The organism is Marinomonas flavescens, from assembly GCF_004352835.1.
GTDB classification, from domain to species: Bacteria; Pseudomonadota; Gammaproteobacteria; order Pseudomonadales; family Marinomonadaceae; genus Marinomonas; species Marinomonas flavescens.
Genome location: NZ_SJSB01000011.1, coordinates 1 through 115,343 on the forward strand (window position 1 = coordinate 1; position 115,343 = coordinate 115,343).

General features: G+C 43.3%; 99 protein-coding genes, 1 tRNA gene, 1 pseudogene and 2 riboswitches (1 of these 103 running past the window's edge). Of the genes and pseudogenes, 59 read left to right on the forward strand and 42 right to left on the reverse strand.

The window, feature by feature from the left end:
• On the forward strand, positions 1–185 hold a 185-nt coding region (locus tag E0D70_RS17570; protein ID WP_207923259.1), incomplete at its 5' end, for a hypothetical protein.
• A gap of 66 nt (positions 186–251) precedes the next feature.
• Here E0D70_RS17570 and E0D70_RS11925 read toward each other — a convergent pair.
• The 15 genes from E0D70_RS11925 to tkt form a co-directional block, all read right to left on the reverse strand.
• Positions 252–1,049: an ABC transporter permease gene (locus E0D70_RS11925; RefSeq protein WP_133012521.1), complete on the reverse strand. Its 798-nt coding sequence runs from the start codon at positions 1,047–1,049 to the stop codon at positions 252–254.
• Complete coding sequence (locus E0D70_RS11930) at positions 1,046–1,933, reverse strand: ABC transporter permease (RefSeq protein ID WP_133012522.1); 888 nt, start codon at positions 1,931–1,933, stop codon at positions 1,046–1,048. Before E0D70_RS11930 ends, E0D70_RS11925 begins: the two co-directional genes overlap by 4 nt.
• Positions 1,926–3,008: an ABC transporter ATP-binding protein gene (locus E0D70_RS11935; protein ID WP_133012523.1), complete on the reverse strand. Its 1,083-nt coding sequence runs from the start codon at positions 3,006–3,008 to the stop codon at positions 1,926–1,928. The genes E0D70_RS11930 and E0D70_RS11935 overlap by 8 nt, the downstream gene beginning before the upstream one ends.
• An 89-nt stretch (positions 3,009–3,097) precedes the next feature.
• The gene (locus E0D70_RS11940) at positions 3,098–4,207 is read right to left on the reverse strand and encodes an extracellular solute-binding protein (protein ID WP_133012524.1); all 1,110 of its coding nucleotides are present in this window, start codon (positions 4,205–4,207) and stop codon (positions 3,098–3,100) included.
• Between the two features lie 426 nt (positions 4,208–4,633).
• Positions 4,634–5,863, reverse strand: a complete 1,230-nt coding sequence (serA, locus tag E0D70_RS11945; RefSeq protein ID WP_133012525.1) for a phosphoglycerate dehydrogenase — start codon at positions 5,861–5,863, stop codon at positions 4,634–4,636.
• A 226-nt stretch (positions 5,864–6,089) separates the two neighbouring features.
• The gene (trmA, locus tag E0D70_RS11950) at positions 6,090–7,193 is read right to left on the reverse strand and encodes a tRNA (uridine(54)-C5)-methyltransferase TrmA (protein ID WP_133012526.1); all 1,104 of its coding nucleotides are present in this window, start codon (positions 7,191–7,193) and stop codon (positions 6,090–6,092) included.
• 105 nt (positions 7,194–7,298) lie between these two features.
• Positions 7,299–8,291, reverse strand: coding sequence for a hypothetical protein (locus E0D70_RS11955; protein ID WP_133012527.1), 993 nt, complete (start codon positions 8,289–8,291; stop codon positions 7,299–7,301).
• 4 nt (positions 8,292–8,295) lie between these two features.
• Positions 8,296–8,994, reverse strand: coding sequence for a 5'-methylthioadenosine/S-adenosylhomocysteine nucleosidase (mtnN, locus tag E0D70_RS11960; RefSeq protein WP_133012528.1), 699 nt, complete (start codon positions 8,992–8,994; stop codon positions 8,296–8,298).
• A 19-nt stretch (positions 8,995–9,013) separates the two neighbouring features.
• On the reverse strand, positions 9,014–11,575 hold the full coding sequence (locus E0D70_RS11965) for a nitrogen regulation protein NR(II) (RefSeq protein ID WP_133012529.1): 2,562 nt from the start codon (positions 11,573–11,575) through the stop codon (positions 9,014–9,016).
• Positions 11,572–12,615, reverse strand: coding sequence for a substrate-binding domain-containing protein (locus tag E0D70_RS11970; RefSeq protein ID WP_165942904.1), 1,044 nt, complete (start codon positions 12,613–12,615; stop codon positions 11,572–11,574). The genes E0D70_RS11965 and E0D70_RS11970 overlap by 4 nt, the downstream gene beginning before the upstream one ends.
• Before the next feature lie 224 nt (positions 12,616–12,839).
• Positions 12,840–12,924: transfer RNA gene (locus E0D70_RS11975), tRNA-Leu, on the reverse strand.
• A 115-nt stretch (positions 12,925–13,039) separates the two neighbouring features.
• On the reverse strand, positions 13,040–14,107 hold the full coding sequence (gene fba / locus E0D70_RS11980; RefSeq protein ID WP_133012531.1) for a class II fructose-bisphosphate aldolase: 1,068 nt from the start codon (positions 14,105–14,107) through the stop codon (positions 13,040–13,042).
• A gap of 254 nt (positions 14,108–14,361) precedes the next feature.
• The gene (locus E0D70_RS11985; protein ID WP_133012532.1) at positions 14,362–15,525 is read right to left on the reverse strand and encodes a phosphoglycerate kinase; all 1,164 of its coding nucleotides are present in this window, start codon (positions 15,523–15,525) and stop codon (positions 14,362–14,364) included.
• A gap of 50 nt (positions 15,526–15,575) precedes the next feature.
• Positions 15,576–16,595: a type I glyceraldehyde-3-phosphate dehydrogenase gene (locus E0D70_RS11990; protein ID WP_133012533.1), complete on the reverse strand. Its 1,020-nt coding sequence runs from the start codon at positions 16,593–16,595 to the stop codon at positions 15,576–15,578.
• 103 nt (positions 16,596–16,698) lie between these two features.
• Positions 16,699–18,699 (reverse strand): transketolase, encoded by a 2,001-nt coding sequence (gene tkt / locus E0D70_RS11995; RefSeq protein WP_133012534.1) that lies wholly within the window; start codon positions 18,697–18,699, stop codon positions 16,699–16,701.
• A 211-nt stretch (positions 18,700–18,910) separates the two neighbouring features.
• A riboswitch (SAM riboswitch) is annotated at positions 18,911–18,986 on the forward strand.
• Positions 18,987–19,062: 76 nt separating this feature from the next.
• Here tkt and metK point away from each other — a divergent pair.
• The 6 genes from metK to E0D70_RS12025 all read left to right on the forward strand — a co-directional run bounded on the left by metK (position 19,063) and on the right by E0D70_RS12025 (position 25,247).
• Positions 19,063–20,226 carry a methionine adenosyltransferase gene (gene metK, locus E0D70_RS12000; RefSeq protein ID WP_133012535.1) on the forward strand — a complete coding sequence of 388 codons (1,164 nt, stop codon included), beginning with the start codon at positions 19,063–19,065 and terminating at the stop codon, positions 20,224–20,226.
• A 96-nt stretch (positions 20,227–20,322) separates the two neighbouring features.
• The gene (locus E0D70_RS12005) at positions 20,323–21,054 is read left to right on the forward strand and encodes a 16S rRNA (uracil(1498)-N(3))-methyltransferase (RefSeq protein WP_133012536.1); all 732 of its coding nucleotides are present in this window, start codon (positions 20,323–20,325) and stop codon (positions 21,052–21,054) included.
• 107 nt (positions 21,055–21,161) lie between these two features.
• Positions 21,162–22,685, forward strand: coding sequence for a TolC family outer membrane protein (locus E0D70_RS12010; RefSeq protein ID WP_133012537.1), 1,524 nt, complete (start codon positions 21,162–21,164; stop codon positions 22,683–22,685).
• Positions 22,686–22,858: 173 nt separating this feature from the next.
• Positions 22,859–23,293, forward strand: coding sequence for an OmpA family protein (locus E0D70_RS12015; RefSeq protein WP_240537099.1), 435 nt, complete (start codon positions 22,859–22,861; stop codon positions 23,291–23,293).
• 136 nt (positions 23,294–23,429) lie between these two features.
• Positions 23,430–24,380, forward strand: a complete 951-nt coding sequence (gshB, locus tag E0D70_RS12020) for a glutathione synthase (protein ID WP_133012539.1) — start codon at positions 23,430–23,432, stop codon at positions 24,378–24,380.
• Positions 24,381–24,446: 66 nt separating this feature from the next.
• The gene (locus tag E0D70_RS12025; RefSeq protein ID WP_240537105.1) at positions 24,447–25,247 is read left to right on the forward strand and encodes an energy transducer TonB; all 801 of its coding nucleotides are present in this window, start codon (positions 24,447–24,449) and stop codon (positions 25,245–25,247) included.
• An 82-nt stretch (positions 25,248–25,329) separates the two neighbouring features.
• Here E0D70_RS12025 and rpoH read toward each other — a convergent pair whose 3' ends face one another.
• From rpoH to ftsY, 4 genes are all read right to left on the reverse strand, one after another.
• The gene (rpoH, locus tag E0D70_RS12030) at positions 25,330–26,196 is read right to left on the reverse strand and encodes an RNA polymerase sigma factor RpoH (protein WP_133012541.1); all 867 of its coding nucleotides are present in this window, start codon (positions 26,194–26,196) and stop codon (positions 25,330–25,332) included.
• A 128-nt stretch (positions 26,197–26,324) separates the two neighbouring features.
• Positions 26,325–27,332, reverse strand: coding sequence for a permease-like cell division protein FtsX (gene ftsX, locus E0D70_RS12035; RefSeq protein ID WP_133012542.1), 1,008 nt, complete (start codon positions 27,330–27,332; stop codon positions 26,325–26,327).
• Positions 27,333–28,004, reverse strand: a complete 672-nt coding sequence (gene ftsE / locus E0D70_RS12040) for a cell division ATP-binding protein FtsE (protein WP_133012543.1) — start codon at positions 28,002–28,004, stop codon at positions 27,333–27,335. It lies immediately after the preceding gene.
• A gap of 60 nt (positions 28,005–28,064) precedes the next feature.
• Positions 28,065–29,336: a signal recognition particle-docking protein FtsY gene (ftsY, locus tag E0D70_RS12045; protein WP_133012544.1), complete on the reverse strand. Its 1,272-nt coding sequence runs from the start codon at positions 29,334–29,336 to the stop codon at positions 28,065–28,067.
• A 175-nt stretch (positions 29,337–29,511) separates the two neighbouring features.
• Between ftsY and E0D70_RS12050 the strand changes: the two genes are divergently transcribed.
• The 10 genes from E0D70_RS12050 (at position 29,512) to E0D70_RS12095 (ending at position 40,738) form a co-directional block, all read left to right on the forward strand.
• On the forward strand, positions 29,512–30,807 hold the full coding sequence (locus tag E0D70_RS12050; RefSeq protein WP_133012545.1) for a peptidase M16 family protein: 1,296 nt from the start codon (positions 29,512–29,514) through the stop codon (positions 30,805–30,807).
• The gene (rsmD, locus tag E0D70_RS12055; RefSeq protein WP_133012546.1) at positions 30,804–31,412 is read left to right on the forward strand and encodes a 16S rRNA (guanine(966)-N(2))-methyltransferase RsmD; all 609 of its coding nucleotides are present in this window, start codon (positions 30,804–30,806) and stop codon (positions 31,410–31,412) included. The genes E0D70_RS12050 and rsmD overlap by 4 nt, the downstream gene beginning before the upstream one ends.
• 219 nt (positions 31,413–31,631) lie before the next feature.
• Positions 31,632–32,789 carry a homoserine O-succinyltransferase MetX gene (gene metX, locus E0D70_RS12060; protein WP_133012547.1) on the forward strand — a complete coding sequence of 386 codons (1,158 nt, stop codon included), beginning with the start codon at positions 31,632–31,634 and terminating at the stop codon, positions 32,787–32,789.
• Positions 32,789–33,379, forward strand: a complete 591-nt coding sequence (metW, locus tag E0D70_RS12065; RefSeq protein ID WP_133012548.1) for a methionine biosynthesis protein MetW — start codon at positions 32,789–32,791, stop codon at positions 33,377–33,379. Before metX ends, metW begins: the two co-directional genes overlap by 1 nt.
• Positions 33,380–33,469: 90 nt before the next feature.
• Positions 33,470–34,078 (forward strand): RdgB/HAM1 family non-canonical purine NTP pyrophosphatase, encoded by a 609-nt coding sequence (gene rdgB, locus E0D70_RS12070; RefSeq protein ID WP_133012549.1) that lies wholly within the window; start codon positions 33,470–33,472, stop codon positions 34,076–34,078.
• The gene (gene hemW, locus E0D70_RS12075; protein ID WP_133012550.1) at positions 34,075–35,253 is read left to right on the forward strand and encodes a radical SAM family heme chaperone HemW; all 1,179 of its coding nucleotides are present in this window, start codon (positions 34,075–34,077) and stop codon (positions 35,251–35,253) included. Before rdgB ends, hemW begins: the two co-directional genes overlap by 4 nt.
• A gap of 451 nt (positions 35,254–35,704) precedes the next feature.
• On the forward strand, positions 35,705–37,288 hold the full coding sequence (locus E0D70_RS12080) for a BCCT family transporter (protein ID WP_133012551.1): 1,584 nt from the start codon (positions 35,705–35,707) through the stop codon (positions 37,286–37,288).
• 82 nt (positions 37,289–37,370) lie between these two features.
• Positions 37,371–37,562, forward strand: a riboswitch (yybP-ykoY riboswitch).
• A 7-nt stretch (positions 37,563–37,569) separates the two neighbouring features.
• Entirely contained in the window at positions 37,570–38,133 is a 564-nt protein-coding gene (locus E0D70_RS12085; RefSeq protein ID WP_133012552.1) for a TMEM165/GDT1 family protein, read from the forward strand.
• Between the two features lie 16 nt (positions 38,134–38,149).
• Positions 38,150–40,006: a DUF294 nucleotidyltransferase-like domain-containing protein gene (locus E0D70_RS12090; RefSeq protein WP_133012553.1), complete on the forward strand. Its 1,857-nt coding sequence runs from the start codon at positions 38,150–38,152 to the stop codon at positions 40,004–40,006.
• Positions 40,007–40,738 (forward strand): 3'-5' exonuclease, encoded by a 732-nt coding sequence (locus E0D70_RS12095; RefSeq protein ID WP_240537100.1) that lies wholly within the window; start codon positions 40,007–40,009, stop codon positions 40,736–40,738.
• A 26-nt stretch (positions 40,739–40,764) separates the two neighbouring features.
• Here the strand turns inward: E0D70_RS12095 and E0D70_RS12100 are convergent, their stop codons facing one another.
• From E0D70_RS12100 to E0D70_RS12110, 3 genes are all read right to left on the reverse strand, one after another.
• A complete protein-coding gene (locus tag E0D70_RS12100) occupies positions 40,765–41,874 on the reverse strand; it encodes a LacI family DNA-binding transcriptional regulator (RefSeq protein ID WP_133012554.1) in 1,110 nt (369 codons plus the stop codon).
• Positions 41,875–41,956: 82 nt separating this feature from the next.
• On the reverse strand, positions 41,957–43,579 hold the full coding sequence (locus tag E0D70_RS12105; RefSeq protein WP_133012555.1) for an alpha-glucosidase family protein: 1,623 nt from the start codon (positions 43,577–43,579) through the stop codon (positions 41,957–41,959).
• 363 nt (positions 43,580–43,942) lie between these two features.
• Entirely contained in the window at positions 43,943–44,917 is a 975-nt protein-coding gene (locus E0D70_RS12110; RefSeq protein ID WP_133012556.1) for a carbohydrate kinase family protein, read from the reverse strand.
• Between the two features lie 188 nt (positions 44,918–45,105).
• Here E0D70_RS12110 and E0D70_RS12115 point away from each other — a divergent pair, with 188 nt between their 5' ends.
• The 7 genes from E0D70_RS12115 to E0D70_RS12145 all read left to right on the forward strand — a co-directional run bounded on the left by E0D70_RS12115 (position 45,106) and on the right by E0D70_RS12145 (position 53,156).
• Positions 45,106–45,855 (forward strand): response regulator, encoded by a 750-nt coding sequence (locus E0D70_RS12115; RefSeq protein ID WP_133012557.1) that lies wholly within the window; start codon positions 45,106–45,108, stop codon positions 45,853–45,855.
• Positions 45,842–47,293 (forward strand): ATP-binding protein, encoded by a 1,452-nt coding sequence (locus E0D70_RS12120; protein ID WP_133012558.1) that lies wholly within the window; start codon positions 45,842–45,844, stop codon positions 47,291–47,293. The genes E0D70_RS12115 and E0D70_RS12120 overlap by 14 nt, the downstream gene beginning before the upstream one ends.
• A 293-nt stretch (positions 47,294–47,586) precedes the next feature.
• Complete coding sequence (locus E0D70_RS12125; RefSeq protein WP_133012559.1) at positions 47,587–48,834, forward strand: ABC transporter substrate-binding protein; 1,248 nt, start codon at positions 47,587–47,589, stop codon at positions 48,832–48,834.
• Positions 48,835–48,906: 72 nt separating this feature from the next.
• Positions 48,907–49,839, forward strand: a complete 933-nt coding sequence (locus E0D70_RS12130; RefSeq protein ID WP_133012560.1) for a carbohydrate ABC transporter permease — start codon at positions 48,907–48,909, stop codon at positions 49,837–49,839.
• The gene (locus tag E0D70_RS12135) at positions 49,829–50,713 is read left to right on the forward strand and encodes a carbohydrate ABC transporter permease (protein ID WP_133012561.1); all 885 of its coding nucleotides are present in this window, start codon (positions 49,829–49,831) and stop codon (positions 50,711–50,713) included. Before E0D70_RS12130 ends, E0D70_RS12135 begins: the two co-directional genes overlap by 11 nt.
• Before the next feature lie 66 nt (positions 50,714–50,779).
• A complete protein-coding gene (locus E0D70_RS12140) occupies positions 50,780–51,889 on the forward strand; it encodes an ABC transporter ATP-binding protein (RefSeq protein ID WP_133012562.1) in 1,110 nt (369 codons plus the stop codon).
• A 217-nt stretch (positions 51,890–52,106) separates the two neighbouring features.
• Positions 52,107–53,156, forward strand: a complete 1,050-nt coding sequence (locus E0D70_RS12145) for a metallophosphoesterase (protein WP_133012563.1) — start codon at positions 52,107–52,109, stop codon at positions 53,154–53,156.
• Between the two features lie 113 nt (positions 53,157–53,269).
• Here E0D70_RS12145 and E0D70_RS12150 read toward each other — a convergent pair whose 3' ends face one another.
• Positions 53,270–53,779, reverse strand: coding sequence for a hypothetical protein (locus E0D70_RS12150; RefSeq protein WP_133012564.1), 510 nt, complete (start codon positions 53,777–53,779; stop codon positions 53,270–53,272).
• Between the two features lie 270 nt (positions 53,780–54,049).
• A complete protein-coding gene (gene rph / locus E0D70_RS12155) occupies positions 54,050–54,769 on the reverse strand; it encodes a ribonuclease PH (protein ID WP_133012565.1) in 720 nt (239 codons plus the stop codon).
• Between the two features lie 160 nt (positions 54,770–54,929).
• On the opposite strand from rph, the gene E0D70_RS12160 reads away from it, so the two are divergent.
• Positions 54,930–55,796: a YicC/YloC family endoribonuclease gene (locus tag E0D70_RS12160; RefSeq protein WP_133012566.1), complete on the forward strand. Its 867-nt coding sequence runs from the start codon at positions 54,930–54,932 to the stop codon at positions 55,794–55,796.
• 388 nt (positions 55,797–56,184) lie between these two features.
• On the opposite strand, the gene E0D70_RS12165 is transcribed toward E0D70_RS12160, so the two are convergent.
• The 5 genes from E0D70_RS12165 to E0D70_RS12185 all read right to left on the reverse strand — a co-directional run bounded on the left by E0D70_RS12165 (position 56,185) and on the right by E0D70_RS12185 (position 59,772).
• A complete protein-coding gene (locus E0D70_RS12165) occupies positions 56,185–56,676 on the reverse strand; it encodes a PIN domain-containing protein (RefSeq protein WP_133012567.1) in 492 nt (163 codons plus the stop codon).
• Positions 56,660–57,730 carry a helix-turn-helix domain-containing protein gene (locus E0D70_RS12170; protein WP_133012568.1) on the reverse strand — a complete coding sequence of 357 codons (1,071 nt, stop codon included), beginning with the start codon at positions 57,728–57,730 and terminating at the stop codon, positions 56,660–56,662. Before E0D70_RS12170 ends, E0D70_RS12165 begins: the two co-directional genes overlap by 17 nt.
• 92 nt (positions 57,731–57,822) lie before the next feature.
• The gene (locus E0D70_RS12175; protein WP_133012569.1) at positions 57,823–58,002 is read right to left on the reverse strand and encodes an AlpA family phage regulatory protein; all 180 of its coding nucleotides are present in this window, start codon (positions 58,000–58,002) and stop codon (positions 57,823–57,825) included.
• A gap of 206 nt (positions 58,003–58,208) precedes the next feature.
• A complete protein-coding gene (locus E0D70_RS12180) occupies positions 58,209–59,438 on the reverse strand; it encodes a type II toxin-antitoxin system HipA family toxin (protein ID WP_133012570.1) in 1,230 nt (409 codons plus the stop codon).
• Positions 59,431–59,772, reverse strand: a complete 342-nt coding sequence (locus E0D70_RS12185) for a helix-turn-helix domain-containing protein (protein ID WP_133012571.1) — start codon at positions 59,770–59,772, stop codon at positions 59,431–59,433. Before E0D70_RS12185 ends, E0D70_RS12180 begins: the two co-directional genes overlap by 8 nt.
• 813 nt (positions 59,773–60,585) lie before the next feature.
• Here E0D70_RS12185 and E0D70_RS12190 point away from each other — a divergent pair.
• Positions 60,586–62,298 (forward strand): sensor domain-containing diguanylate cyclase, encoded by a 1,713-nt coding sequence (locus E0D70_RS12190; protein ID WP_133012572.1) that lies wholly within the window; start codon positions 60,586–60,588, stop codon positions 62,296–62,298.
• Positions 62,299–62,412: 114 nt separating this feature from the next.
• On the opposite strand, the gene E0D70_RS12195 is transcribed toward E0D70_RS12190, so the two are convergent.
• Entirely contained in the window at positions 62,413–63,219 is an 807-nt protein-coding gene (locus E0D70_RS12195; protein ID WP_240537101.1) for an AraC family transcriptional regulator, read from the reverse strand.
• Positions 63,220–63,304: 85 nt separating this feature from the next.
• On the opposite strand from E0D70_RS12195, the gene E0D70_RS12200 reads away from it, so the two are divergent.
• The gene (locus tag E0D70_RS12200; RefSeq protein ID WP_133012574.1) at positions 63,305–64,507 is read left to right on the forward strand and encodes an MFS transporter; all 1,203 of its coding nucleotides are present in this window, start codon (positions 63,305–63,307) and stop codon (positions 64,505–64,507) included.
• 120 nt (positions 64,508–64,627) lie between these two features.
• On the forward strand, positions 64,628–66,613 hold the full coding sequence (locus tag E0D70_RS12205) for an LTA synthase family protein (RefSeq protein WP_133012575.1): 1,986 nt from the start codon (positions 64,628–64,630) through the stop codon (positions 66,611–66,613).
• A gap of 77 nt (positions 66,614–66,690) precedes the next feature.
• Here E0D70_RS12205 and E0D70_RS12210 read toward each other — a convergent pair whose 3' ends face one another.
• The 3 genes and pseudogenes from E0D70_RS12210 to E0D70_RS17645 all read right to left on the reverse strand — a co-directional run.
• Positions 66,691–68,556 (reverse strand): sensor histidine kinase, encoded by a 1,866-nt coding sequence (locus E0D70_RS12210; RefSeq protein ID WP_133012576.1) that lies wholly within the window; start codon positions 68,554–68,556, stop codon positions 66,691–66,693.
• Positions 68,553–69,893, reverse strand: coding sequence for a putative bifunctional diguanylate cyclase/phosphodiesterase (locus tag E0D70_RS17635; protein WP_240537107.1), 1,341 nt, complete (start codon positions 69,891–69,893; stop codon positions 68,553–68,555). Before E0D70_RS17635 ends, E0D70_RS12210 begins: the two co-directional genes overlap by 4 nt.
• A 6-nt stretch (positions 69,894–69,899) precedes the next feature.
• A pseudogene (locus tag E0D70_RS17645) lies at positions 69,900–70,771 on the reverse strand (DUF3369 domain-containing protein); the annotation flags it as partial.
• Positions 70,772–71,005: 234 nt separating this feature from the next.
• Between E0D70_RS17645 and gmk the strand changes: the two are divergent.
• The 4 genes from gmk to E0D70_RS12235 all read left to right on the forward strand — a co-directional run bounded on the left by gmk (position 71,006) and on the right by E0D70_RS12235 (position 74,562).
• The gene (gene gmk / locus E0D70_RS12220; RefSeq protein WP_133012577.1) at positions 71,006–71,629 is read left to right on the forward strand and encodes a guanylate kinase; all 624 of its coding nucleotides are present in this window, start codon (positions 71,006–71,008) and stop codon (positions 71,627–71,629) included.
• A 58-nt stretch (positions 71,630–71,687) separates the two neighbouring features.
• The gene (rpoZ, locus tag E0D70_RS12225) at positions 71,688–71,912 is read left to right on the forward strand and encodes a DNA-directed RNA polymerase subunit omega (RefSeq protein WP_133012578.1); all 225 of its coding nucleotides are present in this window, start codon (positions 71,688–71,690) and stop codon (positions 71,910–71,912) included.
• Between the two features lie 62 nt (positions 71,913–71,974).
• Positions 71,975–74,089 carry a RelA/SpoT family protein gene (locus E0D70_RS12230; protein WP_133012579.1) on the forward strand — a complete coding sequence of 705 codons (2,115 nt, stop codon included), beginning with the start codon at positions 71,975–71,977 and terminating at the stop codon, positions 74,087–74,089.
• An 86-nt stretch (positions 74,090–74,175) separates the two neighbouring features.
• Entirely contained in the window at positions 74,176–74,562 is a 387-nt protein-coding gene (locus E0D70_RS12235) for a RidA family protein (RefSeq protein ID WP_133012580.1), read from the forward strand.
• A gap of 58 nt (positions 74,563–74,620) precedes the next feature.
• On the opposite strand, the gene E0D70_RS12240 is transcribed toward E0D70_RS12235, so the two are convergent.
• The gene (locus E0D70_RS12240) at positions 74,621–75,475 is read right to left on the reverse strand and encodes an NAD-dependent epimerase/dehydratase family protein (protein ID WP_133012581.1); all 855 of its coding nucleotides are present in this window, start codon (positions 75,473–75,475) and stop codon (positions 74,621–74,623) included.
• 104 nt (positions 75,476–75,579) lie between these two features.
• Between E0D70_RS12240 and E0D70_RS12245 the strand changes: the two genes are divergently transcribed.
• Positions 75,580–76,485, forward strand: a complete 906-nt coding sequence (locus E0D70_RS12245) for a hydrogen peroxide-inducible genes activator (protein ID WP_133012582.1) — start codon at positions 75,580–75,582, stop codon at positions 76,483–76,485.
• Between the two features lie 7 nt (positions 76,486–76,492).
• A complete protein-coding gene (gene recG / locus E0D70_RS12250) occupies positions 76,493–78,574 on the forward strand; it encodes an ATP-dependent DNA helicase RecG (RefSeq protein ID WP_133012583.1) in 2,082 nt (693 codons plus the stop codon).
• Between the two features lie 113 nt (positions 78,575–78,687).
• Here recG and lrp read toward each other — a convergent pair whose 3' ends face one another.
• Positions 78,688–79,164 carry a leucine-responsive transcriptional regulator Lrp gene (gene lrp / locus E0D70_RS12255; protein ID WP_133012584.1) on the reverse strand — a complete coding sequence of 159 codons (477 nt, stop codon included), beginning with the start codon at positions 79,162–79,164 and terminating at the stop codon, positions 78,688–78,690.
• A gap of 554 nt (positions 79,165–79,718) precedes the next feature.
• Here lrp and E0D70_RS12260 point away from each other — a divergent pair.
• From E0D70_RS12260 to phoR, 9 genes are all read left to right on the forward strand, one after another.
• Positions 79,719–80,741, forward strand: a complete 1,023-nt coding sequence (locus E0D70_RS12260) for an amino acid ABC transporter substrate-binding protein (RefSeq protein WP_133012585.1) — start codon at positions 79,719–79,721, stop codon at positions 80,739–80,741.
• Between the two features lie 103 nt (positions 80,742–80,844).
• Positions 80,845–82,020, forward strand: a complete 1,176-nt coding sequence (locus E0D70_RS12265; protein ID WP_133012586.1) for an amino acid ABC transporter permease — start codon at positions 80,845–80,847, stop codon at positions 82,018–82,020.
• 10 nt (positions 82,021–82,030) lie between these two features.
• Complete coding sequence (locus tag E0D70_RS12270; RefSeq protein ID WP_133012587.1) at positions 82,031–83,131, forward strand: amino acid ABC transporter permease; 1,101 nt, start codon at positions 82,031–82,033, stop codon at positions 83,129–83,131.
• A gap of 22 nt (positions 83,132–83,153) precedes the next feature.
• Complete coding sequence (locus E0D70_RS12275; protein ID WP_133012588.1) at positions 83,154–83,933, forward strand: amino acid ABC transporter ATP-binding protein; 780 nt, start codon at positions 83,154–83,156, stop codon at positions 83,931–83,933.
• Positions 83,934–84,008: 75 nt separating this feature from the next.
• On the forward strand, positions 84,009–85,280 hold the full coding sequence (locus E0D70_RS12280) for an HDOD domain-containing protein (protein WP_240537103.1): 1,272 nt from the start codon (positions 84,009–84,011) through the stop codon (positions 85,278–85,280).
• Positions 85,281–85,288: 8 nt separating this feature from the next.
• Positions 85,289–85,846 carry a chorismate--pyruvate lyase family protein gene (locus E0D70_RS12285; RefSeq protein ID WP_240537104.1) on the forward strand — a complete coding sequence of 186 codons (558 nt, stop codon included), beginning with the start codon at positions 85,289–85,291 and terminating at the stop codon, positions 85,844–85,846.
• Complete coding sequence (ubiA, locus tag E0D70_RS12290; protein ID WP_133012590.1) at positions 85,843–86,697, forward strand: 4-hydroxybenzoate octaprenyltransferase; 855 nt, start codon at positions 85,843–85,845, stop codon at positions 86,695–86,697. Before E0D70_RS12285 ends, ubiA begins: the two co-directional genes overlap by 4 nt.
• A gap of 84 nt (positions 86,698–86,781) precedes the next feature.
• Positions 86,782–87,477: a phosphate regulon transcriptional regulator PhoB gene (phoB, locus tag E0D70_RS12295; protein ID WP_133012591.1), complete on the forward strand. Its 696-nt coding sequence runs from the start codon at positions 86,782–86,784 to the stop codon at positions 87,475–87,477.
• A gap of 4 nt (positions 87,478–87,481) precedes the next feature.
• A complete protein-coding gene (gene phoR / locus E0D70_RS12300; RefSeq protein WP_133012592.1) occupies positions 87,482–88,822 on the forward strand; it encodes a phosphate regulon sensor histidine kinase PhoR in 1,341 nt (446 codons plus the stop codon).
• Positions 88,823–88,883: 61 nt separating this feature from the next.
• Here phoR and E0D70_RS12305 read toward each other — a convergent pair whose 3' ends face one another.
• Positions 88,884–89,738 (reverse strand): response regulator, encoded by an 855-nt coding sequence (locus E0D70_RS12305; protein WP_133012593.1) that lies wholly within the window; start codon positions 89,736–89,738, stop codon positions 88,884–88,886.
• Positions 89,738–90,517 carry a sulfate transporter CysZ gene (gene cysZ / locus E0D70_RS12310; RefSeq protein ID WP_133012594.1) on the reverse strand — a complete coding sequence of 260 codons (780 nt, stop codon included), beginning with the start codon at positions 90,515–90,517 and terminating at the stop codon, positions 89,738–89,740. Before cysZ ends, E0D70_RS12305 begins: the two co-directional genes overlap by 1 nt.
• A gap of 345 nt (positions 90,518–90,862) precedes the next feature.
• Between cysZ and E0D70_RS12315 the strand changes: the two genes are divergently transcribed.
• The 7 genes from E0D70_RS12315 to E0D70_RS12345 all read left to right on the forward strand — a co-directional run bounded on the left by E0D70_RS12315 (position 90,863) and on the right by E0D70_RS12345 (position 98,899).
• The gene (locus tag E0D70_RS12315) at positions 90,863–92,485 is read left to right on the forward strand and encodes an ABC transporter substrate-binding protein (protein WP_133012595.1); all 1,623 of its coding nucleotides are present in this window, start codon (positions 90,863–90,865) and stop codon (positions 92,483–92,485) included.
• 105 nt (positions 92,486–92,590) lie between these two features.
• Positions 92,591–93,511, forward strand: a complete 921-nt coding sequence (gene oppB / locus E0D70_RS12320; protein WP_133012596.1) for an oligopeptide ABC transporter permease OppB — start codon at positions 92,591–92,593, stop codon at positions 93,509–93,511.
• Positions 93,512–93,522: 11 nt separating this feature from the next.
• Positions 93,523–94,449 carry an oligopeptide ABC transporter permease OppC gene (oppC, locus tag E0D70_RS12325; RefSeq protein WP_133012597.1) on the forward strand — a complete coding sequence of 309 codons (927 nt, stop codon included), beginning with the start codon at positions 93,523–93,525 and terminating at the stop codon, positions 94,447–94,449.
• A gap of 9 nt (positions 94,450–94,458) precedes the next feature.
• Complete coding sequence (gene oppD / locus E0D70_RS12330) at positions 94,459–95,451, forward strand: oligopeptide ABC transporter ATP-binding protein OppD (protein ID WP_133012598.1); 993 nt, start codon at positions 94,459–94,461, stop codon at positions 95,449–95,451.
• The gene (gene oppF, locus E0D70_RS12335) at positions 95,448–96,452 is read left to right on the forward strand and encodes a murein tripeptide/oligopeptide ABC transporter ATP binding protein OppF (protein ID WP_133012599.1); all 1,005 of its coding nucleotides are present in this window, start codon (positions 95,448–95,450) and stop codon (positions 96,450–96,452) included. Before oppD ends, oppF begins: the two co-directional genes overlap by 4 nt.
• A 155-nt stretch (positions 96,453–96,607) precedes the next feature.
• Entirely contained in the window at positions 96,608–97,114 is a 507-nt protein-coding gene (locus E0D70_RS12340) for a putative pterin-binding protein (RefSeq protein WP_133012600.1), read from the forward strand.
• 6 nt (positions 97,115–97,120) lie between these two features.
• A complete protein-coding gene (locus E0D70_RS12345; protein WP_133012601.1) occupies positions 97,121–98,899 on the forward strand; it encodes a sensor histidine kinase in 1,779 nt (592 codons plus the stop codon).
• Between the two features lie 130 nt (positions 98,900–99,029).
• Here E0D70_RS12345 and E0D70_RS12350 read toward each other — a convergent pair whose 3' ends face one another.
• The gene (locus E0D70_RS12350) at positions 99,030–99,530 is read right to left on the reverse strand and encodes a GAF domain-containing protein (protein ID WP_133012602.1); all 501 of its coding nucleotides are present in this window, start codon (positions 99,528–99,530) and stop codon (positions 99,030–99,032) included.
• A gap of 155 nt (positions 99,531–99,685) precedes the next feature.
• On the reverse strand, positions 99,686–100,396 hold the full coding sequence (gene phoU / locus E0D70_RS12355; RefSeq protein WP_133012603.1) for a phosphate signaling complex protein PhoU: 711 nt from the start codon (positions 100,394–100,396) through the stop codon (positions 99,686–99,688).
• A 353-nt stretch (positions 100,397–100,749) separates the two neighbouring features.
• Between phoU and E0D70_RS12360 the strand changes: the two genes are divergently transcribed.
• From E0D70_RS12360 to E0D70_RS12375, 4 genes are all read left to right on the forward strand, one after another.
• Positions 100,750–101,709 (forward strand): NADPH:quinone reductase, encoded by a 960-nt coding sequence (locus E0D70_RS12360; protein ID WP_133012604.1) that lies wholly within the window; start codon positions 100,750–100,752, stop codon positions 101,707–101,709.
• Positions 101,710–101,884: 175 nt separating this feature from the next.
• A complete protein-coding gene (locus E0D70_RS12365) occupies positions 101,885–102,661 on the forward strand; it encodes a helix-turn-helix domain-containing protein (protein ID WP_133012605.1) in 777 nt (258 codons plus the stop codon).
• 350 nt (positions 102,662–103,011) lie between these two features.
• Positions 103,012–106,134 (forward strand): bifunctional proline dehydrogenase/L-glutamate gamma-semialdehyde dehydrogenase PutA, encoded by a 3,123-nt coding sequence (gene putA / locus E0D70_RS12370; RefSeq protein ID WP_133012606.1) that lies wholly within the window; start codon positions 103,012–103,014, stop codon positions 106,132–106,134.
• A gap of 22 nt (positions 106,135–106,156) precedes the next feature.
• Complete coding sequence (locus E0D70_RS12375) at positions 106,157–106,840, forward strand: 1-pyrroline-5-carboxylate dehydrogenase (RefSeq protein ID WP_133012607.1); 684 nt, start codon at positions 106,157–106,159, stop codon at positions 106,838–106,840.
• Between the two features lie 128 nt (positions 106,841–106,968).
• On the opposite strand, the gene E0D70_RS12380 is transcribed toward E0D70_RS12375, so the two are convergent.
• On the reverse strand, positions 106,969–108,030 hold the full coding sequence (locus E0D70_RS12380) for a Gfo/Idh/MocA family oxidoreductase (RefSeq protein WP_133012608.1): 1,062 nt from the start codon (positions 108,028–108,030) through the stop codon (positions 106,969–106,971).
• Between the two features lie 121 nt (positions 108,031–108,151).
• On the opposite strand from E0D70_RS12380, the gene E0D70_RS17495 reads away from it, so the two are divergent.
• A complete protein-coding gene (locus E0D70_RS17495) occupies positions 108,152–108,319 on the forward strand; it encodes a hypothetical protein (protein WP_165942905.1) in 168 nt (55 codons plus the stop codon).
• Positions 108,320–108,648: 329 nt separating this feature from the next.
• On the opposite strand, the gene uvrD is transcribed toward E0D70_RS17495, so the two are convergent.
• On the reverse strand, positions 108,649–110,862 hold the full coding sequence (gene uvrD / locus E0D70_RS12385; RefSeq protein WP_133012609.1) for a DNA helicase II: 2,214 nt from the start codon (positions 110,860–110,862) through the stop codon (positions 108,649–108,651).
• A gap of 184 nt (positions 110,863–111,046) precedes the next feature.
• Between uvrD and E0D70_RS12390 the strand changes: the two genes are divergently transcribed.
• The 3 genes from E0D70_RS12390 (at position 111,047) to E0D70_RS12400 (ending at position 113,544) form a co-directional block, all read left to right on the forward strand.
• Positions 111,047–111,241: a PA3496 family putative envelope integrity protein gene (locus tag E0D70_RS12390; protein WP_133012610.1), complete on the forward strand. Its 195-nt coding sequence runs from the start codon at positions 111,047–111,049 to the stop codon at positions 111,239–111,241.
• 298 nt (positions 111,242–111,539) lie between these two features.
• Positions 111,540–112,736: an amino acid aminotransferase gene (locus E0D70_RS12395; RefSeq protein WP_133012611.1), complete on the forward strand. Its 1,197-nt coding sequence runs from the start codon at positions 111,540–111,542 to the stop codon at positions 112,734–112,736.
• A gap of 181 nt (positions 112,737–112,917) precedes the next feature.
• A complete protein-coding gene (locus E0D70_RS12400; protein ID WP_133012612.1) occupies positions 112,918–113,544 on the forward strand; it encodes a DsbA family protein in 627 nt (208 codons plus the stop codon).
• On the opposite strand, the gene E0D70_RS12405 is transcribed toward E0D70_RS12400, so the two are convergent.
• A complete protein-coding gene (locus tag E0D70_RS12405) occupies positions 113,541–115,064 on the reverse strand; it encodes a GntR family transcriptional regulator (protein ID WP_133012613.1) in 1,524 nt (507 codons plus the stop codon). The genes E0D70_RS12400 and E0D70_RS12405 overlap by 4 nt on opposite strands.
• A gap of 241 nt (positions 115,065–115,305) precedes the next feature.
• On the opposite strand from E0D70_RS12405, the gene E0D70_RS12410 reads away from it, so the two are divergent.
• Positions 115,306–115,343, forward strand: partial view of an aminotransferase class V-fold PLP-dependent enzyme gene (locus tag E0D70_RS12410; protein ID WP_133012614.1) — the 5' end (the start) only. 1,180 nt of this gene lie beyond the right edge of the window; the window shows 38 of its 1,218 coding nt (coding positions 1–38); its start codon is at positions 115,306–115,308; its stop codon lies off the right edge, out of view.

Here is a 115,343-nt window from a genome sequence, read left to right on the forward strand (position 1 = left end):
AAGAGCGTGCTGACCGTGTTGGCTTACTTAGTAAGCTAGACATCGTCTTCGTTGTTGTGAAGCGTTGTCCGTGTCAGCGAGGGCGTATATTAAGGATCTACAGATTTAGTGCAACCCTTTTCCGAGAAAAAAGTGGTTTTATCGCGATTAATTTAAAAGAAACGATAGATAGGTCAATTAACTAACAAAAAAGCCCATTACCTGTACAAATAATGGGCTTTTTATAGTGAATCCAGTCAAGCTTTGACGTTTTAGGACTTTATTGATTGTTCTCGTCGGCGCTTAACTTCATATACGATAGCAAAAATCACGGTAATAGAGATCATCACCAAGCCTAAAGCATTTACCGCAGGTGTTAGTCCCGTCCTCACCTTAGAAGCGATATACACGGTTAACGTTGTATCGTAACCTTTTACAAACAACGTCGTATTGTAGTTCTCAAAAGACTGAAGGAAGGCAATACCCGCTGCGGAAATTATCGCCGGCTTAAGATATGGCAATAAGATACGACGAAATGCCTGCCATTGTGTTGCTCCAAGACTCAGCGCCGCATTTTCTAAGGTGCGATCAAAGCGTTGCAAACGAGCTAAAACCATCAACATCACATAGGCTGCAATAAAAGTAGTTTGTGCAATCACCGTCAGCATAATACCGCCAGTCACCGAGAATCGTTTCCAAAAGATCAATGTAGAAATACCAATAATAACGCCCGGCGTTAATAATGGAGACATCATGATTGCATATAATAGTGTCTTACCTTTGCCTTGTACCGTCGAAAGAAACAACGCACAACAAATACCGATAGGTACTGCAACCAGTAGAACACCAATCGCGACAACTACACTAATCCACAAGGCATGCCACATTTGATCATCTTGTGCCAAGGCCTTAAACCATTTTAAGGTCGCTCCCTTCCATGGAGAGATGGTTGGAAAGCGACTATTATTAAACGTCGCCAAGCCCATAATAATGAGCGGTGTGAATAAGTATAAGAAAAAGACCCCAATATAGAAACGAACACCAAGCCGCATAATTGTTTCAGACTTCATTTTGCAATGTCCCCCAAACCTACTTTAAAGATTCGCATCACCAAAGCAATAAAGCCAATACAGATGATCAGCAGCAAGAATGCATAGGCGGCACCTTGATTCCAGTCACCCCCTTCAAAGAACCAATTATAAATAATCTGAGTAAACCATCGACTCCCTGGTGACCCCAATATAGAAGGCACTGCATAACTACCCGCTGCCAACATAAACGTCATAATACAGCCAGTAGCGATCCCAGGCTTAGCATGAGGAATAACAACCCGCCAATGGGTACGAATCCAACCGGCTCCCAAACTACGGGCCGCCTTAACTTGATTACTATCTAAGCTTTCAATGGCATTATAAATGGGGAAAATCATAAACAGGATATAGGCGTACACCATCCCAATAAGAACACCACCATCTCCAGATAAAAACCGAATTGGTCTCTGAATAAAACCCAAAGAAAGCAACAAGGCATTCAAAGGACCTTTATATGCCAAAATGATATACCAAGAAAAAGTGCGTAGTATTTCATTGATCCAAAAAGGAATAATCAATAATACCAAGCACAATGCCGCTTTTTGAGGAGTGGCGACTTTTGCCAGATAAAAAGCAATTGGATAACTAACTAACAAAGTGATAGAGGTAACTAACACACTGGACCAAATCGTTTTAAAGAAAATCTTAAGGTGTATTTCATTCGTAAATAAAGTGTTGTAGTTAGCCAATGTGTAAATATCTTTTGGGCCACCAATATCGACAGGAAGCAGGTTGGGACGAAATGAGTAATCCACCATTAATAGCTGTGGAAGCACTACCATCCCAATAATCCAAATAGCAATCATGCCAATGACACCGACCGCTAGCCCACTACCAAAGCGGGCTTTTAGCTGGTTAAACATGAGCACTTTCTCCTAAAATAATCGCATCTTCAACATTATAAGATAGCGATACATTTGCGCCTTTCATTAAGTTTTCCGAATACTGGCGAGACTCTAACTGAATGGCCAAATTACTCCCTGCTTGGGTATTAGCATTTAAAGTAAGGTACGAACCTTCGAAATTGACTTCTTCTATTACACTTGGAATGGTTAGCATGTTTTCTTCTGCACTTAAGCGTAAATGCTCCGGGCGAATGAAGACAGTAGCTTGATCTCCAATTTTCACGGCACCCTGAACTCGGCCACATAAATGCCCCAATGGCCCACAATCCATTTCAGCAATACCATTGTTGATACTCAAGACCTTACCTACAATACTATTATTTTCACCAACAAATGACGCTACGAAAGAAGTTTGTGGATCACGATACAAAGTAATAGGATCCGCAACTTGTTGGAGGCGCCCAGCTGACATAACGCCAACTCGATCAGACATGGTCAAAGCCTCACCTTGGTCATGAGTAATATATATAAAAGTAATGCCTGTTTTACGCTGTATCTCTTTTAACTCAGTGCGCATGTGTTGACGCAGTTTTAGATCTAAGGCAGAAAGAGGCTCATCGAGCAATAACACTTGTGGCTCAACAGCTAACGCCCGAGCAATAGCAATACGCTGGCGTTGTCCGCCTGAAAGCTCAGTCACTTTTTTAGCGGCACTCCCTTCTAAAGCAACTAACTCTAAAAGCCTGTCCGACGCTTTTTTTCGCTCACCTTTCGAAACACCACGAACTTCCAGACCAAACTCAATATTTTCGGCTACGGTCATTAATGGAAATAAAGCGAGGTTTTGAAAAATCATCGATGTTGGACGTTTGTTAGCGGGGACACCGTGCATACTTTGGCCGCCAATTTTTACATCCCCTTGAGTAGGATCTAAAAAACCACTAATCATGTTCAATATAGTCGTTTTACCGCAGCCAGATGGCCCAAGAAAACTAAAAAACTCACCAGACTCGATTTTTAAGTCAGTTTTTTGAATCGCTGTAAAATCACCAAACTCCATAACGACATTATCTAGATGAACACTGCTATCCATATTACCTCTCATTTATTTGTTATAAGTAAAGACCCTAAAATAAAAAAGCCCCTCGCAGCGCAACCACTGCGAGGGGCCTTGCTATCTGCTTACGCAGACAAATAACGGTCTTGATATTCATTACGAAGTGCAACATACCAAGGTTCTTGAATTGGCCACCACCATAAGTTAGCAAGATCTTGTTTGCTATATGATGAGTTAAAGAAATCCTTAGTGGCTTGTGGCAATAAAGCTTCTGCCCCTTTAGCCGTAGAGTTGTAACCTGTCGCTTTCACAAACATAGCGCCAGATTCGGGCGTGTAATACCAGTTAATGAATTCATAAACAGAATCAACATTATTAGCATTTTTAGGCATAACAAAACCTTCCATCCATGCTAACGCGCCTTCTTTAGGAGCACGGAAAACTACTGGTTCGCCTTCGCCACTCAATTTGAAGGCTGTGCTATCCCAAGTTTGGCCAATGATAGCGCCATTAGTCAGAAATGCACCTTGCGCCTCATTTTCAGTCGACCAAAATTGAGCAATAGAGCCCTTATGTTCAACCGCTGTTTTTAAAATAACATCAAAGTTAGCACGCATTGCTTTTTCAGTTTTGTATGAATCCAACAGAGGGAAAGGTAGCTTTCCTTGTTTTTCTAACCACAAACCAATACCAACTAATGCAGAATGCCCCCGAACGGTGACACCACCTGAATTTTCAGGTAGCCATAGGTCACCATAGCTAAGGTCTTTGCTTACTTTGGCTTCATTTTTATTGTAAGCGATCGCCTCTGTTCCCCAATCTGATGGTGCGAAATAACGCTCACCTTTCACCACACCGCCAACTTCAGAGCCTGTAATAGCGCTATCTAAACAGCCATCCCACTTAATACGCGTTTGATCAAGTGGCTGGACCAAACCGTAATCAACATAACCAGGTACACGGTCGACCGTTGGCATGATGATATCAAAGCCAGTTCCATCAGTAGCTCGTAACGAGTTCAGCAACTCATCATTGGTGCCGTAAGGTGTGAATGTGGCATTAATGCCTGTCTTGGCTTTAAAATCAGACAGCATTTCATCTGTGATGTATCCGGCCCAAGCATAAATACGCAGCTCTTTATTAGCCGCGATAGCTCGATTGATAGTAAAGGGTGTGGCTGCAACCGCGCCTGCGACGGAAGCACCTTTTATAAATTGGCGACGAGAAAAGGTCATTCTAGAGCTCCTAGTAATTAGTGCAATTATGGTCTGACTTTCAGAATTTTACATAACGCCTTTAAACTAAACAGACGCCTACGCGACACGTGTTCTTTATTAAACGAGTGGTCAATAAAAACATAATACAAAATAATGACAACCATGTTACCAATAAAAGACGGCTGTTATTAAATAGGTCGCATATGATCAAAAAATGGACGCCTTTCAGCATGATACAATTTATTTCTTGATCATTCCTATATATTTACACATATTACAGCCAGAGAGCTAGCGGTTCGAATACAAACATTAATCAACTTACAATCAAAGTGTACTTTTAAAAGACCTGCCTTTATGTCAAATAACGAACATCAATGATAGAAAAATGACAAAAAAAACCAGCAAAGGAGCTGGTTTTTAAATACATAAAAGGTAGATGACTCGTTAAAATAGAACGCGCGCTTTAACGGTTCCATCAATTTCTTTTAACTTTTCAAGAGCCATTTCACCAGCCTCTGCAGACACATCCATTACCATGTAGCCTAGTTTTTCAGTGGTTCGCAAATACTGACCAGTAATGTTGATGTCATTGTCAGAGAAAATAGCGTTAATTTTGGACAACACACCTGGGCGGTTTTCATGAATATGCAGAATTCGATAATTGTCTGCTTGTGATGGTAGCGCCACCTCAGGGAAATTAACCGCTGCAATCGTAGTACCCACATCCGAATATTTAATCAGTTTTTCAGCCACTTCAATGCCAATATTTTCTTGGGCTTCCATGGTGCTACCACCTATATGTGGTGTCAGGATAACATTGTCCAAACCACGTAAAGGAGAAACGAATTCTTCAGTGTTACTTTTTGGCTCAACTGGGAATACATCAACCGCAGCTCCACTAAGATTTCCAGCCTTAATAGCATCAGCCACGGCGCCTAAATCCGCAACCGTACCACGAGAAGCATTAATGAAGATGGATCCTTTCTTCATTTTTGCCACTTCTTTAGCACCAAACATCATTTTTGTGGAGTTCGTTTCAGGCACATGCAAACTCACAACATCACAAATCGAAAGCAGCTCATTTAAACTCTTGATTTGACGAGCATTACCCAATGGTAGTTTTGTTACAATATCGTAGAAACATACGTCCATACCAAGGGATTCGGCTAAAACACTTAACTGCGTTCCGATACTACCGTAACCAATGATGCCAAGACGTTTTCCGCGAGTTTCAAAAGAACCTACAGCAGATTTAATCCAACCTCCGCGATGACAAGCCGCATTCTTTTCTGGAATGCCGCGCAACAACAAAATCGCTTGAGCAAGCACTAATTCAGCCACACTACGAGTATTTGAAAAAGGTGCATTAAAAACAACGATGCCCTTCTCGCTCGCCGCGTTCAAATCAACTTGGTTCGTACCAATACAGAAACAACCAATCGCTACTAATTTATCGGCATGCGACAGTACTTTCTCTGTTAATTGTGTGCGAGAGCGTAAACCAATGAAGTGGGCTTCTGAAATCTTTTGAATAAGATCTTCTTCAGCAAGCGCCGTCTTATGGTATTCAATATTAGTATAACCAGCGGAATGGAACGCATCTAATGCAGACTGATGCACGCCTTCTAGTAATAAAATTTTGATTTTGTTTTTGTCTAGTGAGGTGTTGCTCATGGCTCGTTCGACTTCTCTATTATGGTGGGGGGGAAATTCACTTAAATATGTTACCACAGAACATTATGTGTCGTATTAAAGATACTGGAATGTCTTTCATTATGTTAAGAGCAAAACTAATACAAACTGCCGTTTTCTTTTTTGCTACGCATTCTTCAAAGAGCGAACAAAACAACAGCGCTACTTAGGCAATAAAAAAGGGACTAAAAAGCCCCCTTCTCAATGATTACTCGCTTTCTAAGCGTTCTAAGAAAACACCTGTTTCTACATGATGCGTATAAGGGAACTGATCAAACATGGCGTAGCGAACCACTTTGTGAGTGCTCGCTAGCGCTTCTAAGTTCGCCTTCAAGGTCTCAGGATTGCAAGAAATATAAAGTATGCGATCAACCTTACGAATCAACTCAACCGTCGCGTCATCTAACCCTGCTCGTGGCGGATCTACCAACACAACAGATGGCGACAAGGCATCGACACCGGCTTGTAATAAGGTCTTCGGCAACTCAGTTTCGCCGTTCAACGCGGCCGATACATCTTCACTGGCCATTTTCACGACCTGAACATTGCTCATTCCATTTATTGCAATGTTTAGCTGGGCAGAGTTTACCGATACTTTTGATATCTCTGTGGCCACCACACGGTCAAATCGACGCGCTAATGGAATAGAAAAGTTACCGTTACCACAATACATTTCCAGCAAATCACCAGACAGACCTTCGGTCACATCAAGCGCCCATTCCAACATTTTTTCACTGATACCAGCATTCGGCTGAGTGAAACTATTTTCTACTTGTTGGTAATGAAATTTCTGACCATGTACGGTCAATGTTTCCATGACAAAATCACGGGTCAGAATTTGTTTTTTCTTACGACTGCGACCGATAAAATGACAAGCAGGGAACGCGTCACTCATTAAACGAGCTGCTTGGTTCCATTCATCGTCAATTGGCTTATGGTAAAGCAGACTGATCAAAGCTTCGCCTGTGGTAGTCGTGAGAAAGTCCACTTGAAATAACTTGTGGCGCAACACAGGAACATCTCGTACAGCATTAATCAATGCAGGCATCAATTCGTTAATAAGAGTCGACGCTGCTAGGAATTGATCCGTTCGAATTGGCGTTCTTGGGTCGGCCGAATCAAACATTGCATAGTACAAATCATCGCCTTCATGCCAAATACGGAATTCGGCTCTCATTCGATAGTGAATCGGCTCACTAGCAAATATTTCCAACTCAGGTAATGACAAGTCGGCCATTAATCGAGTCAGCTCTGTATGTTTTTCTTCAAGCTGCTTTTCGTACAATTCAGGTTGGATTTGATCCGGTCTCATGACACATTCTCTTAAAAACGATGGAAACTCACCACAGTAGGCGCGGCATTATACGAGTTCCAACCAGACAAATCTAATCACTACTCTCTATCTCTGCGTACGAACTCACTTATGAGCTAAATAAGAGTCACCAAAAAGTATTTCTAAAGACAATGTGAGAGAGAATTCACCACGGTAATTCTCATCTTCTTGGTAAGTCATTTGTGGCTTAACATGCCCAATAAGCCAATTTTTATGTAACAAACGACTGTAGTCCACAAAATACAAAACGCTATCGCCTCCAGTATCTCCTCCTTCGGCTTGCAAAAAACTAAGCTGGTATAAGAGTTGATTTTTATCATTTAGCGCCTGACTGAGGAAAAAATCTTCTCGATAGTAAATCTCATCATCTTGGGCAAGCCATGTAGAACCAAAACGACCGCCATATTGAAAAGTATCACCCAGTTGATGTGCATACCCTAACTTATAACGTAGTCCAGTCCCCTCACTATAGTAAGCGAAAGCCTCTTCCTGCTGATACCATCGCCACTGTTGATACTCATGTCCTTGGGAAAATCGTGCCCGTAAAAAAGGGTTTAAAGGAAATTCTAGCAACACACCACTGTCAAAATCAGCCCCCCAACTCTTTTTGATATAACGCACTGCCGCTGACACATTTGATTTCACCGCTGAATTAACAACGCTGCTGTCTCGTGTCGCTTCACTGGTTTTATTATCGTTCGTCAAATTATCGCCATCCGACTCAATAACAAGTCGCAGCCTATTTTTAGTATTAGGTAACTTTAAACGGGCATTAAAATTGAAGAAACCATCGACGCCATCACTACTGAATATTGGGCCAAACCGCATCCGTACATAACTTTCATTAGATTGGATACTGTTATTACCAGATAAAAAGGCGTCTATATTACGAGACCAACTCCCTACTGTTTCTGATACCGATTGATGCGTCGCTTGCCACCAGCTGTCGCTTTCTTCTTGCGACACCTGGTGGTTTTCACCTACATAGTTAGCGCTGTCGTCACCCTTTTCCGCAAAGACCGAAAAAGACAATAGAAGACAACCTGACAGAAGAATAGCGTCCTTGCAATATGCCATTTAACTAATCAGCCTTAAGCATTTGCTGAATCATCAAAGAGGAGTTTTCTGCCGCTAGTTTCAGGTATTCATCAAAGCTTTGAGGCGACTCTTTACCCGCGATATCAGACAATGAACGAACAACAACAAAAGGCGTTCCAAATTTAAAGCACACTTGTGCAACCGCCGCCGCTTCCATCTCAGCGGCAATCATTTTCGGAAACAACGCTCTAACCGCTTCTACTCGCACTGGGTCATTCATAAAGCTATCACCCGTACCAATCAAGCCTACTTTGGCTTTGACACGGTTAACCGCTTGGACAGCAGCTTGCGCTTGCTTGATCAATACCGCATCCGCTTCATAAGTAGCTGGCATGCTTGGTACTTGACCCATAGGATAGCCAAACGCGGTCACATCAACATCATGATGTACAACGTGATCGGAAATCACTACATCTCCAACGCTTAGCTCTTCTGCAAAACCACCAGCAGAGCCAATATTGATAACGTATTCTGGAGAAAATTTTGACAGCAATAGCGTGGTCGACAAAGCCGCATTGACTTTACCAATGCCAGATTGCAGAAGCACCACGTCTTTTCCCTCAAACTGACCGATGAAAAAATCACAACCCGCAACACTCTCTTTGCGCACATCGTCCATCCAAGATTTAATAACGGTCACTTCTTCATCCATTGCACCGATTAAACCAATCACCTTACTCATTTATTTCTCCTACAGACGTTTAGCATTGAATAAATTCTTTCAACGCATCTATTTGTTCCCCTGAATAAGGGGTATTCATTTCAAAAAGTGTGACATTGTCTGGCTGGTTAGGCCACTTTTGCACCGCAAAAAAACGCACCTTAGGATAGTTAGCCTGTATACGAAGTAACAAACTACTGACCTGTGGCTCTAAAAGAATAATGACGATATCTGAATGATACGGCAAAAAGGCCTCATACTCAGATAAGTCGGCCAACCACTGAGACATAACAGATTTTTTCTCTAATTCAGCATACCAAATGGCTTTAGCCACTCTGCTACCACCCACAATAACCCAAGCCAATCCTTGCTCGCCTAAATAAGTTGGTACAATAGCCGCTCGCTGAGAAGCCTTGGCAATCGCTTGCTGCAGATTATAATCAAACACACAACCCGTAACAGAAAAGACATCGTGTGCATCGGTATCTTGGGGAGTGGAATTCAACCAAATTACTGGAAGCTCAGTTCGATTGTGCTGAATTTCTAAATTTTTCGTCATACCCCGCTGAATATCTACTTCTCTATGACACCCTATAACAACAGCATCGAAATGCGGTGCGGCCGTGGCCTGCATGAAAAAGTCATCACTCGATAAATAAGTTTCTAATTGCACGCCCAAACGCACTAAGCTTTCTTGCACTCTATCGGAATTAGGATAGTCATTTATGACCCAAGCCACGATCAAATCATCAGCCAACGCAGTCACTTCTTGGGCGTATGATTGAAATGGCACATGAATCTTTAATGCGTTGCTGCGTAGCTTATGAAATTGACCACCGAGCTGCTTAATAATAATTGTCGAGGCCCAGTTAAAGAAAGGTCGAGATAAGATGTCATTACTCACTACAATTTCTAACATTCCCTGATCAAATCGAAGTGAAATGCTTCTATCTTCCATGGCGTTTGTCACCGACATCATAACAGAAAGACGAAGAAGCATCTTAAAGTAAGCGTTCGCCGAGATCTCAACGGCGCCGGACTCTACGCCGCAATCAATTCTAATCATGCCGACATCTAGACCTAAAACTTGCATTACATGAGAGCTTTCGCAACTAAAAACATGACCTATAGATTCAAGCTCAGCATCTTCAACTTCACTTTGAGCCCCTTCAAGGATAGTCAACACTAAACCGATCCAGCCTTGCACATAACCTTTAGGCGAATAAGATGGCAACTGAGATAACTGCGTCATTTCATTGAGCAACATATCAACTTCCAACCTTCGACTTAAATCTAAAGAAGATGGCTTCAATTGTTCGAGCTGCCAAGACAGACGCTTTTCTTGCGTCGTATTTCGGCCAACCAGCACAATACTTCTAAATGAATTTTCGTTCATAAAGGAATAGGCCTGCCAATGGTAGATCCCATTGATATGCGCAATAGTCAGCTCAAATGAAACACCGATCCCTCCTTTTAATGCCTCTTGAATCGCTTGATGGCAAGAGATAGGCATGAAATCAAACACCGTCCGTGAATGTTCATACTGAGGAAATAATTGCATTGCTTCACGGTTAATTTCTTTTACCTCAGCCATTTCATTACAAAAGATAATGGCAGAATGAGTCGACTCTAATAACAGCTGAAAGCGACTTTCCTTAGCGTCTAAATAACTTCGGTACTGAAGGTTCTTCGTTTGAATGGGCTCTAACTCGGTAAACACCAGTTGATCATTTTCAGGTTGCTTAGCGATCATACTCAATGGGGCGAATACGAGGCGCTTGAACAGAAGAATCAAAAAAACGTATAAAACCGCTAAGACTGAAAACACAAGCAGCAATACACGCAACCAAGAAGATATCATCACCTCAGTTATGGGCATTCGCTTAGCAATACTAATCCGGAATTTACTGCCATAAACGGGCGTTTTCATATCACGAGTAGTAGATACAACACTGTCAGATGGATCGAAGCCCACCTGGCTTTCTTTCAATAGCAAAGCATCAGTATGACGATCATAAACCTGTACTAGATCAGACTCAGCCCCATCTAACAACTCACTGGAAAGCGTAAGATTATTGTTTAAAGAGATAAACCCATAAAGATACCCAAGAAGAACACGATCCCTAGATACGATCTTTTTCTTGTACATTAGAAGTATCGCATCGTCATCCGTTGTTACTTTCACCCAATGATTAATCTTCCCCGTTGATAACAATGTAGGTAACTTATCTTGGGTATACACTCGAGCCCTTGGATCTGTAGCACCTTTGCGCTTAGACCAATCAATGTAGAAGAAATCCAATCCACCAAAAAAAAGTATTTCATGATGCGAAAACAACATCTTGAGCTCGTCGCCTGATTGGTAGTTACTCAATACTAAATCTTGGCTGATATAACCCATTTCATACTCAGCACGAGTCAAATAATCATTAAACACTTGTTCAACCACTTGTATTCGAACCGCTAAATTTGCTTTGGCGTCATTACGAATACCTCTATCGACAGCCACAATAGAAATGGCTCCCGTCAATAAAAAGGTTAATATAAACAGCATTAATACTTTATAAAAAGCCCGCTGCTGTAGGTTGATGACTTCCTTCACAAAACCACCGCAGAGTAACGAAAAACTCGCTGCATCATTAAATTCAAACTTTCAGGGTCAATGTCAGTCGACACAAGTGACGCCCGTGCAATATAGAGTTGTGGCGCAGTCTCTCCTTCCATACCTTTCTTTATGGCTTCAGCCGCAGCAATCGCTAAATCATCCCATGCAAAAAAAGTACTCACGAGCACAAGATGGCTCTTTAAATTAGCCACTTCATCTTTAGAAAGTCCCCAGCTATTGGTTTGTACTTTCATACTTGATGAGCTTTCTTTTATCGCCGTAACTACACCATCAGAAATATTTTGTGTACAACTAAAAATAAAGTCGATTGATTTTTTCTTTAGCAATACTTGGGCGTATTTCAAGGCACTCTGCTTATCATTATGCATAGTTTGAACCAGCTGAATTGATCGGTTTTCCTTAGCCATAGCGTCCAAAAAAGTATTACACCGCCTATCACCTAAATAACCTGAATCCACTACAAATGCTGCAACCCTTGCAGTTGAAGGCAACTGACGATGAAGATAACTAACAAGTGAATCCACAGCCTTTACTTGGTCAAACCCAATGTACATAAATGGTGAATGGTTCTGCCAATTAGTTAGTGGGGTCGACATGCCATAAAAAATAATTTTTGTGCGATCATCCCGTAACATTTTCTCGATGTAACGACTCTGCACTAGATCTAAATCTGTAATAATTAAATAGTCAGGCCGAGATTGTTTCAACTTATCGTATTCTGCCACATCATAGTGATTACGTTTTCCATAAAGAACGTCCAATCGATAGTTAATCTTTAATTCTTTCATACGATGATTAAAAGCGCTTAATAAGGAGCGGTTCTTTGGCGACTTAGTCTGATCAGATAGCAAGATGGATATCTGTATAGGTCGGCGTTGTTGGATTTTGAGGGGGATAGGTGGAGAATTAACCGTGCCAGCAAACTTCTCACTTAACGACCATTGCCCAGGATATAACGCGTAAAAATGAGCACTGTCCATGACAAACGGCTGCACATTCGCCGCATAAAGGGGCATAAGCCAGCTCATAATAACGATTAAAAACAGCCTGAAAGAGAGTCGTCGCATTATTAGATCCGATAGTGCTTCGATTAAGAAGCCGTATTAAGAGTACGCAACAAAAAAGATAAGCGGTATCACAAAGCAACACAAGCGATCGCCAGAGAAAATACGAATGAATTGCCAAATAGACAAATTTTAGACATAAAAAAAGCCGACATAAAGTCAGCTTTTTTTAAATATGGTGCGGAAGGAGAGACTCGAACTCTCACGCCGTGAAGCACTGGAACCTAAATCCAGCGTGTCTACCAATTCCACCACTCCCGCAAGGAATGGCGAGCATTATAGGCAAATCATTTTTCTGGTCAATACTTTTTTTCATTTATTTGATAAAAAGTACAAAACGATTTTCTATGTGCTCGCATTCATGCATTAATCACGATTAAAAGCTTCGACCTTTGAGGTACTCACCACGCTCATAACGCACAGCCATCTCTTCAAGATCCATAGTGTGGATACGAGACGCTTGTCCTGCACTACCAAACGCTTCATAGCGATCAATACAAACCGCCTTCATCGCTTTAATACTTTCTGTCAGATACTTGCGAGGGTCAAAGTTACCCTTGTGCTCTGCAAGACTACGACGAATCGCACCCGTTGCCGCCAAGCGCAAGTCAGTATCTATGTTCACTTTACGAACACCGTAACGAATTGCTTTCACGATTTCTTCAACAGGCACACCGTAAGTTTCTGGGATCTCGCCACCAAACTCATTGATGATTTCCAACCAGTCTTGCGGTACTGAAGAAGAACCATGCAATACAATGTGTGTATTAGGCAGCAATTCAACAATCTTCGCGATACGCTCGATATCTAAGATGTCACCTGTTGGTGGGCGAGTGAATTTGTACGCTCCGTGGCTCGTACCGATGGCTACCGCTAGCGCATCAATGCCCGTTGCATTAACAAAATCTACTGCTTCTTGTGGGTCGGTTAGCATTTGATCCATGGTCAAAATGCCGGCCGCGCCAACACCATCTTCTTCACCAGCTTCACCCGTTTCTAGCGATCCAAGTACACCCAACTCACCCTCAACAGAAACACCACAAGCGTGAGCAAACTCAACCGTACGACGAGTCACATCAACGTTGTAATCATAACTGGCTGGCGTCTTTCCATCCGCCATTAGAGAGCCATCCATCATAACGGATGAGAACCCAAGTTGGATGGAGCGTTGGCAGATCGCAGGAGACGTACCATGATCCTGATGCATAACGACAGGAATATGCGGAAAGTCTTCAATTGCTGCAGAGATAAGGTGGCGAAGGAAGTGAGACCCTGCATATTGACGAGCCCCTGCAGAGGCTTGCATGATAACAGGAGAATTCACCTCATTCGCGGCTTCCATAATAGCTTTGACCTGCTCCATGTTATTCACATTAAAAGCAGGAAGACCGTAGCTGTTCTCAGCAGCATGATCCAACAATTGACGCATACTAATTAAAGGCATAAAGATTTTCCTCTGACAATAATCCCCTATGAACATCATAAGGGACGGAGTTATGGCGAACTCTCTGGTTATTTACTTTTTTATATGCACGAGTGCATTTGGCTTACGCCTTATCGTTATTGTCATCCTCGACACAGGTATCGAGCTAGTCACTCTAGTTTTATTATCCGCCGACTCATCATCATAAAGATCCGGTCAGCGTGATTGGCTTTACGCCTTTATTATAACAGACATTTTCTGGTCGTATTTTGATACTAACCTTGCGCGCGGCTCTCTAACATCGCAACCGCAGGAAGTACTTTTCCTTCAACAAATTCAAGAAATGCACCGCCGCCAGTCGAAATATAAGACACGTGATCCGTAATATCATATTTATCAACAGCGGCCAATGTGTCACCACCGCCAGCAATAGAGAAGCCTTCACTTTTCGCGATCGCCATAGCTAATGCTTTAGTACCACTACCAAACTGATCAAATTCAAAAACGCCAACAGGACCATTCCAGATAATCGTTTTTGAATTTTCTAACAAGGCTGCAAACGCGGCAGCGGCTTTTGGTCCTATGTCTAAAATCATATCATCAGGGCCAACATCTTTAGCGTCTTTAATAATCGCCTCGGCATCCGGTGAAAACGCCGTTGCAACCACAACATCTTCAGGCAGTGGAATGCTGGTTTTTGCCATCAAGGCTTTAGCTTGTGGAATCAAGTCTTCTTCGTACAAAGACTTACCAACTGGAAAACCTGCAGCAGCAAGGAAGGTGTTCGCAATACCACCACCAACAATAAGCTGATCAACTTTATCAGACAATGTTTCAAGCACAGTAAGCTTAGTCGACACTTTAGAGCCGCCTACAATGGCTGCCATCGGATGAGCAGGATTAGCCAGCGCTTTTTCTAATGCTTCTAGCTCGGTGACAAGCAATGGACCTGCACAAGCAATCGGCGCGAATTTTGCCACACCATGAGTTGATGCTTGAGCACGATGAGAGGTGCCAAATGCGTCCATTACAAAGACATCACATAACGCCGCCATTTTCTTAGACAATGCTTCGTCATCACTTTTTTCGCCTGTGTTAAAGCGCACATTCTCGACTAAAACAAGTTGGCCTGCTTCAACGTCTACACCGTCCAACCAATCTTTAACCAAAGGAACATCTTGACCTAGTAAAGAAGACAAATGCTTAGCGACAGGTAGCAAAGAATACTCTTCTTCGTATACGCCTTCCGTAGGGCGGCCTAAATGAGACATAACCATAACTTTCGCGCCCGCGGCTAAAGCTAGTTTTAATGTAGGTAAGGCAGCACAAATACGAGCATCGCTCGTTACTTTTCCATCTTTCACTGGCACATTAAGATCTTCACGAATCAATACTCGCTTATTCGCGAGATCCACATCTTTCATTTTAATTACGGTCATGCACACTTTCCTCGTCATTTATAGAATTCTACACAGCGAACTCTAGAGCATTACCTGATGATGACATCAGCCCAATATTTGGCCACATCCAACATACGGTTGGCATAGCCCCATTCATTATCAAACCAACACAATAGCTTTACCATACGACCATCAATAACCTGCGTTTGTGTACCATCAACGATCACTGAACGTGGATCATGATTAAAATCCACAGACGCATGAGGCTCATTAGTAAACCCAAGCAAGCCAGCATACTTTAAGCTTGCCGCTTGCTGCAGCCTTTGATTAATTTCTTCCTTCGTCACTGCTTTTTCTGTACGCAAAACTAGATCTATCACAGAAACATTCAGCGTTGGGACTCGAACTGCGTTACACCCTACCTTTCCCTCTAAGTCCGGCATTAAGCGTGCGATGCCGCGCGATAGCCCCGTGTTGACAGGTATGATGGAACTAAGCGCAGAACGAGTCAGACGTAGATCTTTAGGGTTATAGCCATCAATAACTGGCTGATCGTTCATAGCAGAATGTATTGTTTGCGCCATTCCGTGCTCAATACCCGTAAATTCCTTAATCGTATCTAATACGGGGATCAAGCAATTTGTTGTACAAGACGCGGCCGAAATAATCCTCTGATTGGCTTTCACTTGATCTTGGTTAAAACCAAAAACAATGGTGGCATCCACATCTGAAGCGGCAGGCTGAGATAAAAGCAAACGCGGAACGCCCGCATCCAAATAGGCTTGGGCACTATTACGTTCAGAAAAACTGCCAGAACATTCCAATACCATATCAATATTTAGCGACGCCCAATCTAGTAGTTCCGGTGTTTCACAATGAAAACAACGAATTTTATCATCACCTACAATTAGACTGTTTTCACTAATACTAACAGGTTTAGGGAAGCGACCATGAGTGGTGTCATAGCGCGTAAGATAACTGATTGTCTCGATATCAGACAGTTCATTAATCGCCACAACCTGAAGATGGTCGCGGTAGTCGTTTTCATATAAAGCCCGTAGTACAGAACGCCCTATGCGACCATAACCATTGATAGCAACTCGTAACATAGCCCTACTTCATCACAATAAAGAACCTTCTATCGGCTCTTCATAAAAAAATAAGAAAAAATAGGCGCGCTAAAAGGCGCGCCTATTATGTTAGATTCTACGTTTAAGCAGATAACAATTTTTCAGCTGTTGCGACAACATTGTCGACAGTGAAGCCAAAATACTCCAACAGAGCACCACCAGGGGCAGATTCTCCAAAAGTAGACATCCCCACCATTGCGCCGTCAAAACCAACGTATTTGTACCAAAAGTCCACATGTGCAGCTTCAATCGCCACACGTTTAGTCACATTACTTGGTAATACAGACGCTTTGTAGTCAGCATCTTGTGCATCAAACACCGTGGTAGAAGGCATAGAAACAACACGTACTTTCGTACCTTTAGCTGTTAATGCTTCTGCAGAAGACATAGCAAGACCAACTTCAGACCCTGTCGCCATCAAGATCAAATCTGGCGTGCCAGCACAATCTTGTAGAACGTAACCACCCTTCGCAACATTTGCCAACTGCTCAGCCGTACGCGCTTGTGCAGGTAAACCTTGGCGAGAGAAGATCAATGATGTTGGGCCATCACGACGTTCGATTGCGGCTTTCCAAGAAACCGCAGTTTCTGCTGCATCACAAGGACGCCACACCGACATATTTGGCGTCATACGCAAGTTAGCTAGTTGCTCAACTGGCTGATGCGTAGGACCATCTTCACCTTGACCAATAGAGTCATGGGTATAAACAAAGATGTTACGAATGCCCATCAAAGCAGACATACGTACCGCATTGCGAGCGTACTCCATAAACATCATGAAGGTCGCACCGTAGTTAATAAAACCACCGTGTAGAGACGCACCATTCATAATGCCACTCATACCAAACTCACGCACACCGTAGTAGATGTAGTTACCAGCTGCGTCGTCTTGAATGCCTTTAGAGCCAGACCAAAGCGTTAAGTTAGAACCCGCTAGATCGGCAGAACCACCAAGCAATTCAGGTAAGATAGCACCAAACGTACCAATGGCATTTTGCGACGCTTTACGGCTTGCAATGCTCTCGCCTTTGTCTTGGCATTCTTGAATAAAAGCTTGTGCCTTTTCTTCAAAATCAGTTGGTAAGTCGCCTTTCAATACACGACGGTCAAACTCTGCTGCCAACTCAGGGAAAGCAACTTTATACGCTTCAAAAGAGGCTTCCCATTGTGTTTGTGCGGATAAGCCTTTTTCTTTGGCATCCCAACCAGCATAAACATCAGCAGGCACTTCAAATGGCGCGTGCTTCCAACCAAGAAATTCACGTGCTGCGGCGATTTCTGCATCGCCCAATGGCGCACCATGGCAATCGTGGCTGCCAGATTTATTTGGCGAACCAAAACCGATGATTGTTTTACAACAAATCAATGTTGGTTTAGAGGTTTCTGCTTTTGCCGCTTCGATTGCTGCTTTAATCGCTTCAGGATCGTGTCCATCAACGCCGGCAATAACGTGCCAGCCGTAAGACTCAAAACGCTTAGGCGTATCGTCTGTGAACCAACCTTCTACATGACCATCGATAGAAATACCGTTGTCATCCCAGAACGCGACCAATTTACCTAGACCTAGAGTACCGGCCAATGAGCAGGCTTCATGGGAAATACCTTCCATTAAGCAACCATCACCCAAGAAGCAATAAGTATTGTGATCAACAATAGCGTGACCTTCGCGGTTAAATTGAGCCGCTAAGGTTTTCTCAGCAATCGCCATACCCACAGCATTACTGATACCAGCACCCAGTGGTCCCGTGGTCGTTTCAACGCCATCAGTGTAACCATACTCAGGGTGACCAGGTGTTTTAGAATGCAGTTGGCGGAACTGTTTTATATCTTCGATGGACAAGTCGTAACCAGAAAGATGCAACAGAGAATAGATCAGCATAGAACCGTGACCGTTGGACAATACAAAGCGGTCACGATCAGCCCATTTCGAATTGGTTGGGTTATGCTTTAGAAAATCGTTCCATAGCACTTCCGCGATATCTGCCATACCCATTGGGGCACCTGGGTGGCCTGAGTTAGCTTTTTGTACAGCATCCATACTCAGAGCACGTATGGCGTTAGCAAGTTCTTTACGAGACGGCATTGTTATTCCACTCCTGATAGCTCAATGAACAATAAAAATAGGTTTATGCTGCCAGTTAGTCTTGCAATCCCTTGGTCGCTTACGCACCAAAATAAAGCAAGAAAAACGAAACAACATGACTTCTGAACCATCCTAGCAAAAAAGAGCACCATTTACTCATTAATATGGCGCGGTTAACTTGAATTTTTAGCCTAGGTAGTAGATCATTTATCACACTTACAGCGTCGATTTGTTTCGGCTTGCGGACGCTATATAAAAGCAGCTAAACAGAATCAGTATCACCTGTTTAGTTGCGTTCAATGCTAAGCGGGTTTTTTATGCCTGTTTGGCGCTTATCCATCATTTTTGATAGAGGCCCTAAACATGTCAGAGTATTCTTTATTTACTTCAGAATCCGTTTCTGAAGGTCATCCAGACAAAATTGCAGACCAAGTGTCTGACGCCATCCTTGATGCCATTCTTGAAAAAGATCCAGAAGCACGTGTTGCGTGTGAAACCCTAGTCAAAACAGGCATGGTGCTTGTTGCCGGTGAAGTCCGTACGGATGCTTGGGTAGACATCGAAGAGATCGCTCGCGGCGTGATTCGTGATATCGGATACAACAGTTCAGACATGGGATTCGATTGGGAGTCTTGTGCCGTCATGAACGCCATCGGTAAGCAATCTGCAGATATTGCAGTGGGCGTCGATGAAGCCAGCGAAAAAGAACAAGGCGCGGGCGACCAAGGCTTAATGTTCGGTTTTGCGACGAATGAAACCGACGTTCTTATGCCTGCTCCTATTACCTACGCACATCGTTTGGTTCAGCGCCAAGCTGAAGTTCGTAAAAACGGCACCTTAGACTTCTTGCGCCCAGACGCAAAAAGCCAAGTCACTTTCCGCTACGATGAAAATGGCAAGCCTTGCGCCATCGACGCTGTGGTTCTTTCCACACAACATAGTGCGTCTGTTAAGCAAGCGGATCTTCGCGAAGCGGTAATGGAAGAAATCATCAAACCAGTACTGCCAGCAGAATGGCTGTCTAAAGAGACCAAATACTTCATCAACCCAACAGGTCAATTCATCATCGGTGGTCCTGTGGGTGACTGTGGTTTGACCGGACGTAAAATCATTGTCGATACTTACGGCGGCATGGCACGTCACGGTGGCGGCGCTTTCTCGGGCAAAGATCCATCCAAAGTAGACCGTTCAGCGGCCTACGCGGGTCGTTATGTAGCGAAAAACATCGTTGCTGCAGGATTAGCAGACAAGTGTGAAATCCAGATTTCTTACGCTATCGGTGTGGCTGAGCCAACGTCCATCAGTATCAATACTTTTGGCACTGGTAAGGTAAGCGATACGTTGATTTCTCAATTGGTTCGTGAGCACTTCGAATTGCGCCCAGCGGGCCTAGTCAAAATGCTCGACCTAAAACGGCCTATCTACCTACCAACAGCGGCTTATGGCCACTTTGGCCGTACTGGTGATAACTTCACTTGGGAAAAAACAGACAAAGCAGAAGCGTTACGTCGCGCTGCGGGTTTATAATCTTCCGTAATTCCAGTATAAAGCCCTCTCTATGAGGGCTTTTTTATTTATCCATTCTTTTATTGGCTTTTTGATACTGACGGAGCATAAGAAAACATGCGAATCCCACGAATTTTTGTTGATATAGCCTTGGCTGAGAATTCCAAAGTCGAGCTGCCTGATTCTGCCTTTCAGCATGTTTGCAAAGTGCTCCGCTTAAAAAACGGCAATCCAATGCGTTTGTTTAACGGTCAGGGAGGTCAATATCATGGTGAACTTTGTGATGTTGAAAAGCGCTCTGCCAGTGTCCAGCTATCAAACTTCGAAACACTGAATAACGAGTCACCACTTAAAGTGACAATTGGACAAACTCTCTCGCGCGGAGAACGGATGGATTATGCGATTCAAAAAGCCGTAGAATCTGGCGTTTATGAAATTCAACCGCTTTTCAGCGCCCGTTGCGAAGTCAAACTACAAGACGGTCGCCTCGAAAAGCGCTTACAGCACTGGCAACAAGTCGCCATCAGTGCCGCTGAGCAATCCGGTCGAGGCATAGTGCCAAAGATCAAAGTGCCAATGAATTTAGTTGACTGGGTGTCGAATTGTAACGAAATGTTAAAATTGACGCTACATCATCACAGCGCAAAACCCATTTCTCAGTATCAGCAACCAAGTAATAACCAAGTCGCCTTATTGATCGGACCCGAAGGTGGATTAACAGAGCAAGAAGTAGATGCCGCGAGAGAACACGGTTTTAACGCCATTGCTCTTGGGCCTCGCGTACTCAGGACAGAAACCGCTCCAGTGGTAGCGCTTACCGCGCTAAATTTACTCTGGGGTGACGTTTAACTGTTTTATCTAAAAAGATATTCCTGTTAATGTAACACAACCACTACAGACTAATTGCCAAAATGGATTTAGCATCAATAAAAGATAAATTAAGGGATAAACAAGACATGTTATTGCGAACTTTCATACTGCGTGTAACCTACTTAGGGGTCATTCTTTCCTCTACACATTTGTACGCTTCGACACTAGAAGAAGCGACCTACACTGCGATCAATAATAGTCCTACCGTTCGACAAGCTATTGCCAAATTCCGAGAAGAAAGCCAAAACACAGAAATATCTCGGCACAATGGTTTTTATCCTAGCATTGACCTTGCTGCAGGAGTAGGTAAAGAAACGACCTACGCTGATGTTAGTAATTCAGATGACATTACCCTAACAAGAAGAGAGCTTTCTTTATCCCTTACTCAACCTATTTTTAATGGTTTTGCTACAACTTATGACATTAAACGCTTAAGTAATGAAGCAGAGGCAGATCGTTGGAGTGCATTAGTATCGGTTGAAAATACCGCTTTAAGCGTCGCTCAGGTTTATGCAAACGTACTGCGTTACCGAGAGCTCGTGGATCTGGCAGATCTGAACCTAGAAACGCACAAACGAATCTATAGTCAGATCAAGTTAAAAAGCGATACAGGGGTTGGTAGAAAATCTGATTTGAGTCAAATCACCGCCCGCTTAGCAAAAGCGTATGCCAATAGTTATGCTGCCATAAATAATCTTCGTGATGCAGAAAGTAACTACAAAAATACGGTTGGCCAATTGCCGCCAAAAGATATGATTTACCCAGTTCCTGATAAAAGTTTATTACCTAAAAGCTTAGATGATGCGATCGCTCAAGCTCTGGCAAAAAACCCAACCATCGAAGGTTCTAAATGGGATGTAGAAGCAACAGAGAACTATAAAAAGTCCATTGAAGGCGCCAAATACCCGACAGTTAATTTTGTGGTAGAGCGAACGTGGAATAATAATGTTGATGGTACTACTGGTCGAGATGCTGACTTACAGGCCATGTTCAGACTAAATTACAATTTATACAATGGCGGCAACTACAAACGTAACAAAGAGGTCGCAGTACAACAACAGGTTCAAGCCTCTGAAATACGCAGAAAAACGATTCGAGACACCGAACTATCTACTCGTCTTGCTTGGGCCGCTTATGAAGCAACCACAGGACAAAAAGAGCACATTAAGCAATATGTTGTTGCGACAAAAGAGTCTGAAGTCGCTTATGAGAAGCAATTTCGCCTTGGTCGACGCACCCTTCTTGATGTACTTGATAGTGAAAATGAACTGTTCCAAGCTCGACAAGACTATGTCAACGCAGACTACGATGAATTGTTCTCAGAGTTTCGCCTATTCAATGCCAAAGGTGATTTGATGAGGGCATTCAGAATATATCGCCCACCACTACTTGGTTTTAAAGATGAGTTTGATGCTAAGCAACCGGCACCTACTGGAGCATCACCGATCGAAAAACTAAAAGCAGCCGAAAAAGAAGCGCAGAAAAGCTCAACAGTTATGGTGAAAGAACAAGATACTGTGAAACAGTCAACCACGCAAAAAACAGATGAGAAAGCTCTCGAGAAAGAACTGTTTTTAGACTCTGATAAACAAAGCGGAGGCTGGCAATAAACTTACTACGCGCGATTTTATTAAGCACCGTCAGTTTAAGCTTAACGTTACACGCTGCTGATGGTGTTTCTCTTTATGGAGATAAAATAAAACCTCAAACACTAAAAGACGACGATCACGACGGTGTCATCAACGCTCGAGATAGCTGCCCTAATACGCCTTTAGGCTCTTTCGTGTCTATTCAAGGTTGCCCAACGGTAAGCACTTCGGTGCTGTCTATGGATCTAAAAATCCTCTTCAAACCTGATAAATATGATGTCAGTCCGCTCTTTTATGGCCAAATCAAACGCCTAGCTGACTTTCTCATTGCTCACCCGGATACCAAGGTCAGTGTTGAAGGCTATACCGATAATGTTGGCGATAACGAAAGGAACTTAGCGTTATCAAAAAACCGAGCTTCTGCGATTACTGATATTCTTGTACAGAAGTTTAAAATAGCTCAAAACCGAGTAAAAGCGGTTGGTTTTGGGGAAAGCAATCCAATCGCAGAGAATGACACGCCAGAAGGCAGAGCAAAAAATCGACGAGTGATTGCCGAAGTGTATGCTGAAAAAACGCAAAGCTTACGAAAGTGGACAATATACAGTGTGGATGAAGACATAAAATAACGTTGATTAAGTTTAGTCAAAAAGGAAAACTAGGGTGTTTTTTTATCTCAGCGCCCCCATATTCTATAGCATTAGTCCTTATAAACCGATTTTAAGCAGTAGTTAGATTTTGACTCATCGCTTTAGGAAATAACACATGACAATCAAACTTGGTATTGTAATGGATCCGATTGGAGCCATTAATTACAAAAAAGACACTTCTCTCGCCATGTTATGGGCTGCGGCTGAAAAAGGCTGGCAACTCATTTATATGGAACAAAAAGATCTGTTCCTAGATAACGGCAAAGCCTACGCTATGGCGCGATCTTTACAAGTTCATAAAGATCCAGAACACTTTTATGACTTAGGTGAAGAAAGTAAAATAGCATTAGGTGACCTAGATGTTATTTTAATGCGTAAAGACCCACCATTTGATGGCGAGTTTGTCTATAGCACTATGATTCTTGAGCAAGCCGAACGTGATGGCGCTATGGTCGTCAATGATCCCAAAAGTCTACGTGACTGCAATGAGAAACTGTTCGCAACACAATTCCCTGAATGCTGTCCGCCGGTTCTCGTAACACGTCGCGCCGATTTATTAAGAGCATTTCATCAAGAACACGGTGACGTTATCTTTAAACCGCTCGACGGTATGGGTGGGAGCTCTATTTTCCGCCTTAAAGCAGATGACGCCAATGTCAGTGTGATCATTGAGACGTTGACCCAAATGGGCGCTGAACAAATCATGGCGCAAAAATTTATCCCTGAGATCAAACAAGGTGATAAACGTATTTTAGTGGTCAATGGCGAGCCTATTCCTTACGCTCTAGCGCGCATTCCTGCAGCCGGTGAAACGCGTGGTAATCTAGCCGCTGGTGGCCGAGGCGAAGGTCAACCGCTTACCGATCGTGATCGCTGGATCTGTGACCAAGTCATTCCTTCTCTGAAAGAAAAAGGGCTTATGTTCGTTGGCCTTGATGTGATTGGTGATTATTTAACAGAAATAAATGTGACTAGCCCTACATGTGTCCGTGAATTAGACACTCAATTTGGTTTAAACATCGCTATGGTATTGATGGATGCAATAGAAGCCCGCTTAGCTTCCTAACATATCATGCGGGTAGCAGATCGATTTACAATTTCCCTCTTCATTGCCATTAGCGCACACGTGCTAATGGTAGTGCTTGTTGGGTTTGACTTCTCACTGCCAAGCCCAAAACCAAAAACACTTGAAATAACGTTAGTTCAACATACTTCAGAAGCGCCTAAAGAAGCTGATTTCATCGCTCAAGCCAATCAGCAAGCCAGTGGAACAGAACTTAGAAAGCACAAACTGACCACGACAGAAACGGCACGATTCTTATCGGATAACATTAAAGATATTACCCCTCCAGTACAGCCCCAAATTGCCTCAAGTGAACCAGTAAGAGACAAGCAACTGTTAACAACAGATGACCCTGATGCGGTATTCAAAGTTGAAAAAGTACCTGACCACCAACAAAAAACACTTGAAGAGCGCTTTAAAGGTGAAACTCAAATTCCTGATCACCTTTCTAGTGATATTTCCACGCTAGAAGCCTTATTAGATAGACAACGCCAAGCCTATGCTAAGCGACCTAGGATACGCCGACTGACCTCAGTATCTGCCAAGGCAGCTGTCGATGCTAAATACCTTGATAATTGGCGTAGGCGCATTGAACGCATCGGTAATACTCACTATCCTGCGGAAGCCAAACGTCACCATTTATATGGTCAACTTCGTTTAGCCGTTATGCTATTGCCAAATGGGCATGTTGATAGTATCGAGGTTCTACATTCATCGGGTATTCGTGTTCTCGATGATGCCGCCATGAGAATTGTCCGACTGGCAGCACCTTTTGAGGTTTTTCCAGAAGCGCTCAAGAAGAACGTAGATAAATTAGAAATTATTCGGACCTGGCACTTCTTACCTGGCAATGAACTGCAGAGTAAATAAAACACTTCATATTCTAGGCATAAAAAAACCCTCTGCAAACTGAGAGGGTTTTATAATTTTCATGCCAGCAGGCCAATAGGGATCAGCTAAACTGACCATCTCCCATAGCAAGACGTATTTTCTTCATTGCATTTTTTTCTAACTGACGAATACGCTCAGCAGAAACACCATATTCATCAGCCAATTCATGCAGTGTTGATTTGCTGTCAGATAACCAGCGTTGTACTAAAATATTACGACTGCGTTCATCAAGATCAGACATAGCGTCTTCTAGGCGACTGTTTGAATCCGCTTCCCAATTACCGTTCTCTAATAGCGTAGCTGGATTATGAGCATGATCTTCTAAATATTGAGAAGGTGCTTGAAAAGCACTGTCATCATCGTCATCAGCAGAGGCATCGAATGCCATATCAGAAGAACTCAAACGTCCTTCCATTTGACGAACCACTGCTGGCGTAACACCTAAATCACTGGCAACGGATTCTACTTCTGAGTTACTAAACCAAGACAATGTCTTTTTAGCACTACGAAGATTAAAGAACATTTTACGCTGGGCTTTCGTTGTTGCCACTTTCACGATGCGCCAGTTCTTAAGAATAAATTCATGGATTTCAGCTTTAATCCAATGAACAGCAAAAGAAACAAGACGAACACCCACTTCAGGGTTAAAGCGTTTTACCGCTTTCATCAAGCCTACATTGCCTTCTTGAATCAGATCACCTTGGGCCAAACCATAGCCTGAGTAACTTTTCGCAATATGAACTACGAATCGTAAGTGTGACATGACCAACGTGCGAGCAGACTCAAGGTCTTCTTTATAATAAAGACTTTCCGCTAATGTCTTTTCTTCATCGGCAGTCAAAATTGGAATTCTACTGACGGCCTGTATGTAAGATTCTAGATTCTGGCCTGGAATCATTATATCTGTAGGCTGGAGAGCTTTACCCATCTCTATTTCCACCTTTTTAAGTTCATAATGTCTATGAATCGATAGTAGCAAGTTAATATCTGTTGTGTGTGACAAAAATGTGAATTAACCGTGTTGTTTGTATAACAATCAAACAAACATGATTTGTGTCACTGTAGCTCTATATGTGTAATATGGCGATTAACGGCAATCCACGCCCCTAATGTGCCAATTAATGAGCTTATAGTTAAACATAAAACAATTTCACCTGCATTAAAAGTCTGCAGCTGAAAACCACCATGATACAGCTCGATTAATCGTTCTGCCGGAGCGCTCACCCACCAGCTAAGTAAGAGAATACACACTGTAGCGAAAAATCCTCCTAATATCCCAAACCAAAATCCCATGTAGAGAAAGGGTCGTCGAATATAACTATCGGTGGCTCCAACCAACTTCATGACAAGCACTTCATCTCGCCGACTTTCTACTGCCATTCTGATAGTGTTGCCAACAATTAACAGCACAGCAACGACCAATAAAATAGACAAAGCGTACACAAATCGCTGTCCGAAACTCAGTATATTCGCAAGGCGTTGTAACCATTGTGCATCTAATTCTGCGTATTCCACGCCACTTTGTGCAGCAAGCTGATCTCGCAAGGTTTGCAAGTCCGATAAAGATTGCAGATTAACCGCTTCTTTAGGCACCACTTTCAACACGATCGGTAATGGATTTTCAGGCAACGACGATAGAACCTGCTCATAACCACTAGATCGTTCAAAATAACGTAGGCCCTCTTCTTTCGATACATAATCAACGGACGCAACATCCGCACGAGCAGACAGACGATGAGACAATGCCAACGCTTTAGTGTCATCCACTTGGGGAAACAAATACAGGGTAATAACCGACTGCTGCTCCCAGTTATCCGTTACGGATTGAACGTTCTTCAATACAACATACAAACCACCGGGTAACGACAAGGCAATCGCAATGACCATAACGGTCATAACGGTCGCTAAAGGGTAATTCACTAACCGCATAAAACTCTCGGTTAGAGTGCCTTGATGCTGACGAAGATATTGTCCAATATTAAAGGAAGGGCGCGTCGGCCAGTTATGTTTTGTCGCTTTAATAGATTGGCGTGTGGCGCCACGACGAGAAGGTTTCTGAGACATTTAACCAAACCCTCCATCATTGACCATTCGCCCTTGATTTAAAGTCAGTACGCGGTGTCGCATTCGTGCAACCAAGGCTAAATCATGACTTGCAACCAACACGGTTACACCAACATTGTTAAATTCTTGAAATAGATTCATGATTTCTGACGATAACCTAGGGTCTAAATTACCTGTTGGTTCATCTGCTAACAAAAGTTGAGGCTTATTGACTACCGCCCGGGCGATGCCAATACGCTGCTGCTCTCCTCCAGACAATGCCATTGGATTATATTTTTCTTTATCCAATAACCCTACTTTATCTAAAGCGGCACGCACTCGCTTTGCTATTTGCTCATGATCAGCACCACTCACTTGCAATGGCAAGGCTACATTATGAAAAACGCTTCGATCAAACAATAACTGATGGTTTTGAAAAACGACACCAACACGTCGTCGATGCTGAGGAATGGCACGACGACTTAGCGTACGTAAATCCACACCATCAACCAGAATTTGGCCTGATGTCTGACGTTCAATCATCATCATGAGCTTCATTAAGGTGCTTTTACCGGCACCGGAATGACCGGTTAGAAACGCCATTTCACCTTGCTGTAAGTGAAAGCTCACTTGCGACAAAGCTTCTTGCCCGCTGTCGTACTTCTTTCCAACTCGCTGAAATTCAATTTCCACGCTATCACGGTATCCTTAGTTCATTGGCAAACAGTAAGAGATAATATTAGTAGCTTACTCTTACTCACTATCAAACAAGGCGTCAATAAATTCTTCTGCGACAAAAGGTCGTAAATCATCGACTTGCTCACCAACCCCGATATAACGAATAGGCAGTCCAAACTGTTTGGCGATAGCAAAAATAATCCCGCCTTTCGCCGTGCCATCTAATTTAGTCAATGTAATGCCACTGACACCGACGGTTTCAGTAAATAACTTGGCTTGGCTTAACGCATTTTGTCCTGTGCCGGCATCCAGCACCAACATCACTTCATGAGGGGCTTTAACATCAAGCTTCTGCATAACGCGAACTACTTTGGACAATTCGTTCATCAAGTTCGTTTTGTTTTGCAAACGTCCCGCAGTGTCGGCAATGACAATGTCGATCCCCTTGGCTTTCGCGGATTCGATGGCGTCATAAATTACCGAAGCAGAATCTGCACCAGTGTGCTGAGCCACCACAGGGACATTATTTCGCTCACCCCAAACTTGTAATTGCTCTACTGCTGCCGCACGAAATGTATCGCCAGCCGCAAGCATCACACTTTTACCGTCTTGTTGATATTTTTTCGCTAATTTGCCAATGGTAGTCGTTTTACCCACCCCATTTACACCCACCATCAAGATAACAAACGGACCTTCCTGATTAACTGGTACAAGCTCTTTTTGAGAACCGACTAGAATACTTTGCATTTGCGCTTTCAAACTAGCTAATAAGGCATCGGCGTCTTTTAGTTCTTTGCGTTTCAGCTTATCCGTTAATTCGTCCATCAAAGACTGCGTCGCATCGATACCAACATCGGCCATCAATAACTGCGTTTCTAGTTCTTCTAATAGATCTTCATCGACTTTTTTGCTGCCAGAAATAATCGACGACAACCCACTACCCAACCCATTTCGAGTACGAGATAGTCCTGATTTAATTCGTTGAGACCAAGACAATGTTGGTTTCTCAGGCGTTTTGTCAATCGCTGTTGCCGTGTGTTCCATCGTAGTGGATGTTGTCTCAGCTTCAACTGCGCCCTCTGACATGGATTTAGCAGATTGCTCAGCACTTACTTCCTGTTCAAGGGCATCAGAACTCGACGATGTTTCTTCTAATTGTTCCGTTTTCTCTTCTTCTGTACCCTTTTTCTTTGCAGACTTAATATCTGCACGCAAACTTTTCACAGTACGGCGCTTAATAACGATGGCTAAAATAGCCAATGCAGTACCAATAACAATCGGGGCATATCGGGCATACTCACCAAGATACGGTGTTAATAAAGCAATAAGCTGGTTAACAAGTTCCATTAAGTCGGTCTCTTATGTCTAGACTGGTGCTGTTTACACCAGTGAAATGCTATTATTCAATACAGAAGCCATTAGCATTGGCACTGAAAGCGATGATTTTATCATCATTCCTATTGGCAAACAGGTCTAGTTTTGTGGAAAAACCACATCACGTCTGTCTTTCTTATGGTTCGACATGTTTAGCAGTAAAAAACCTCTTTTTAGTCGCCCTGTTTTAGCCGTTATTATGGTGCTATCAACCTTGGTCATTTGGGTCTTAAATTTAACCGCACCTGCCACTCCGTTCCCCACACCGGCAGTCACTACATGGAAAACAAACTCTGGAATCCCTGTTATTTGGCTTGCTCAAGACAGCTGGAAAGGGAGTAACAAATTAGAACTGCGCTTTGCCTTTAAAAGAAACTCGCAAAACCCATCACTAACCAGCGCAACACTTTCTTTATTAATGGGAGATTCACTCCCATTAAGCACCTCTACGATTAATCAAAGATTAGCGCCATTGGCAGCAAAAGTGAGCAGCTACTATGATCAAGAAAGCCAAAACATTGGTTTTACCATAAATAGTGAGCCAACCTACCTAGCACCAACTCTAGATATTATTAGCCAATGGCTGCCGTCGCCTGAATTTAAAGCGCGCGCTTTCGAGCGCTGGCATAGACAGGAAAATAAATCACGGTCAATTCAACAAGAGCTAGAGCAAAAATTGTTTCCCCACCAAATCACGACAAAAACACAAACAATCACTCTCGCGGCCATCAGTAATAACTATAAGCAACTAACGCATCAAACTACGGCCATTTTTGTCATTGGTAATATGACAAAACAGACCCAAAAGGCCATCAAAGCGAGCTTAAATCATCTTAGTCAAAAACTCGCATTAGCTACCAATGATACCGATTCGATTATTAACACAAAGAGCACTTCAACCAGCCAGCATGGCCAAGGTGCCACCCTTATCGAAACCCAAAGTGCGATTGCCATAACACCACTTTCCTCTGTGAAGCAATGGCTCAGCTTACAAGTATGGGGAACTGATATGGTCAATACTTTTAACAGTCAAAACGATGTTAACGAAGCGCAACTTTATTTGACGCTATCCGCTGAACACCCCTGGGCTCGCTGGATTATCCACTATACAAATAAAACGCCCCGTAAAAAAACACCTGCCAATGTCAGGATGACAGCAAGAAGCTTTATTGATAACACTCAGATACCTTCTATCCATGATAAAAAACGGTTTACGCTATTATTGAAAAGCGTAAAAAATCAGCTTGCGCAAAGTACCTTAAATCCAAGTTGGTGGAGTAATCTTGCTACCACAACCACTCAAGAAAACAGTACGCTCACATTAGCTCAGTTTGCTAAAACGTATCAAAATGCCATCGACACTTTTAACCAAGATGATTATAAAGCAGCACTCAATTCACTGTTCATAACGTCTTCTTATCAAGAAATTCAGGTCAATAAATGAAAAAGAAAGTAACCGTTCACTCATCGACAAAATCCAAAGAAAGAGCAACTAAACTGCGCATTATTTCCGGCGAATGGCGTTCAAGACAGCTCCCTATTCCAAAGATAGAAGGGCTAAGACCAACACCAGATAGGGTTCGAGAAACACTCTTTAACTGGATTAATAATGAAATACCTGGCGCCAAATGCGCGGATTTATTCTGTGGCTCCGGCGCACTAGGATTAGAGGCAATGTCTCGTGGTGCAAAAAGCGCATTGTTTGTCGACAATTCTCGTATTGTTGAACAACAAATGAAACAAAACCTGATCACTCTAAAAGCTGAAAACTACCAAGTAGTTCAACAAAATGCCGCTGAGTTTTTAGCCACAGCGCCTCCTCAAGCTCTTGATATTGTCTTTCTTGACCCTCCATTTCGTAAAAACTGGTTGGCTCAGATTGTCCCACTTTTAGAAAACGGTTGGTTAGCAGATAATGCCTTAGTTTACATAGAGATGGAAAAAGAAGCTGCGCTGCCTGTGTTGCCCCCTTCTTGGTCATTACGAAAAGAAAAGATCGCTGGCCAATTGGTCTATCGTCTATTTGAAATTAGCCAAGAACACGCTTAATACCATGTAACTACACAGTGCACGACAAAGTCACTTTAGCTGACTGTCGGCACTGACTTGAGGCATTTGTACCTTTTATCAAACCTTACTGAGAGAGCATTTCTCTTCGCCTCTCTTGATGAGGTCTACCGCAACCGCTAGACTGTGCACCAAGATTCATACAGTCAATCAGAGCTTTTATTGGAAGCCTGATTACTTTCACCAGGACACCTAAAACCTATGCCGGACGCTATTCCAGTCGATTCTGTTGGTATTGTGGTACCACAAATTGCACAGTTCGAGACGCCTCTCACTCTGTCTTGTGGCCAAGAGTTACTAACCTATCAACTTGTTTACGAAACTTATGGAGCGCTTAATGCCAGTGCCTCCAATGCTATTTTGATTTGTCATGCCTTAAGTGGTGACCATCATGCGGCCGGTTATCACACCATGTCAGACAAAAAACCAGGCTGGTGGGACAGCGCTATTGGACCAGGAAAAGCCATCGACACGGATCGATTTTTTGTGATCAGTCTGAATAATCTTGGAGGTTGTTGCGGCAGTACAGGCCCGACCAGTATCAATCCTGAAAACAGTCAAACTTGGGGAGCAAATTTCCCTATCGTTACTGTGGAAGATTGGGTAGAAAGCCAAGCACGGTTAGCGGATCGATTAGGCATCCAAACCTTTGCGGCCATTGTCGGCGGTAGTCTTGGAGGTATGCAAGTGCTCGAATGGAGTATCCGCTTTCCAGAACGCCTTAACGCCGCGGTTGTTATTGCTTCAGCCCCCAATTTATCCACTCAGAATATCGCCTTTAATGAAGTTGCTCGCCAATCTATTCGTCGCGATCCTGATTTCCACCATGGTCATTATTTAGATGAGAAATCCGTTCCCACAAACGGACTCGGTTTAGCGCGTATGCTAGGGCATATTACCTATTTATCAGATGATGCTATGGGTTCCAAATTTGGCCGCCAGATGCGCCATGATAGCTACCAATATAACTACGGCATTGAGTTCGAAGTAGAAAGTTACTTACGTTATCAAGGTGAAGCCTTCACGAAACGTTTTGACGCGAACACCTATATGCTGATGACTAAAGCGCTGGATTATTTCGACCCTGCGGCACAGACAAATGGGGATTTATCTGCTGTATTGAGTCGTGCCCAATGTGAGTTTTTATTGGTTTCCTTCACTACAGATTGGCGCTTTGCTCCAGAGCGCAGTGAAGAAATCGTCAATGCCTTGGTAAAAGCAGGAAAACACGTATCCTACGCTAAAATTGAAGCCGCAGAAGGCCACGATGCTTTCTTATTTCCAATCCCACGGTACATGGCTACGCTAAACAGCTTTTTAACTCGCATTGGTAACCGTATCTCGATGGAGGCCCAATAATGCGTTCTGATTTAGAAATGATCGACGAATGGATCCAGCCTAATTTACGCGTATTAGATTTGGCTTGCGGACCCGGTGAGCTGCTTCACCACTTGATAGAAAATAAAAAAGTCACTGGCTACGGCTTAGAAATTGATCCTGATGACTTGAACACCTGTATTGAAAAAGGCATTCCGGTACTAGAGCAAAACATCGATGAAGGGCTACAAAACTTCGAAGATCACAGCTTCGATCTTGTGCTGATGACTCACGCACTTCAGCAGTTCCGCCGCCCTGATTTGCTGATCGACGAAATGCTACGCATTGGCAAAGAATGCATCATCACTTTTCCTAACTTTGGCCATTGGCGCAGCCGTCTTCACTTGGCCTTAAAAGGCCGTATGCCAGTGTCCGATTTTTTACCCTATAATTGGTACGACACACCCAACATCCACTTTTTCACGTTTCAAGATTTTGAACGCTTATGCCATGAAAAAGACATTAAAATTTTACGTTGGGCCGCCGTTGATGGACATCTAAGAGATCATTGGTGGATTCGAACTATGCCTAATATGTTCAGTGAAACAGCCATTTTTCACATCACTCGTTAAACCTATTTATACACAGAAGAACACGAAAAGAGGCGACCATATTGTCGCCTTTTTACGTCATCACGCAGCAACCACTGTAGAGGAAACACGATGAGCCAAACCATCGTATTAGCCAGTAACAATGCTGGTAAAATTACTGAATTTAACGCGTTACTAAGTGGTCTGGGCTTTGATGTAAAGCCGCAAGATGACTTCGACGTGCCAGAAGCAGATGAAACGGGTCTGACGTTTATCGAAAATGCGATTTTAAAAGCACGCAATGCTTGCGCCCATACAGGGTTACCTGCTTTAGCTGACGATTCTGGTATTGAAGTAGACTTTCTGAATGGCGCTCCAGGCATCTATTCTGCCCGTTTTGCTGGAGATCATGGCAATAACGCAGCGAACAACACCTTATTACTGAAAAAGTTAGAAGGCGTTGATGAACAAAAACGTACCGCGCGATTCCATTGTGTTCTAGCGTATTTACGCCATAAAGATGATCCAACACCACTGGTATTCCACGGTGTGTGGGAAGGTCGTATTTTAACGTCTACGGAAGGGCTTGAAGGCTTCGGTTATGATCCGTTATTTTATGTTCCTGAATGCGGTTGCAGTGCAGCAAGCTTACCAAAAGAAGTAAAAAACCAAATTAGCCATCGCGCAAAAGCACTCAAGCAGCTATTAGCGGCCTTCCAACAACAAAGCGCTTCTCTATGATCGACCATACAGCCAGTTTGCCGCCTCTTAGTCTTTATATTCATTTGCCTTGGTGCGTAAAAAAATGTCCTTACTGCGACTTCAACTCGCACCAAGCAGATCGCTTCGAACAAAATGGTAAGCTACCTGAAGAAGCTTATTTGACTCAGTTATTAGCGGATTTAGACGCCGACTTGCCTTATGTGTCAGGCCGACCTATCCAAACGGCCTTTATTGGCGGTGGTACCCCCAGCTTAATGAGCGAAGGTTTTTATTACCGCTTAATGGATGCACTGCGAGACAAGCTCACTTGGGTGGATAATGCTGAAATCACCATGGAGGCGAATCCAGGGACCTTTGAACAAGAGAAATTTCGCCATTTTCGCCAAGCTGGCATCAATCGCCTTTCTATTGGTATCCAAAGTTTTCAACCAAACCTGTTGAAAACCCTAGGAAGAATCCACAACCGAGAGGAAGCCATCCATGCTGTGGATAAGTCTCGCCTTGCAGGTTTCGATAATATTAATATAGATTTAATGCACGGCTTACCTGATCAAAGCCAAGAAATGGCATTGGAAGACCTTAAACTTGCGATCCAACTCAATCCAGAACACTTGTCTTGGTATCAGCTCACTATCGAACCGAATACCGAGTTTTATCGCCGACCACCTACGCTGCCGGAAGATAATACTCTATGGGGTATCCAAGACGCAGGACAAGCTTTACTCGCAAAACACGGCTACGCACAATATGAAGTATCTGCGAATTCAAAAGTAAATCGTCGAGCGGCCCATAATCTGAACTATTGGCGATTTGGTGACTATATTGGCATTGGGGCTGGTGCTCACGGAAAAATAACGCTACCTGATGGACAAATATTTCGCACACGAAAAACACGTCACCCAAATCATTATCTGAGCACCCTCCCAGAAGCCCTAGTGATTAAAGAATCCATAGAGCAAGAAGATTTACCTTTAGAGTTTATGATGAATCGCTTGCGCTTATTTGAAACATTTGATCTAAAAGATTACCAAGGTTACACCTATCAAGCGATACCCGATTTTTTATTAAAAGCCTGTAATGCGGCACTGAACAAAGGATTACTGGATTCTGAGCAGTGGCAAAAAGGCCAAGTGCAAACAACCGAAAAGGGCAAACTTTTTCTAAATGAGTTACTTGAACTGTTCCTCCCTTAAGGTCCTCTTTTTTGACGATGGTTTGACATCTAAACAAATAAATGTGACCCTAGCCCACCTATTTATAAGGAGAGCACTGGACGGTGCTCCTCTTTATCCTCGTTTTAGGTAAACACAGCATAATATGCTTACCTAAAATACACATCGCTAAACAAAATAATTAACGCCATCGATTTTTCGATTAATGTAACTTAGCTACTAACTCTATGAAGCCTGTTATTGTCTTACAATTCGTCTAAATACCCGTTTTTAATGCTGGGCATTACGTCAGATTACAATCATAATCCGCACGTTAAAAAAGGGTGAAATAGAACAATTCATGGCGCTAAAAGAACAGCTTATCTCTATCCATTTTTTTATGATGAGCATGGAGTGGTAACACACTGGCCAAATGGCTGTTGGTATTTTGTTTAGAAGATTCAGAACGTGTTCACTTATTCAGGAGAGATCTATGAAACACAAGGCACCGGACAACGGCCGGCAAGACTACAATACCTCATATACAGTGGGTCAAGATAATATTCGCTTCCTCGGGATGGATATCTTAAACCCTGTATTTAGTACTAGTGCGATCATTATTTTTGCCTTTATCATTGGGACTATCTTGTTTCCTGCTGGTGCTAAAGAAATGTTAATGGGGGCTCGAACTTGGACGATTGATAATTTCGACTGGTTCTTCATGATCTCAGGAAATATCTTTGTTCTCTTTTGTATTGGCCTAATTCTATCCCCCATGGGTAAAATTCGTTTGGGTGGTACAGACGCAAAAGCCGAACATTCCACCATCACTTGGTTTTCCATGCTGTTTGCAGCCGGTATGGGGATTGGTCTAATGTTCTGGAGCGTTGCAGAACCTGCAGCCTACTACACTGACTGGTACGGTACGCCGTTAAATGTTGCCGCACAGACACCTGAAGCGGCGAAATTAGCACTTGGTGCCACCATGTTCCACTGGGGTCTTCACCCATGGTCCATCTATGCTGTTGTTGCCTTATCGCTTGCTTTCTTTGCTTACAATAAAGGCTTACCGCTAACCATTCGTTCTGCGTTTTATCCTCTATTTGGCGAAAAAGTGTGGGGCGTAACTGGCCACATCATCGATACTCTTGCCGTCATTGCTACCATCTTTGGTTTGGCAACGTCATTAGGGCTTGGGGCACAACAAGCCTCCAGTGGCTTACACTTTTTGTTTAATATTCCTAACACTCTTACCACTCAGATTGTCGTGATCTGTGGTGTGACGTCTGTGGCAATATTCTCGGTAGCCCGCGGTCTTGAAGGTGGTGTAAAACTCCTTAGTAACATCAACATGATCCTCGCCGCAGTTTTCGCTGTCTTTGTTCTCGTTGTTGGCAATACCGGTATGATCTTTCATACCATTGGTACGACTTTCTTAGGATATGCCGAAAATATCATTCCATTGAGTAACTGGATTGGACGTGATGACCAAACCTTCTACCACGGTTGGACTGTGTTCTACTGGGCTTGGTGGATTTCATGGTCACCATTCGTTGGTATGTTTATCGCGCGCGTTTCTCGTGGTCGAACCGTTCGTCAGTTCCTAACTGCAGTATTGTTGGTTCCGACACTAGTTTCTCTCGTTTGGATGTCTATTTTTGGTGGCTCAGCTATCAACCAGATAGAAACAGGTACTGGCGCGCTCGCTGGCGGTATTACTGATGTGTCACTTGCCATGTTCCAAATGCTTCAAAATTTACCATTAACGTCGATTTCATCGTTTATTGGTATCGTTCTCGTCTTGGTCTTCTTTGTCACATCTTCAGATTCTGGATCACTGGTGATCGATGGTATTACCGCTGGTGGTAAAACTGATGCACCTATGGTGCAGCGAGTTTTCTGGGCCGTTCTAGAAGGGATTATCGCGATTGCTTTGCTTGTCGGTGGTGGTTCAGACGCTCTATCCGCTATTCAGGCGGCCGCCATCACGATTGGTCTACCGTTCACTTTGTTGATGCTCATTATGTGTTTTGGCTTATTTAAAGGGTTACGAGGCGATATGCACCTCTTTAAATAAAGAACTCTAATTAGAGTCTAAGTGTTAATACGAGCGGCTTTTGTCGCTCGTATTGTTTTAGAGTGTAAAGTACTTTATTATTCGCATCCTCTTAGGGGAGTAATCTTCTTTGCAATTTGCAAAGATTCTTTGTCAACATAATTGAGCCTCAAGCTCGTGGCAAAGAAGTCCAAATTCGATTTACTATCGAATGGGATTGATGAGACTTAAGACAATAACTTGGCTCAGGTGGGCTCAGGTTTATTGTCTTTTGCTTATTCGCCCACCTAGGACCTCCAATAATGGAAGCGATACTAACTTCGATCTCTACTGTTGCCCTTGCCGAAATGGGTGACAAAACTCAACTTCTTGCCCTTTTCCTTACTGCTCGTTTTTCCTCAAAAACCGCCATTATTCTTGGTATGTTATTTTCTACTCTACTCAATCACGCTATTTCCGCATGGTTCGGTGTTGAAGCCGCCAACTGGATACCGGGTGCTTGGGTAAACTGGGTTGTTGGATTAAGTTTTATTGCTGTCGGTCTATGGCTGCTTATTCCTGATAAGGACGACAGTGAAGAAGGTGGAATGCTCAAATACGGCGCTTTCTTAGCGACCTTCTTTTTGTTTTTCCTCGCGGAAATTGGAGATAAAACACAAATAGCCACCGTATTATTAGGTGCTCACTATGGTAATGTTGGATTAGTATTACTAGGCTCAACCATTGGTATGATGATCGCAAATGTTCCCGTCGTGTTTGCTGGTAATTGGATAATGGATCGCATCAATCCAACACTGACTCGTAGAATTGCCTGTCTGCTATTTTTAATTATGGGCTTACTCAGCATCGTATCGCCAACGCTTTAACTAATAGGAACCTGTTATGGACGTCGAATTAACCGAGATCGTGGAAGCGCTCTGCCAATATGCTCCTTTCAACGAGCTTGCAGATGATCCGCAACTCTATGACATGGTCAAAGAAATTGAGATCCAATATCTTCGGGCCGGAGAATGGGCAATCCAACCAGGTGTACTCAACCATACTTTGTTCTTTATCCGTAGTGGTGCAGTAGAAACACTCGGTAAAGAACAAAAGTTAATTCGACGTATGAATGAAGGCGAACTATTTGGCTCAGCATCCCTATTACGTGGCGGTAAATTTTCACAGTCGATGCGTGCGATTGAAGATAGCCTACTTTACCGCATTCCTGCTCGCTGGTTTCTCAAGCTATATGAAGAAAACGATGCCTTCTCAGACTTCTTTGAATTAGATCGAGAAGTTCGCCTAAAAGTGGCTATGGAGTCACAAATATCCAGCGTCTCGTTACTCACTTGCCCTGTGGTTAGCCTGCTACGTCGTCCCCCCATAGGCATCGATATAGACGCAGACATTCGCATGGCTGCGCAAATGATGGCGGATAAGAAAGTGTCCAGCTTACTGATCATGGAAGACAACGCATTAGTCGGTATTTTGACGGATCGCGACTTGCGTAACCGAGTGGTTGCGGCAGGATTAGATTACGACACACCTGTTGGTAAAGTGATGACTCGCGATCCTGTCGTCATGGACAGCGGTGATTATGCCGCAGAAGCGGTTCTCAAAATGATGGAAAAGAACATTCACCACATTCCTATCGTTAAAGCGAACCACCCCATTGGAGTGATCAGCACAGGTGATATCGTTCAGACCGAAAGCCATGGCAGTATTTACCTGATTAGCGATATCCACAAGCAAACCAGTATCGAAGGTCTGCAAGCCATCAGTCACAAGATGACTCATACCTTCACCCAACTCGTGCTCGCCGATGCCAATACTCAAATGATTGGCAATGCCATGTCTCATATTGGGATTGCCTTTGTAAAACGATTACTACAACTGGGTGAAGAAAAGTTCGGAAAACCTCCTGTACCCTACTGCTTTGTAGCGCTAGGTTCACAAGCTCGTGAAGAACAAACCATAAAAACAGACCAAGATAACGCACTCATCTTAAGCAATCTCTACGATCCAAAAGAACATGGCGACTACTTTGAAAATTTAAGTCAATGGGTTTGTCAAAACCTTGATGCCTGTGGCTACCCTCTTTGTACCGGTGACGTTATGGCTTCCAATACTCTTTGGCGACAACCACTTGAGCAATGGAAAAAATATTTCAGTGATTGGATTCAAGACCCTAAAGCCGAAGCATTATTGCGCTTATCCATCTTCTTCGATCTAAAAGGAGTGTACGGAGAAAAGCATTTAGCCAAAGAGCTTAATAAACACATCCGCCAAGAGGCAAAACAGAACCCTGGCTTCTTAACTTTCATGGCGCGTAATGCTAATCAGCGAAAACCTCCACTCGGCTTTTTCCGACAATTTGTACTCGATGGAGAAGGTAAGCAATCACGTACATTTAACTTAAAAGAACGCGGTATTGCACCGATTATCGACATTGTCAGAGTTCATGCCTTGGCCTGCGGCAGTGACAAACTCAATACTTTAGAACGTATAGAAGACATCGAGGCCGCAGGTTTGCTACCAGATGGACGCGCAAAAGACTTAGCTCTTGCCTTAGAAATGATTGGTATGGTGCGTATTCGCAGCCAAAAAGATCAAATCGAAAAAGAAGAAGCACCCACAAACCAAGTGAATCCAGCGTATTTATCATCCTTTGAAAAACGCCATTTACGTGATGCCTTTCACATCGTAGCAAGGCAACAGGAATTTATTAAATTCCGCTATGCCGGGAAGCGTAGTTAGATGTTTATGCGACTGATTCGTACCATAAAAGGAAACAAGCCCCAACCGCTTCAAGATTGGCAAGCCATGTTCGCACAGTGGGCAAAGGACGCACCAGAAGGTCCTCTCAAACGCTACTATGAAGCCGGCACTGTTGCGCTAGACACAAAGTTGAAAGACACCCCATTGCTGGCATTAGACTTGGAAACAACGGGACTAAATTCAAAAACAGATGAGATTATCAGCTTAGGCAGTGTGCCAATGGATCATCGTATTGTGCGCTGTAATGGCGCTCAATATTGGATGGCAAAACCGAAAGGAACGCTCAATGCAGAGTCTGTTACGATTCATGAAATAACCCATTCAGAGCTCGCCGAAGCCCCACCACTACATCGTATTCTCAATGAGATTCTAAACACACTATCAGGCAAAGTCGTCGTCGTTCATTGCGTCTCTATCGAGAGAGAATTTTTACTTGAAGCGGCGCTCAATGTTTATGGTTTTCCACTGTATTTTCCAGTATTAGATACCATGGACATAGAACGCTTAGCACTTAGTAAAACCCCGTGGTGGAAACGCATCATCGCCAGACGACCATCGTTACGCCTAGATGCCTGCCGACAGCGCTATCATTTACCACGCTATAAAGCTCATCATGCTTTAACAGATGCATTATCATCTGCCGAATTATTACAAGCGCAGATTAGCTATCATCTTGACCCTGAAGCGAATATTTCCGATTATTGGCTTTAATAAGAATCAAGATTACCTAGGGTTTATTAACATGAACTGACAGGCAAATCAGACTTGGTAAAAACAGATTGAGAGGTCACGGCTGGACAGCTCTGGCGAATAATTAACTCGGTTTCTAACACCACGTCCTTCGCTTCGTGTAGCCCTAAAAAAACCTGAGCGGCAATTCGCCCTTTCTCGACCATTTGCTGATGTACAGTCGTAATTGAAGGGTGGAAATTTTCACTTTCCGCAATGCCATCAAAACCAACGACAAGCAGATCTTCCGGCACTCTCAAACCCATTTTTAATGCCGCCTGTACGGCTGCAATAGCAATACGGTCGCTCATACACAATAAGAGTTGAGGGCGATCCGCCATGGTAAGGGCCTCACGAGCCGCCTGATACGCCATTTCATGGGTATTCTCAGGAATATTCCATATACACTCTGGCGGTAGATGACGATCATATTCTTCAAGGGCTTGAAAATAGCCGTGCAAGCGCTGAATAGAAATAGACGCAGAAGCATCAAACAATTCACCTTCACGGATACGACAAACACGATCCGTATCCAGTAAACTTAAACCAAGAATAGCAATACTCTGTGGTTGATGAGCAAGGGCATGACAGGCAATTTCATAAGCCCCTTTATGATTTTCTACGTTCACGGAAGTCGTACCAGGTATAAAGCTGTCTACAGTAATAATGTTTCTATTTGGCATTAACCAAGGGGCATTACTGCATTGTTGTGGTTTATGACCATAAACCACAAACCCATCGACCATAGAAGATTGCATACGACTCTGTGCGTCCTGCTGGCCCTTATCTGAGGCCGACAGTAACAACATGTTGTAATCATAATCTTGGAATATATCCGCCATGCCTTTAAGGAATTGATTCGCCACGGGATCCGTTAAGCTATAGCTCAGATCATCTGACAAAACGATACCAACAATTCCTGTGCGGCCCGTGCGCAAACTGCGCGCGGCCGCATTGGGTCCGAAGTATCCTACCCTCTCGCATGCTTCAAGAATGTTTTCGCGAAGCGTGACAGACAGTTGATCGGGCCGATTAAACGCATTGGAAATAGTTGCAGTTGACACGCTTAATAGCTGCGCGACATCTTTTAGTGTTAATTTTTTAGTATGTTTTTTCATACAACACTCTCAAAATGCAGCCTCTCATGGTTAAAAAATAGGCTCACTTTATTAGAATTATCAGAATATTTGGCCATAAAAGCTATTCTGATAACACGCTATAATAAGCTTGATATGCCGGTAAGATGAGTCTTTTTCCATCCACGGATGAACTAAACCCATGCCCTTCTAGGGGCTGAGAAATATTCATCGGCAGCTCTGCCGCTTGCGTTTGGCCAGTCATATTTAATACCACCAACACTCTTTGTCCATCATAGCTTCGTATTAACGCGACCAAATCATGATTACTCACATCCGCTTGCTCAAACTCACCATTGACCAAAGCAGGCTGCTTTTGTCGCCAATGGATCAGTTGGCGAATCTTATGCAATAACGCACTAGGATCAGCTTCTTGTTCAGCAACACTAAGCGCTAAATGACGATCATCAACAGGCAACCAAGGCTCCACTGTAGAGAAACCACCATGATAGGTATTGTTCCAAACCATTGGCGTTCGACACCCATCTCGCCCCTTAGATACAGGCCATAAAGGAATAGCATACGGGTCTTGTAAACGATCAAAAGGGACCTCTGCTTCAGGTAAACCTAGCTCTTCTCCTTGGTATAAACACACGCTACCGCGTAAGGATAAAATCAAAGCCATTGCGATCAACGGATACGCTTTAGGGTCTTCATTTTCTCCCCAACGAGTGCAAGACCGAACCACATCATGGTTAGATAACGCCCAACAAGGCCAGCCATCTCCAACAATATTTTGCATATTTGCCAATACATCTCGAATGTAATCAGGCGAATGGAACTTATTCAGAAAATCAAAGGTATAAGCCATATGCAGCTTGTCACCGCCAGAAGTGTATTGCGCCATACGCTTAAGCGGAAAATCATCACCAATTTCCCCAACGGTTGTGCTGCCAGGAAATTCATTCATCAACAAACGTAATTCTTTTAAAAAATCTAAATTCTCAGGTCGGCTTATATCGTATACATGACGTTGATAAGTGTATGGATTATCCTCCGGTGCACCCAGTGTTTTAGGCTCGCCTTCTGGTACCGCAGGATTGTCTTCCAAGCCTAGACTATGGAAGTAGAAATTCACCGTATCCAAACGAAAACCGTCCACGCCATGCTCTAACCAGAACCTCATATTATCCAAATGGGCTTTACGAACATCAGGGCAATGAAAGTTCATATCTGGCTGAGATTCTAAAAAGTTATGCAAATAATACTGTAAACGGCGGCTGTCCCATTTCCATGCGCTACCACCAAAAATTGATAGCCAATTATTTGGCGGTGAGCCATCTGGCTTAGGGTCGGACCACACATACCAATCTGCTTTTGGATTGAGTTTATCCTGACGACTTTCTTCAAACCAAGGGTGTTGATCTGATGAATGGCTAATCACTTGGTCTATCATGACTTTTAAGTTAAGTTCATGAGCTCTATCTATAAGGGCTTTAAAATCTGATAATGTGCCAAACATAGCGTCAATATCGCAATAGTCAGAAACATCGTAGCCAAAATCTTTCATTGGTGACGTAAAAATGGGGGACAGCCAAATAGCATCCACCCCTAGCGAGGCCACATACTCTAATTTACTGGTAATCCCCACCAAATCACCGATCCCATCGCCATTACTATCCATAAAGCTACGAGGGTAAATCTGGTAAATAATGCCACCTTTCCACCAATTCAAATTCTGTGTCATATCCATTCTCCGAAAAATAAAACGCTCTTAATTATTACGCCCAAACATTTGAAATCATTTACATTGTAGGACTAAGAGACTCGACGATAAGATTGTTCATTAGAGACCTTTGCATCAGCCATCAATATAGCAATATTGCCTACCAAAGGTCTTTTATGAAAAATGTAATCAACGTCTTTACAAAAAAAGATCAACCATGCCACAAATCAATACTCTTTAGCGTCCTAAAGAGATTCAATTGTCCTTACTGCTTAATAAGTGAACATTAGTAGAAGAGCAAACAAAAAAACGCGACTGCTCGCGTTCTTCTAAAACGTTTAACTTAAAGAGTCTTTTATCTCGTTAGTGGCTTATTTATTGCCGCTAAGAAAAGGAAGTCACAAGACGCGCCTCTACTTCTTGACGCGTTGGTAATGAAGGATAAGCTCCTAATTTTGTAACTGAATCAGCACCACATGCGGCCGCAAAACGAATAATATCTGTCAGCTGGGACTGAGATAATTCTGCAAGCGAGGTACGATCACCTCCTTGTTCTGCTAATTGATACAGTAAACCGCCAACAAAGGCATCGCCCGCCGCTGTGGTATCTTTCACATCAACCTTTGGAGTCATCACTTCTCCATTACCTTGAGCTCTCGTGTAAAAACGAATTGGATTACCGCCATCTGTCAGTACAAATAAGGTCACGCCAGCAACCAGACTCTCGTCGATCAAAGCAAATGGATCATTAGCCAAAACCGCTAATTCTTCCAAACTGGCTTTCACCACATCACCGCTTTGCATCCAATTAATCACTCTTTGCGTATCGACTGTATGATCAGGCCAAAGATTAATGCGTAGATTCACATCCACGCTAACAATCCAATTCGCATCACGCGCCATACGAACACCTGCTAACGTAGCTTCAGTAATTGATTCATCCGTCAGCGTATTCGAGCACGTATGAAAAACACCTTGGCCTTCAAACCACGCTGCGTTGAAATCTGACTCACGAAACAACATATCGGCAGAAGGATTACGATAAAACTCGAAACTGCGCTCGCCAGTGCTGTCTAAACTAACGAACGCCAACGCTGTTTTGGCTTCTTTTGTCATCAACATGCTATCGGTGATAACACCGTAGCTTTCAAGAGAATCTTTCAGGAAGTGGCCAAAGGCATCATCACCAACTTGTCCAGTAAAATGACTGTTGCCACCCAGTCGGGCGACAGCAACAGCGACATTCGCTGGCGCACCACCGGGGAATTTTGTGAAAGATTCTAATTCACCTGCTTGTGTGGCCCCGTTGGAAAGGAAATCAATCAGCGCTTCACCAAATGCCATTATTTTTGTCGTCATCTTCTCTTCTCTATATTGAACAATATGATCTAGGGATAGGAAAAATTATGCAGGTTGGCAACTATTAAATCAATTTAATTTATTTAATTGCTTTGTGGCTCTCAATTATTGTAATAATTGGTTCCTTTTAGGTTTCTTGTTAGACTGAAAAATGACCGAATAAACGATCTTTTTTATTGAGAATAATAATGACGAAAGCCAAATGCATCTACGTCGTTGATGACGACAATGATATTCGCACCCTGCTGCAAGCCTACTTAGAAAAACACCAGTTTCAGGTTTTAACCGCAGAATCAGGCGAAGCATTCTTGGCTGACTTTACACCTGAACAAGAAGTCGACTTGGTTATATTAGACATTATGCTACCTGGCCAAGATGGATTTTCAGTTTGCCGATCGCTGCGAACACAGTCACAGGTGCCCGTCATCATGTTAACCGCCAATTCTGACGAAACAGATCGTATTATCGGTCTAGAAATTGGTGCGGACGATTATCTTGCTAAACCCTTCAACCCAAGAGAACTCCTCGCACGCATGAAAGCCATTCTACGGCGCATGGAGCACGCAGAAGTTGCCGCTGTGCCTACCATTGCTCAGCGCTTTTATCATTTTTCCCATTTTACGTTGGATACTCTATCTAGAGAATTGCATTATAAAAATGAAAAAGAATCCTTGTCCGGTGCGGACTACAACTTGCTCATGCTATTTTTGGCAAGTCCTGGAGAGGTGTTAACAAGAGAACATATTGCAGCCAATACTCGAGGTCGTGACAGCGCGCCACTTGATCGCTTCATCGACGTTCACGTCAGCCGGTTACGCCAACGACTACGAGAAGATGCAAAACAGCCCCAACTTATCAAAACCGTACGCGGCGAAGGCTATATTTTAACTGCGAATGTCACGACATCTGACACGGCCAGTACGGATGAACAACATTAATAAGCGCATAAAACGCTGGGCTAACTCCCTAACAGGCCAAATCCTCATTATTATGGCTCTGGGTGTGGCCAGTGCACAATTTATTAGCTCGACCATATGGTTGCGCCAACTTCAGTCAGACACGGAAAAGAACGTACTAGAAGTCTCCAAGCACATGTCTTATCGCATTGCTTCGACAATCAGCTACTTCACCGCTTTACCGCGCAATTATCGGCACATTGTCATTGATCAACTTCAAAGCATGGGGGGAACACGGTTTTTTGTTACGCTCAATCGCGAGGAAATTCGCATTAATGAGCTTCACGACTCACCATTAATGGACATTGTCAAAAATCAAATTGAATCTACTCTCGTCAAACAGCTCGGCATTCACAATGCGAAAATTGCTTTCTCCAGCCCAGACGATCTACATGTTATTAATAACCACACGCTACTAACAGATTTACCAGAACGATGGGGAAACCACAGTTTATTGGTTAAGCCCCTAACGCCACCCATTATTATCATCCAAATCCCCATCAACGATAAAGACTGGTTGTATCTTGCCAGTCTAATGCCTGACCCTTATTTTCTGGATGGCGTCTCCGCACTCACCGGCGAACGTTTGTTTACCATGTCGGTTTCGGTGATTACTGTGCTATTACTCAGCCTTCTCATCTTACGACGGTTAACGCGACCTCTCGCTATGCTGGCAAGAGCAGCGGAGCGCTTTGGTCAAGGTGACTCCAAACCCATCAAAGAGTATGGCAGCGTAGAAGTACGCAAGACCGCCCGTGCATTTAACGACATGCAGGCGCGTATTCAGCGCTACTTAAATGATCGTGAACGACTCTTTGCCTCCATTTCTCATGACCTAAAAACACCGATTACTCGTCTGCGTCTAAGAGCAGAGATGCTTGATGAAGACGATACTCGTGATGCGATGATTCGAGATCTTGAAGATTTGGATATGTTAGTAAAAGGTGCTCTTCAGAGTGTAAAAGAGACCGATATCCACGAAAATCGCGTCGATCTTAATATTTTAAGAATGCTAGAAGACATGCAAAGTGCCACGAACTTATCCACGGTAAAACTCATTATTAGCGGCCACCTAAACAGCCCTTACATGGGTAAACCCTTAGCGATTAAACGTTGCTTAGGCAATCTCATCGACAATGCTTTGTATTACGGCAACACGGCCGAAGTGTTTATTGAAGATGAAGACGATGGAGTTTGTGTGCGTATATGTGACCATGGCCCTGGTATTCCTATTGAACAAATAGACAAAATGTTTCAGCCTTACACCCGCCTAACCCCTGACCATTCTGGCCATCCGGGAGGCATGGGATTGGGGCTTAGTATTGCCAGAAATATTGCCAGAGCCCATGGCGGCGAAGTGACGTTAAGCAACCTTCCTGAAAGCGGTTTAGAAGCAAAACTATGGTTACCAAGACATTAGCCCTGTCACGTCACCACTATTTTTTCTTTCACACTGTGTAGAAAAACATCTAAAAATTGGTAAAAAATAGCGCTAGAAGCCCTATTCTAACGCGAATATTACATCTTCGCGGGCTATCTCATCCCCCACCTTGCAAGACTTTGTTACATTAGGTTGCTCTATATTACCCATAAAAAACACACTCTCTGCTAAATTGACAAGCTTGAGTGCTACTCCTCAAAAATAACACTCAAGCCGAAAAGACACTAAGCACTGATAGCTTAGAAAACATAACAATAAAAAAGGTTACTATCATGAAGAAAATTGCTCTAGGTTTAACCACTGTTGCACTTTCACTCGCGGCAACATCTAGCCAAGCGGGTCAAGTAGAAGTTCTACATTGGTGGACATCTGGTGGCGAAGCCACTGCAATCAATGTACTTAAGCAAGAAATGAAAGACGCTGGAGACACTTGGAAAGATTTCGCTGTCGCTGGCGGCGGTGGTGAATCAGCTATGACGGTTCTAAAATCTCGCGCGATCGCCGGCAACCCTCCTTCTGCTGCACAAATCAAAGGACCCACCATTCAAGAATGGGGTGACCTTGGTTTCCTAGAAAACATCGATGACGTTGCCAAAGCGGGTCATTGGGATCAAATTCTTCCACCGGTTGTCAGCAAAATCATGAAGTACGACGGACACTATGTTGCCGCTCCCGTTAACGTACACCGTGTAAACTGGTTGTGGGCAAATCCAGATGTCTTCCGTAAAGCTGGGGCATCTATTCCAACAACATGGGCTCAGTTCTTCGTGGCCGCCGACAAAATCAAAAAAGCCGGTTTCATTCCACTCGCTCACGGTGGTCAAGCTTGGCAAGACGCGACTCTTTTCGAAGCCATTGCCTTGTCTGAAGGAACCGATTTCTATAAAGCCGCCTTTATCGACCTAAAAGACGATGCGCTCAAAGGTCCAAAAATGATCGATGCGCTAACGACATTCAAAAAAATGCGTAAATATGTCGACCCTGGTTTCTCTGGCCGTGACTGGAATGTAGCCACTTCCATGGTGATCAATGGTAAAGCCGCAATGCAAATCATGGGTGACTGGGCAAAAGGGGAATTTACCGCCGCGGGTAAAAAACCAGGTATTGATTACATCTGTGTTCCAGCACCAGGAACAAGTGGCCAATATACCTTCAACATCGATTCTCTTGCCATGTTTAAAGTCGATGGAAAAGAAACGAAAAAAGCCCAACGTGACTTGGCTCGTTTAATCCTAGAACCTAAGTTCCAAGAGACATTTAACTTGGCGAAAGGGTCTATTCCTGTTCGTTTAGGCATGCCTAGAGGTAAGTTTGATGCTTGTGCAGACTCATCTATGGACGCGTTTAACGCCGCCTCTGCTACTGGTGATCTATTACCAAGTATGGCACACGGTATGGCCGTTAACTCTATGATCCAAGGTGCGATGTTTGACGTTATTACTAACTTCTTCAACACCGATGATATGACGCCTGAACAAGCCGCTGACAAACTAGCACGTGCCGTAAAAGCAAGCATGTAATCATCAAACCCTGCTCGCGAGGCTGACCGCTGGTCAGCCTCTTTATTTCTCCTTTGTAGTGAAGTATCAATTATGAATACTAACGCCACTAATTCTGAGTCGAAAAAGACTCAGTTAGGCCGTCCTGCGCGCCTAAGCTTGGCAGATTGGATGCCAAAAATAGTACTAGCGCCAACCATGCTTATCGCCATCGTGTGTATTTATGGCTACATGATATGGACTGCTGTTTTGTCTTTCACAGGCTCGCGCATGCTGCCTTCGTATAAGTTCGTTGGCTGGGATCAATACGAGCGTTTATTTAATAATGACCGCTGGATGGTTGCGTTAACCAACCTAGGTATTTTCGGCAGTTTGTTCATTCTAATCTGCTTATTTCTTGGCATCATGTTGGCGATTTTCCTTGATCAAAAGATTCGTGCAGAAGGCGCACTTCGTACCATCTACCTTTACCCAATGGCGATTTCATTCATCGTGACTGGTACTGCTTGGAAGTGGCTACTTAACCCGACCAACGGCATTCAAAAACTCATGATAGACATGGGCTTTGAGAACTTTAAATTTGATTGGTTAACCGACCCTCATAGAGTTGTTTACTGCTTAGTCATTGCCGCGGTATGGCAGGCTTCTGGTTTTGTGATGGCGCTTTTCCTTGCCGGTCTTCGCGGTGTGGATGGGGATTTAATAAAAGCGGCGCATCTAGACGGTGCCAGTACCTTTACCACCTATCGTCGTATCATTTTGCCGTCACTGAAACCGGTATTTTTCAGTGCTTTGGTGATCCTGTCGCATATTGCGATCAAGAGTTTTGATTTAGTTCAGGCTCTGACAAATGGTGGACCGGGCTACTCCTCTGACTTACCGGCTAACTTCATGTACACCTACACCTTTACTCGCAGTCAAATTGGCATGGGCTCCGCCTCTGCGATGGTCATGTTAGGTTGTATCTTGGCGATCTTAGTTCCTTATTTGTACTCTGAATTACGAGGTGGACGAAATGAAAAATAACGCAATCGCTCGTAAAACATCGGGTGTTGAGAAAGTCTTACGCCTTGCTTTGTATGCGGTCCTGTTGATCATGGCCTTTTTCTACTTGATGCCATTGGTGATCATGCTGATTACCTCCCTGAAAGACGCGGAAGAAGTCCGAAACGGCACCCTACTTTCATTACCAAGTTACTTGCATTTTGATTCTTGGACGAAAGCATGGTCAGGCGCTTGTACTGGCAGTACTTGTACGGGGATTTCCCCTTATTTTATCAACTCGTTCAAAATCGTTATTCCAGCGGTTGCGATCTCAACCTTACTAGGCGCGATCAACGGCTATGTTATCTCGTTATGGAAATTTCGTGGCAGCGACCTATTTTTTGCCGCTTTATTATTAGGCTGCTTCATTCCTTTTCAAGTCGTATTACTGCCAATGGCACAAACCTTGGGTTGGTTAGGCATCGCGAGCTCCACGACAGGCTTAGTATTCGTTCACGTCGTGTACGGTGTGGCGTTTACGACGCTCTTCTTTCGGAACTTCTACCAGTCTATTCCTGGAGAACTTGTGAAAGCCGCTCGCCTTGATGGTGCAGGATTCTTCACTATTTTCTATCGCATTATTTTGCCGGTTTCTACACCGATTATTGTCGTCACGGTTATCTGGCAATTTACGCAAATCTGGAACGACTTCCTCTTTGGCGTCGCCTTCTCCGGCTTTGACTCTCAACCAGTCACTGTCGCGCTAAATAATTTAGTCAACACCAGTTTTGGCGGTAAAGAATATAACGTCGATATGGCGGCCGCGATCATCGCAGCACTACCCACCATTATCGTGTACGTGTTTGCAGGTAAATATTTTGTTCGCGGTTTAACCGCAGGTGCCGTCAAAGGTTAAGAACGACGCTCGTGCCTATATATTTTTCATTGCGCGAGCGACTCAGATAGAATTTGGAGCAATAACATGGCAAGTCTAACGATAGATAACGTAAAAAAAAGCTACGGCAAAACAGAAATACTAAAAGGCATTAATATCTCAATCGAAACAGGTGAATTCCTGATTTTGGTAGGCCCCTCAGGCTGTGGTAAATCCACATTAATGAACTCCATTGCCGGACTAGAAGACATCACTGAAGGCCGTATTTTAATCGCTGACAAAGACGTCACTTACACCAGCCCGAAAGACCGCGATATCGCCATGGTCTTTCAGTCTTACGCCTTGTACCCAAACATGACGGTAGAGCAAAATATCTCGTTTGGTTTGGAAATGCGTAAAGTGCCCAAAGCAGAACGGGACGTAGAAATACAGCGTGTTGCCGAGTTACTACAAATTAGCCATTTATTGGATCGTAAACCGGCCCAACTTTCTGGTGGTCAACGCCAACGTGTGGCCATGGGACGAGCTTTAGCACGCCGTCCACAGCTTTACTTGTTTGATGAGCCGCTGTCTAACCTAGACGCGAAATTACGTGTTGAAATGCGTACTGAAATCAAAAAACTACATAAAAAACTTGGTACAACAATCGTTTACGTTACCCATGATCAAATAGAAGCGATGACATTAGCTGACCGCATTGCGGTGATGAAAGACGGTGAAGTTCAACAGCTTGGCACGCCTCAAGAAATCTATGACAATCCAGCGAACTTATTCGTTGCTGGTTTCATGGGATCTCCGGCAATGAACTTTATTCCCGCGAAAGTCATCGATCAAAACGGCACACCCGTGTTAGAACTCGAAGCAAACACCACAACAGCCATTCCGTTCCCAAGACCTGAGTCTTTAAAGAATCATATCGGCAAAACCGTATTGCTAGGACTTCGCCCAGAGATGATTACCGAACCTCAGCCTCATAAAGAGGGACAAGCATTTGTCACCACCACTGGGGTTGAGGTCGAAGTAACAGAGCCAATGGGCGCTGATACTATGATCCTAACGCGTATCAATGGTGCCGAGATCAATTGTCGTTCGAATCCAAGCTATTTAGCCGAGCCAGGCTCAGTAATCAACATGATGTTTGATACTTCAAAAGCGGTTGTATTCGACCCAAAAACAGGTGAACGATTAGACTTCTAAAACCTATTTTGATAGTACGTTTGTCATACTTTTTGCCAACCTTCGGGTTGGCTTTTTTACGCCATGTCATCGCGGGCTACCTTTACAACTTTGTGTATCGAACTCCTTCTCTTTTTAAGTTACATTCCCGCTTATATTCAAAGTTCATGACTCAATAAGAACACGATAAAACGATGATCTTATGCGAACATCACCACGATTTTAAAGGAACCAAGGCATGACACGACGCCCTCGCGTTATAACCCAGCTCATCATTTTAGGCCTGCTTATCCTTGTTACTGGGTGTGCTATGGTAGAGCCAAGGCAGCCAGATTGGCAGACAGGAAAGGAATATCACCTTACCATTTTGCACACCAATGATAATCATGGTCATTTCTGGAAAAATAGCGATGGCGAGTACGGTATGGCGGCTCGTAAAACCCTAGTCGACAATATACGAGAAGAAGTCGCTTTGAATGATGGTCACACCCTATTGCTCTCTGGCGGAGACGTTAATACCGGCGTTCCTGAATCTGACATACAACACGCTGAACCAGACTTTAAAGGCATGAGCTTACTGGGTTACAACGCGATGGCGGTGGGTAGTCATGAATTTGATAACCCCTTATCAGTGCTTAGAAAACAACAAGAATGGGCAGGTTTTCCTTTTCTATCAGCAAACATTTTTGATAAAGAAACAGGAAAACGATTATTTGATGCTTATAAGATCTTTCAAGAAGGAGACTTGAAAGTTGCTGTCGTCGGCTTTACCACCGGCGACACCATAAAACTGGGTAATCCAGAGTACCTTAAAAACATCGAGATTCGCTCACCTATTGAGGTCGCAAAACAACTGATCCCCGAATTACGCAAACAAGCAGATATCGTAATTGCCATTACTCATATGGGCCACTATAACAATGGTCAACATGGTAAAAATGCCCCCGGTGACGTGACCTTAGCCCGAACAGTACCAGGCATAGATGTGATTATTGGCGGGCATTCTCAAGACCCCTTATTTAAACCCGACGTACAAAATGGCACCTTGATTCTACAAGCGCATGAATGGGGTAAATACTTGGGTCGTCTTGATTTAGTCTATAAAAACGGCGTGATCACTTCGTCACATTACAAACTGATCCCTGTTAACCTACAGAACAAAGAAACGTCCAACGACAGCAAAACTAAACGTGCGCTTCTCGATGATAAAATCGACGAAGACCCTGCGATGTTAAAGCTGCTCGCGCCCTATGAAGAAAAGGGCAAGAAAGAACTCATACAGCACTAATTTTCACAGAGCGACACCACTATTCCTTTGTTTATCCGCTGGCTAGGTTGTATAAAAAATGGCACTTAATACTAGGTGCCATTTTTATTAAGCGCGATTAACGAAAAAGAGAGTTACGGCTTATGGGAATATATTAACGTCCACGTAAGTGGTTTTGGGAGTTTTTCTGACTCCAGTTTTGCGGTGTATTCTAATGTGTTGGCGTCTATCATTTTCCACGTGTTGGTGCGTTTTCCACGCTCAGATTCTAGAACCACTTCAACTTTTTTTGCTGTTTGATGAATGGTCGAAAAAATCTTACGATCGTCATCGCCCTTGGTTTCATAGCGATTCGCGCCCAAAGGAATCGTTTCTGCCGTTTCTTTATCACATTGCCATTGCCATTGTTTGGCTTGTGTCGATAGCTGCCATTCATGACAAATTTTCGTTTCTTTCTTCAAGATTGGACGAGCCACCATGCGAACAAAAAAATTCATTTCTTTGGCCACACTGTCTACCGCAGCATCCAACTTGGCTTGTGTGCTATCTGCGTCTTGCAAATACCATTTCCCATCAATCTGAGAAGCGAACGTACCTGAACTCAACGCCATTAACAGCGCGCCGGTTATTATTAATTTCTTCACCTGTACCGCCTTATTTTTATTGTTAGGTAAGCAAAAGATAATGACAGAGAAGGCACATATTGTGAGGCGCAAAAACGCGCACAATAACTAACATTAATCGCCAAACAGACTTTATAGTAGAGACATGTCTATCAGTAGATTTATTAAATTCAGATTCAAAAACAAAGAAAAGCCCAGTAATAATGCGGTAGAACACATTAAAACTGGGCTTCTGTATCCCATCTAAGTGGGCGAATAAACACTATAATGTTTGTCTAAAAACGTTATCGACTAATTATCAGCAAGTGCTTTCTTTTGTAACTCAATGATTTCAGCAATGCCTTTACGAGCCACAGCCAACATGCCAACCATGTGCTCATCGCTGAATGCTTCGCCTTCCGCCGTTCCTTGAATCTCGATGAAACCGCCTTTGTCATTCATGATCACGTTCATGTCTGTTTCAGCATTAGAGTCTTCAGGGTAATCCAAATCCAACACAGGTACGCCTTTATAAACACCCACAGAAATCGCGGCGATTTGTGACACGATTGGGTTTTCTTTGATCCTCTTTTTGTTCAGAAGAACTTGCATGGCATCCGCTAACGCAACAAAGCCACCGCTAATAGACGCCGTACGAGTGCCGCCATCCGCTTGGATAACATCACAGTCGATCGTGATGGTGTTGTCGCCCAGTTTTTTAAGGTCAACCGCAGCGCGCAAAGAGCGACCGATCAAACGCTGAATCTCAACCGTACGGCCGTTTTGCTTACCACGAGCGGCTTCACGATCCACACGACTGTGTGTAGAGCGTGGCAGCATGCCGTATTCAGCTGTAATCCAACCTTGGCCCTTACCTTTCAAGAAACGCGGCACGCCATTGACCACGGTAGCAGTACAAATAACCTTAGTGTCACCGCACTCGATCAATACCGACCCTTCTGCATGTTTGGTAAAGTTGCGTGTAATTTTAAGGGGACGTAATTGATCTGCTTCTCTTCCGCTCGGGCGCATAGTTGTCTCTCTATTAATGGAACTATTCTAAAGCGGCAATTATAACGAACCTCCACAAAATTGCGCCCCTTCCCTATGAAACTCTTACTCATCAGGTACACTATTCGTTCGGCCTTTGGGCTCTCTTTATTAATATGCTATCTAACTTTGGGTATTTAACATGACTGCAAGCATGACCGCCTTCTCTCGCCAAGAAGCTGTATACGATTGGGGCACCATCAGCTGGGAAATTCGCTCAGTAAACCAACGCTACCTAGAGCCACATTTCCGTCTACCTGAAAGTTTCCGCGAGCTTGAATTTGCTTTTCGTGATGTGCTGCGCAAAAAGCTTAACCGTGGCAAATTAGAGTGCCAACTGCGCTTTCAAGCCGTCGATAAAGCCGCCTCCAGCCTCAATATTAATGCTAACAATGCTCAAGCATTGGCGACCGCTATCAATGAATTAGGTACTTGGTTTAAAGACCTAAACCCAGCCAATCCACTCGATATCTTACAATGGCCAGGCATTTTAAATAACGAAGGCAGTGACTTCGATATGATGAAAAAAGCCGTTGCTGAACTTTTTCAGCAAGGCGTAGAAGAGCTTATCCAAGTACGTTTACGTGAAGGCGAACAACTGAAAGGCATCATAGAGCAACGCCTAGACGCCATCGACCAAATCGTCGTGGACGTTCAAGCCAAATTGCCTGAGATTATTGCCGCGCAAAAGCAAAACTTGATCGACAAGCTAGAAGCCGCCAAAGCGGACCTTGACCCAATGCGCGTCGAAGCAGAAATCGTCATGCTGGCACAAAAAGCCGACGTAGCAGAAGAACTTGATCGCCTCGCCACACACACCAAAGAAGTACGCCATCAACTGCAACAAAAAGGCCCCATCGGCCGTCGCCTCGACTTCTTAATGCAAGAGCTCAACCGCGAAGCCAATACCCTTTCATCAAAATCCATCGTCGTTGAAACAACACAAAGCGCCGTGGAACTGAAGGTTTTGATTGAACAAATGAGAGAACAGATCCAAAACATCGAATAATGCTAATAACTATATTTTATAGTAAGTTTTAACTTTAAAATCAATATCTTAACTTAATATTTAGCTCATGCCTGTATTCTACAAACCACCACTAACCACTATCGCATGGTGGTTATATTGGTGGTTGTGATAGAAATTAATAAAAGCATAATTAGTGAGTAGCATCTACTGATCTCATGCACTACATACGGGTGGGCTATGGCTAAATTAATAGTTAAAAAAGTAGAAACGCTGATCAAAGCGGGTGGTGAGGGTTTGTACCTTGTTATCCCTGCTTCAGGCACTGCAAGCTGAATGCTTCACTTCACATCAAATAGCAAACGACGTGAAATGACGCTGGGGAAAGCACAAGATCAATATCATATCTAGTGAGGAAAACTAAGATTAATTACTTCATTTTCTCTAGCTCGACTAAAGCATGTTCTGCGATATTCCATGGTAAACGCCTACCATTAGACTGCATCTGCTTGTAGGCAGTTCGTGCTTGTTCGGTGTTGATTTTCTGATGAACCACCAGCTGAGTTACTAACCAAATTGTTCCATTGACGATGGCTGCTTCTTTTTCGGCTGCTTTCCTAAGTGCCATATCACCCGTAAGTAAAGGGCAACTCTCCTGCTTCGCTAGCGCTAATGAAAAACAATCGTTACGACTCGCTTTTCTGTACTTAGCAGTCAGTTCCATGGCATACACCATTGAGGCGGGTAAAATCTCTTTTAACTCTAGACCTAGTGCAAGCAAATGAGAATGTGCCTCTTCCAGCTCTTCTACATACAGAATATCTGGCGTTGCAAATTGGTATGGCAAACTAAAAACCGCTTCAAGTAAGCCACCCTCTTCCATATCGATCAAGATATTGGCATCACTAATTAATAACTGCATTTAAAGCCTCCAACTTTCGTTCTTTATGAAAGCTAGATACAGACATGCCAAGTAATTCTGCGGCTTTAGATTCTCCAATGTATTCTTCACCTAACGCGCGATATACCAACTGCTGATACAAAAACGTCGACTCATGTGGATACTCTTCTCCAGGCTCTTGGGTTCGCCAACCATTTTTACTGAACAACATAAACAAGCTTTTCTGCGTTGCCGACGTAATAACTCCACACTGACCAGCTCGATATAGCGAAGCTAACATGCTAATTCCATATTCATGCTTCAACATCAGTAGTTCACGCGGCTCAATGTTTCGACGCTTTTCACCCAAGTGCTCTATGAGAGTTTGTGCTGGCAACAAAAAAGCACCTGCAAAGGCATTGCACACTTTTTCTTCATCTAGCTCTTCAGGTAAGCGGCCATGTACCACTAAATGCCCGAGTTCGTGTGCTAGCGTAAACCGCTGTCGATCGCCACTCTGGCTCGTTGAGATTACAACAACTGGCGTGTTATCGATTTTCCCAGCTAAACCATCAAATTTTTTATCCGTTTCGACATCTGTAGTGATTATCATGATGCCTTTAGACTCCATGGTATCGATCATGGAGTGAATAGGGTTTAGACCGAGGTCCCAAGCGCGACGCATCTGAACAGCTAACTCTTCGGCTTGCTCTAGACTAGCGATTTGCACAGGAAGATCATCCGGTAACACGAATCCAGGGATAGGCTTAACTGAATCAGGGTAGAATTCTAACAACTCTTGCCAACGCTCTGCTTGATCAAGCACATCACCATTTATACGATCTAGTATTTTCTGCTTTGTATTGGCACGCTTGCGATACTCCACGCCTGATATTTCAACCTTCGTAGGGCGAAAGAAATACTCAGTGCGAACTGATAGTGCCTTAGCAAGCTTGAGTAAATTGGTTGACGAAGGCATAGCAGTGCCATGTTCGTATTTTTTTATTGAGTTTGCTGATAGATCGATTTCATCAGCTAAAGCCTTCATTGATAATCCAGCAGCCTTACGAGCTCGTTCTAGACGTTTTGCAAACATGTTGTCCTCTCTACAAATAATCGATAGGTTTATAAAATGTTTAAAAACTTATAAACTATAAACCTCATCATTACATGTTCCAGGTTATTTTTCTATTCTATTCCTTCAATTTTACTCATCATCCAATCTTCAATTTCGCTTTCCAACCAAGCCTTGCGCTTACCCATCACAGTTACATTCTTAGGAAAGTCACCTGCTTTAATCAAGTTATAAATACTGCTACGGCACAGTGTTGTTTTGTCCATTACTTGTTGTAGTTTTAAGAATCTCATTGGGTAATCCTTGTTATGCTGTTTCTGTCATAACAAGGGCAGCCGTGTTATTTTTTACCTCTATCCTTCCTACCCGGCTGATTTCTCAGTCTTATTAACAATGCAGATCTAAAGCGGCAAAAAGTATGGTGGTGGGGTGCGCTTGAGGCAATATCAGAATTACTGAAAAAAGGTAGCGTCTGTTGCTCTCACAACTATCTAATCATTTAGCGTAGCGGTATGCTTCGCAAGTGCGTATCTATGGCTTCAATCATCGACTTGGTAAGCGGTAAATGCGCTTTTTCTTTCTGCCATATCTCATGAAAGCCAGCCACTGTTTGCTTGGCGGTATCCAACACCAACTTTTCTGGCAACATGGCTTTAGCTGCTAGGTGTGATAACTCATCCAGCGTGAAGTCACTGAATTTTTTACTCCGGCTCACCTTCAGCGATGCACTATCATCGTGTATATAAGGAATGGTCGAGACAAAGTCATAAGCGGGCGCAATGGATGCGGTGCGCTTGTCTTTGTAAATTACAGACCAATTTTTCAAATGCATATCAGCATTTCCAATTAGGGTATTGAACACCAACCTGCGAGTAAATTCTGCGATGTCTTCGTCTTGGCCTTCGATGCCGATAACCTGAGCAATATTGCGCATACTGGCTTTTTTATATTTATCTTGAGGATAGACGCCAAAAACTTGCGCAAAATCTTCAATGTGTACGGCTTGATCACCTGCACGGTCAAAGCGCTTGATCACAAAGGCCTGAGCGTTTTTAAATGAGTCACCAAACTTTCCAACCCCTTGTGGGATATTAGCTATCTGGTTAATGGGGAGTAGTTGAGTCTCTGGCACATTCATTCCCAACATTCGAGCCAGCTCCATCATCGAATATTCATTTTCTGGCACAGCGTCAAATCGAGACGACGGCAATTTCACAATCCAAGAGCCGCCTTTACCTGTCGCAGGAATCGTCAAACCGCCGTTTGCCTGTTGCACGGCTGAAAATTTCAACTGCACACCCGCCAATGAAAAGCGCATTGGGGCATCAATTTTCGTATCATCTTCAATATCTTGATGCACATTAGGCGGCAGCGCTTCACCATCGGCCGGTTCAACCGTGATCGCGCCTGCTAAATCCTGCCCTAATACCCACAATAGAAAAAATTCCCGCGCTGGATTCACTCCGGCACGCTCTGCCAGGTAATTACGCATCGTTTCTTCTGGCAAAAGGTTAGAGAAAAACGGAGTTAACTTGGTTTGGGTCGGTTTAAAGTTAGTCAGCAAGCCACCCAGTGCATCTTTAAAGCCAAGTCCTAACACTGGCCGTGATTCGTCATGAATGTACGAATCCATAAAAGCAAAAAGCGTTCTGTCATTGCCCACGTTAGTGATCGTTGCGATGGGTTCGCCATAGAGCAAAACGTTTAACGTAGAGACATGATTAGTCATCGTCGTCTTCCTCTAACTGATATGCAGGCGACATTTGCTCAGCTTCATCGTTGATGCTGTTATTGCTAAGACCGTTATTATGAGTACCTTGGCTATTTCGAATGATCGACTTAATGGCAGGAACAGACTTTTTAGGAGCAACAAATAACTCTAGGTCGAGTACACGGGCAAGCGCTATCAAACTGGACATTCTTAAATCAACGCCACCAGACTCGATTTTAGATATATGGCTTTGAGGCACACCCGAACGAGCGCTCAGCTCTCTCTGGCTAAACCCCTTACGTACCCGAGCTTCTCGAAGACCTTGTAATATCTGCTCTGTTACATAGCTCACTTCAATATACCTTAATGAATCATTTGATGAATAATATATATAAAAACATATCAGCTGACAGCAAAGAACACAAGAATGATTAGTTATTGCATATCATAAATCAAGTTTTGATATGTAATAATAGATAAATTATTAGACACGCACTAATTTACTGTGGGCAAATTGGACAATGGGGCAGTAATTAGAATAGCTCTATTAAAATTGATACTATGATATCCATTTTAGGTTAGACGAGTTTTCTGCTAACCCATCACGATCACATAGAACAAGCGAAAAATGGCCAAGCTATGTTGACGAAAATCGTGCTCGGTAGAACCTTTCAAAGCTGCTATTTTTTAAACCCTAACAGCTGAGTGTAAACGGCACTGTTTTTCCGTACTCATAGCCAAGAAGCCCCACTAAGATTTAGTAAAATCCATACTCAACAAGCCGGTATCCACAAAGAAGAAAGAGAGCTATTGAGGGACTGCTTTATACTCGACTAGAATGAAATCACGCTTTTCTGCACGTAACAGTACGAGGTTCAAATTGAGTGCTCGCCTGAGCGTTTTACTGAATGGGTAAATCGGCGGCCAGAGGTTTACACAAAGAGACTCTATGAGTAACAATCTGTAGACCGATGCTATAGCTTACTGTGAATGATACAACCATGATGTATAAAGCCAGCTCTTCTCGATTTTAGATTTTTCTATTCTAGAAACGCCAGTTTCACAACAATTCCGTCATTTCGAGTAATTAAAAGCACTTTCTCTTTCATCTATCGGTTAAAATAAACACTAATTCGATCAATCACTAAGTTATGGATAATGATTAATGGACTGTGTTACTCGCCCAAATTCACTGATTTACGCATTGATTGCTTTTTGCTGTTGGCTTTTCCCTGTAGCAGCCTCTGCAGTGGTTCCCACACAGAATATTCAGAGTGATTTTACCAAGCTAGAACAGTTTCAAGTGGGCTATTTTGTCGACAAAACAGAAAAAATGTCATTGTCTGATATTGAAAAACAGCATTTTACAACATCCTCTAATGCCATAACATTAGGTGTTACTTCCAAAACAACCTGGGTAAAAATAAAGCTTAAAAACACCAGTATTACGCCGATTAAAGTCTTCCTGCATGATCCATATGCCTATCATAACCACCTACTTGAACTCTATGAAGTTGTCGATGGGAAGCTCACAAGAAAACGTGTACTGGATATGAACCGGAAGGAAATACAACAGTGGATGTTTCACGGTACTTCTATCTTTGACATCGAATTACCGCCCCAGCAGGACAAAACATTGTTCATTAAGAACCTTGCCTTCTCATCCCAATGGTTCAGTTTCAATTTATATAATGCTAATCAATCAAAACGAGCACTAATAGGTCAACACTCTGATATTTCTTTAATTATTGGGATGTTGCTGGCGCTTATTATTTATAACTTTCTGCTATTTTTCTCATCACGCTTAAAAGAGCACCTTTTTTATGCGTGTTATCTCATTTTTGGTGGTTGCTGGGTCGCGTTCTCGAATGGTTTATTGGCAGGTTGGTTTAATATATTCGGGGTTCACGCTCTAGACTGGAACCTATCATTAGGCGCGATGCCAATTTGTTTACTGCTGTTTATGGCTAATATTTTTGAAACCAAAAAGAAATATCCTATTGAGCATTGGGCGTTATTAGCCACTATTCTCATGTTAGTCGTCAGTACTTTCTATAGCTTATTTGATGTTATTACAGCGCTAAAATACTCAAGTACAATCGCGGCAATCATGATGGTCGTCAGCCTCTCAGTTGCGCTCTCAATGGTTATTCGTAAGCACCCGATATCCCTCTTATTTCTTACTGGGCATGTGTTTTTCGTTGCCTTTAGTACTTTAGAAGTGTTTTTCTATAAGGGTAAAGTCGAGTTTAATTACCTGAACACCCACGGTGTCGCTATTGGTATTATTCTAGAAGCCATTATGCTTTCACTCATTATTGCTTACCGTGTTCGCTCCTTAGAAAAACTCAAAGCGACTCAAGCTGAGCTGCAATTACTGGCCTCGACGGATCCATTAACCCAGCTTCTGAATCGCCGCTCTCTTGGCCTAGAAGCTAGCAAACTGCTAAGCCAAGATAAGCAAACACAATTCCCTCTTTCTGTTGCTATTCTCGACATCGACTTATTTAAAAATATCAATGACACCTACGGACACACTTTAGGTGACCAGGTCATTGTTCAGGTAGCTAATGTTCTTAGAGATCAATGCCGACGCCAGGACATTATCGCCCGTTACGGTGGGGAAGAGTTTGTTATTCTTATGCCAAAAACAGAACTAGAACACGCCCATTCATTAGCAGAACGGATTCGTCAAACATTTGAAAAAGTCAGCATTCAGAATGACCAACATCAGACGATCAATGTCACTCTTAGTGTCGGTATCTCAGAAGTAGACCCTAAAACAGCTGATCTACAAGCTGCGATTGATCGCGCTGACAAAGCCCTATACGAAGCTAAACATAGCGGACGAAACCTGTCTCTACTGTATGCTGGGTAGGTAACGGACAGATTTAGCGCACATAATATAAGATGTTGAACGTATTCTTATGTTACTCAATGATGCATGGATCTATATCATTATTCTCGGTGTCTCTAAGCTAAAATCTGTGCACTAATTACCCCAGCGCTCCACTCGATATTGCCTTGGAGATTTACCAAGGGACTTTTTAAAAAAAGTAATAAACGCACTAACCGATTCATAACCCAATTCTTCAGAAATCGTTTGCACAGGGGTGTTGATAGCCAATTTTTGCAAGGCTAAAACAATGTGTAAATGACCTCGCCATTGGCCAAAGGTAAGCTGGACATGACGCTTAACCATGCGTGCTAATGTGCGTTCGCTCATTGCAAAATCGCCGGCCCATTCACTTAACGTACGCTTTTCACTGGGATTGGCCAGTAACGCTAAGGCAAGGCGATTGAGAATCGGGTCATCTGGGATAGGGAAGTCAAATTCTTCTTTTTCTAGTGCCGCAAGTTGGTCAAGAAAAACCGTGGCCAAACGATCTGTTGCAGAACCCGCTTCGTAGTCTAATGCCAGCGTCGCTAAATGCATGGCCAACTCTCGTAATAGCGGCGTTACAGTGAGAGTACAAACGGTGTCCGGCATGACGAGAGCCGATTGGTCAACAAGCAACATACAAACATCCGCATGCGGTGATATTTGATTTCGATGCACCACCATGCTGGGAATCCATATTGCACAGCGAGGCGGAACAAGCCACATTTTGTCATTAATAAAGCTCGTCACGACACCAGTTAGAGGCAGTACTAGCTGCCCTTTTTGATGTTGATGCCATGGCGTCTCTTCAGCATGAGGAAGCGACTCAGAACGCAGAGCAAGTACTGGTTGCGGATAGTTATCTGAAAAATTCAGATCAGTCGTGAACTGGGAAGCAATATTGTCTGTATTTAGCAATTTATTGTCCAAGTAGCTTAATTCAGCACATAGATTAGCGCATATAATAGCCCATCGACAATCTTCTAAATGTGACCATGACTCTATGAATGCTTTACGACGCCTCGCGCAGCATGACGCACTCTACTTGCTTATCTTTATTTTTCTTATCGCATTGAATTTACGCGGCCCAGTGACAGGTTTACCGCCCCTTTTGGATCGCATCAGCCAAGATTTACATCTTTCCAGTTCACAATCTGGATTATTGACCAGCTTACCTCTGCTAATTTTTGCGCTCTTCGCTCCGGTTGCCTCTTGGTTAACAAGGCACTTTCAGATTGAGCGAATCTTAGCTAGCGGCGTGGGACTGATTGCTCTTGGCATGATTGCTCGCTCACTGGGTTCGCTCAGCACCTTGTACATTGGCGCAGTGCTTATCGGGGCTGGTATCGCCATCGGCAATGTTTTACTGCCAAGCTTACTAAAGCGTGAATTTCCAAATCACATCGTTCAACTTACCGCGATTTATGTCCTCATGATGAGTGTTGGAGGCTTTGTCATGTCGAGCTTTGCGGTGCCATTAAGCGAGTTTGCTGAGCAATCGGATTTTACTTTGCCAATGAGTGGTTGGTCGTTCGCACTGGCGTGCCAAGGGATCATGATTCTCTTGCCACTAGCAGTCTGGTTTACCTGTAAAATCACCCAACATCATACGCCCCAAGTAAACAGTACTGAGATATCGCCTAAACTGTGGCGCTCTGTCACCGCCTGGCAGGTAGCTGGTTTTTTAGCCTTCAACTCTTTGATTAATTACATCGTCGTCGCTTGGGTACCCTCTATTTTAGTGAGTTACGGTTACGAAGATTCAATTGCTGGTCTATATCAAGGTTACTTACAATTGGCCGGCGCCTTGCCCTCATTAATATTAGCGCCATTTATCAACCGCTTAGGAAGCCATCGTCGACTATGCTTGTTGGCTACGGGATTAACTTGGTTAAGTTTATTTGGCTTTTTATACCTCCCTAGTTGGTCTGGATTATGGGCGGTATGCTTTGGTTTTGGTGTCAGTATGGGCTTTATTTTAGGATTATCGTTTGTCGGTTTAAGGACCAGTAGCCCTAAACAAGCCGCGGCCCTCTCTGGCATGGCGCAACTCATTGGCTACACTCTAGCCGCATTAGGTCCGGTGCTGATAGGCACACTTCACGATTCATATCATTCTTGGAATGCACCACTCTATGTACTTTTAGTCATTGGTTTTCTATGGATGATTTTAGGATGGTTTGCTAGCCCAAAGCCATCACAGTAGCGGATAAAAGCGTAAGAAATACTGTTTTCTTGATGATCAAAAGAGTACTCAGTCGAAAAAAAAGGAAGAATGCTATACTCCATTTTCTCTCCATCTTTGTAGTTTAGGAACCGACCATTCATGTACCAAACGAGAATCCGCTCGCTGTTCGCGACATTAGTGTTCCAGATAGTATATATCGTGCTGATTTTAATGGTATCCCGCTATGCGATGTTGGCATCTTTTTCTGAACCCAGCCAACTAGCAAGCCATAGCGATGATGTACAGCGTATGTGGACTACAGGAATCCGCTATGATTTACGCGTCGCGGGCATGTTAATGGTTCCTTTTGCGCTACTTGGACTACTTATGGCTTCCAGCCAAAAAACCTGGAAGGTTATGAGAGTATGCTTACCATGGGTATTTGGGCTGCTTGCTTTTATTGTCGCCATGGTGGCGATTAGCGACTATTACTATTATCAGACTTACCACAATACCTTTGACGTTTTTGCTTTTGGCCTTGCCGAAGATGACACTACGAGCGTGCTAGCAAATATGTGGGAAGGCTACCCTATTATTCGAGGTTTACTATCGGCACTTGTCTTGGCATTTGTTGCCGTCCGTTTAGTGAAATTCTTTATTAAAGAAAAAACACCTCACAAATGGAATGTAGGTTTTTTTGTTCTTTATGTTTTAATTTTCATTATCGTACTGGCCATTATTAGCCGCGGTAGTCTAGGAACCTTTCCTCTTAGACGAGGTAACGCACAAGTATCTCAATTGTTATTGCTCAACAAAATAACACCTAACGGTTTTATGAGTCTTAGCTGGGCTATTGATGATCACAATGAAGATTTATCGTTCTCTCCTGTCACAAAAGCCAAAGGTAAACAGCTCGAGAAAGCGCTTGGCATCAGCAGTATTATGGAAAAAACGCCTAAGAATCCTTGGCTTGCAGAGAATAAACCCAACGTTGTTATGGCATTAATGGAAAGCTTTGGCAGTAATATGCTGCAATTTGATGAGGTGGGTAAAAATGATCTATTAGGCCACCTGCGCCCTCACTTTGCCGAAGATTTCGTTTTCAAACGCTTTATATCTGAAGACAATGGTACCGCCCCTTCGTTAGCTGCAATGTTCTTTCATAGTCCAATGCAAAACATCAGCCACAGCTCAGCGCAACATACTAAGTTAAGTGGTACGCCATTCGACGTGTACAAGAAAGCCGGTTACAAGGTCATCTTTATTTCACCGGGCAACATGATGTGGCGTAACCTAGTAAATTATTTACCTGTTCAAGGGGTGGATGCCGTTTACGATCAAAACACCTTGATGAAGATGTATCCTGAATCTGCCAACGAAATCACCGATTGGGGTGTGCCTGATGACTACGCTTATCGGTTGGCCGAAAAACTGTTAAAAGAATCCAAAGGGCCTATTTTTATCAGTATTTTGACTATTACAAATCATCCACCTTATGTCACGCCTAGTCGTTACCATCCGCAACCAATAGCCATTACCCCTGAGGTAAAAAGGCATGCGGAAGCGCAAGGCCAAGAAGAGCTGAATATACAAGAAACGTATCAGTTTGCGACAGATGCTTTTGGTCAATTCATTAATGCTGTAGAGGCCTCCAACAAAGCTGATAGTACATTAATCGCCGCCACTGGAGACCACCAGATGCGACGTTTAAAAGCCTATTATCCTGAAGAGCAAATGCTTGATCGAGCAGTGCCTTTCTACCTACATATACCGAAAAAAATCCTTGATCATACGAGCTGGCGTTACGATCAAAATCGCGTTGGTTCTCATAAAGACATTTTTCCAACCCTTTATAATTTCAGCTTATCAGATACGTCTTATCAAGCCATTGCAGGGCGTAATATGCTTGCAGTAGAAGACGATAGAAGTCGAGCTTTTGGCTATAATACGACCCTTTGGATTGATAATAAGGGCGCGTATCCCATGAGTGGTAAGCCGGCTTTTTATCCTTGGAAAAACGATTCTGGATTAGAAGTCAAAAAACAAAGCCAAGACGTTGCACCTTTCCAGCAAGCACGTCAAAAAGCCTTACCCGCGCTATTACGCTGGCAAATTAATGCTCATATAAAAGGCTTTAAAGACTAAAAAAATAGCCGTTAAAAGCGCTTAAATTCAGATAATAGCTCGAATTATTAAGCGCTTTTAACTTCTTAGTTATTTGTTCATTCTCTGTTGTGTATTAAGGGGATGGAAACCACAAAACTAGTGCCCTCACCTTTTTTAGACGTTACTTCGATATGGCCATTCATTAGCTGATAAACCCACTGATGAACTAGATGCAATCCAAGGCCTGTGTGTTTATCCCCTCGCCCTGTTGTTACAAAAGGGTCAAAAAGTCTATCACTAACCTCGTCAGATATTCCTTTCCCATTGTCTTCAACAGTCAACACCAAATTGCCTTCTTGGCTCTTTGCGATGAGTGTAATCGTTCCTCTCTTTACGTCTTTAAATCCGTGCTGAAGCGCATTATCAATAAAATTTTGAATGACCTGAAAAAGAATGCCAGGAAAGCCTTTCATATTTATATTTGATTCACATTCATGAATGATTTCAATGCCTGTATGACGTTTCAATAAAGACTTATAGACGATGAGTACATCTTTCAGCACATCATTAAATAAGAAGGTCTCTATATCTTGGCCTGTCGCATCTGAGGTAATTCGCTTAAAACTTGCAACTAGGTTAACGGTTCTTGTTAAATTCTTGTTTGCTATCTCTATCGACGTCATCATGGAAGATTTACTTTTATTGGATAATTGATCTACCTCCCTATTAATTGATGCCGCTAAGGAAGAGATAGCCATCCGTACACCACCCAGTGGCGTGTTCATTTCATGAGCTAAGCCCGCAACCATCAAACCAAGAGCTGACAACTTACTTCTCTCCACTAACTCGTTTTGCAACTCGACTAATTGGCGGTTTATCTTATTAAACTCTTCATTCGCTATTTTTAAATGTGACTTTTCTTGCTCTAGAGCAACCAATAAATCTCGGCGCTTATAAGCATTCCCCATTTGCCACCAAACTAAAAATGACAGAACAAGAAAAGCAACACTACTCAGGGATATAATTACCCACAAAAGATAGGTCCGATGCTCAGAAATCACATGCATTTGTGAACGCGCGATAAAATATAAAGAAGAAGCCGAGCCTTCGCTCAAAGCAGTCGAATCACCTTCAACCATGACTTGTTTTGAGCTCCAAACTTGCCCTTTATAAAGTAGGCTTGATAGATCACCATTAGGTAAAATGGAATTCCAAACGTCAGGGTATAAGGCTTTTAAAACGTTTTTATCTTGATCACGATTGAGAGCGTTAGCCCATTCTTGTTTAGGGTCTTTGCTAATCAGCCATTCCCCTTCAGGGTTTACAACGTCTAAATAAACTCGATTATCAGACAAGCTTCGTAGCTGACCAAATATTTGGGTTAAATTGTAGTTCACAACCAGCACACCTTTCATCTCTCGATCCAAAGAAACGGCGCCTCGTAAAGTAGGCTCAAGCGGGTGAACTATTTGATCATTTTCCATGTTCAGATCTACTGGAGAAATATAAACATAATTCCCTTTCGCCTTAGCTCCTTGCTGAAAATAATAGCGATCAGATTTATCTTGAAGTTGATCGGTAGGAACAACCGTAATTTGCCCTCCATGAGAGTTTATTCGGATAAGCTCTTTACCTTGTGGGTCAATCCAGCGAACCTGAGAAATATAAGGAGAAGTACGCGCAAATTGAGAAAAAACTTGGGTAATATCAGGTTTTCGCCAAACTGAGTTTGGCATATGGTTATGTGTCGTTGATAGTGCATAAACACTATTCCGTAAGAACAGTGTAGTGCTTCTTATATGACCTAATTCACGGCTAAAAAGAGCATTACTCTGGGAAAGCAATTCAGACTCGGTAACAGTCAACTGAGTAGCAAATCGATTTTCAAATAATCGATAATTACTCCACCCAATAAATACTATGGTTAAGAAAATGGCGGCAATAATAATAGGTACAATAATTTGCTTAGGAAAACGAGTCATAAAGTATGACCCAAGTCCTTAGAGTATTTCTCCGCCCAGTTAACCACTTGATCTAAAGGCATGGGTCTAGAAAATAAGTAACCTTGCCCTTGCTGGCAGCCGAGCTCTGCCAAATAATCACGCTGCGCAACAGTCTCAATACCTTCTGCAATCACAGTTAAACCTAACACTTGCCCTAAATTAATAATCATTTTTAGTATTTGCCAGTCTTTCGTGGAGTCTTCCATTCGCCAAACGAAACTGTGATCTACTTTCAACGTTGAAAGTGCCAATGTAGACAGATAGGCCAACGAAGAATAACCTGTTCCAAAGTCATCAATATTCACTTTCATGCCATTTTGCTTTAGTGAATGAAGCTGCTTACATATCGTTGCTTTTTCTTCTATAAGTTGGCTTTCTGTCAGCTCTAATTCAATTAGCTGAGAGTCAATCTCTAGATCATGAAGAAGTGTGGCTAAATGTTCGAAGTAATCAGGGCGAACGACTTCACTGCCGGTAACGTTGACGGAAATAGGAACAACAATGCCCTCCTTCGCTAGCGCTTTTACAGCAAGACAAGAGCGGCGCATAATATTCTGATCCAACTTACCAATCAGCCCACAACTCTCGGCGAGTGCAATAAATTGGTAAGGTGGAATAAAATTCCCGCTATGATGTTGCCAACGAGCCAGTGATTCAAATCCTACTAACTCGCCATTTTCTAAAGATACTTTAGGTTGAAGATAAATCTCAATTTGATCGTTAATCACGGCCTCACGTAAATCTGTGAGTAACGCGTAACGGTCAATAATCGCACTGGCGAGTTTTTCACAATACACCAAAAATGACAGGCCTTTTCTTCTCGCTTGCTCCAGCGCACTTTCACCGGCACTAATAATTTGCTCTGCCTCATAGTGTTTAAATTGGTCTATTTCAATAGAACCAATAATAACATCGACGGTGTGTGTGGCATTTTTAATATTCAAACTTGCGTGGATAATCGGTTCTAAAGACTTTTCATCATAAACTTGGCTTGCATACACCAACACAGCCAAAGTATCTCGCTCAACTAAAACGATGTGAATCGTGTCGGTGAAATAGCTATGCAGATGACTACACAGTGATTTAATCAGTTGATCCACAAATTTCGAACCAAACACCGTCTCTGTATGAGCTAAGTCTTCTAAGTGCAGCATGAGTAGTTTTGCACAAGGTATGTCTACTGGTGACATATTTTTAATTTCACGAGTTAACCAATTCTTATTATGCAAACCAGAGGTAGGATCAAAATACGCCAGTTCTGTTAATTTACTGTGCAGCGCTACATTACGAAATCCAACGTTGATGTTTTCGCACATGACTTGCAGCAAATTTAATTCGTTTGGCAATAACGCTCGGTCTAATTTTACCAAGGAGATGCACACTCTTTCTTCCAGCTCTTTATTTGAAAAAAACAAAATAGAGTAGCCTTCAATAAACACATGCTTCTTTTCTTTGCATGCATCTGTAATAGACTGCAATAGGGAGTGATCATCAAAAACATTGCCTAGCTTTTGTTGTGCATAACTTGATAGCTCGCCGCGACAATAATAGCTTGCTCGATTTCACCGTCAGCGGTATCCGAAAAACAGACAATGCCACCTTTTTTGATATTCAGTAACTGGGAGACTTCTTCTAAAATTGACCGAGTGTAACCAAGAATATCGCGTTTGGTAGCCAGCCTTTGACTCGATTCGATAAGCATCTGCATACCATGTCGGGCTTCTTTCATGTCTTTTAAGTGATGCCAGGTACGAAGGTTACTTAAAATAATGGTTTGCAGGTGATCCTGCGTCAGGTCAGGCTTACTCCAATAATCATCGATATCATAACGGTTCATAATATCATCAGCTGGCGACGAGCCCGGCTGACCAGTTAACAGCACAATCCGAACCAAATCATTGCCTATGCCATCTCGGATAGTATCAATTAAACGCAACCCTGCATCGTCTGTCTCCATAATAACATCAAGAAGAATAACGCTAATGTCCGGATTCATCGCGATTATGACACCCGCCTGAGCAGCTGAATTAGCCGTCAAAATCTCGACATCTTTACCATCATAATTCAATGTCGATAAGGCATTAATTAATGCGTCTTGATAATCTTGATCATCCTCAACAGATAAAACTTTACAAGTATCAACCCGTGATTCAAATATCGACATGTTCTTTTGATCGTGCGTCTTAACATTCATATAACGGCTCTTCCTTGCATCATAAGTCTGCTATTTTTTCTTACTTCAAGCTTAGATCTATCTCTTTGCTTTTGCCCAAATCAATCTCGTGTTAGTACATTTTTATACCAGCATAGTGTGACTTAATATATAGGCTTCTTCGCTAAACAGAACATAAGCAAAGCGAAAAGCTGCGTACCATGGTACAATCTCGAAACTTTATTTCGACTAATCTCAACTAGGTTTAAAGGTTTTATGGATCTACACACGGGCAACTTATTTATCCTTTCTGCACCTTCTGGTGCTGGTAAATCTTCTTTGTATAAAGCGTTACTAAAAGCGGATGATAAGGTTCGTATTTCCATCTCTCATACAACAAGAGCGGCGAGAACCGGCGAAGAACATGGCCGTGAATATTTTTTCACGGAAGATGAAGACTTTTTGGATATGATTGCTGAAGATGCCTTTTTTGAACATGCCCAAGTGTTTGATAATTACTATGGCACATCCAAAGCTTCTATTTTCAATATGCTTGAGCAAGGCTTGGATGTCATTCTAGAAATTGATTGGCAAGGCGCTCGACAAGTACGTCAACAGTACCCAAATGCGATTGGTATTTTTATATTACCACCGTCTTTAGCGGTACTAGAAGAACGTCTTCGCGACCGAGGTACAGACAGTGAAGAAGTAATTCAAAGACGCATGAGTAAAGCAGTAAACGAAATATCACACTATAATGAATATGATTTTGTCATTATAAATGATGACTTTGATATGGCTTTGGCACAAATGAAGTCGATTTTTACCGCAATGCGTTCAAAAAACACAGTAATGAAACAAAAATATGGCAATCTTATCAATGATCTCTTGTCATTATAATAAGCCGTTAAGTAGAATTACATTTGCATAAATAGCTAACCGCAATACAGAGGTCAAAATGGCTCGAGTTACCGTAGAAGATTGTTTAGAAAACGTTGATAACCGCTTTGAATTAGTCATGGTGGCATCAAAACGCGCACGCCAGCTAGCAACCGGTGGTGAAGAAGCAAAAGTAGCTATCGAAGACGATAAAGTGACAGTTGTTGCTTTGCGTGAAATTGCTGCAGATTTGATTAACGCTAAAAACGTTGATCTTCAAAAGCAACCTATTCACGAGTTCTAATATTGATGGTGTCGCTCATACCACTGCCGTTGTACTTCTTATTTATTGTTGTGAGGTGAGCGATGTATACCATTGAAGATCTAGCACTGACATTAAGTCAGTATTTACCATACGAGCAAATTGCTCAGGTAAAGCGTGCTTACTATTACGCAGAGCAAGCCCATGATGGGCAATGGCGTAAAAGTGGCGAACCTTATGTTACCCATCCGCTTGCCGCCGCCGAAATTCTTGCCGAATTACGCATGGACAGCGAAGGGTTAACAGCAGCACTTCTTCATGACGTTATCGAAGACACAGGCATTAGCCGTGAAGCGCTAACTGAGCAGTTTGGAGAAGGCGTTGCCAGTTTGGTTGATGGTGTTAGTAAGCTGACACATCTTGAATTCAACAGCCAAATTGAAAAACAAGCTCATAACTTCCAGAAAATGGCCATGGCCATGGCAGATGACATTCGAGTCATTCTCGTCAAACTGGCGGACCGTTTGCACAATATGCGTACGCTGAACTCCATGCCAGCGCACAAAAAACGTCGTATTGCTCGTGAAACCCTAGATATTTATGCACCTATTGCTAACCGTTTAGGTATGTACAATGTGCGTGTTTCCTTAGAATCTCTCGCTTTTGAAGCCTATTACCCTATGCGTGCTCGCATGCTGCAACGGGCCATTAACAAAAAATATGGCCACCGCAGTAAAGACACCGAAAAGCTTGAAGATTTTATCCGCTCCGAACTGGCCGCCGATTATATCGACGCACACATCAGCGTAAGAGAAAAACACATCTACAGCATTTATCAAAAGATGAGCAAAAAACATCGCTCTCTCGATGAAATTATGGATGTGTTGGGTGTTCGTATTGTTACTGATCGTCACGATAGTTGTTATCGTATATTGGGAACAATCCACTCATTATTTAAGCCCATCGAAGGTCGTTTTAAAGACTATATTGCGGTTCCAAAATCCAATGGTTATCAGTCATTACACACGACTGTAGTGGGTCACAATGGTCTGCCAATGGAAGTTCAAATCCGTACAGAAGAGATGGATTTAGTTGCCAATAATGGTATCGCGGCGCATTGGGCTTACAAATTCAACGGCAATTCCGCAATACCAAGCAATCATGATCGTGCGACCAAATGGGTGAAAAGTCTGTTGGAAATTCAGCAGAAAACAGGCAACCCAATGGAGTTTGTTGATAACGTCAAAAGTGACTTATTTCCAGACGAAGTGTATGTATTTACACCAAAAGGCCAGATCATTGAATTACCATCTGGCGCAACGCCTGTTGATTTTGCTTATGGTGTACACACAGAAATAGGCAACACTTGTATTTCGTGTCGTATAAATCGACGACTTGCACCATTAAGTACGCAACTAGAAAGTGGTCAAACGGTCGAAATCATCAGTGCTAAAAATGCCCAGCCAAACGTCGCTTGGTTAAGTTTTGCGATTACCGGTAAAGCACGAACCAATATCCGTCATTATCTCAAAGACAAGCAGCGTGAAAATGCCATTTCCATTGGTCATCGTTTGCTAACTCGCTCTTTGAATGCTTTTAAAACGAATATTGAAGAACTAACAACAGAACAGATCAATCAAGTCCTGATACAGCATCAACTCACCTCATTAGAGGATTTGCTTGAATCCATTGGCAAGGGCCGACACGTCGGCTACTTGGTTGCCAGAGAATTGTTCCCTGATTACGATGAAAAAACCTTGGTGACACCGAAATCCTTTAAGGTAAACGGCTCCGAAGGCATGCTAATTTCTTATGCCAAGTGTTGCTCACCAATTCCTGGAGACCCAATTGTCGGCTACGTCCAAGTAGACAAAGGCATTGTTATTCATCACTTAAATTGCCCAAATATTCAAGATCATCTAGCCAATCCTGAACGCTTTATTCGTATGGCTTGGGGTAAAGACATTGAAGAAGACCTCAATATTAACCTAATCGTTAGCTACATAAACGAACGTGGAGCCGTGGCGAAAATTGCCAGTTCCATCAGTGATACAGATTATCAAGTCTCTAACTTAGACATCATTGAACGTGGCCGCGTAAGTCGACTTCGCCTAAGTATTACTATCTCTAGCCGTGTCGGCTTGGCTGACGTAATGCGTCGAATTAAAGCCGTTCGTTGTGTTGAAAAAGTCTCGCGTGAGACCATTGTTGGTCGTTAAATAATTATTGAGTAATATTTACATTTAAACCTGTCGCAGCATAAAAATGCTGCGGTGACATAACTTTTGAAATGGGATTTAGTATCATGGCAAAACAAATAATTCATACGGACAAAGCACCTGCTGCAATCGGTCCATATTCTCAAGCGGTTCGTGCTGGCAATACCGTTTATATTTCTGGTCAGATTCCTTTAGTCGCTGAAACAATGGAAGTCATCAGCGAAGACATCGTTGACCAAACAACACAAGTATTCAAAAATCTTCAAGCGGTTTGTGAAGCAGCTGGTGGTTCTTTAGAAGATATCGTGAAATTTAATATTTTCATGACTGATCTAGGCAATTTCGCGACAGTGAACGAAGTAATGACTCAGTTCGTTAAACAACCTTACCCTGCTCGTGCCGCAATGGGTGTTCGCGCTTTGCCTAAAGGCGTTCAGGTTGAGATCGAAGGCATCATGGTACTTGAAGACTAATTATCTGTTTTCAGTACATGTAAGATAATTTGAAAAGAGGCGCTCGACGCCTCTTTTTTTATTTATAACTTAATTCATCTTGATAACACTTAACTAACTCTAGATACCCACTGACGTAACTTGGGTAATCGAAACAAAAGCCCGTCTCCTTTAACGCCCGATTATCAATACGCTTCCCAGACTGCGGAATAAAGGCATTCACATCATTAGGAATGTTTGCCTCAACACCCAGTAATTTAGCAATGCATAACTTAACTTCCCACATAGACACCGGCGTATCGTCAGTCACGTTGTAATGATTCGCTAATACGACTCCGCTAAGCGCATTTTCAGCCAAATGACACAAAGCACGTACCACATCGTGGCGATGAACTCGATTGGTCCAGCTATTCGCTTCCCATACTTCATCCGACATGACTTTAGTCAGCATCCGATAGCGGCCTGGCCCATAAATTCCAGAGCAACGTACAGCGATTGAGGGCAATGCTTTTGCTAACGCGGTTTCTGTTTCTAACAATATGCTCGCAGTTGCTTTGTTCTCCTTTGGCACAGTTTCACTATCAATCCATTCGCCTTGGCTCTGACCATAAACACTGGTGCTAGAGACAAATATGATCTGGGGCTGAGTCGCTTGATAGCGCTGAATAAGACGTTGAGCCGTATTATAGTAAGCGGCACGATACCCCTCTGGGCTTCTGTTTGCGGGTGTCATAATCAGAAAAATCAGCTCAACCTCTGGCAACTTGTCATCTTCAAGCTGTGTGATATCCCCAGTTATTCCTTGTACACCTTGAGGAAAAACAGTACCCGAACGACGAATACCGTAAACGCGGTCACCTCTTTCAATAAAATAAGGAGCAATACCCGCCCCTAAATCACCACATCCTGCGATTAGAATTCGTTTCGGACTCATGAGAACCTCTTTAAGTAATAAAAGCGCAAACTGGATTAACCGATTCACTTTATCAAAATTTGTATTATCATAGTTATTAACAATGATTAGGTTGAGGGCACGTTATGACACTAACTGAATTAAAGTACGTGGTTATGCTGGCACAAGAACAACATTTTGGTCATGCAGCTGAAAAATGCCACGTTTCTCAACCAACGCTAAGTGTTGCCGTTAAAAAGCTCGAAGAAGAGCTGGGTGCTGCTATTTTCGAACGCAGTAAAAGCTCGGTGTATATTACGCCTATTGGTGAGCAAATTGTTACCCAAGCGAAACGCGTTCTTGAGCAAGCCAACACCATTAAAGAGCTCGCCTCATCTGGTCACAACCAGCTTAAAGGCCCGATCAAGATTGGCTCGATTTTTACCATTGCTCCTTATCTTTTCCCTTCAATGATTCCTAGTTTGCGTAACATAACGAACGACATGCCTCTTATCATTGAAGAAGATCTGACTGAAAACTTGCGACCTAAACTGCGCAATGGCGAACTGGATGCGATAATAATCGCCCTTCCATTCCACGAACCAGATGTAGTGACACAACCGATTTATGAAGAAGAGTTTGTCGTATTAATGCCCAAAGATCACTTGTGGACTAAGCTAACTCACATCAATACCGATCAACTTTCTAGCGATAACTTACTACTACTTGGTAAGGGTCATTGCTTCAGCGAGCAAGTATTAGAAGCCTGCCCTTTAGCAAACGAAGGGGGACATAGCGAAGGGCGCACCATAGTCAATGGCAGCTCTCTTGAAACTATTCGCTACATGGTAGCATCTGGTCTAGGGGTTACCGTTTTGCCTAAATCGGCCGTCATGCACATCGACCATTCACTCTTGGAAGTTCGACCTTTTACAGCACCTGCACCTAAACGCACTGTGGCACTTGCGTGGCGTGCTAGCTATCCACGTCCGAATGCCATTGAAGCGGTAAGCCAGTCGATCCGTGAAGCCAGCAAGAAGCTGGATCTTTAGGCTCATTATGATAGATGATCTCGACACACAAGATGTTAGAGAACTAAAAGGTGTTGGCGATGCTATGGCTGAGAAGCTAGCAAAGCTGCACCTAAATACGGTACAAGACTTACTTTTTCATCTGCCTATTCGCTACCAAGACAGAACCCGCGTTGTGCCAATCGGCCAATTACGCTTCGGAGACGAAGCGGTTATTGAAGGCATATCAACTGGCTGTGAAATAAAAATGGGCAAACGTCGCAGCTTACTGTGCCGAATTAAAGACGCAACAGGAACCTTGTGCCTGCGTTTCTTTCACTTCTCAGCAGCACAAAAAAAACAACTTGAGTCTGGAACGCGCATTCGATGTTTTGGTGAAATACGCCGTGGCAGTACCGGATTCGAAATATACCATCCCGAATATAAAACGATCAACGACGATGATACTCATTCAGATAGCGACCAGCTGACGCCAATTTACCCTTTAACTGAAGGCATTACTCAAGCCAAGATACGCACACTTTGCGAACAAGCTTTAGAGCGTCTTACGCCATACAATCTAAAAGAATGGCTACCCGATAGCATTCGTCAGCAATTTAGCCTTCCCCCACTAGATGATGCGATTCGTTTTCTCCATCATCCAACAACTGACGCAAACCTAGAGCAGTTAAAAGCAGGTGCTCATCCAGCACAATACCGTCTCTCTTTTGAAGAACTAATGGCTCATCAACTGTCTTTGATTGGTAAAAAAATTAAAGCAAAAGAAGATAAGGCCATTCAGGTTGTTGAGTCAGGTCAACTTGCTCAGGGGTTATTAGAACAACTTCCTTTTTCGCCAACCAATGCGCAGCAGCGTGTTTTTCGTGAAATATTATCCGACCTAAAATCTGGACATCCTATGCTCCGTCTTGTTCAAGGAGACGTTGGATCAGGTAAAACCCTTGTCGCTGCATTAGCAGCTGCCGCCGTAGTAGATGCCGGCTACCAAGTGGCGATTATGGCACCAACAGAAATTCTCGCCGAGCAGCACCTCGCTAACTTTACTCATTGGTTTACTCCGCTTAACTTAAAAGTCGCTTGGATGGCAGGGAAGCTAAAAGGCAAAGCACGCGAAGCAGAGCTTGAAGACATCGCTTCGGGAGCCGCTCATATCATTGTTGGCACACATGCCTTGTTCCAAGAAAATGTCCATTTCGATCGCTTAGCACTCGCGGTGATAGATGAGCAACATCGCTTTGGCGTTCATCAACGTATGGCGTTACGCGAAAAAGGCTTAAAACAAGGCTTTCAACCTCATCAGCTTATTATGACCGCTACCCCTATTCCTCGCACACTGGCCATGTCAGCCTATGCAGATTTAGACTGTTCAATCATCGACGAACTGCCCCCAGGAAGAACACCTGTAAACACCATAGTGGTATCAGATCAACGTCGTAGCGAAGTGATTGAGCGGGTAAAAGTAGCCTGCCAAGAAGGCAAACAAGTATATTGGGTTTGTACTCTCATTGAAGAATCAGAGGCGCTGCAATGCCAAGCAGCAGAAGACACAGCTATTTTATTAGAAGAACAGCTAACTGGACTTAATATAGGCTTAGTTCATGGACGGCTTAAATCGACAGAAAAAGCCGATATTATGGCGCGATTCAAAGCAAATGACATTCAGTTACTGGTTGCAACAACCGTCATTGAAGTTGGGGTAGACGTGCCTAATGCCAGCTTAATGATTATCGAAAACCCTGAACGCTTAGGCTTAGCTCAGCTACATCAGTTACGAGGCCGAGTAGGTCGTGGCCAAACGGCCAGTCACTGTGTGCTTTTATATAAGGCTCCTTTAGGGCAGCAAGGAAAAGAGCGCTTATCTACTATGAGAGAAACCAGTGACGGTTTTAAGATCGCCGAAAAAGACTTAGAGTTACGCGGCCCTGGCGAATTACTAGGCACCAGACAGACAGGCCTTTGGGAATTCAAGGTCGCTGATTTACAGAGAGATAAAGCATTGTTAGACGATGTTCAAAAAGCGGCCACTCTGCTCCATCAGCATTATCCAGAATGTATATCACCCTTGCTTTCGCGGTGGTTACCAAATCATAGCCAATATTTAAACGTATAGCTTCTTTTAGACAGCTCAAAAAAAAAGACGTTAGATTGCTCCAACACCTTTTTTAATTTTGCCTATCAGCACTGCTATCGATCAGCGCTTCTATCTATTAAAAACTTGATAAGCTACGGGATGCTAACCACAGTCGTATTTTTCACTTCTTCCATGGCGACATAGGTACGAGATTCTCTTACATGCGGCAAGGTTAGCAATGTTTCACCAAGCAGCAACCGATAAGAATCCATATTAGACACTCGAGCCTTCAATAAATATTCAAAATCACCAGCGATCAAATGACATTCAAGAATTTCAGGTATTTCTGTGACCGCGGTTTTAAATTCGTTAAAACCTTCAGGAGATGTCGTTTTTAAACGAATTTCTACGAATACCAGTAAGCCAGCATCCACCTTTTTAGGGTCAACTAACGCACAATAGCCCGTAATATAACCATTGCGTTCTAGACGTCGTACCCGTTCTAAACACGGAGTTGCGCTCAAGCCTACACGACTGGCTAATTCAACGTTCGACAAACGTCCGTTGACCTGCAGTTCTCGCAGAATTTTTTTATCTAAACGATCAAGCGGCTTAGTTGAGTTGTCCATTCGAGATGGATCTCCTTTGTCACACTAAAGTATTGTTAAGTCTATCATGTAGATACTAAATTATGGGGAGCACTTTTTATAAAATATTTCTGTTGTTTGATGACTAAAATATAGCGAGTCATTATTAGAACAGAATGAATATTTTGCACTGATATGGTGCTTTTTACGTTATCTTACGAATTGCTTCCTTATTTTACACTTTCTGATGCACTAATAGGTAACATAATCGTCAATTGGGTAATCTGGATTATTACTTTTAAACATAAATTGGATGTTTTTTATACACAATTTTGTTTAAAACGGCTCACCTTGCAAAAATTAAGCATTAAAAAAGTCATTTATAGCATTTTACCCTTGACTAGAAGCTATAAACAGTCATTCTATTAGACATTGCAGCGTTCTTTCAGAAGAATATTCTGCATCTAATGATACAAAAAAAATAAATAATCATATTGTTGGCAATATTTTTGCATCATTTTCATTCAAGTCCAAGACTTACAAAGAGTGAAAAGACAAACAACACACACAAAAGAAATGCCTGGGAGGCTAAATCAATGAAATCGAACGTTTGTAAACTATTCGCAATGGCTGCTGTCACTGCAGCAATCAGCACGGCTGCTGCTGCAGGCACACTAGATGACGTTAAAGCAAAAGGTTTCGTACAATGTGGCGTAAGCCAAGGTGTACCAGGATTTTCAAATGCTGATGATAAAGGTAACTGGACTGGTATCGATGTAGACGCATGTCGTGCCGTAGCCGCTGCCATCTTCAATGACCCACAAAAAGTCAAGTTCACTCCTCTTTCTGCTAAAGAACGTTTCACCGCACTACAGTCAGGTGAAATTGACATTCTTTCTCGTAACACAACATGGACTTACACTCGCGATGTTGCGCTAGGTCTTGACTTCACAGCAACCAATTTTTATGACGGCCAAGGCTTCATCGTACATAAAGAGCTAGGTGTAAAATCTGCATTAGATCTTGATGGCGCTACCGTTTGTACTGAGCAAGGTACAACAACAGAATTAAACATGGCGGATTTCTTCCGCAAACACAAAATGTCTTACGTTCCTGTTATCGTCCAAAAAGCAGACGAAGCTGTCGCAGCCTATGCATCAGGTCGTTGTGATGTATTTACGACGGATAAATCTGGTCTTGCCGCTTGGCGTACTAAGATGAAAAATCCTAAAGACAACATAATCCTTCCAGAAACTATTTCTAAAGAACCACTAGGTCCTGTTGTTCGTCACGGCGACAACCAGTGGAAAGACTTGGTTACTTGGGTAATGTTTGTTCAGGTTAACGCTGAAGAAATGGGCATTTCATCTAAAAACGTAGCGCAAATCAAAGCTGACTCTAAAGACCCATCTGTTCGCCGTCTATTAGGCGCTGAAGGTGACATGGGTAAAGATCTAGGTCTTAGCGCTGATTGGGCTTACAACGTTATCGCAAAAGTAGGTAACTACGGTGAAGAATTCGACCGTAACGTAGGTAAAGATTCTCCTCTAGACCTTCCTCGTGGCCTAAACAATCTTTGGAACAACGGCGGCATCATGTACGCGCCACCAGTTCGTTAATATAGTATTAAATAACTTCGTTTAGTTATTTCCCAGCAGCAAAACTCGCTGCTGGGAATTTTCCCTTCCTTATCCATCTGACGAGCAGTTTGCCTGAACCAAGATGAGCGATATTAAAAAACCTACTAAAAAAAGCTTTTTGTACGATGCGGGAACACGTTCCATCATCTTCCAAATTTTGCTTTTAGCCCTTGTTGTCTTTGTTTGTTATTACTTATTTAGTAACTTACAAGCCAACCTAGATAACCGCGGAATTTCTACTGGTTTCTCTTTTTTGAATCAACCAGCTGGCTTTCCAATCCTTATTCACCTTATTAGTTATACTGAAGCCGATACTTACGGGCGCGCATTCCTCGTCGCTTTAATCAATACTTTTGTTATTTCTATTCTCGGCATCTTCTTTGCGACCATCATTGGCGTCGTTATGGGCCTGGCCCGTTTATCAAAAAACTGGTTAGTCGCACGTTTAGCAACGGTATACATTGAAACGTTGCGGAACATTCCATTATTACTACAAATATTCTTTTGGTATTTTGCCGTATTAGCCGCATTACCCAGCCCAAAACAAAGTTATGAATTTGCCGATTTTTTCTTGAATAAACGCGGTATTTATTCTCCAAATCCAATTTCACAAGATGGCTTTGGTATCGTAATTATGGGCTTTATACTGTCTATTTTTGCTGCTATTGCACTGATTGTATGGGCGAAAAAACGTCAAACTAGAACGGGACTTTGGTTCCCTGCCTATTGGTCTGCTCTTGGTACTATTGTGGTGATTACCTTTATTGCCTTTGCCGTTGCAGGATTCCCACTAGAGTTCGACCTTCCTGTAAAAAGTCGTTTTAACGTTACTGGTGGGATGGTATTGCCTCCAGAGTTTGTTGCCGTGCTTATTGCACTGTCTACTTATACCGCCTCTTTCATTGCAGAAATTGTACGTGCTGGTATTTTGTCTGTCAGTTGGGGACAAACGGAAGCCGCTCGTTCACTAGGTCTTAGTGACAACATAACTCAGCGTTTAGTGGTTTTGCCGCAAGCATTGCGAGTCATGATTCCACCACTAACTAGTCAGTATTTAAACTTGGCGAAAAACTCATCTTTGGGTGCTGCCGTTGCTTATCCTGAATTGGTTGCGGTTGTGATGGGCACAACGCTTAATCAAACGGGTCAAGCAATTGAAACCATTGGTCTATGTATGCTGGTATACGGAACCTTGAGTTTAACTATCTCATTGTTCATGAACTGGTATAACAAAAAAATGTCTCTCATCGAGCGCTAGGAGGTAGAACATGGCTATCGTATTTAAACCATCACCCAGCCTCCCACCACCATCTACTTCGGTGGGTGCTGTTGCTTGGATTCGACAAAACTTATTATCGTCACCGCTGAATATTATTTTAACGATGCTCAGCTTGTACATAATGTACTTAACTATTCCTCCTCTAATCGAATGGGGAATCATAAATGCAACCTGGACAGGATCGTCCAGAGCGGCTTGTACTGGTACTGGTGCATGCTGGGCGTTTGTTAACACACGCTTCGATCAGTTTATGTATGGACTGTATCCCAGCGAAGAAACATGGCGGGTTAATTTAGCGGCAATTTTGATTGTTCTATTAGTCGGTATGTTTTCCATCAAGATGATCAGCAAACTGTACCTATCAATCACCATTACCATTATTTATCCGATTGTTGCGTATTTCTTATTTGCTGGCGGTATTTTCGGTTTAGAGCCTGTCGAAACGTCTCGTTGGGGCGGTCTTTTTCTGACTGTCTTGTTGGGTACTATTGGTATTGTCGCCTCTTTCCCGCTAGGTATTTTACTAGCGTTAGGACGTCGTTCTAATATGCCGATTGCAAAATCTATCTGCATTATTTTTATCGAAACTATCCGAGCGGTACCATTAATCACCATTATGTTTATGGCATCGGTTATGATCCCGCTGTTTCTGCCAGACGGCTTGAACTTCAACAAACTACTACGTGTTTTGATCGGTATTACCCTGTTCTCTGCTGCTTATATGGCCGAGGTAATTCGGGGCGGCTTACAGGCTATTCCAAAAGGCCAGTACGAAGCCGCTGATGCGATGGGGCTTACTTATTGGAAATCCATGATATTAGTAATTTTGCCACAAGCGTTGAAATTGGTAATTCCTGGTATTGTAAACACCTTTATCGGCCTATTTAAAGACACCACCTTGGTTTACATCGTTGGTATGTTTGATTTGTTGGGCATTATACAGCTCGCCAATCACGATACTAAATGGCTAGGAACCACCATCGAAGGTTATGTTTTCGCCGCTTTCGTTTACTGGATTTTCTGCTTTGGTATGTCACGTTACAGCATGGCAATCGAACGCAAATTAGAAACCGGTCACAAGCGAAATTAGTTAAGAATTTGAGGTTTTTACAATGACAGATACAAATATGGCACGCGCCCACTTAGAAGCAGGCGAATCTACAATCATCGAATTTAACGATGTTAATAAATGGTATGGTGACTTTCACGTATTGAAGAACATCAACTTCAGTATCAAAAAAGGCGAACGAATCGTTGTCTGTGGCCCTTCCGGCTCAGGTAAGTCCACCATGATACGTTGCATTAACCGTCTAGAAGAGCACCAGAAAGGGACCATTCTAGTAGACGGTATTGAAATGAATAACAATCTGAAAAACATCGAAACTATCCGTAAAGACGTCGGAATGGTGTTTCAGCATTTTAACTTGTTTCCTCACCTTACCATTTTAGAAAATTTAACATTGGCACCGATTTGGGTACGCAAAACACCTAAAAAAGAAGCCGAAGAAATGGCGATGCATTACTTAGAACGTGTGAAAATTGCCAATCAAGCGTTGAAATACCCTGGGCAATTATCAGGTGGTCAGCAGCAACGTGTAGCGATTGCTCGCGGTTTATGTATGCAACCTCGTATCATGCTATTTGATGAGCCAACATCAGCACTTGATCCAGAAATGATCAAAGAAGTATTAGATACTATGATCGAATTGGCAGAAGAAGGTATGACCATGGTGTGTGTAACACACGAAATGGGCTTTGCCAAAACCGTTGCTGACCGCGTTGTGTTTATGGATGCCGGAGAAATCGTTGAAGCCAATGAGCCTCACACATTCTTTGATAACCCACAACATGACCGAACTCAAGCGTTCTTGAGTCAGATTTTAAACCACTAATTGCTCAAAAACTGTTATATTAAAAGCCCCTTTATTGGGGCTTTTTTTTAGTGACTATTCGATTTGAGTTGATTTATGACATCTATGGCAACGGAATTGGCCAATACAAAAAAACTACGAGTGGTTCACTTAGCGGACCATGCTGGTCGTTTACAAGTTATATTTCCAGAAGACCACATGCTTGATATTGCCGCTATCTCACGCATTACAAAGCGACGCCTTGAGCCTATTGCAAATTACAATACAAAGGGTGACTCACTGCTAAAAGTAGGCAGCTGCGCCAGTATCATTGAGGTAAGTCTGCTTGAAGAACCTTTCATCGACATTCGTAGTAATTCGCACAGCCCTTACCACTCTATGTCCTCAAATGAATTTAAAAAACGTTTTTCAGGCCCATTAAGTCGTTTTGAATCGATCTCTATTAATATCGCTAATATCAAAAAGCCATCTGATAATGATCTAAATGACGAACAACAACTATTAGAATCTCTGGGGAAGTTTCAATCTGTTCGTATAAAGCAGCGCCTCGCAGAGACGCTAGAAATTCCGCCATTACCGGTCATTTCAAGCCAAATTATTCGCCTTTGCTCTAATGCCTCTTCTGATATGGACGAGCTTTGCGAAATCATTAGTTTAGACCCTAGTTTAGCAGCACAAGTCATACGCTGGGCATCTTCGCCTTATTACGGTGCCAAAGGCGGCATTGAATCCATCAAAGATGCCGTTGTTCGAGTGCTTGGCTATGATATGGCGATGACTTTAGCACTCGGCCTTTCTATGAGAAATGCGTTTGCCTCTCCAGAAGAAAGTCCTCGTCATTATGAAAACTTCTGGCTCAACGCGGTATCTCATGCGGTATTAATAGAAGCCTTAGTAAAGGCTGTGCCACCGACATATCGCCCGAGTAAAGGACACGCTTATCTTGCTGGGCTGCTGCATAACTTTGGTTATTTAGCCATCAGCATTATTATGCCACCTCATTTTGCTATTTTAGCAACATACTATGAAGCCAATGCTCACCTAGACTCGTCAATAGTAGAAATGCAGATTCTACACTTCACTAAAGAGCAACTAGGCGCCTGGTTGCTTAAACAGTGGGACCTTCCTACTAACATTTACACCGCTATTCGTTACAGCAAAACACCCAGTTATGATGGAGAGTACGCAAATTTTGCCCATCTTTTGTATGTTACCCACCAACTTAACGAGCACCTCGATATCGACCCAGATGTGTTAGAAGGTCTAGGTATTTCATTAGAGCAAGCCACTGCGTGCCATACTGAAGTTCAAGCATCGTCTGCGGAGCTGTATAAAATGGTCGCTTTAATCAACAGTAAAAATCACTAGCTTTTATAATGCATATTGACCACGCCATTGCACAAAAATTAGATTACCGCTGGCACCCTATTCATAGGGTAAGCAAAGCTAAAATTCCGACCGGGTTGTGGCCATGGCTTTCCACACCAGCGTCTATCACCAAGAAGTTACAGCAAGCTGGTGAATTAAGCGTTGTGGTCTTAGAAGACGGCTGGGGGAAGCCAACCCAAAGAGAAAGAAGAAAGCTAGGATTGGCTCCGCGTCACGCAGTGCGTATTCGTACCGTCCTCCTCAAGTTTAATGGTGTAGTGGTTATCTATGGGCGCTCAATTATTCCCGCACAATCTCTTAAAGGGCATTGGCGAAGAGTCAGCCAGCTAAAAGAAAAACCCCTAGGCGGCTATCTGTTTCGCCACCCTGGCCTGTCTCGTAGCACAATAGAAATCGCCAATTTACCTGCTAACTTGTTTCCCGGCATTCATAAAAAAGTCTGGGCTAGACGCTCTGTTTTTTTACAATATGGGCCTGGTATATTAGTCAATGAAGCTTTCTTTGATACTATTCTCGACTTTAAGTCTCTTCTTGGATCACTATGACAAAATTAAACGACTACGCTGACCTCACTCGCTTTAACCGTCCTATTGGCTCTTTGCTTTTAATGTGGCCAACACTGTGGGCTCTTTGGCTTGCGGCGGATGGCTGGCCGCAATGGCATCTTGTTGTTATTTTCGTCTTGGGTGTTTTCAGTATGCGCTCAGCTGGCTGCGTTATTAATGACTATGCCGATCGCAAAATTGATGGTCACGTTGAGAGAACAAAAAATCGTCCTCTGCCTTCTGGGCGTGTTACAGAAAAAGAAGCTCTGGGTCTATTCTCTGCTCTTGTGCTACTGAGTTTCCTGCTTGTCTTATGTACCGATTTACGCACTATTTTATTGTCATTTGTTGGCTTAGGTTTAGCCGCTTTGTACCCATTTATGAAGCGCTATACCAATCTTCCTCAGCTCTTTCTTGGTTTAGCGTTTTCTTGGGCCATTCCTATGGCTTACAGTGCCCAAGGCGGCGATTTACTCGATCCTCAACTATGGATGCTCTTTTTAGCTAACTGCCTGTGGACTATCGCATACGATACCTATTACGCCATCACAGACCGTCCAGACGATCTAAAAATCGGTGTTAAATCTACGGCGATCTTGTTTGCTCAATACGACTTACTCGTCATTGTTTGCTTACAAGCACTGACCTTATCATTGCTGGTTTGGATTGGCGCACTTGCCCACTTACAGTGGCCCTATTTTGTGTCTATCTTGGTTGCTATTATCCTCTTCTATCTGCAATTTAAAAAAGCAAAAAACAGAGAACGCCTGCCTTGTTTCCATGCATTCCTAGATAACAACCGTATCGGCTATTGCATCTTTATCGGTTTAGCTGCTAACTATTTAGTTTAAAATATGGCAAAAATGTGACAGTGTAATCTAATTGTCACATTTAGCAGATTTAATGGAATCGTTCCTGAAACGAGGGTGAATCCTGTGACTGGTAAAAAAGTATTAATAATTGATGATGAATCTTCCATCCGTGAAATGATCGCGGTTGCCCTAGAAATGGCAGGGTACGAATATATGGAAGCAGAAAACAGCCAACAAGCTCACGAAATCATTGTGGACCATAGACCAGACCTAATTCTTTGTGATTGGATGATGCCTGGTGGTAGCGGTATTGAGCTAACACGTCGTTTGAAGAAAGACAGCACGACAGCGGAAATCCCCGTTATTATGCTGACGGCGAAGAGCGAAGAAGACAATAAAATTCAAGGGCTTGAGGTCGGTGCAGATGATTACATCACCAAACCTTTTTCACCTCGTGAACTCGTTGCTCGCTTAAAAGCCGTATTGCGTCGTGCAACACCACAAGGTGTGGATGAACCTATTGAAATAGACGGTTTGATGCTAGACCCTATTAGCCAACGCGTTACCATTGGCAATAAACCATTAGATATGGGGCCAACGGAGTATCGTTTGCTAAAGTTTCTAATGACACACCAAGAGCGCGCTTATTCGAGAGCACAGCTACTTGATCAAGTGTGGGGAGGGAATGTTTACGTAGAGGAAAGAACGGTCGATGTTCATATTCGACGCCTACGTAAAGCCATTGGCACCGATCACGACTCGTTAATTCAAACCGTACGTGGTACGGGCTACCGATTCTCTGCGAAACGAACGGCTTAATATTATGAAAACTATTTGGCGACAATCTGTCATCCGCTGGCTCTTAGGGTTAACAGCTTGCATCGTCATTGGTTTTATTATTAAGCACCCTCTTCTTGTCGTTCTCATATACCTACTGGGTTCTCTCTACCATCAGCTATATCAGTTGTACCAATTCCATAACTGGCTGCGTTATTCAGGCAAAGCACCGCCGCCAGAAGCGTCTGGTATTTGGGGCGATATTTTTGATGCGGTTTACCGCTTACAGAAAAAACAACGCAAGTCCAAGCGCCGCATGCAGCAAGCGCTAACACGTATCGAACACTCAACAGCCGCGCTAAAAGAAGGCGTAATCATGGCTGACAGTGAAGGTAACTTAGAATGGTGGAACAACTCAGCTGCACACTTCTTTGGTTTAATGCGCCCTGTTGACCGCGGTCAGACCATAACGAACATTGTTAGAAATCCAGATTTTTTCCGCTACTTCACGCAAAAGCGCTTCGGTGAACCATTAATCATAAAGTCGCCAGCTAAAGAAGGCGTGTATTTAGAAATCCAAACAACACTCTATGACAAAAATGACCATCTTATTTTTATTCGAGATGTGACTCGTCTCCATTTACTTGAAATAATGCGTAAAGACTTCGTTGCCAATGCTTCTCACGAACTAAAAACTCCGCTAACCGTTATTAAAGGCTACCTAGAAACCTTAGAAATGTTTCAAGACAATTTGCCAGCCAGTATGCAAAAAGGCATTGCCAATATGTCTGAGCAGTCGGTACGAATGGAGCATTTAATCGAAGACCTGTTATTACTATCTCGTCTTGAGAGTAATGAAAAAGGTGAAGAAGATAAATGGTACGCCGTCACGGATTTCACTACCGCGATTAAGAAAATGGCGTCACCTATACTGACAGAGCAACATAAGCTAAGTTTTGACATACCAAGCAGCGCACGTCTTTATGGCTCTTATAATGAACTATACAGCGCCTTTTCAAACCTCGTCGTCAACGCTATAAAGTACTCACCTGATGGCGGAGATATCTTAGTAACATGGGAATCAAGCGAATTTAATGGCGTATTCTCTGTGAAAGACAATGGCCTTGGTATCGACCCAAGATACATCCCACGCCTAACCGAGCGTTTCTTTCGGGTCGACAAGGGGCGAAGCTCTAAAACAGGCGGTACTGGGTTAGGTCTTGCCATCACTAAACATGTATTAATGCATCATGATGCCAAATTGCAAATTCGCAGCGAACCAAACCGAGGCAGCGTATTCTCTTGTCACTTCCCAGCAAGTCGCGTACGAAATGACAGCATTCCGGCCACCGACTCGGCTAACACGGTCAATCCATCTAAAGAATAAACATAAAAAAACGGCTCACTTTTCTGCAAAGTAAGCCGTTTTTATCGATTAATCTCGCGACTTAAAGACCGTTAAATAGCGCACTTATAAACGTCTCTTTCTCCAAATCTTGATCAATCAATCCCAACATAACGGTTAAAAACGTTGAATCATGCTTCTTTTCTGTTGTGGCAACGGATTGAATATAATAATTCAAACGATTCGTTTGCCCAGCAAATTCTAAATCTAATACAGCTTGCCCTAATACTTGAGGCACCACGTCGTCGCTCTTAATCAACAAGGTCGCATCTTGCTTACTAAACTGAACTACCATGCAACGAAATTGCTTCTCTTCAAACCGCACCATAGTCGGAATTTTAACGTCTTTCGTCGTCGCGGCTGGTGTCACAGGATGCGTGAATTTCGTCGCTTGAACTGGGCGTGTTGATTTACCCGCGCCCATTAGAACATCAATCGAAGCTGCCGCCACACCACCTTGTCCGGGCGAACTAGCAGGGTTTCTAGGATTCTCTGCGATTAATTTACTTTCCATCTTATGCTTTTTTGCGGCGGACAAAATTTTGTTAGCCAGTTGCTCGCTCGAAAAAGGCTTACCTAAATAATCCGTCACCCCAGATTGCACCGCTTCGACCACATGACTTTTATCCCCACGACTGGTGATCATGACAAATGGTACTGCTTCTTTTTGATAACTGGGTTGCTCACGACACCACTTGAGTAACTCAACCCCATTCATTTCAGGCATTTCCCAGTCGCACAGCACCATATCAAACTGCGTTTTTTCGAGCATTTTCTGGGCTTTTCGACCATTCACAGCTTCTTCTACAACAGAGGCAGGAAACTGCTGACGTATCGTTCGTTTAATTAAATCACGCGTAAAAGAAGCATCATCAACGACAAGGATTTTTATCGACATTACAACAACCCATCAGTACGACCAACCAACGAAGAGACTTCGACATCTTGTGGTCTGAACACAGAAATCCACAACAAAGTGGCAGCGACAACAGCGATCGGCATGACAAATAGATTAAGCAAAGGGATCGTCAAACCTACCATCACAATGCCACCAAATGTCCAACAAAGCAGAGGCTTAGTTCGCAACATCTGACGCATATCATGAAACTTTACTTCGTTGTTATCAAAAGCATAATCCATGTATTGAAGCGACAGCATCCACATAGAAAACAACAACAACAATACAGGAGCAACAACATTCACTAACGGAATAAAAGACATGAGTAAGAGCAAAATAAAACGCGGTAAGAAATACAATATTTTCTGCATTTCTCTTTGTAATGTGCGCCCTGTTATCACCATGAGTGCTTTAGCATTTAATGCTTCATCAAACACTTTTCCCGTTTGGCGTTCTTCTACTTTTTCAGCCAAAAACGCCATAAAAGGAGCGGCTAAAATGTTAATGCCAACAGAAAAACTATAGAACAACAACACACTAATAAGAGCGGCAAAAATCAAATAAAATAACCAATGGAGAAACGCCAGCCAGTTTGGCAAATAGCCCATTGCCATCGTCATTAAATCGTTAAAGTAGCTCAACGCCACCATGTAGAGTAACGCCATCAAAGCAAAGTTAGCCAATAATGGCACCACAATGAAGACTCTTAATCCAGGAGAAATCGCCAAAGGTAACGCTTTTAAAAACGCTCCGGCTGCTTTAAATGGCTGTGTAATCACTCTTCCTACCTTAATTTAATAAATTGACATAATGCGTTGCCAGAGAATACCACGCGCCCATCACTGGCTCCATAAAGAGTATGTATTATCGAGTAACACAGGCTTATGACGACACTTTTTCCTGACAAGATAGCCTGCCTTTTTCCTACTTCTACACGATGCCTTACTAACCTTACCTTTATTAGACGCATAGCTTGATGCGGAATTTCGATTGTGACCTTCCCTAAATTAATGAACTATGAAAACTCAAGATACGCTTGTTTTGCCATTTATTGATGGCTGGCCAATAAGTAAATCTAATGATAACAATGCAAAAACAAAAGCTAACTTAACAAAGGGAACACTATGAAGAACACAAAAACATTACTCGCCAGTGCTATTCTTGCGGCGTCTTTTGGTGCTATGCAAGTTCATGCTGCCGATGTACCGGCTGGCGTAAAACTAGCCAAGGAACAAGTATTGGCTAAAGGTGGCGAAGGTGAACCAGCGACACTAGATCCCCAAAAAATCCAAGGTACGCCAGGTTCTTTGCGTGCTCGCGATCTTTTTGAAGGCTTATACAGCGAAGGTAAAGATGGTAAATTAGTACCCGGTGTTGCCAAAGATTACACCGTCAATAAAGACAATACGGTTTACACCTTCAATCTACGTCATGATGCAAAATGGTCTGACGGCACCCCTGTCACTGCAGAGGATTTTGTTTACGGCTTCCAACGTCTTGTTAACCCTCAAACGGCCTCTGTTTACTCTTGGTACGCTGCGCTTGCTGGTGTAAAAAACGCACAGAACATCATTGATGGCAAAGATAAAGTCTCTTCTCTAGGTGTGAAAGCCCTGGATAAGTACACCTTTCAAGTAACATTGGACCATTCAGTCCCTTACTTTGTAAAAATGACAGTGAACTCTTCACTCTTTCCAGCACCTAAAAAAACCATCGAGAAATGGGGCGAAGCTTGGACAAAACCAGGTCACCTTGTTAGCAATGGTGCTTACAAATTAGACAAATGGATCGTCAATGAAAAAATGGTCTTGGTTCGTAACCATGACTATTGGAACGACAAAAAAACCGTTATCAATCAAGTGACTGTCTTACCCATTAAAGATGCAAGCGTTGAATTCAGCCGCTACCAAGCTGGCGATTTAGATATTACATCTAACTCAGGTATCCCAACTAACCGCTACAAATCACTTTTAAAATCAACGCCTAAAGAAGTAAAAGTGTCTCCAGCATTAGCCACTTACTACTATGATTTTAATAATCAAAAGCCACCGTTTAACGATGTTCGTGTACGCAAAGCACTGTCTTATGCGATAGACCGCACTATCATCACTAAATACGTCACTGGCGTTGGCGAAATCCCTGCTTACTCATTTACGCCACCAGATGTTGATGGTTTTAAAGCAAAAGAACCTGCATACGAAAAATGGACGCAAGCTGAGCGCAATAAAAAAGCCCAAGCACTGCTAAAAGAAGCTGGCTACGATAAGAGTCATCCACTTAGCTTTAATCTGCTTTACAACACAGACGAAAACCATAAGAAAATTGCTATCGCGATTGCCTCTATGTGGAAAACAACTTTGGGCGTCAATGCGAAGCTTGAAAATCAAGAATGGAAAACATTCTTAGATACTCGTAATCTAGGCAACTTCGGCGTGTCGCGTGATGGTTGGTTCGGTGACTACAATGAAGCCTCTACTTTCTTAGATTTATTCAAATCCACTAACACCAGTAATAATGCCCACTATAAAAGTGCAGCGTACGATAAGTTAATGGCACAAGCAGCCAAAGCTAATGACCCTGCGCCTTTTTATCAAAAAGCCGAAGATTTAGTCATTGATCAAGATATGGCCGTTGCGCCTATCTATCAGTACACAACTAAACGCTTATTGAAAACTTACGTAGGCGGTTACAAACCAAATCTTGAAGACAATCTCTATACTCGCGACATGTACATTATCGCTCACTAGGATAGTCCTGCACTCTTCCCAGCGTAGTCATGCGCTGGGTCTTTATTCCCAATTAATGGTTCCTAGTATTAGCCGCCTAGCGGCGACCTAATCAGGTATTTTTTTATGTTCAGATTTATTATAAAGCGCTTGCTTGAAGCCATTCCAACGTTACTCGCGCTGGTTACTCTTTCTTTCTTTTTGATGCACTTTGCTCCGGGTAGTCCATTTACCTCAGAGCGTGGCGTACCGGCCGCAGTAATGGCTAACCTACAAGCCAAGTACCATATGAACGAATCCCTAATGAATCAATATTTTTATTATCTATGGGATTTGCTGCACGGTAACTTAGGTTATTCATTCCGCTTTACGGATTTCACAATCAATCAACTGGTCGCACAAAGCTTCCCTGTTTCCGCCGAAATCGGCTTTTGGTCTTTTCTCGTTGCTATCACTTTTGGTGTACTGTGCGGCGTATTTGCTGCTTTACGTCAAAACTCTTGGTTAGATTATGCCGTTATGTCCTTTGCTAACGTCGGCATGGTACTGCCTAATTTCGTGATTGCGCCCTTGTGTATTCTATTCTTTTCGATTCAACACCATTGGCTGCCTGCCGGCGGTTGGAATGGAGGTGCTTGGCCATTTTTAATTATGCCTGTCATCGCCATGTCCACCAGCTACATAGCACAAATTGCCCGTATTACCCGTGGCAGCATGATAGAAACCATGCACTCCAACTTTATTCGTACGGCTCGAGCCAAAGGCTTACCGAAGTCACGCATTATTATTCGCCATGCGCTTCGCCCTGCTATGTTGCCAGTCGTATCCTATCTTGGCCCTGCGTTTGTCGGCATTGTCACTGGTTCTGTGGTTGTCGATCAGTTTTTTGGAACTGGTGGTATCGGCCAGCACTTTGTAAACGGCGCCATCAACCGTGACTATTCCATGGTGATGGGAATCACTATTTTGATTGGCACGCTGACCATCCTTTTCAACGCCATTGTCGACATTTTATATGTCTTCATTGACCCTAAAATTCGTTATTAGAGCGACTCACTATGATGACAAGTAAAGATAAAGTCGCGGCTGTCGAGCAATTCGCCGAAAAGGTGGTCGAAGTAGAAGGCCGCAGTTTATGGCAAGACGCTCGCCGTCGTTTCTTCACCAACAAAGCCGCCGTGGCCAGTTTGATTATATTAGTTATTATCGCGGCCCTGTCTATTTTTGGCCCATTATTAAGCCAATGGAATTACGCGGATATCGATTGGACTGCCCTGTCTGATATTTCCGTTTTAGGCCGTCCAAACATTGCTTCTGGACACTATTTTGGTACCGACCCTCTTGGCCGTGATATTTTTGTTCGTACTATGCAAGGCGGCCAAATCTCTTTAATGGTCGGTATTTTAGGCAGTTTCGTCGCGGTTGTGATTGGCACCTTTTATGGCGCGACGTCTGGCTACCTTGGTGGTCGTGTCGACAGCTTAATGATGCGTTTCCTAGAGATCCTTAACTCTTTCCCATTCATGTTTTTCGTCATCATCTTGATGACCGTCTTCGGGCGGAATATCTTATTGATCTTTATCGCTATTGGCGCCGTCTCTTGGTTAGACATGGCAAGGATAGTTCGCGGTCAAACGTTAAGCTTGAAAAACAAAGAATACATCGAAGCGGCTTACGCCGGTGGTGTCTCTACGCCAAAAATCATCGCTCGTCACATAGTACCAAACGTACTGGGTGTGGTTATTGTTTATGCGACTTTGCTAGTACCAAACATGATTTTGTTAGAGTCCTTTATCAGCTTTTTAGGCCTTGGGGTACAAGAGCCTATGACCAGCTGGGGGGCACTGATTTCAGAAGGTGCACCGAATATGGAAGTGGCCGTCTGGCAAATGGCTTGGCCTTTAGGCTTCCTTGTCGTCACACTATTTTGTTTTAACTTCCTAGGCGACGGTTTACGCGACGCTCTAGATCCAAAAGACCGCTAGGAGGACCTAATGAACTCATTGAAAACCGATAATATTTTAGAGGTTGATAATCTGCGGGTGAACTTTAAAACACCAGATGGATTAGTGACCGCTGTAAATGACTTGAATTTTGACCTAGCACAAGGGGAAACCTTAGGCATCGTAGGTGAATCTGGCTCTGGTAAAAGCCAGACCGCATTTGCCTTAATGGGGCTATTAGCAGGCAATGGCATTATTGAAGGAGAGGCGCGTTTTGAAGGGCAAAACATTCTGACTCTGAATGAAAGAGCCATGAACAAAATTCGTTCTGAAAAAATTGCCATGATCTTCCAAGATCCAATGACCTCATTAAACCCTTATATGAAGGTCGGCAAGCAACTAATGGAAGTGCTGATTTTACACAAAGGCATGAACAAAGCGGATGCCTTTGAAGCCTCGGTAAAAATGCTCGACGCGGTAAAAATGCCAGAAGCTCGCAAGCGTATGAACATGTACCCACATGAATTTTCAGGTGGTATGCGCCAACGAGTCATGATTGCTATGGCATTGCTGTGCCAACCAAAGTTATTAATAGCGGATGAGCCGACTACGGCTTTAGACGTGACCGTTCAAGCACAGATTTTGACCTTGTTGAATGAACTAAAAGCCGAGTTTAATACCTCTATTATTATGATTACTCATGATTTAGGTGTTGTAGCGGGGCTGTGTGACAAAGTATTAGTCATGTACGCTGGCCGAACCATGGAGTACGGCCTAACAGAAGACGTATTCTACCGACCAACTCACCCTTATACTCAAGGCTTGCTAGAAGCCATTCCTCGTCTCGATGCCAATGATGAAGTGCTCGCCACCATCGCGGGGAACCCACCCAATTTATTAAACCTTCCCGTTGGTTGTCCGTTCCAAGAACGCTGCCAGTTTGTTGAAGATCGTTGCCGTAAAGAAGCACCTGTTCTAGAGGAATACCAACCAGGTAAATTACGCGCTTGTCACAAACCTATTAATGGGGAGGCGATGCTATGAACAACTCAACAAATACTGTTTTAATGGATGTGAAGAACCTAAAAGTTCACTTCAATATTAAATCTGACAACGCATGGCCATGGCAAAAAGGCCAAGCTTTAAAGGCGGTTGATGGCGTTGACCTCACCATTTACGAAGGTGAAACTTTAGGTGTCGTGGGTGAGTCTGGTTGTGGTAAATCTACACTCGCACGCGCGCTGCTACGCCTTGTTCCCATTACTGATGGTAATGTTGTCTGGTTAGGCCAAGATTTAACGGATCTCGACAAAAAGCAAATGCGCGACAAACGACAAGAACTGCAAATGATCTTTCAAGATCCATTGGCGTCGTTAAATCCACGCATGACGGTCGGCGATATCATCGCCGAGCCGTTAAACACTTTTAAACCGCATCTGTCCAAACAGGAAGTAAAAGACCAAGTACGCGCCATCATGGATCGCGTTGGCCTTCTGCCTAATGTGATTAACCGCTACCCTCATGAATTCTCAGGTGGCCAATGCCAACGCATTGGTATCGCTCGTGCTTTGATTCTGAAGCCAAAGCTTGTGGTCTGTGATGAACCCGTTTCCGCATTGGACGTGTCTATCCAAGCACAAGTAGTAAATTTGCTAAAAGAGTTACAAGCCGAAATGGGCTTATCTCTGGTGTTTATCGCGCATGATTTAAGTGTCGTTAAACATATTTCAGATCGCGTACTCGTTATGTATCTTGGTAATGCGGTTGAACTAGCCAGCAAGCACGCTTTGTACGATAACCCACGTCATCCCTATACCAAGGCATTATTATCTGCGGTACCAGTACCCGATCCAAAACGTGAGCGTAATAAAAAAATTCAGCTACTAATGGGAGATCTACCTTCGCCGATCAATCCGCCTTCTGGCTGCGTGTTTCGTACTCGCTGCCCATACGCCAATGAAGACTGTGCGAAACAAAAACCGGCGTTAGAAAAACTATCAGAAGAGCATCAAGCCGCTTGTATCCGACTCGCTGATATCGCGTAACCCAGCGCCTTCATACTATTCACTCAAAACGCCCAATAGAACCTATTGGGCGTTTTATTATAAAAAATGAGGTCGTTTTCCGCCAATTTCTCAGCAATTTCTCAGCACTTTGTTATGATTGATGAACATCAAACCTTTTAAGGAATCATCAATACATGCGTTTCCTACTTTTAGTTATTGGTATTCTTTACATCACACCCGTGCTCGCATTATCACCACCAACGGGGCGTGTTCTGCTGACTTTAACAGGGAGTATTACCGAAACAAACGCAGGCCACACCGCAAAACTAGACAGAAAAATGCTCAATGCTTTACCACGATATAGTATTACAACCAAAAATCCTTGGGTTCATCAAGCCCATAAATACAGTGGATTCTCTGCGGTCGACCTGTTAAAACTTACCGGTGGCAAAGGGGATTTATTGCGAATTACTGCGCTCAATAAATACGTTATTGAAATACCTATCACAGATTTCACCAAACGCGGAGCCATCTTCGCAATGCGCAAAGACAGCCACCCAATGAGCGTCAGAGAATTAGGCCCTATACTGGTAATGTATCCTTTTGATGATGACCCAAAGCTAAAAAATGAAACTTATTACTGGCGATCTATTTGGCAAATTAGCACAATTGAAGTGCTTACATCCCCATCCAAGGAATAAAAACAGATGGTAAAGTGGTTTCGAAAATGGCTTCCTACCTCCAAGCTACAACATTGGTATGTTTACGGTCTACTCTCCTTGATCGTAACCATTACCCTACTCGCCTCAAGTATTCTTCTTTATTCGTACAATGGAAACCAAGCGACAAAACAACGAATTTATGAAGACTCACTCTGGAATGCACTCCAGTTTCAACTTCAATCCTATCGTTTCTTAAATTATCTCGTTCAAATAGACAAAAAAGACCTTCCTCTCAATGGTGCCGCCTACACACAATATGATTTGTTAATGAGTCGAGTAGATTTGCTACGCAGCGGCGAAGTCGGTTATTTGATTCGAGGCTTAACCGGTGGACGAACAGTGCGCCTGCTTAATATTATTACTGGCGAACTAGAACTCATTAGTCTAAATCTATCAAAAATCGAAGAAGGCGATTTGTCCTACCTACAAGACATGACAACTCGACTTAAGCAGCTCGATAATCAAGTTAATGAATTTACCATTTTGGTTAGTAAAGGGACCAATTTATATATAGCCAGACAGCGCAGAGCATTAGGCGAGAATCTGGAAAACGTTCGTATTCTAATGATGTGCTTTTTAGCCAGTTTATTCGTACTATGCTGCTGTATCGCAAAAGGCTTCTCAGTATTTAAAATCAACCAACGCAATAACAAACAGTTACTGATAGATATACAAAATATTCATGAAGAAAAAGCGAAAATCTTAACCCTAGTAGCACAAGAAGCGCGGCCACAAATTCAGGCATTATTAGGTGTACCTTGCGATAATACAGAGTCTTCAAATAGCATCAAAGAGTCTGCGAACGAGCTGCTTCATACGATTAATATGTTTACTGATTTGGCATTAATCGATATCAAAAAATTGAGCTTAGACATCACCACAGAATCGCTACAAAAGAACCTAGATGACTATGTGCAAATTTTTTCATCCAAACTCCAACGCAAAGGCGTAACCTTGGTTAGTTACATTGACCCAGCGTTACCGGATGTTATTGGCCTCGACTTTAAACGTCTAAAAGAAATAATTTTAGAACTGCTTCTAAATGCAATAAAACACACACCTGAAGGCAGTATCAGTATCAATGTTAGGCCTTCTAGCTTAACGCCAACACAGCAACCTCTGAACTTAGAGAACAGACGTATCGGCATATTACAAATAGCGATAAAAGATACTGGCTTTGGTTTAGAACACGCAATACAAGATACCTTACGCGCCTCGCCTACTACTCAAGACAACCAGCCACTTATATTACAAAATAATATAGGTCTTGGACTTTCTCTTTGTTACCGCTTAGTCCATCTTATGAGGGGTGAAATTCATTTTTCCAGCGAAGCCACATCAGGCACTGAGTTCTGGGTAGATATTCCTTATGAAGTCAGCCAATCGTCGCCTGAAAATATAAGTCTATACTCTTGTCCAGATCCTAAACGAGCACTTATTTTCACAACAGATAACCACTTAGCAAACGCGTTACGCCTACAACTATCAAGTTTTAATATTGAAGCAAATCGCTACTTAGAAGGCCCTTACTATGATGATGAAGATCTCGATCTTGTCATCATTATGGACAGCAACCTCATCAGTCCTGAAATAGAATCTAATATTAAGCAGTGGCAAAAGAATGGCACTTTTGTATTGTATGATCACCAACTAACAAAGGATGTTCAAAACAAAGCATATGCAGCAAAAGCACAAAGCCTGTCTTTTCCTTTAACGCAGTCGCGCCTAAATGGTCTGATAATGGATGCGTTCAAGACAGATTAAATGAAAACAACATTAGCCTGCATTGTTTATTGGCAAGGTAGGATGCTTGGATTGGAGATATTAGCCCAAAGATAATACGCTTTTCTCTAGGCTAATATTTAATGATTACAACATGTTAGACTTTCGAGGACTAAAAAGACCAACCAAAATCCGTTGCGGCTACAAACGTTTCAACTAGACGCTCAAGACCCGCTTGGTCTACCTCAGAAAAACGCCCTGTTTTTGGACTGTCCATATCAAATACGCCAATCAAATGACCATCAACTATGATAGGGATAACCACTTCAGAGGCCGATGCTGAATCACATGCAATATGGCCTTCAAATGCATAAACGTCTTCGATGCGTTGAGTTTCTTTAGTCTGAGCCGCGGCACCACAAACACCTCTTCCGAAAGGAATACGAGTGCAGGCCACTTTACCAACATAAGGCCCTAGAACCAGCTCTTTACTACGAGCAAAGTAGAAACCAGACCAATTAAGATCGGCGACTGTCTGCATAATAAACGCAGAAAATTGTGCTGCATTGCATATCAAATCACGCTCGCCAGAAAGCAAAGCCATCAGCTGACCATTCAGTTCCTGATACTGTATTTCTGGTGTTGTATTTGAGTCGATTTCTATCTCAAACATGGGATGTTACCTAGTCAATGTATATAGGGGCAGATAATAGGCAAACTACGGCAAAGAGCCAACATTGAATAAGCAAAAGAAAGGGAAATAGTAAGATAGAAGAAGCTAAGCGACTCTTTGTCGAAACAAGACCTCAGAGTCGCCCAAGTCGTGAATTATCCGTTCACTTGTGCGTCAATTTCATTAGCAGGAACATGACGAACGTCGATTCCTTTAACCATGAACACCAAGTGTTGGCAAACATTACGCGAATGATCACCAATACGCTCTAAAGAACGCAAAACCCAAATGACGTTTAACACGCGAGAAATACTACGTGGATCTTCCATCATGTAAGTTACTAAAGAGCGAAGTGCCGTTTTGTACTCTTCGTCTACCATGCGGTCTTGCTTCACTACTGTGATCGCAGCATCGATGTCTAAACGTGCATAAGCATCTAATGTGTCATGGATCATACGAGAAACCATTTGACCAATACGATTGATTTCCACATAACCTCGTGGAGATTCACCTTCGTCGATCAACTTAAGCGTGAGCCTAGCAATCTTTTTGGCTTCATCACCCATTCTTTCAAGCTCATTCACCGCTTTACTAATAGCCAATACCATTCGCAAATCACCCGCTGCCGGCTGACGTTTTGCTAAGATACGATTACATTCTTGATCAATAATGCCATCCAGCTCGTTTACCGTTGCATCTTTATCTTTAACGTCTTCTGCTAGAGAACCGTTACTATCAATCAAAGCTTGAACAGAATTCTGTACCTGCAGTTCAACCACACCACCCATAGTCAAAAAGTGTTGACGCAAGGCTTCCAACTCATTATTAAACTGTTTTGATGTATGGTCTGATGTTAACTCTTTCATAATTTATCCTTCCGCCTCGATGCCTTGATGGCTGTAATGCGGGTTAAAAAGTTATAAATGTCAGTGCTTAAACAAGCAAAAGGCGGTTTGAGATTTTTTCAAAAATATGGATCAAATATAAATCGTTTGCTTAGTCCATTGCTAGACTACTCACATTAAAGCCCAAACTATAATCCGACTCTGTTACAGAAATATTAAAATCGATACACTTATCGCCTTTCTTGATAACCTGACAACACCATTTTACCGTGTCTAAGCGATTCCCAAGTATTCCGATATCCAATAGACTGTTCTAAAGAAGACACGAATAAACACAAACAACAATTACAACATCGGTATTAAGCGAGAATTCTATGAAAGCAATGCAGATAATGGCTTACGGCCCTGCTAGTGAGCTAGCCTTGGTTGAAGCAAACAAGCCCGTTATTAATGCGGATCAAATTTTGGTAAAAGTAAGCGCTGCTGGCGTCAATCCTGTCGATACCTATATTCGATCTGGTACGAACAATTATTCTGCTACCTTCCCGCATACTCCAGGTTCTGATGGTGCTGGCACAGTGGCTGAAGTCGGAGCAAATGTGACTGGCTTTAACGCCGGCCAACGCGTGTATTTTAATCGCACTATTGGTGGCTCTGCAGCTGAATACACGATATGCAGCCCAGATAGATTGTTTCCACTGGCAGATGCCTTAAGCTTCGAAGAAGGGGCTTGTCTTGGCGTTCCTTTCACGACCGCACACCGCGCTCTGTTTGGCCGCGCTCAAGCCAAAGCGGGCGATAAAGTATTGATCCATGGCGCAACAGGCGCGGTCGGTACTGCGGCTGTACAGCTCGCTTTAGCGGCTGGTATGGATGTCGTCGCCAGTGCAGGCACTCAAGCGGGCGTAGCACTGCTTAACAAATTGGGCGTGACGAGCGTCATTCTACATAATGAAGCAGATCACTTAGCGCCTTTCCAGTCCCTTGAAAACGGCTTTAATGTGATCATTGAAATGCTCGCAAACCACAATTTAGATCAAGATTTAAAAGCGTTGGCCTTCGGCGGTTGTGTGGCAGTGGTTGGTAATCGAGGCACGGTAGAAATTAACCCTAGAGATTTAATGGCGCGTGATGCTTCTGTGATTGGTGTCGCTCTGGCGAATGTCCAACCAGAAGAGCTACAGCGCATCGCAAAAGCCATGTTTCCTTTGCTTCAAAAAGGCGTATTGAAGCCTGTTGTACGCAAAGCCTATCCATTAACAGAACTCGCTCAAGCGCACGATGATGTCCTATTATCAGGCGCATTGGGCAATTTGGTTATCCAAGTAAATTAGCTTTTTTGGGGCGAAGACATCTTATAGATCAATGAGGTGTCTTCGTGCTGGCTCTAGATGGTAAAAATAGAGCCATTGGCTGAAAAAAACACATCATCCTGCCTCTACTAAAGGCCAGATAAGACCGCTATACTTGCCATTACTTACGATTATAATACTGATGAGTTTATGAACTTTGACTTCTTCCGAATCTGACGTTTTCAGTTTACCTAGCGAAGCCGATACTCATGACCATGATTACCACCAACTTGTCGTGGTAATTGATGGCAATACCGACTTCGATATTGAGGGCAAAAGCAGACAGCTTCCTACGGGCGGCGGCTGTATTTTACCGTCTGAAAACAGTCACGCCTTTGCGGGCCTAGGCGACAACCGGATCATGGTGGTTAACCTACCAATTCCACCGCCAAAAGCCATCACCGATGAAGAATATGAGATTGTCTCGCGCCTCTTTGATCAGGCGGCTTATTTTCAGCTGAATCCTAGGTTGCAAATTCTAGCCTCGGCCCTATCGGGCGAGCTGCAACAGTACCCAAATGACCCAATGTTAGCCCGCGCCTGTGGCAACACCTTGCTAAGTTCTATTCGTCATCAACTGACGAATAATAAAGACGTACGCGTGCGGGGCAACCAATTAGACATAACCAAGCTCGATCAGTTTATCGAACTCAACTTATCGCGCCGAGTTCATATCAGTCAGCTGGCCAACTTCTGTTTTTTAAGTGTGAGTCAATTTCACGAACGATTTAAAGAACGAACCGGCATCACCCCTCATCAATATTTAATGCGAAAACGACTCGAGCGAGCTCAACACTTATTAAGCGAAGGTTTTCCGCCTATTCAGGTGGCTGAAATGTGTGGTTTTTCGAGTCAAAGTGCAATGACCAATGTATTTTCTCAAACATTGGGCATTACCCCGCTGCGCTATCAAAAACAATTTCCGAAACATTAATATCCCAGCTATTTAAACAATATTCCATTTTGCTAAGTGACGATATCTCAAAACCACTTCTGCACCATTCGTAAGCATATCGATCATTTTAGCGACAATTTTCGCACCACTTACACTTTCTTCCTTTAAAATCGGATTTTCTTATAAAAAAAACCGACTTTTTCGAAAGACAGTTTCTACACTCTGTCACTACAGTGTGTTGATTATCCAGACATGCATTTTTTTGAACATTAACAGTAAAAACGTACCGTTAATAAAAAATCAAAAATTTGCCTGATGCTCTATAACAACACACGGTCTAATCAACAAAAGCCAACCGGCTTTTTGATTTGTAGCGGGAGAATCCGACCATGTTTAAAGCAATTGAAGTATTACAACCTAACTTCATTCAGCGGCCACTAAACGAGCTGTGGCAGCTTATTTCCCCTCTTTATAATACCGATGAAGAGACATGGTTAAAGGAATTACTACCTTTAGCTAAGCCTACTGACGCAGCGCTAAAAACCTGCACAGAAGCCGCTACACAATTGATCGAACAAGTGCGTAAAGACGATGACAGCATGTCTATGATCGACGCCTTGTTGCTGGAATACAGCCTAGACACAAAAGAAGGCATCTTGCTGATGTGTTTGGCCGAAGCATTGATGCGTGTGCCAGACAAAGCCACTGCAGATGCTTTCATCAAAGACCGTTTAAGTGTGGCCGATTGGGCTTCTCACGCTAAAAACTCTGATTCCTTCTTCGTTAACGCGTCAACTTGGGGACTTTTGCTAACCGGCAAAATCGTCACCATGGACGAAAACCAAGACGGCACACCTGCAAACCTAGTCAACCGCATGGTAAACCGTGTTTCTGAGCCAGTGATTCGTAAAGCGATGAACCAAGCGATGAAAATCATGGGACACCAGTTCGTACTGGGCCGCAACATCGAAGAAGCCTTGTCTCGTGGTAAAAGCTACCGTGACAAAGGTTACACCTACTCTTTCGACATGTTGGGTGAAGCGGCATTGACCTCTGCGGATGCAGACAAATACCTAAAATCTTACGAGCAAGCGGTTGAATCCGTTGGCCGTGATACTTACACCAAAGGCTACCGCCCAACTATCTCTATCAAGCTGTCTGCATTGCACCCACGTTACGAAGTGGGCAGTGAAGAGCGCGTGATGACAGAGTTATTCGAAAGCGTAAAAGGTCTTATCGCTAAAGCTCGCGCATTGAATGTTGGCATCACTATCGATGCAGAAGAAGCAGACCGTCTTGAATTGTCGCTTCACCTATTCGAAAAACTCTACCGTGACGAAAGTGTGAAAGGCTGGGGCTTGTTTGGTTTGGTTATTCAAGCCTACTCAAAACGCGCGCTACCTGTATTGGCTTGGCTTGCTGCCTTGGCAAAAGAACAAGGTGACCGTATTCCTGTTCGTCTAGTAAAAGGCGCTTACTGGGATTCTGAAATCAAACTTTGCCAACAACGCGGCATTAATGGTTACCCGGTTTACACTCGTAAAGAAGCGACTGACACGTCTTACTTGGCCTGCGCCCGCTTCCTATTGAGCGAACACACCCGTGCTAACATCTTCCCTCAGTTTGCCAGCCACAATGCGCATACCATCGCGACGATTAGCTGCTTGGCACAAGAGCTAGGTGCCACCACAAAAGAATACGAATTCCAACGCCTTCACGGCATGGGCGATGCACTATACAACAGCCTAATCAAAGGCAATGACATCTGTGTCCGTATCTACGCACCAGTAGGTAGCCACAAAGACTTGCTACCTTACTTGGTTCGCCGTCTACTAGAAAATGGCGCAAACAGCTCTTTCGTTCACCGTTTGATCGATGCTCGTTGCCCAATTTCTGAATTGGTTGATCATCCAGTGACGACGCTTGAAAGCCGTAAGTCTCTGTCGAACCCAAATATCAAACTGCCAATCGACATGTTTGAAAACCGCAAAAACTCATTTGGTCCAAACATCGAGATCGAATCAGATTGGGCTCCATTTAAAGCCAAAATTGATGCCTTCATGACGCAAGACACTCAATGGCGTGCTTTCCCGATCGTGGGTGGCGAAAAAGTAGCAACAGGTCAAACACATACCATTGCTAGCCCATATGACCACAGTGAAACTGCGGGTCAAATCGACTGGGCAGACGCGGCCACCGTAACCAAGGCAATTGGCCTTGCTGATGCCGCTTTCCCTGAATGGTCTGCACGTCCTGCCTCTGAACGTGCTGATTGCTTAGACAAAACAGCCGATCTAATGGAAGAAAACTACCCAGAATTGATTGCACTTTGTCACCGTGAAGCGGGTAAAACCATTCAGGACAGTATTGACGAAGTACGTGAAGCCGTGGATTTCTGCCGTTACTACGCACAACAAGCGCGCAGCAACTTCGCCGCGCCTCACACGTTTACTAACTACCTAGGTCAAGAACAAAGCGTTCAAATGACAGGTCGTGGTGTGTTCACTTGTATCAGCCCTTGGAACTTCCCATTGGCGATCTTCTCTGGACAAGTTGTCGCGGCATTGGTTGTTGGTAACACAGTGGTTGCGAAACCAGCGGAACAAACCAGCTTAATCGCGACTCGTGCTGTTGAAATGATGCACCAAGCTGGTGTCCCTACTGACGTACTTCACCTGCTTCCAGGTGACGGCGCAACCGTTGGTGCACCAATCACAAGCGACAAACGCATTGCTGGTTTGGCCTTCACAGGGTCAACAGGCACAGCACAATTGATCAACCGTACCTTGGCGGCGCGCGGTGTTGCACCGGTTCCTGTGATCGCAGAAACAGGCGGTCAAAATGCCATGCTAATCGACTCCACTTCTCTGCCTGAGCAAGTAGTTCGTGATGCGGTTCGTTCTGCCTTCGCTTCTGCAGGTCAACGTTGTTCTGCACTGCGTGTGATGTTCGTTCAACAAGACATTGCAGATCGCGTTATCCCAATGATCAAGGGCGCCATGCAAGAGCAGTCTGTTGGCTTGCCTTACTTGCACAGCACAGATGTTGGCCCAGTCATCGATAAAAAAGCCCAAACTATGTTGCTTGAACACATTGAGCACATGAAAGTTGAAGGCACATTGATCGGCGAAACCCCATTGCCAACGTTTGCAGACAAAGGCACTTATGTTGCCCCTGCGGCGTTTGAAATTGCCAGCATCGACCAGCTAACGGATGAGAAATTCGGTCCTATCTTGCACGTCGTTCGCTACAAAGCCAAAGACCTAGATAAGATCATCGATACGATCAACAACTCAGGGTTTGGTTTGACCATGGGTGTCCACAGTCGTAATGAAACGACGTGTGCACGCATTGCACGCCGCGCTCGCGTTGGTAACTTGTACATCAACCGCGACCAAGTTGGTGCCGTTGTGGGCGTACAGCCATTCGGTGGCCAAGGCTTATCAGGTACCGGTCCAAAAGCGGGCGGTCCACATTATCTACAGCGCTTCGCTATTGAAAAACAACTTTAAGGCGAGCAGAGGAGACAAGGCAATGACAATCGTACAACCTGTTCAAATTCAAGTAGCAGACAAAGTATTTGAAGCGTGGGACTCTTTAGGTGTTGAAGGTCGTGACGAGCTATTGGCTCGCACCCTTACTCTATTCCCAGAAACACAACGTAAAATGGCGATTTGGCAGATCGACAACGCTCAGCGTGAAATTGCTGAAACCTTGACCATGGTAGGACCAACAGGCGAGAACAACGAACTTTCAACTCAAGGTCGTGGTGCTTTCCTATGTCTTTCTAATGACGAAAGCGACGCGGCTATTGTCGGTTTGGTTGGCCAAATATTTGCGGCTTTGATTGCGGGTAACCCTGTCATCACCGTGGGTATTAAAGGCCAAGAAATCATGGATAAAATTGCCACGTCTGTGCCTGACGGTGTGATTCAAAACATCGCAGAATCCGCATTGGATTCCATCGTTGAAGCGAACAACCTAGCCGGTATCGCGATCTTATGTGATGACGCAGAAGCGCAAGTTTTAAACCAACGCCTAGCAGCAAAAAGCGGCTTGATCTGTCAGCTAGTCATCGAAAATGACAGCCAGAACTTCACTACTATTGCGGCACCGCATTACATCTTGCGCTTCGTTACTGAACGCGCCATCTCTATCAACACCACAGCAGTTGGTGGTAATGCCACCTTGCTTGAACTTGGTAGTTTAGACGAGTAAAGCAAACGACTCAGGCACCCAGTGTCTGAGTCATCGATTTTTCATTCAATAGAAACCTCCCTATTGAACGTATTAACCCTCTTTCCTCGAAAGAGGGTTTTTTTTCGCCTGATTCACTGACTTTTCAATCAACCTATCTTTGGCGTGTAATCCCAAGCCACTCGTTGGCCAGTTTCTGCGGATTGCTCAGCGAGGCACAAGCCATAGATTAATTGGCAAGCTTGTTCCATGGGCACAGGCGCATCACCTTTACCGACAATGGCTTCGCCAAGTTGACAATAAAATGCCGCATAGTCGCCTTGTGTCGACGGCTCTTGGAACGCTTCTATGTCATCTTGAGTATGTGCAACAAAGCGAGTATTACGCTGCTGTGCCGCTTGTGAGGGGAATTCAGGTTGCCATGGCATTTGCCCAGCACGTAGTGCATCTTCTTGTGGATCTAACCCCACACATTGCCAACTACCTTGCGTAAACCTTGCATTGAAACGACGCATTTCTCCCGCTTCAAACGGCGTTGACCCCAAACGAATACGCTTATCGTCATAACCCAACTCCAGCTCAAACCAATCGTGTGTTTGGCAACCTTCACGCAGGGTATCGATACTTGCGTGCAACCATTTTGGCGCACCGAAAAGGAATAAGGCTTGATCCAATATATGCGGCCCAAGATCCCAAAAGATCCCCGCTCCCACACCTGGTTGTTCACGCCAGCGCGTTTGAGCAAGCGGTCGAAAACGATCGAATCGAGAATCTAAATGTTTCAACTCACCTAATTCTCCCCCATCGATTAAGGCTTTTAAACGCAGAAAATCCCCATCAAAACGGCGATTTTGATACACACAAAATACCAAACCTTGTTGTTTAGCCAACGAACAAAGCGCTTCGATCTGACACACACTCGTCACCGAGGGTTTTTCTAACAACACATGTTTACCGCTTTCGAGCGCACTTTTCGCCTGCTCAAAATGCAACCCATTAGGTGTCGTAATCACCACCAGATCCACATCAAAAGCGCTAAAAATAGCCTCAGCAGTCGACACCACCGCCACCTCAGGCAGCACAGCCTTCACCTCTTCTACCTTGGAGCTGCACACATACGCCATCTCCATATCAGGATCATTCATCACAAAAGGCGCATGAAAAACACGCCCCGATAAACCAAACCCAACCAACCCGACCCTAATAGTCATAGCACACTCTTTTTTATTTTTAGTCTTTTCAAACAGTCTACAGATTAAAAATAGAATTTGCTGTACTCAAAAAAAGCCGTCAAAGTGACGATCCAGTGAATGCATGAAATAGGAAAAACGAATGGATGAATTAGAAATACAGAATAAAAGCCAACAAACTCTCGATGCTTTAGATTCAGCCTCTGAAGGAAGGATTATCGACGCGAGCGAAGTACACAAATGGCTTAACAGCTGGGGAACAGACAATGAACTTGAAGCTCCGGAATTCAAAACCTTGAGCGTATCCTGAAAGTCGAAGAAGAAAAACCTAATTGGCTAATACAATCACAAAGTAACCTAGGTCTTATTCACTACTTATTACTGTTTTATCAAGAGCTTCAAAAAAGATAATAATTTAAACGAATAAGAGAGTTCCGAACACTAGTTAGTCAAAATCGCTACAAACTGATGCTATCTACTACTAGCTATAAAGTTGTTAAAATACATGGATGGCCAAATAACTGAGAAAACAAGTAAGCACAACAAAAGACTGAGTAAGAGATTTATGCTGACGCGTTGAGCTTGCGAAACAGGCGCAAATAAATCCTTACTCGGTCTCGCTTAATCCAAGACCAAAAGCTACAAAACTTCCAGCTTAGCAAACGATAACACCAGCCATTTAGACCCTTCGTCATCGAAGTTCACTTGCACCCGAGCCTGTGGGCCTTGGCCTTCGTAGTTGATTACTAAGCCTTCACCAAACACCGGATGCTTAACCCTATCGCCCATGCTGACAGTGACCTCTGGTGCTTTGAAACTGTTCAGTACCGTACTGTTTTGCAGACGATTTTTCTCTGTCTGATAATCAGGTCGTTGCATAGAAACAGGTCGGCTGACTTGTGAGCGTAAACGCACTTCTTCCAAGCATTGTGGTGGGATTTCTTTAATAAAGCGTGACGGACTGTTGAACGACTCGCTACCAAACAAACGACGAGATTCCGCATAAGTGATGTAGAGTTTTTCCATTGCGCGAGTGATGCCCACATAACAAAGTCGGCGCTCTTCTTCGAGACGACCCGGCTCCTCAAAAGACATCTTGCTTGGGAATAAATTTTCTTCCACACCGGTCAAGAAGACCAATGGAAACTCCAAACCTTTCGCCGAATGCAAGGTCATCAATTGCACCGCATCTTGGTATTCATCCGCTTGCGCATCGCCGGCGTCTAATACCGCTTTATCAAGAAAAGCCATTAATGGTGTACTGAACTCTTCCTCTTCATCGTTCCAGCTAAAGCCACCCGCTGCGCCAACCAACTCTTTCAAGTTCTCAATGCGAGCTTCGCCCTTTTCACCTTTCTCTTTCTCGTGAAACGCGATTAATCCCGCTTCAGCGATAATTTGTTCGAAAATATCATTGAGGTTCAAATCCGTTTGCTGAACGGTCACGCTCAAACCTTCAATCAGATGTAAAAAGGCTTTTATCGCGTTCGTCGCTCGCGCTGGCATAAGACTTTTTTCGACGATTATTTGCGCCGCTCGCCACATAGAACAGCCTTCGTCGCGGGCCATTTCTCTTAATATGCCAATGCTACGCTCGCCAATACCTCGCGGCGGTACATTAACAATCCGCTCCATCGCGCCATCATTATTAGGATCAAGTGCCAAACGGGCGTACGCCAATGCATTCTTGATCTCTAGACGATCATAAAATCGATGGCCGCCATAAATACGGTAAGCGACTCGCTCTCGAACGAGGCATTCTTCCAGCACACGAGACTGAGCATTCGAACGATATAAAATAGCCATATCTGCCAAAGGCGTACCTTCATCATGCCATTTCTTAATAATGCCAAGAATAAAGCGCGCTTCGTCTTGCTCATTAAATCCGGCATACAAAGAAATAGGATCCCCTTCGCCGCTTTCAGTCCAAAGCTCTTTGCCTAGGCGATCATCGTTGTTTTTGATCAAGCCATTGGCCGCATTCAAAATATGCCCTGTCGAACGATAATTTTGCTCTAGACGAATCGTTTGTACGTCTTTGAAATCTTTAGTGAAGTTATGAATGTTTTCGATTTTTGCACCACGCCAGCCATAAATAGATTGGTCATCATCCCCCACCGCGGTAATGGTACCTTGAGCGCCAACCATAATGCGTAACCATGCGTATTGGATCGTGTTAGTGTCTTGAAACTCGTCCACCAGCACATGACGAAAGCGCTCTTGGTAATGACGAAGTAATGGCGGATTTGTCAGCATTAATTCATGAGCGCGCAATAACAGTTCGCCAAAGTCTAACAAACCGCCATTTTCACAGGCTTCTTCATAATGGTAATAAAGCTCGCGCATGCCCTTCGAGAAAGGATCATGGCTGTCTGGCACATGAGCCGCTCGACGACCTTCGTCTTTTTGTCCATTGATAAACCAGCACACTTGCTTTGGTGGCCAGCGTGTATCGTCAATGTTCATCGACTTCATGATCCGCTTTACTAAGCGCAGCTGATCATCACTGTCCATGATCTGGAAGTTTTCTTTCAGACCCGCATCACGCCAATGAGCCCGTAATAAACGATGGGCTAATCCGTGAAAAGTCCCCACCCACATGCCTTGTGGTGGCACACCAACCAGCTCTTCAATCCGGCCTTGCATTTCACGCGCCGCTTTATTGGTAAAAGTCACGGCCATCACACTGTAAGGCGATAATTCATAGGCGTGCATTAACCATGCAATACGATGCACCAATACCCGAGTTTTACCGGAACCTGCTCCCGCTAACACTAGGCTGTTTTGCAATGGCGCGGCCACTGCATCGCGCTGCTTGTCGTTTAACGAGTCGAGGATAAAAGAAACGTCCATTACATTCCGCCGTAATTATTTAATATGTTTGTCACAAAAATACGTAAAGATAGGTTGATTTTTAATCGATTTACGTTTTTTATAAACTTGAAAACGAGTAGTTTGTCTATTTTGACTTTTTTCAACTGTCGATGACAGTGATCTGTTCATTTCAGTGTCATCGAATTAGCCAAAGGGTATAACGATGAATCATATTTATGAAACTTTGACTGAAGTAAAAACCGATATTCTCCACGCATCCATCAGTTTGGAGAAGGAAAAAAACGAACGAAATCAAAAGGAAGATAGTATTCGTCTGCTAAAAGCACGTCGTGCGATTGAGCAGCACTTAGAGGAAAAGCGTTTAAACCAAGCCATCTCTGACGGTTGGGACGAGTAAATATCTCCTTATTTGCGTTAGAGGGGTAAATAAGCAACAGACACTGCCTGTTGCTTAAATTAGATCAGCCTTTTTTGGGCTGCCATTCCTTTTTTGTCAACTTTTCTGATTGACGGTTTTCTTTTGCGCTTAAAAACTTACTAAGTTTTGATGTAAAACAAAAGAAATAGCACACCTAATAGGCTCTCTTTACTCCCTTTTTATAGCGGTTATGTCTGTGTTGGAGTACCATACGCCACTGATTTTTGATCTTTTAACCGATAATAAAAATAGCAAATAACCCTTATGGGGAGTCACCATGTTCGAACATATCCAAGCTGCTCCTGCAGACCCAATTCTTGGCCTGAATGACGCATTCCGTAATGATCTAAATCCTAATAAAATCAATTTAGGTGTGGGCGTTTACAAGGATGAAAAAGGCACCACTCCTATACTAAAATCGGTTAAACAAGCGGAAGAACGCTTGCTTAACCAAGAGCTAACCAAAAGCTATTTAAGCATCGAGGGCGCTCCAGCCTATCGACAAGCGGTACAAACACTTCTGTTTGGTGAAAAGCACAGCATTATTACCAAACAACTTGCACAGACGGCCCATACACCTGGCGGTACTGGTGCACTTCGTGTCGCGGCAGAATTTATTAAAAAACATTTGCCAGAAGCCACTATGTGGGTCAGCAACCCAACATGGGCGAACCATCAAGCAGTTTTCCAATCTGTTGGTTTAGAAGTAGGCAGCTACGCGTATTATGATGCCAATACGAAAGGACTAGATTTCGAAGCAATGCTTGCTAGCCTTTCACAGGTGCCAGCGGGTGATGTCGTTTTGTTCCATGGTTGCTGCCATAATCCAACAGGCATAGATCCAACGCCTGAGCAATGGTACCAATTAGCCAAACTATGTAGCAAACAAGGGTTCTTACCTCTGTTTGACTTCGCTTACCAAGGGTTTGGCGAAGGCCTTGAAGAAGATGCGAAAGGGTTACGAACCTTCCTTGAGCACGTGCCTGAAATGTTAATCGCGAACTCTTTTTCGAAAAACTTTGGTCTATACAACGAGCGCGTTGGTGCCTTGACCATTGTTTGTGAAACGCCTGAACAAACCGAAGCAGCCTTCACTCAGATAAAACGCTGTATTCGCACCAACTACTCTAATCCACCCTCTCATGGCGCTGCCATTGTTGCTGAGATTCTAAACAGCAAAGAGCTTCGTAGCTTATGGGAAATGGAATTGAAGAGTATGCGTACTCGTATTCATGAGATGCGTAGCTTGTTTGTGAATACGCTGCGAACTAAAGGCGTGACACAAGACTTCTCCTTTATTTCTAAACAACGAGGCATGTTCTCTTTTTCAGGTTTGACACCTGATCAAGTGGCTCAACTGCGTAAAGACTTCGGCATCTACATTGTGGGGTCTGGACGTATTAGCGTTGCAGGCTTAACGCATGACAATATGGAACCGCTTTGCGATGCCATTGCCGCGATTCTAAAAGACTAACGCTGACTTTTACTCCACACAGAGTGAAATGAAACGGCTCGAAAGGCCACCTTAATGACATTAAGGTGGCCTTTTTTAATGGTTATTTTAAGCTAAAAAGTAAAAGAAAATACTGTTCAGTGACGGGGTGGACTGTTAGCCTTGAAGGCTTTCTTTCATTCATTTTTAATGGAAATCACCTATGACAGCCACGCTAATTTACTGTTATGACCCTATGTGCAGTTGGTGTTGGGGATTTCGTCCTACTTGGACCAAACTGCAAAAAAGCCTGCAACCTTTAATCGATTCTAAACAGCTCACTATTCAACCTATGCTGGGCGGGTTAGCTGTCGACTCAGACACACCCATGCCTGATGATATGAAAGCGACGTTAGAAGGCGCCTGGCAACGTATCAGTGCTTATCTTGGGACTGAATTTAACTTTGATTTTTGGCGCAATACTCAACCTCGTCGCTCGACCTATCCTGCATGTCGTGCTTGCATGGTTGCCAGAGATTCAGACCTTGAAGATGAGATGTATCACGCGATTCAAAAAGCTTACTACTTGAACGCACAGAACCCATCGGATCTCTCCACGTTAACCGCGTGTGCCGAGCACATTGGCTTAAAAGCAGAAGGCTTTGAAAAGGCCATGGCGCATGTGAAAAGTGAAGGATTACTAGAGCAGGAAATCAACCAAGCTCGTCATTTAGGCTTGAATTCATTCCCTTCTCTGGCTTTATTACTAGGGGATCATCTGACGCCGATTCCTTTGGATTACCAAGACCACACAAGCATGTTAGCGGCGATCAAAAAAGCGCTCGCTTAGCCAAAGTCATGATTGATCAGATCTAGCATTGGATTATAAAGAGGATTAGTAGACGCATCACGTTGTTTTCTAACCTCTTTTTTCTCTTCTGCTGAAGCCTTTTTTGGTGAGTCTTCTGCATGAGAAGACTCTACCGCTGATGCTTTCGCGCTGGTTCGCTTTGCCTCTGACGCGCCTTCATTCTTTAATGACAAACGCTCTGCAAGCTTTTTAGCCAACGGCTCCACATCATCTAGCGTGACGTTAATCGCCATCCAATAATCCGCATCTGGTTCATCGCTAATCAAGGTTCCGGGCACAATAACGTGGCGATAATTGGCCAACAAAGCGGTCATATCTTGTTGATTTAATGGTGCTTCTAAATTCATCCAGAGCCCCATGCCTCCCTTGCTAGCCGCAAAACTGACTTGCCCCTGTAGATGGGTTTCAAGGTGCGCTTTTATACGCTCAGAATTGGCCCAAACCTGACGCGCTCGACGCACTAAAGAACGCTTGCCGGTCGATAACAACGCCTCGCTCAAGGCCTGCTGTTGGGCATCGCTTAATGCCATATCAATGGATAAAAATGCGCCTTCTAATGCGCTTTGATGACGCCCCGGTAAACACCAACTAGCAGAGCGATTAACTCCCTTGGTCTCAACGCCTCCGATATAAACAATGTGATCTGACGAATCCAATGACTTATACGTCATCAGTGAACCCGCTCGATGCGGCAAATGCGAACACAAATCCCACTCAATGGTCGGCAGTTTTAACTCATCAATAATAGCCACCCAACGACGCAGACTTAAATTACTGATCGCCAGACCCGCTGGAAACGCAAATTGTCCCGGTAAAATCAGCAGTTTTATTTCATTTTCTTGTAAGCAACGGACCACTAGGTCTAGATCCACCCCTCGGTCGCCTGCGGCAATGCTGATCACCCGACGGCCCAAGCTTTGCAATGTAGACGATAGTCGCGGGTCGCAAGGCGTAATAACCAACACTGTGTCATCGCGCTGCGTCAGCGCTTGGATACTTTGGGTCAGCATGGTCAAGGGCGAATCCCCTAACCATAATTGTGATGCGTGATTTTTAATCGCTAAGCCTTTTAAATGCTCGCTAACGGTTTCACGAACCGTCAAGTGCCCTTTGCCTAAGACCGGAATATCCACTTCTTCGGAGCGCACAGAAGATGCCAAAAACGCATCACTTTGATCCACCAAAGCACCACGATGCGCTAAGCAAGACCATGCGGCTTTACTGCCTACAGGCGCTAACTTTCGTAACGCTTCACCGGCCAATAAAAGCGCCGGCTTGGTATCGCTTCGATGACAAACAAAGTAACCAGATTTAGGGCGTGATTCGATCCAACCCTCTTCTGTTAATATTTCATAGCCATGGATAACCGTGTTTAAACTAAGACCAAGTTGCTTAGCTAATGCACGTAACGAGGGCATGCGATCACCAGCAGCAATCGCCTCCTGTGAAACCTGATCTAAAAACCAGTCCACTACCCCTTTGTATAAAAAATCCGCCACGCTTTGTACCTTTTCTAGTTTGTCATCTACTATCTGTTATCAAAGAGTAAGGGGGTTATCAAAAAAGACAAGCAAAAAAATACCAGTAAAAATAATAATTCCCAATGACACTAGGAAGTTAAGGTACAATTTCACCACGTTAACAGCAGTATTGGCACTTTTAAGGCTTTTACTCGGTACTAAAGAGCGTACTGCAATAACTTTATTTCAGATAACCAGTAACGCAACAAGTGGACTGTCTATGGCTTTTAATTCTTATTCCTTGCGCAACCAGTTCCC

Coding starts and splice junctions, on each gene's coding strand:
- phoU (WP_133012603.1), bottom strand. CDS start 100,396: ATGAAAGAGTTAACATCAGACCATACATCAAAACAGTTTAATAATGAG.
- E0D70_RS12125 (WP_133012559.1), top strand. CDS start 47,587: ATGAAGAAAATTGCTCTAGGTTTAACCACTGTTGCACTTTCACTCGCG.
- mtnN (WP_133012528.1), bottom strand. CDS start 8,994: ATGAGTAAGGTGATTGGTTTAATCGGTGCAATGGATGAAGAAGTGACC.
- E0D70_RS12380 (WP_133012608.1), bottom strand. CDS start 108,030: ATGACTATTAGGGTCGGGTTGGTTGGGTTTGGTTTATCGGGGCGTGTT.
- ubiA (WP_133012590.1), top strand. CDS start 85,843: ATGACAAAATTAAACGACTACGCTGACCTCACTCGCTTTAACCGTCCT.
- E0D70_RS12285 (WP_240537104.1), top strand. CDS start 85,289: ATGCATATTGACCACGCCATTGCACAAAAATTAGATTACCGCTGGCAC.
- E0D70_RS12205 (WP_133012575.1), top strand. CDS start 64,628: ATGTACCAAACGAGAATCCGCTCGCTGTTCGCGACATTAGTGTTCCAG.
- E0D70_RS12050 (WP_133012545.1), top strand. CDS start 29,512: ATGTTTAGCAGTAAAAAACCTCTTTTTAGTCGCCCTGTTTTAGCCGTT.
- E0D70_RS12245 (WP_133012582.1), top strand. CDS start 75,580: ATGACACTAACTGAATTAAAGTACGTGGTTATGCTGGCACAAGAACAA.
- recG (WP_133012583.1), top strand. CDS start 76,493: ATGATAGATGATCTCGACACACAAGATGTTAGAGAACTAAAAGGTGTT.
- fba (WP_133012531.1), bottom strand. CDS start 14,107: ATGCCTTTAATTAGTATGCGTCAATTGTTGGATCATGCTGCTGAGAAC.
- E0D70_RS17635 (WP_240537107.1), bottom strand. CDS start 69,893: ATGTGCGAAAACATCAACGTTGGATTTCGTAATGTAGCGCTGCACAGT.
- E0D70_RS12025 (WP_240537105.1), top strand. CDS start 24,447: ATGGTAGTGCTTGTTGGGTTTGACTTCTCACTGCCAAGCCCAAAACCA.
- E0D70_RS12390 (WP_133012610.1), top strand. CDS start 111,047: ATGAATCATATTTATGAAACTTTGACTGAAGTAAAAACCGATATTCTC.
- E0D70_RS12180 (WP_133012570.1), bottom strand. CDS start 59,438: ATGACTAATCATGTCTCTACGTTAAACGTTTTGCTCTATGGCGAACCC.
- E0D70_RS12090 (WP_133012553.1), top strand. CDS start 38,150: ATGGACGTCGAATTAACCGAGATCGTGGAAGCGCTCTGCCAATATGCT.
- oppF (WP_133012599.1), top strand. CDS start 95,448: ATGAACAACTCAACAAATACTGTTTTAATGGATGTGAAGAACCTAAAA.
- rpoH (WP_133012541.1), bottom strand. CDS start 26,196: ATGGGTAAAGCTCTCCAGCCTACAGATATAATGATTCCAGGCCAGAAT.
- E0D70_RS12240 (WP_133012581.1), bottom strand. CDS start 75,475: ATGAGTCCGAAACGAATTCTAATCGCAGGATGTGGTGATTTAGGGGCG.
- E0D70_RS12105 (WP_133012555.1), bottom strand. CDS start 43,579: ATGACACAGAATTTGAATTGGTGGAAAGGTGGCATTATTTACCAGATT.
- gshB (WP_133012539.1), top strand. CDS start 23,430: ATGACAATCAAACTTGGTATTGTAATGGATCCGATTGGAGCCATTAAT.
- E0D70_RS12400 (WP_133012612.1), top strand. CDS start 112,918: ATGACAGCCACGCTAATTTACTGTTATGACCCTATGTGCAGTTGGTGT.
- E0D70_RS12145 (WP_133012563.1), top strand. CDS start 52,107: ATGACACGACGCCCTCGCGTTATAACCCAGCTCATCATTTTAGGCCTG.
- E0D70_RS12360 (WP_133012604.1), top strand. CDS start 100,750: ATGAAAGCAATGCAGATAATGGCTTACGGCCCTGCTAGTGAGCTAGCC.
- E0D70_RS12260 (WP_133012585.1), top strand. CDS start 79,719: ATGAAATCGAACGTTTGTAAACTATTCGCAATGGCTGCTGTCACTGCA.
- rsmD (WP_133012546.1), top strand. CDS start 30,804: ATGAAAAAGAAAGTAACCGTTCACTCATCGACAAAATCCAAAGAAAGA.
- E0D70_RS12115 (WP_133012557.1), top strand. CDS start 45,106: ATGACGAAAGCCAAATGCATCTACGTCGTTGATGACGACAATGATATT.
- E0D70_RS12230 (WP_133012579.1), top strand. CDS start 71,975: ATGTATACCATTGAAGATCTAGCACTGACATTAAGTCAGTATTTACCA.
- E0D70_RS11940 (WP_133012524.1), bottom strand. CDS start 4,207: ATGACCTTTTCTCGTCGCCAATTTATAAAAGGTGCTTCCGTCGCAGGC.
- E0D70_RS12005 (WP_133012536.1), top strand. CDS start 20,323: ATGCGAATCCCACGAATTTTTGTTGATATAGCCTTGGCTGAGAATTCC.
- E0D70_RS11990 (WP_133012533.1), bottom strand. CDS start 16,595: ATGTTACGAGTTGCTATCAATGGTTATGGTCGCATAGGGCGTTCTGTA.
- E0D70_RS11930 (WP_133012522.1), bottom strand. CDS start 1,933: ATGTTTAACCAGCTAAAAGCCCGCTTTGGTAGTGGGCTAGCGGTCGGT.
- E0D70_RS11985 (WP_133012532.1), bottom strand. CDS start 15,525: ATGACCGTAATTAAAATGAAAGATGTGGATCTCGCGAATAAGCGAGTA.
- E0D70_RS12275 (WP_133012588.1), top strand. CDS start 83,154: ATGACAGATACAAATATGGCACGCGCCCACTTAGAAGCAGGCGAATCT.
- E0D70_RS12085 (WP_133012552.1), top strand. CDS start 37,570: ATGGAAGCGATACTAACTTCGATCTCTACTGTTGCCCTTGCCGAAATG.
- metX (WP_133012547.1), top strand. CDS start 31,632: ATGCCGGACGCTATTCCAGTCGATTCTGTTGGTATTGTGGTACCACAA.
- E0D70_RS12140 (WP_133012562.1), top strand. CDS start 50,780: ATGGCAAGTCTAACGATAGATAACGTAAAAAAAAGCTACGGCAAAACA.
- tkt (WP_133012534.1), bottom strand. CDS start 18,699: ATGCCGTCTCGTAAAGAACTTGCTAACGCCATACGTGCTCTGAGTATG.
- E0D70_RS12345 (WP_133012601.1), top strand. CDS start 97,121: ATGGTAAAGTGGTTTCGAAAATGGCTTCCTACCTCCAAGCTACAACAT.
- E0D70_RS12315 (WP_133012595.1), top strand. CDS start 90,863: ATGAAGAACACAAAAACATTACTCGCCAGTGCTATTCTTGCGGCGTCT.
- E0D70_RS12200 (WP_133012574.1), top strand. CDS start 63,305: ATGAATGCTTTACGACGCCTCGCGCAGCATGACGCACTCTACTTGCTT.
- E0D70_RS12175 (WP_133012569.1), bottom strand. CDS start 58,002: ATGAGATTCTTAAAACTACAACAAGTAATGGACAAAACAACACTGTGC.
- E0D70_RS12375 (WP_133012607.1), top strand. CDS start 106,157: ATGACAATCGTACAACCTGTTCAAATTCAAGTAGCAGACAAAGTATTT.
- ftsY (WP_133012544.1), bottom strand. CDS start 29,336: ATGGAACTTGTTAACCAGCTTATTGCTTTATTAACACCGTATCTTGGT.
- E0D70_RS11935 (WP_133012523.1), bottom strand. CDS start 3,008: ATGGATAGCAGTGTTCATCTAGATAATGTCGTTATGGAGTTTGGTGAT.
- E0D70_RS12135 (WP_133012561.1), top strand. CDS start 49,829: ATGAAAAATAACGCAATCGCTCGTAAAACATCGGGTGTTGAGAAAGTC.
- phoR (WP_133012592.1), top strand. CDS start 87,482: ATGAAAACTATTTGGCGACAATCTGTCATCCGCTGGCTCTTAGGGTTA.
- metW (WP_133012548.1), top strand. CDS start 32,789: ATGCGTTCTGATTTAGAAATGATCGACGAATGGATCCAGCCTAATTTA.
- E0D70_RS12110 (WP_133012556.1), bottom strand. CDS start 44,917: ATGACGACAAAAATAATGGCATTTGGTGAAGCGCTGATTGATTTCCTT.
- E0D70_RS12010 (WP_133012537.1), top strand. CDS start 21,162: ATGTTATTGCGAACTTTCATACTGCGTGTAACCTACTTAGGGGTCATT.
- trmA (WP_133012526.1), bottom strand. CDS start 7,193: ATGAGACCGGATCAAATCCAACCTGAATTGTACGAAAAGCAGCTTGAA.
- E0D70_RS12235 (WP_133012580.1), top strand. CDS start 74,176: ATGGCAAAACAAATAATTCATACGGACAAAGCACCTGCTGCAATCGGT.
- E0D70_RS12080 (WP_133012551.1), top strand. CDS start 35,705: ATGAAACACAAGGCACCGGACAACGGCCGGCAAGACTACAATACCTCA.
- E0D70_RS17495 (WP_165942905.1), top strand. CDS start 108,152: ATGGATGAATTAGAAATACAGAATAAAAGCCAACAAACTCTCGATGCT.
- gmk (WP_133012577.1), top strand. CDS start 71,006: ATGGATCTACACACGGGCAACTTATTTATCCTTTCTGCACCTTCTGGT.
- E0D70_RS12120 (WP_133012558.1), top strand. CDS start 45,842: ATGAACAACATTAATAAGCGCATAAAACGCTGGGCTAACTCCCTAACA.
- serA (WP_133012525.1), bottom strand. CDS start 5,863: ATGAGCAACACCTCACTAGACAAAAACAAAATCAAAATTTTATTACTA.
- E0D70_RS12160 (WP_133012566.1), top strand. CDS start 54,930: ATGACTGCAAGCATGACCGCCTTCTCTCGCCAAGAAGCTGTATACGAT.
- lrp (WP_133012584.1), bottom strand. CDS start 79,164: ATGGACAACTCAACTAAGCCGCTTGATCGTTTAGATAAAAAAATTCTG.
- E0D70_RS12210 (WP_133012576.1), bottom strand. CDS start 68,556: ATGACTCGTTTTCCTAAGCAAATTATTGTACCTATTATTATTGCCGCC.
- E0D70_RS12395 (WP_133012611.1), top strand. CDS start 111,540: ATGTTCGAACATATCCAAGCTGCTCCTGCAGACCCAATTCTTGGCCTG.
- E0D70_RS12130 (WP_133012560.1), top strand. CDS start 48,907: ATGAATACTAACGCCACTAATTCTGAGTCGAAAAAGACTCAGTTAGGC.
- putA (WP_133012606.1), top strand. CDS start 103,012: ATGTTTAAAGCAATTGAAGTATTACAACCTAACTTCATTCAGCGGCCA.
- E0D70_RS11925 (WP_133012521.1), bottom strand. CDS start 1,049: ATGAAGTCTGAAACAATTATGCGGCTTGGTGTTCGTTTCTATATTGGG.
- ftsX (WP_133012542.1), bottom strand. CDS start 27,332: ATGTCTCAGAAACCTTCTCGTCGTGGCGCCACACGCCAATCTATTAAA.
- uvrD (WP_133012609.1), bottom strand. CDS start 110,862: ATGGACGTTTCTTTTATCCTCGACTCGTTAAACGACAAGCAGCGCGAT.
- metK (WP_133012535.1), top strand. CDS start 19,063: ATGTCAGAGTATTCTTTATTTACTTCAGAATCCGTTTCTGAAGGTCAT.
- E0D70_RS12165 (WP_133012567.1), bottom strand. CDS start 56,676: ATGCAGTTATTAATTAGTGATGCCAATATCTTGATCGATATGGAAGAG.
- rpoZ (WP_133012578.1), top strand. CDS start 71,688: ATGGCTCGAGTTACCGTAGAAGATTGTTTAGAAAACGTTGATAACCGC.
- hemW (WP_133012550.1), top strand. CDS start 34,075: ATGATCGACCATACAGCCAGTTTGCCGCCTCTTAGTCTTTATATTCAT.
- E0D70_RS12350 (WP_133012602.1), bottom strand. CDS start 99,530: ATGTTTGAGATAGAAATCGACTCAAATACAACACCAGAAATACAGTAT.
- E0D70_RS12100 (WP_133012554.1), bottom strand. CDS start 41,874: ATGAAAAAACATACTAAAAAATTAACACTAAAAGATGTCGCGCAGCTA.
- E0D70_RS12190 (WP_133012572.1), top strand. CDS start 60,586: ATGGACTGTGTTACTCGCCCAAATTCACTGATTTACGCATTGATTGCT.
- E0D70_RS12265 (WP_133012586.1), top strand. CDS start 80,845: ATGAGCGATATTAAAAAACCTACTAAAAAAAGCTTTTTGTACGATGCG.
- E0D70_RS11970 (WP_165942904.1), bottom strand. CDS start 12,615: ATGCCCCTTTATGCGGCGAATGTGCAGCCGTTTGTCATGGACAGTGCT.
- rph (WP_133012565.1), bottom strand. CDS start 54,769: ATGCGCCCGAGCGGAAGAGAAGCAGATCAATTACGTCCCCTTAAAATT.
- E0D70_RS11955 (WP_133012527.1), bottom strand. CDS start 8,291: ATGGCATATTGCAAGGACGCTATTCTTCTGTCAGGTTGTCTTCTATTG.
- E0D70_RS12305 (WP_133012593.1), bottom strand. CDS start 89,738: ATGTCGATAAAAATCCTTGTCGTTGATGATGCTTCTTTTACGCGTGAT.
- oppD (WP_133012598.1), top strand. CDS start 94,459: ATGAACTCATTGAAAACCGATAATATTTTAGAGGTTGATAATCTGCGG.
- rdgB (WP_133012549.1), top strand. CDS start 33,470: ATGAGCCAAACCATCGTATTAGCCAGTAACAATGCTGGTAAAATTACT.
- E0D70_RS12270 (WP_133012587.1), top strand. CDS start 82,031: ATGGCTATCGTATTTAAACCATCACCCAGCCTCCCACCACCATCTACT.
- oppC (WP_133012597.1), top strand. CDS start 93,523: ATGATGACAAGTAAAGATAAAGTCGCGGCTGTCGAGCAATTCGCCGAA.
- E0D70_RS12280 (WP_240537103.1), top strand. CDS start 84,009: ATGACATCTATGGCAACGGAATTGGCCAATACAAAAAAACTACGAGTG.
- oppB (WP_133012596.1), top strand. CDS start 92,591: ATGTTCAGATTTATTATAAAGCGCTTGCTTGAAGCCATTCCAACGTTA.
- E0D70_RS12340 (WP_133012600.1), top strand. CDS start 96,608: ATGCGTTTCCTACTTTTAGTTATTGGTATTCTTTACATCACACCCGTG.
- E0D70_RS12095 (WP_240537100.1), top strand. CDS start 40,007: ATGTTTATGCGACTGATTCGTACCATAAAAGGAAACAAGCCCCAACCG.
- E0D70_RS12170 (WP_133012568.1), bottom strand. CDS start 57,730: ATGTTTGCAAAACGTCTAGAACGAGCTCGTAAGGCTGCTGGATTATCA.